Source organism: Runella sp. MFBS21, assembly GCF_029433105.1.
In the GTDB taxonomy this organism is placed as follows: Bacteria; Bacteroidota; Bacteroidia; order Cytophagales; family Spirosomataceae; genus Runella.
The window spans coordinates 458430-573772 of the sequence record NZ_JARNTW010000002.1; the positions used below are offsets into that span (position 1 = coordinate 458430).

Here is a 115343-nt window from a genome sequence, read left to right on the forward strand (position 1 = left end):
TTAGGACGAGCTTGGTTAGGAGGATTTTTAAAATCTTGGAGCAATTGAGCTCTAAACGAATCATGGTTTTGAGCCTCACATTTGATAAAAAAGAAAGTAAGTATTGCTAAAAACCAACATATATGAATAGGTTTCATACCTTTCAGGAGATTAAGAAAGTTGTAGAAAGCAAAAAGAAAAGTAAGTACAAACTATTTAGATTGCATTTGCCCTTGTCGAAGAAAGCGTTTATGTACTTTTAGAGAATAAAGTAATTACCAAAAAGCGACCAATTCGCCGCTTACATTTTCTACTACATAGTGTTTGCCGTATTTGGGGTCACCTAATTTGAAAGGAGTGCTTCCGCTTTTCCAAGGATAGCGAGTATTGGTATAAACCCGCAAGTCCTTTTCCGATACATTGTCGTCAGGATAAATCCGAACTGTCGCATTTTTGAGACCTGTCAGCCGTACACATCGCTTCATGTATTCAATGCCCGAAGTCATTTCTTGGCAAGAAATGATACCGTCAGTTTGCTCCACAAAAAAGCGACTTTCGCGATGCCACGCTTTGGGCAAATGATAGATAGAATAGCCCTTTTCTAATTCGGTTTCATAGCCTGTCAATAAAGGTGCACCTTGCGGTAGTTTGAAACGGTGAGTAAGAGTCGTATTGGGACAATAACCCGATAAAAAGAAGCCATTGCTGCTGCGAGAAATCGTCAAAACGGGATTTTTGACCGCAGGGTTACGCTTATCAAGGCGATAATCCCAGCCAAACTCTTTGAGCACGTAGCGAAGGAGCAGCGGGCCAGTGAAAAGTTTTTCGGGGTCGTCGGGTGTGAGGAGTTTGCCGCCCGTAAATTTACTGGAATTGGTACCGCGTACATAGGCGATTTTGCCACCGTTCCAGTTGGGGGCTTCTCGTATCCAGACCACATCGCGCGAGTGATTACCTTGGGTCATTTGGGCTAAAACACGCGTATCGTTTGCCGAACTAGCCACAGTACTACGCACTCCTCCTCCCGAAAACAAGGCAGTATGCATGATTTTATCGGGGGCTTTTTGATCCAAAACATCCGTGAGAATAGAAGACTTTAGGGTAAATTCGCCTTCCAAGGCAGGTGCATTTTTGAGGTTGAGTAATTGCTGAAACGCTTCACTTGCTTCATCGGCAGGACCATAAATGAGCAATTTGCCGCCACGTTCGACAAACGAAATCAATTGCTTTTCATAAGTTGAGCCAGCTTCGGGTACAATGCTGACCAGCACCGATTCATTGAAAAAGTTGGGATTGGTAGTGATTACTTTTTGAAACGAACGCGTCGAAACCACGGTATTGAGCGGAAAACCGTTGTTAATCGCCTGACGGATAAGCCAATCGCCATAATAAATCTCTTCGATTCGTTTGGGCTGCGTATAGGCCCAACGATGGTATTCTTCAAAAGGATATACCCATACTAGTGGCCCTGGCGCTGTGGGGGAGTCGTAGCGCGCTTTTAAGATGTGCGGGGTTACTTCGTCAGGAACTTGAGTGGGTAATTCGCCGTAAGAATTATCGGCTGTTAAGAAATTCAGGTGTGTTGGCAATTTGATTTCTCCTCTAGCATTGATACGCGCTACCGACATAGGCAGGTAGATGTCGTGTGGTTCTTGGCCGTAGCGGTCGAGCCACGGGCTATTGACCCACCACGGGTCATGGGTATAGTAGCGAAACAAATACCGCTCGTCGGGTAGCTCTGCCATGCGCGACATATAGCCTACCATTTCCAACCCAAAATCGCCGTCAAGGGCCGCCCAAGGCGAATTGGGAGGAGGAAGCATGTTGTATTTTCCACCATAAATCTGCTGTAAATCTACGCCATCGCGGGCCAAATCCGCCCCAGTAGAGAGATTAGTGCCGCGCGTCTGTATCTGAAAATGAGGACATTCTTTTCGAAATAAATTCCAGAAATTAGTGATTTTGGCTTTGATGTCGGGTAGCTTTTCAGGCTGAAAAGCGGTGCCTGTGAAAGTAGCGCCTGTGGATGACCAACCTTCTACGCCAAAGCCGAAGCCATTGCTCAACCAAATATAATCATAGCCCAAATCCTTGAGAAAATGTTGGCTTTGGCGACCCAAAAATGTCCCAAAAGGAGTATCGGCAGGGATACCTTTGGGGAAACCCGCGTAGGGTGTTTTGTCGGCGTTGAGGGTGGCGTAGCAGCTTACCATGGTTTTGTGTCCCATGGCATTTCCCCCCAAAATTTCAGGGTGTTTTTTGTACTTAAATTCTGATTTGGCAAATTCTGGCCCAGGGTCAAAAGTCGCTCCTATCAAAATAGGTTTGCCCGTGATGCGCCTTCCCGTTTCTTTGAGGGTTTGGATGATGTATTTTAAATCTCCATAAGTAAACTTAGGTGGATTTTCCATGTAGATATAAGCCCGTTCGTGCAGCGAAAGCTCTTTGGGGTCGGAACCTACTTCGTGGTTGGTATTGGGATTGCCTATGTAGCGAGCCCATTCGAGAGGTTGGGTGAGCGAGCCTTTATAGTCCAAAATCTCTGAGCCATCGGAAGTCCACAGCATCACCGATACGGTGTCGGTATGTCGTAGCAAGGCATGCCATTGTGTAAACAACTCTTTCGCAACATCCTGAATATAAGCCTTATCGTTTTTCTTGAACGGTTTGAGCGATAGTTCCAGCGTGATGTTGTTGAAGGGTTTTCCCTTCAAAGTAGTATTGTCGAGATTAGGGGTATCAAAGGAAGATGTAAAGCCGCCTATCAAGCAAAAAACCAAGGATGCAAGAGAAAAAATAGATAAACGCATAATGCTCAGTTTTGGAAGTTTGTTTAGGAAAGAAACAAAGTCGCTTATTCTGAATTAGGAAAGCAAAAAAAATAGGAGTGACTACTCCCTAAGCAGTAAATAAAACCGCTTAGGGAATAGTAAGTTCCTAATAGCCAGTGTTTTGTTTGACGAGAGAGGGGTTCAAGTCAACTTCATTTTGAGGAATCGGGAAAATAAGCTCAAAATCATCTACTTTAAAATTGAGTTTTAAGCTTTCATAGTGAGCGTTGAGGATGGTTTTGGCGCGGTCGGTACGGACTAAATCAAACCAACGATGCCCTTCATGAAGAAATTCCACACGGCGTTCTTTTTCGATAGCTACCCGTAAAGTAGCTTGCGTAAGCCCTTCTGGATTGGCGAGTTTGGCGCGTTGACGTATCATCGCTAAATAGGGCAAAGCGTCGGTCGTTTTGTTTTGCTCGTTCAATACTTCTGCATACATCAATAGTACATCGGCGTATCGCAGGGGCATAAAAGTGATAGTACCGTCCGACAAATCGATTGCCTTGAAGTCGACAAATTTTAGACCATAACGACTATATGATTTTTTGCCACCTATCAGCAAAACCGAATCGCTGACCGAAGCGGCTTTTCGGGCATCCCCATTTTCGTAAGCTCGTATCAAATCTAAAGTAGGCACGATACGCCCAGAACCTTGAAGATTGTTGGTAAAAATGGCCATACTAGTAATGGCGGGTGTAAACAAAGCCGAATAGTTGTTTCCCAGACTACGTCCTGCTACAAATTGCACCTCAAAAATAGACTCAGCCAAATTGTTATTGCCGTTGGTAAACAATGTTTTATAATCATTGACTAGATTGTAAGACTTACTATCAATGACTTCCTTGAGTTTGACAGCGGCTAAGTCGTAGTTTTTGAGGGTAAGATGGACTTTGCCTAGGAGAGCTTTCACCGTAAGACGCGATGCTTTGGTCTTATCGCTGTTGAGTGTAGTGGGGAGTAGCGTTTCTGCATCGGCCAAATCCGCCAAAATTAATTTGTAGATTTCCTCTTTGGGCTTGAGAGATATATCAGCAGCGGCTACTTGCGAAGGACTACTGTAGGTTTCCGTAATGAGGGGAACATTGCCATAGAGTCGTACCAAATAAAAATAACTGAAAGCCCTCAAAAATTTGGCTTCTCCCTTGATACGGTCTTTGGTTGTTTGGTCAAAATTGACGGCATCAATTCGGGTGAGAATCGCATTGCTTCGCGAAATAGTATATAAGCAAGTACTCCAGACTGAGCGCACAAATCCATTGGTAGAAGTGACGGCATTTTGGTCCATTTGCATCTCGTCGGTTGAGGGAGACGACCATTGTATTTCGGTATTGTCGGTCGAAAGTTCTGTCAAATACAAAATAGCACTGCCACTAAATAGCCCCCTGAAAGTACTGTAGACGCCTGTAAGGGCTGTTTCAAAATCATTTTGGTTTTTGTAAAATGTTTGATCACTGATTTGATACTCAGGTGCCAACGCCAAAAAATCTTTGCATGACGTCGCAGAGAGCGTCATGATGAATAATAATATTACTAATTGCTTTTTCATAGTTGTAAGGCTGATCAAATCGTAGATTAGAAGGTTACTTTGAGTCCAACGGTGTAAGTGCGCGGATTAGGATACGCAAAGAAATCAATACCACTACGAGCGATGTTGTCGCCAGTGGTGCTTCCTTCGGGGTCATAGCCTGGATACTTCGTAAAAGTGTATAGATTGGTGACGTCGCCATACAGGGAGAGCGCTTGGAGTTTTAGTTTAGTTGCAATCGCCTGCGGAAAAGCATAAGAAAGATTAACATTTCGGATACGTACGTAGGAGCCGTCAAAAAGATATTTGGTTGTGCCAGCACTAAACCCAAAAGCGTAATCATTACGAATAGCCCGTGAAAACTGCCCCGACCCAGGGTTTGATTCTGAGCGCCAACGGTTGTTCATAATAGCTAGCTGATTTTGTACACCGGCCCCATTGAGCGATACTTCGCCTCCTTGAAAATAAATTTCGTTGCCTTGTGAGCCATTTATACTGATATTAAGACGGAGGTTTTTATACGAAAACTGATTGCCAAGTCCCCATGTAAAATCAGGCCAGGGGGTTCCTACGATGGTGCGGTCGGCGCTTGTAACGGTGCCATTCCCGTCTGCATCTTCAAAACGATAATCGCCAGGTTGAACGCGTGGGTGTTGTTTGGGACTGTTGTTGACTTCTTCTTGGTTTTGAAACACTCCCAAGATATTAAGTAATCGGAAACTCGAAATAGGATATCCTACTTGGGCTACTTGATAATCGGAGGTGGCGAGGCGAGCGGTTTCAGCATTGAGTGCTAGCACTTTGTTACGATTCCAACTGATGTTGAAATCTGTATTCCATTGAAAAGCCCCTCTATTAATATTTTGGGAATTGAGTGTAAGTTCTAACCCTTTGTTTTCGACTTCTCCGATGTTCTGAAGGGAGCTACTAAAGCCAGAGGCGGCAGGTAAAATGACGTTGAGAAGTAGATTTTTCTTATGGGCTCGGTAAGCATCTACGGTAAGCGAAAGTCGGTTTTGAAACAAAGATACATCCATACCCAAGTTGGTTTGGACGGATTGTTCCCAGGTCAACACATCGTTAGACAAACTAGTAGGTACCACTCCCGAAATAACTTGACCATTGGATACATTTCTCGATATTCCTAGCAAACCTTGACTTGCATAGTTGGGAATGAGGTTGTTGCCAGATATTCCGTAGCTTGCTCTAATTTTGAGATCTGACACAAATTTTATTCCGCGCATAAAATCTTCATCTGATAGTCGATAGGCGGCAGAAAAAGACGGGAAAGTACCCCAGCGGTTTTTGAGTCCGAAGCGAGAACTTCCGTCTTGACGTATTGTAGCTGTGAAAAGATACTTGCCCGCCAAAGTATAATTGGCCCTTGCTAACCAAGATAGCATCGACCACTCGCTTTTATAATTAGTACCTGAAGTAACGGCCCCCGCAGCCAGATATTTAACGTCATCGGTCGGAAAATCTGATGCGCCCGCTTGTACTACATCGTCCGTATTTTTTTGAGCCGTAAAACCTACCAAAAAGTCCACATCGTGTTGCGTACCAAATTTATGACGATAGTTTAACGTGTTTTCGTTGAGCCAGTTGAGGCTTTTTATTTCAAATACGCCAGCAGTAGCAGCACCCGTACGGCTAGTAGCCAATCCTACCTTAGAAGATTTCCAGAGTCTAGTAATATTGTTAGAATAATTGACTCCTACCGAAGATTTAAAAACCAATCCCGGTGCCAATTCATATTGGAGATAATTGTTAGTAAAAACGTTGGTATTGTTGCGGTTGTCGGAAAACTCGGCTGCGATAATGAGCGGATGCTCTACTGGAATACCTGTAGGGCTCGAAAACTCCGAATAATAATTGCCACTAGCATCATAAATAGGAATGGTAGGGTCACTAGCTAGCGCTGCCGAGATAAGGCCGCGATGTTGTAAGTGGCCTTCTGCTCTTGCAAAATCTCCATAAGAGTGCGCTCCCGAAAAAGAAGCCCCAATTTTAAGTTTTTCGGTGAGTTGGGCATCGATGTTGGTACGTAAAGTGAATTTTTTAAAATTAGAACCAATGACAATTCCTTTTTGGTCAAAAAAGCCTCCTGATACATAATAGCTCACATCTCTGCTAGTGCCACTGGTAGAGAGCTGATAGTTTTGGACCAATCCCGACTGAAAAATCACATCTTGCCAGTCGGTGCCATTTTGGATTTGGGAAGGATTTCTAAATTCGGGCTTTACTTGGGTGGCAGTGCTCCGAACGTTGTTGGCATCAGTGGCTTTTCCTCCTGCAAAAACCCAAGCATTGTCGCGCCCTTCTGCTACATATTCGGCATACTGTTGCGGGCTAAGCAAGTCGAGTTTTTTGGCAAGTTGTTGAATACCCGTCGAGTGTTCAAACGTAATAGTGGGTTTACCTACTTTTCCTCTTTTGGTTGTAATAATCACTACTCCATTGGCACCCCGTGAGCCATAAATAGCGGTGGCAGAGGCATCTTTGAGTACTTGTATTGATTCAATGTCGGAAGGATTGATCGTACTCAGGGGGTTGATGCGGTTGGTGGCACTGCTATTGGCGATGTTGCTAGCGGAGTACGAACTAGAGGCAAAAGAGCTGAGATCAGAACCACCCCCTCCAGTACCTATGGCGTATCCATCCACAACATATAGTGGTGAATTACCCCCGGTGATTGAACTAATACCCCTAATGACCACATTCACATTGCCACCAGGTGCCCCAGATGTTTGGGTAATTTGTACTCCTGCTACCTTGCCTTGCATCATTTGGTCTACACTCGTGGCTGAGGGTACTGGCACTAAATCTTTGTTGGAAAGATTAACAATGGAGCCAGTGAGGTCTTTTTTTCGTTGAGTTCCATACCCCACCACTACTACATCTTGAAGTTGCTGTTGGTTAGGCTGTAAAATGATGTTGATTTCAGAGCGATTAGCTACGGGGATTTCTTGAAGGGTGTATCCGATAAAGCTCACCACAATCACGGCATTGCTTGGGACATTGAGCTTAAAATTTCCTGAAGCATCAGACGTAGTACCATTGGTCGTACCTTTTTCGGTAATGGTTGCTCCCACCAACGGCCCTCCATCATCGGAAGCCGTAATTTTGCCAGAGAGCAGCGAACGAGCCGTAGATTGGGCGGCTGCATAATAGGCAGTGCTTACCCAAAGACTCAGCATGCAGCCTATGACCCATAGGCGCAAATGGTTGAATAAACAGATTTTCATGATTTAGGACTTTTTAGGGTTTTTGCAATAGGAATACGCTATGTAGAAGTGTTAATTGATTGATTAGTAATGAAATAATGGCAGTGTTAGTCTTTAATAATCACAGATTCTACTTTGAGATAATCGGCTATTTTTTGAATAGTAGAGGCATGATGCCCCACGCCCAAAGCAAAATGGTGAGTAGGGCCTTCTTGAATCCAGCGCTTTAAGAAAGTGCGCACATCGGGTTTGAAAAAACCGCGCGTATTGGTATTGCCAGTGGGCGGGATAGGCCCTGCAATAGATTCACCTTCAGCAATGATAAACTTCATCTTTCCTTCGAAAGTGGAGTTGATACTGAGCATAGTGATAGGACCTTCTTTGATTTTAAACTCAACCCCCGCTCCAAAACCAGGTTTGCCGTGGTATTTTTTTAAACTACGCAACACGGGCTGTCCTTCAGCAATAGCGATATTGTGAGGGCCATCGTGCCCTACCAACACAAAATCTTCTTTGAAATCGACAGGGTGAAACTCCGCAAAACTGCCCCCAATCCCCAATCGCTCCATAATGAGCATTGCAATGCAAGTCTTGAGGTCAGATTCGCCACACATCGGAAAACCAGCGCCTTGTAAAAGCGAATTGCCCACAATCAAATTAGACATGACGACGCGGGTATCACTCTCATCAGGACCGTCATAATAGTAGGCCAAACCGTCTAATTTTTTGGCTTTTACAAACTTCTCCAGAGCCACTGTTACTTGGGCTGCAATGTGTAAATCCGAATCACGAAGCTTTTCAGAAATGGGGTCGGAGACGGGGTCTGGTGTGTCAAAAAAAGCCAAGATTCGCTCTTTGACGGTATTTATTTCCGAATCAGTTGCATTGTAATATTGTGATACGATCTCGTGGGCTTCGCATTGTACGATGTGCAATCCAAAATGAGCCGTGAGCATGGTAGAATCTGAGTGCATATCAAGCATAGCTTCGATAGGGTGCCCAATGTGCCCAATTTTGGAGGTTTTGAGATCGTGCAATACGGCTGCGATACGGCAATATTCTTCAATTTCGGCTTCGGCGGCAGGGTCGTCGTAGAGAGTTCCGATAATCATCTGTGGTACTTTCTTACCCATTCTTACCGCTACTCCTGCAAATTCGGGCAAGGCACAAATGTCGTCGTTGTAAAGCTGTAAATAAGTAGAAGCATTGCTATAATCCATGGCTTTGTCGGGCTGCAAGGCCACAAGCACAATGGGGATGTTGATACTTTTGATAATCACCCCAAACGTGCTTGAAGTAGCATAAGTGAGCATGTCACAAAAAATCAAATCCAAATTGGCGGCGTTGAGCTTAGGGACAATATCATAGGCTTTGTTGACATCATCTACTAGCCCAAAATCGATAATTTCGACGTAACCTAATCCCTGGAGTTTTTCGATAAATACAGCCTGCTTTTGGTACATATCTTCCAATAATCCCTCAAACTGCCCCCAGTATTTGAAATAGCCTACTCCAAACACCCCAATGCGAGGACGAGTTGGATTGCGTTTTACCACTCCTGCTCTGGCTAGCGTATCTATCTCTATAGCGTGGTTATTCTTCATTTTATGTCTTTGTGTTTTTAAAAAATTAGGTTGACGCACTAAGTTAAAAAAGGTATCGTTTAGCTTGTGTTACACTCTTTAGAAAAACTTCTTAAGTTTCAAATTAGAAAGTGAAAGGTATGATTGAAATTTTTAAAAAAAGATAAAAGCTTATAAATCAAATAGTAATAGAGGTAGGACGCTTCTTGGGGGTATTCCATTCAATAGCCTGAATGCGTGGAATAAACATCATTAACAACCCAAAGGCGCAAGGATATAAAAGCCCCGACGCAATCCAAAGTGGACGATAAGTATACTCTTGAATCACTGCCCCCATGAGTGGATTTAATAATAAACCCGAAATCGCGCCAGCCGTGCCAGACAATCCCACTACAGTAGAGGTAGCATTTTGGCCAAACATATCAGCAATAGCGGTGATATAATTGGTAATCCAAAAACCGTGTGCTAACATAAAAATAGACATGCAAGCAACAGCAATCTCAATAGAAGATACCCATTCGATGAGGGGTGCGGCCAAAGTGAGTGCAGCGGCGATGCCCATCACGGTTTTTCGGGCTTTATTGATAGAAAATTGTCGTGCGATAAGCTGCCCCGACAACCACCCGCCTAAGATGTTTGAAATCCCCAACGCCAAAAAAGGTATCCAAAAAAGATTACCAATACGCTCAAAAGAAAGATGTCGGACTTCGCTTAGGTACTTTGGAATCCAAAACATCATGAAATAAAAGACAGGATCTAATAAAAAACGAATAAGAATAAAAACCCACGTAGAGCGTTGACGAAGTAAGGTCAAAAAAGGAATTTTTTCAGAGATTTCTTCTTCGGCAAGTTCGGGAAGGTGTTTTTTCCAAGGAATCAAAAGCCAAACTACTACCCATGCTATCCCTACTAATCCTGGAATAAGAAAGCCACCTCTCCAGCCATAATGATTTGATAGCCAAATAGTAAGAGGAGGGGCTACCACCGCCCCTATGGCCGACCCACCAATGGCGATGCCATTGGCTAAGGCACGTTCTTTTTTATCGAACCAACGCGATACACTCCATGCTGCTCCCGGAAAACAGCCGCCTTCGCCCATGCCCAAAAAGAACCGAAAGGCGATTAGTTGGCCAAAACTGTTCATAATAGCATGTAAGCTATTGGCAATAGACCAGACTCCTACCGAAACCGCCAAGCCGAGCTTTCCTCCTACTCGGTCGATAAGCCATCCGCCTAGCGTAAACATCAGCGCATAGCTAATGAGAAAACTCGTATTGACCATGCCATACTCAACATCGGTGATTTTGAATTCTTCCTGAATCTTGATAATAGCAATGGATAATACCTGCCTATCTAGGAAGCTTAGACCAGTTGCTATAAACAATAACCAAACGATAAGCCAGCGGATGTTTTTTTGCATTTTACTTAACGCACTAAGTTGTATATAGCAAAGGTATAAGCTATCTCAGATAAAACAAATAAAATGGTACTTTTTTTTTGTTAAATAGAAAAAACGTAAGAATAAAGGGAGTTTGGAGATTTTTGGTAAAGAAGAAAGCTTATTCTGATACAGTCATTTTGAATTTATAGCGGAATCGACCGTTGAAACTATCTTCTTCTTTTAAGACTTCTTTGGCTTTTTTAGCTATCCAAAATCGCTGATAACCCATGTTGCGAGGTAGTGTATATTCTAGTACCCAGCAGTCAATACCTTCTATGGGCTCGCTTTTGATGACTTTGTAGAGTTCGGTGGTGGGAATGCCAAGCCCAGGGTCATGAAATTTTACTTTCAAAACTCGATTCTCCTTTAGTGGAAATAAGGGGAAAAGGACTAAGTCTGCGTGCCAGTTGAAGAAATGCCCGCTTTGGAGAGTATTTCCAAAATCCTGTTGCAGCTTTTGACGTTGGATCTCAGTTGCATTTCCTTCAATATCTAATGCTTGGTGTTCATAGTCTAACGCTATTTTTTGGGCGGTTCGTTTCCACCAAAAATGATGCTGGAGGGTACTTAAGTCATCCCCTTTGAGCAGACTAAATGCGGTATGAGAAATGGTGTCTTTTTCGTGCCATATTTGAGAAATAGCAATCCCCTGTTTTCCTTGATAAGGCTGTTGATGTACATTGATTTGCACAAGAGTTTGATTTTGGATAGGGGAGTCGGGGCTTTGTTTGGTGTAAATCACATAAGTATGTTTTCCAAAACGTATATCTTCATGGTGTATATGGATCTGACTTACGACAATAGTGTCAGGATTTTGGGCCCCACTCTCTAAAAAGATAAGAAGCAGAAAAATAGCTGTAAGAATTGTTTTCATGGTTGTTTGAAGTTATTTATTTGATTGTTTTCCATTCAATGAATGCCAACGCGCCCACAATGATTGCATCTATCCATAGATATACTATTCCCATCCATGTGGCCTTGGAGAGAAAGTATACCGATGAGGCGACGCAAAAAAAAGAATAAATAGCATTACCGTAGATTAAGATTTGTATCTCTATTTTGGATTACGATTTTCTTAGCACTAAATAAAAACCATAGGCCGCAAAACTCAATGCGATAAAGCCCATCGCTGATAGTAGCTCAAGTGGAAGCCGAAAGTAGGGCTGCAAGAAGCCTTTCAATAAAAATAAACCTATGGCTGCCATAGAGGCTGCACTAGCATCGAGACAAAGCAGTTTTTTGAGGCGAGAGGAAGGATACATAGACAATAGTTCCGTAAAATTTTAAACTTCAAAAATACTAGCTATTGTGTGTTTCTATTTGAGGAGTTGACAAGCTTTCTCAAATCCTAGGCAGCCACATTCCCATTGTGGCACCAAAGATGCCGATCGTCATGAGTGTTGTTAAAACTAAAATCACAACAATAGTAAGAACTCGAAAAAGTGGGCGGGTGGTTTTTTGTTGGGCTTTGAGATACATTTCAAATACAATCAACGAAATAGGAAGGGCATAGGTAAATACCGACAAAAACCATAAGAATGGGCCGTCGAATGTTTTTGGGTCAAAGCCAGCTGGGCCGCCATTAAGCAGTAGCCATGCCATCAAACTTACTCTAAAAAACCATACGCCATTGGCAACGAGGTATAGACGAATGGCCCATTGGCGATGAAGGGCAAAGTTGCGTTGGAGAGCATAGCGGAGCGCAAGCATTGCAAATGCAATGATGTAGAGAGCTTGCACCGAAATAGCAATATGTTGTAAAAGTCCTCCTACGGCTCCTCTGGTCCATACCATCACAAGGCCGTCAATACCTATAAGAATTGCCGTGAAAATATAAAAACGCCCTAACACCCTATGAAACATTCGGAATCGAGTCCGGATTTGGGGAATGAGTTGGATAGGGCCTCCTAAGACCATGATGAGCGCAAAAAAAACATGAGCTGCCACAAAGGTATTGCCCAATCCATCTCCCCTTACATACCCATGAGGTAGTACTTTGTTCCATTTTTCGAAATCTCCCGCCAAAGATGATTTTCCATAAAATGAAGCAATGTAGTACGCAAAAATCCATTGGCCTATGGTCGCTAAAACAAACCAAAGTTTGACACTGAAGTTAAGGAGCACAATACCTTTAAAACGGTGACGAAGTGAGGTGGCGGAAGGAATTAAAGATGTTTTCATGATTGAGGTTTTTGATACAAAAATGCCTCAACTTCTCTATGTTAGAAGCGCTTTTATGATAGGGTAAATGTCCGTTGATGTGGTTTGGTTGACGTTAAACCGTTGTTGGTTGACGTTCATGGAAATAGTGTTGACCAGAAAGCTATTCTTTGGTCTATTTGTATAATTTTACGAATGGTTAATATTGATTATCAGCGGAATGATTAGCAATCAACTCAAGACTAGTCTTTGGATTATTCTTTCCTATTTTGCCATTTGGTTTGTGGCTTTGGCTTTTGAATGCAATGGCGAATGGAAATGCTTTCTCACTGCCGTGGCCATTTTTTCTTGGGCGGTGAGTTTTGTTTCTTTGTTAAACCTCTTTTTGTTTCATCAAGCCATTCCTTTTATCCGGACCCAGCGCAGAAAGTGGTTATGGAATATACTGCTGATTGTTATGATGCTGCTTTTGCTCAATTTAGGTTTCGTGGCGTGGTGCAAAGTGGCAGCCAAAGTATTTGACCTTGCACCTTTAGATCAAATGGAATTTACGGTCAAAAGTGCTAGTACGCGGTTTTTCTTTCAATTGGTGGGGATTGTTTATTTTTCATTGGCCAAATTGATAGTAGATTCTTATGAGTTGAGGCTCAAAAACCAGCGGTTGGTAATAGAAAAACAAAACTCAGAATTGAGTTTTCTGAAATCTCAAATCAACCCTCATTTTCTCTTCAATACCCTCAACAATATTTATTCGTTGACCCGAGACAAGTCTGAGCACGCTCCTCACAATGTGTTACGACTTTCGGAAATGCTTCGCTATATGCTCTACGAAACAGGCGGAGGACTGGTAAGAGCCGACAAAGAAATCAAAATTATCGAAGACTATCTTGAATTGGAGCGAATGCGCTACGATGATTCGTTGGAGATTCGATTTTCGGTACAGACCGACAACCAACAGCAATTGATTCCGCCGTTGCTTATGATTCCGTTGGTTGAAAATGCTTTCAAACATGGGGTGTCGGAAACACTACATCGGGCTTTTGTTCATATTGCGCTTACGATTCGGGGGCATCAGCTTGCCTTAGAAATCGAAAATTCTAAAGATGAAAATGAAGAAATAGTTACGTCCAAAGAGGGGATTGGCATCAAAAACATTCGCCGTCAATTAGAATTGTTGTTTGGAAAGCACCAGCTTCAACTCGAAAATCGCGGGCAAACGTTTTTTACATATCTTTCGATTGACCTCAACAGCTATGCAAACAATTAGGTGTATCATCATCGAAGACGAACCGTTGGCGGTCAAAATCTTACTAGATTATATAGAAGCAATTCCCTATCTTGAATGTCAGGGTATTTTTCGGGAGGCAATCGGGGCGGGCGTGTTTTTACAAACGACTGCCGTTAATCTTATTTTTTTAGATATACATTTGCCCAAATTAAAAGGATTGGCTTTTTTGCGAACACTTGCACATCCGCCAGCGGTGATTGTGACTACTGCTTATCATCAGTACGCCATAGAGGGGTTTGAATTGAGTGTGGTAGATTATTTGTTAAAGCCCTTTTCATTTGAACGGTTTGTAGCAGCAGTCAACAAAGTGCCTAAATACCTCCTACCTACGTTGGTTGTGGGTAAAGAAATTCTCTCAAAAGAAGCAGCTTTGTTTGTGAGTATTGAACGTAAGAAAGTAAAAATCGTGCTCGATACATTGCTATACATAGAAAGCGCCCGTGAATACATTCGCATCGTAACAACACAAGGGGAGTTCCGCGCCAAAATCAGTACCCACGAAATGGAAGCCTTACTGCCCAAGACGCAATTTGTAAGAATTCACCGTTCGTTTATCGTAGCAGTCGACAAAATTGAGGTCTTTACCAAAGAAGAAGTCACGATTCAAGGTCAAGCTATTCCGATTGGGAAGGCATACAAAGAGGCACTTTTACTTTGATTTGTTCAAACCTATTATTCAAAAAAATACCCGACGCGCTCAATAAAGACGGCACGTCGGGTATTTGATAGATTGATAACACCACAAAAAACGAAAAGTATTCGTTTGAGTAATAATTTTCGTCTGAATGTTACAAATGTTATAATTTATCCTTAAAAAGTGATTAAATAGGGCTTAAAGTTTACTTAAAAAATAGAATATAAGAAACTAAGCTGGATTAATTGATACAATAAGTTATATTCTAGCCCCAGCCTTTAGACTAAAGCCCTTTTTACACATTTACTTAGGCTTTGCGTTTGAGATTAAACTTCCCTACTATTTCGCCATCATCTCTAATCATTTGCAGATTTAATTCTTTGGAGGTAGCGTGAAGCTTGATAAGGGTACGGTTGCCTTCTACGGGGCCGCCACCAATCACGATAGGGTAGTTGTGAGTGTTATCAGGCTCGTGAGTGGCATAGCGGTGCGTATGTCCTGAAATTTGTAAATCTATTTTGGCTTTATTGAGCACTGGACCAAATACTTTTTGGCAATGCATCGGTCCATGCCAATCGCCTGAGTGAAAAGGCGAAATATGAATCAAGACGACACGGAAAGGGGCTTTTTTGAATTCGGGCGTTTCGATTTCTTGTTCGAGCCATTTTTTTTGAATTTCGCGATAGCGGTCAAAAGCCGACAGCCCTCCATACTCCCAATTGTCGTCGGTTTTGTCTTCGCCTGCATCTAGTACCACAAATCTCACAGGTCCACGGGTAAAAGCATAATAAAATCTATTGTTGGGAGAGGCAAAATACTGAGTCAATTGCCTTGAAAAAGCACCTCTTACCTCATGATTGCCTTGCACAAAAACAAAGGGACGCTCCGTAGAAAATACGTCGCCGCAAGGTTTGAGGAGATGTTCGATGATTTGGGTTTCGTTATTGGTGGTTTCGAAAGTATCGCCGTTGAAGACAACAAAGTCAAAATCGCGGGTATTTCCCGAAAATCCATGACGATAGAGGAGTTGAGGAATGGTTTGGGGGCGATCATGGATGTCGTTAAAAACCACCATTTTAAACTCCTCCTCGTTGGCAGCAGGTGTTTTGAAAGAGTAAATTCCGCTCATGATCGTTTCGCCAAAATGTACCTTAGAGCCAGTATAACCCAAGATTTCGGTCGATACAATCCGGTATTTGTGATTTGCTCCTGCCGTAAGTCCCGAAATCGTAATTTTATTGATACGATTGTTGGCTTCGACAAGGCCGTCTTGATACGCGAAGGCTTTTTTGCTAAGATAAGCCCCTTCGCCATATTCTACCCAACTAAGGCTATTTTTGTGGGTAATCCACATGATTGTTATCTCATCCGACAATAAATTTTGGAGATATGGGCCTGCGACAAAACGATTTTTCTCTTCCAAAACAGCTCCTGGAGCCGCTTCAGCCGCTAATACTGGTAGAGTAGTTAAGGTACCAAGTTGAGCAAACTTTTCTAAAAACTTTCTTCGATTGGTCGACATCCTTATTGTTTTATTTTTTCTATAATATACCTATATCAGCTCAAGTCGGAGACATGAGGCCGATTGCGTACCGACATCATGTCGGTACGAGCGATAGCTTGACCCAAACTGTTATTTGGGTCAAAACGGGTATTGCGTCTCCGACGCACTATTTTCTTTTTAAGCTCGACATGTACTCTACCAAATCGACAAGGTCTTGTTGGCCCATAGTTTCGTGTAAGCCCGCAGTCATGAGCGATTCGTCAAGTTTTTTCATGGACACTACTTGGCTCATTTTATAACTTTGGGTAGTGCCTCCCGGAAATTTCATGAGCAAATCGGTTTCGGTTTTGCTAGCCACAATCCCAATAGTAGTACTTCCGTCTTTGAATTTTACTTCGTAGCCTTCATATCCAAAACTCACACCTGCACTTGGATAGAATATAGCCATGTATTGACCGTCTTTTCCTAATTTGCTTCCGATTTCGGAGAGTTTGGGGCCAAAATCTGCCCCTTCACCGTTGACTTGGTGGCAAATAGCGCAATAGTTGGCAAATACTTTTTGACCGTTGGCGGCATTGCCATTAAGCGCCACAAGCTCGCTTACAGGCGGCAATTTTTTACCCGTTTTGCTAGGGGCGGCATTGATGTATTTGGCCGCTTCGATGCGTACATTTTTGCGCCACGCACTGCTTACGCCCTGTACGGCAGCAGCCTTGAAATCGCCCGTGAGTTTACCTTCTTTCAACAAAGCCAATACCAAATCCTCGCCATCCATGCTACCGCCCAAAGCCCGAGAAGCTTCCATGCGAAGTGCTTTGGGACGTTTGGAGTCTAGGGCTATTCCTTTCAAAATATCAAGCGACTGTTTGCTGCCTACGCCGCGTAGAGAAATGACCGCGTTTTGGGCTTTGGTGGCATCTTTACCATTGATAGTGGCTACTAGTAAAGCAGATTCATTTTGTTTTAATAACTGACGTACCGCATCTCTACCGTCGCGTTGCATGGGTTTTTCGAGAGCGATTTGGAGAAGGCGCTTGCTTTCGGTGGCAGGCTCAAATCGCTGGACCAACTCCAAATATTCGCTTGTACCAAAACTCGCATCTAATAGTTTTTGGAGACTTTGCTGTGCTGCTGGAGAGGTTTTGACAAAACCAGGGTCGAGGTGGCGCAGGCAAAGCTTCGTAATTTCGTTGTCGGTATTGCCCTTCATAATAGTGAGGAGAGCATTGGATTTTTCGACGGCACCGGGATTGAAATCAAACGCTCTAAAATACCGCAAACGCTCCTGCAAAGGCACTTTTGAATCGGCGGCAAGAGAGGCTAACAGAGGCACTGAGGTTGCAGTACGAGCGCGCCAAATGATATCGCGACCCTTGGCGGTAGCTGTGGCGTTGGTGCCTCCCATTTTGAGCCAAGTACCAAAAAACTTATCCCATTGTCCATCGGCAGATACTCCCAAAGCTTCGAGGTACCAGCGGTCTTGTCCATCGTAACGGTTGGCCAATTGTACCCAAATATCCGCTGCCAAATCATCGTTGATATGGCGTATAGCAAGGGCTATTTCGCGGCGTACCTGCGGGTCGGGGTCGTTGGCTAAAGTATTCAGATGATGAATAGAAAGCGGTAAAATCCCTTTGGCGGTGATTTGACGCGCGGCTCTGATGCCCGTAATTCGAATATCAGGATTGGCGTCGGTAAGGGCAGTTTCTACATAAGTACTGCCATTAGGTAATTTGCTCAAAAGCCACAATGCCCGTGCTTTCATACGTGGACTGGGGGCTGATTGGTACATTTTCACGAGTTCACCTTCTGCACTTTGGCCTAGGCTTCGGATTTTGTTCCAAGCCATGTATCTTACTGATACATTTGGACTTTGGATGGCTTTCAAAGCGCCCGAAAGTGTATTGAAATCATTTGTAGGAACTTTGTAAGACGTATTGGGCGGCGTCACTCTGTAGATACGCCCGCGGTTCAAATCGCCCGCTTGGTGGCCACCCACACCAGGGTCGTACCAATCGGCGGCAAACAAAGAACCGTCAGGCGCCACACATACATCCGACGGGCGAAACCATTGATTGCGTTTGCCGTGGAGTACGTTGACGATAGTTGCTTTATAACCTGCACCATTTTTTTCTACTGGATATGCTCTTACTACATTGGGGCCAGCGTCGCAGTGAATCATTTGATTTTGAAATACTTTGGGCAACATATCACCTTCATAAATGACCATACCTGTGGGTGAGCCTGCGCCTGTTTGGAGTAGGTTGGGAACTACCCCGGGATCATTGAGATGCCAATGCCGCAGCGGAATTTCAGATTCGATATTGGTACGATTGGCCGACCAACTTGCGCCGGTCATTTCGTCGGCATAGCCATAATTGCCGTATTCCATGACATAGTTGATACGGACGCCTTTGTTCCCATCGTCGTCGTTGTCAGATTGCCACATGCTGCCGTAGCTATCTACTGCCACTTCGTAGTTGTTGCGGAAATTGTGCCCTAATACTTCTACGTTTTTGAAATCAGGGTCACACCTGAAAACCATGCCTTGTTTGTATTTTTTACGGTCGATAGGTACTCCATCTTGGTCAAGTACGGGTTGTCCTTTGCCGTCGAGGAGTTGATTGCCTTCGTTGCCAAAATTAAAATACAATTTTCCGTCAGGACCAAAAGTAAAGGCGTGCATTCCGTGGTCGTGCTGCTCACCTTTGATACCTTGAAAAATAATCTCTTTTTTGTCAGCTTTATCGTCACCGTTTTCATCGGTAAACAACCATACGTAAGGGCTTTGCGAAACCAGCACCCGATTTCCCATGACCAAAATTCCCAAGGGCGCATTGACCTCAGGGCCTTGATAAAATACTTTACTGGCATCTGCTTTGCCGTCGCCGTTGGTATCTTCCAAAATCAAGATGCGATCCCCCTCGCCGTGGGTAGGGTTGCCAGTAATGTGAGGACGATAGTTGTAAGCTTCAAGCACCCATACCCGCCCTTTGTGGTCGATGTCGATATTGGTAGGATTGGTAATCATCGGCTCAGAAGCAAACAAATTAGCTTCCAGTCCTTCGGCTACTTCCAATGCCCCAACGGCATATTTGAGGTCATGTTTTTGTTCTTGTGTAAGCGTAGCATACACACTATCGAGTGTATTGGAGGTGGCGCGACTTGGGTTGTCGTTTTGATAAGAAGCTGCCAATCCGCAGGTAAGAGCGATGCCGCCTAGCCCCCAGAGGTATTTTTTCATTTGTATCAGTGGTTTAGTACAAGTCGTCAGAATAATTAAATGTTAAAGCAAAATGTTTAGTATTTATAATGCCTTGAAGACGACGTAAAAAAAGGAGGTAAAAGAAGAGGGTTATCGGCGGGCATAATACATTGCGATATTCCTTAGTCTATACCAATGTTTTGTGGAGACCCAAGGATATTTTGTTTGCGCTAAAGGAATCATGTCCGATTCCGCAATTTCGCCATTGAGTTCTTTATTACCGAGTTCATACATGTAATATTCGGCTTCTTTGCAGTACTTCTGAAGCTTTTCGGCCAGAATCTCATCAATCCAAGGATATTTTGCTTGTAATCTTTCAAAGATAGGTTTTTGAAAATTGGGGCCCCATTCGGTGGTCAAAGCCAACGCTTCGTTGAGGATGCCGTCATTGACGCCCATATTGGTAGAGGTGAGGACTTGGATGCCCATTTTGATGAGGTCAAATCCAATTTCTTGAAGAGGAGTAAATGAAGCGGGAGTGCGAGAGGGTATGGGTTGAGCAGTAAGTTGATAAAATCGCTCTTTTAGATAATCAGGATAATGTTTGATAAGGTCGATGCTGTAACACCAGCCATTGGTAAACTGAACCTGAATCTCATAAAATCCAAAAGGAAGGTGGCCAAACTCACAGCCCACCGTCCAGCGATATTCGTGCCGATTGAGATGAGGAGATAGGTAATTTTCTACTTCTAGTTGTTTGGTTTTGTTGAAAACGACGATTTGGGCTACTTGAAAATTTTTGTGAAGTACATCAACTACAATGTGTTGATAATGAAGGTTATGTAGAATTTGAATATGATTCTTGCCAAAAATTCCTACGGGTGTATGAGAGGGTGTGGGGTACTCCGGAAATCGGATACTTTTTGTGCGGGCTTTGGTGATTTCAATTTCTCCTTTGAGAGGAGAGATATTTTCTGAGAAGGGTGGGCAAAGCACTACTTTTTCTTTTGGAATAAGGTCCCGTACTCCGTCGCCTCGGTCGGGTAGGAGGTAGCCTTGAGTGGTGTATTCCCAATCCGCAATCTCCTGTCTTTTTTCGTTGCTAGCTCCGCTGATTTGGGTATGACTATAAAGTTGGTTTTCAAGCTCAAAAAGTGTCCCGTCGGGAAAATGAGCCACATTTCTTAAGAAAAATAATTGGTAAGGAGAGTTCATGGCCTTTTTAGGACAAAATTACTGGAAATGAGCATTTGGCGAGAGGTAGGTTTATTATTCGGCACTTTTTTAGGATAGACTCTGTTTTTCTACCATTCTAATGATATTTGGCTAATTATCAGCTGTTAATATTTCTATGCCTCCTACAAATAAGCAACCTCAGCCTTCCCTCAAAGACCGTTTTCAGGCACTTCAATATTTGCCACCTTTTTTCAAGGAAATTTGGCACACCCAACCTTGGATGACAGCCACCAATGTTTTTTTGCGTTTGCTACGGTCGGCGATTCCATTTCTGACGCTCTACGTAGGCAAGCTCATCATCGACGAAGTGGTAATGTTGCTCAATGAACACTCTCAGGATACGGCTCATTTGATTTTGCTTATTGGTACTGAGTTGGCGTTGGCATTGAGTGCCGATATGCTCAATCGAGCCACTGCTTTGCTTGATTCGCTTTTAGGAGATTTGCACGCCAATCGTTCCTCTATCCAAATCATGCAGCATGCCGCTACGCTAGATTTAGCGCAGTTTGAAGAACCGGTTTTTTATGATAAACTCGAACGCGCTCGCCAACAAACCGTAGGCCGAACGGCGCTACTGTCGCAGTCATTGACGCAAGTACAGGATATCATCACTATCGGTTTTTTGGGCGCAGGTTTGGCGATATTTAGCCCTTGGCTGATTTTGATTTTGGTATTGAGTATTATTCCCGCCTTTTTGGGGGAGTTTTATTTCAATTCGGAAAGTTATGCCCTCTCTTATCAGTGGACGCCTCAACGCCGTGAACTAGATTATTTGCGATACGTAGGAGCGAGTAATGTCAACGCCAAAGAAGTAAAACTCTTCAATTTGTCGGGCTTTCTGACGGAGCGTTTTCGGGAAGTGTCGTCGGCTTATTATGAGCAAAACAAAAAATTGGCGATACGGCGGGCTTTTTGGGGAGCTGTGTTGACGGCTGTTGGGACGGCGGGTTACTATGGCGCTTATGCTTTTATTGGGGTGGAAACCGTCAAAGGGGCGATTACTATCGGAAGTCTTACCTTCTTAGTGGGGTCGTTTAGGCAGCTTAAATCTTCGCTAGAAGGGATTTTGAATCGTTTTACGAGTATTTCACAAGGGGCGTTGTACCTCAAAGATTTCTTCCAATTTTTTGATTTAAAACCAGAAGTAGCTTCTCCTGCTACGCCTTTGCCTTTCCCTAATCCTATTCGAGAAGGATTTGTGTTTGAAAATGTGGGATTTCGTTATCCAAGTAGTCAAAAATGGGTATTTCAACATCTTAATTTTAAACTGAATGCGGGTGAAAAACTGGCGATAGTGGGTGAAAATGGCGCGGGGAAAACGACGCTTGTTAAGCTCCTCACGCGTCTTTATGACCCTACGGAAGGGCGTATCTTACTCGACGGGCGTGATTTAAGAGAATATGATTTAACCGAACTTCAACGGCATATTGGGGTGATTTTTCAAGATTACATTCGCCTGATGATGACCGTGCAGAGCAATATCGCCGTAGGAGATATCAATCAAATCAATAACCTCGACCGCATCGCCACGGCATCCGAACGGAGTTTGGCGGCGGCTTTGATTGGACGCTTGCCCAATGGTTTTCAACAAGTATTGGGGCGGCATTTCAACGGTGGCACGGAGCTATCGGGTGGAGAATGGCAAAAAATCGCTTTGGCACGGGCCTACATGCGCGATTCGGAATTGCTCATTTTGGATGAACCTACGGCGGCTCTGGATGCGCGCGCTGAGTATGAGGTATTTCAGCGATTTGCGGAGCTGACAAGAGGCAAAATGGCTTTACTGATTTCGCACCGCTTTTCGACTGTTCGCATGGCCGACCGTATTGTCGTCATCGAAAATGGACAATTGATTGAATCAGGAAGTCATGAAACCTTGATGGCAAAACAAGGACGTTATGCGGAGTTGTTTCAATTGCAAGCGCGAGGATATGTATGAAATTTTAAGAAATAGAATACTTGCTTGATAATCAGCGGGATATTGTTTGTTTTTTTAGGGATTAAAGGATTGCACAGTTGGTAAATTGAGAGACCAAAGTTTACCAACCGTGGTAAGATGGTCAAGGTTTACTCTTCTGAAATTTTTTGATTCGGTGGAAAGTCAGATAATTGGCGTCGTGGTTGTTGTGGGCGCCGCCTTGACCGTCTTCATAAGCCGTACGCGAAAGAAAAATGATATTGTTTTTTCCTTCAAAAAGCCAATCTACGTACTGAAAGCCATGCTTGATGATGTCGGGATGCTGGAGTAATATTTGACGTAAATCCCAATTGCGCAAATCTTTAGAACTAAACAAGGCTTGTGTGTTGCGAATGCTCGCTGGATTTCGTCCTTTGTTAGCCACTTTGATTTCGTCTGGAATGTAATTGGTGATAGTCCAATAAAGTTTGGATTTGCGATCATAACGAATACTGAATTTTTTGCTACCACCCGGAAACTTTACAAAATCAACCTCACGGTCAAAAGTGGCGGTTTTGCCGTCGGCGGTAATTTTTACGAAAGCGGCTTTTTCTTCTAAAGTAGATTTATCATCCACGCGTAATACGTCCCACAGTTGGCCGTTGGGATCTACTACGGCATTGCCTTCAATCCACCCTCCAAAATTACCCCCTAATAGCGTCGAGTCATGTCTCAGTACATTACTGCTTGTCCAGTTGGCGGCTTTCATAGGATCGGCACCCAGCGGAATCGACATCATAAAAGCTCCGTAGCGCTTTCCCCATTTTTTGATAGGCCCCATTGCATCTTCCATAGCGCGCCAAAGCTTGCCGTCATGCTCAATCAGTGGCATAGGTGCGCAGTGGTACTCGCCCGCAAGTAGTAAGCCATTTTCGGCGTCGGTTGGTTCAGACCAAGTGTTGCCGTTGTCGGTCGATTTACGGATGATAGTATTGCCGTGATGTTTGCTGGTTCCCATAAAATACAGTCCTTTTTCGTGCACAAAGAGTTTAGACCAAAACTGCCCGTTGATGTCGGCTACATGTGTCCAAGTTTTGCCTTTGTCTTGGGATCGGTAGATTTTTGAAATAGGTTTTTCAAATTCGTTGGACTTAGGGCCAAACAAATCGTGAGAGGCTAGATAGTCGCCATTGGGGAGAATACACACACTTGGCGAACCAATATACAAGCCCGATGAAGCAGGGCTGTAAGCTACTACGCTGCCTGGGACTTGAGCCCCCACAATCTGGTATAAGAAAAGGCAAAGAAATAAGGCGTATTTTTTCATCGATAAAGACTTAAAGGATGATAGCAGGTTTAGAATCAAGAATAATAAAAGGCAACAGAATCGCTCCCAAAAGGAAGAAAAGAGATTCTTATTATAAAAGCATTTTCGCGGGTTTTCTACCAAATCTTTGCCAAGGATGGCGTATCTTTGTGTTTTAGAACCCATACTATGCAACTAAATACGCTCACTGCCATATCTCCCGTTGACGGTCGCTACCGTCGTCAAGTTGAAAAACTAGCTCCTTATTTTTCTGAATTTGGGCTGATTCGTTACCGCATTTTGATTGAAGTCGAATATTTCATTGCCTTGTGTGAGCTGCCATTGCCTCAGCTCAAAGATTTTGACAAAACGCTCTATACAGATTTAAGGGCGCTTTACGGGGAGTTTTCGGAGGTAGATGCCCGCATGATTAAAGAAATAGAATCGGTGACTAATCATGACGTGAAAGCGGTTGAGTATTTTATCAAAGAAAAACTCAAAAACAAGCAATTAGAGTCTTTTTTGGAGTTCATTCACTTTGGTCTTACTTCACAAGACGTAAATAATACGTCGATTCCATTGTCTTTGAAAGATGCGCTTCAAGCCGAAATGATTCCTTTGTTTGAAGAAGTGATTACAAAACTAAAGGCGCTTGCCGAAGAGTGGAAGCATATTCCGATGCTAGCTCGTACGCACGGACAACCCGCTTCACCTACTCGTTTGGGAAAAGAGCTAGGGGTATTTGTAGAAAGACTCGAAAAACAACTTTCGATGCTCAAAGTAGTGCCTTTTGCGGCTAAGTTTGGCGGAGCTACGGGGAATTTCAATGCCCACCACGTGGCTTATCCCGACATAGATTGGGTGGCTTTTGGCAATCAATTTGTTAATGAAACGCTCGGTTTGTCGCGTAGCCAACTCACCACGCAGATTGAACATTATGATATGTTGGCGGCATTGATGGATACCTTCAAAAGGCTCAATACCATCCTGATAGACCTTGATAGAGACGTATGGACATATGTGTCTATGGAGTATTTCAAACAAAAAATCAAAGCGGGAGAGGTGGGCTCTTCGGCAATGCCACACAAAGTAAACCCCATTGACTTTGAAAACTCAGAAGGTAATTTGGGGATTGCCAATGCTGTATTTGAGCATTTGGCTGCCAAGCTTCCGATTTCGCGTTTACAGAGAGATTTGACCGATTCTACCGTGTTGCGCAATTTGGGTGTTCCTTTGGGGCATACAGTTATTGGGCTTAAGGCATTGCTTCGTGGCTTGGGCAAACTTGAGTTGAATGAGCAGGCGTTTTACGCAGATTTGGATAACAATTGGGCCGTAGTAGCAGAAGCGATTCAGACGATTTTGCGCCGTGAAGCTTACCCGCAGCCTTATGAAGCCCTTAAGGCATTGACGCGTAAAAACGAAAAGATTACTTCTAATACCATTGCGGAGTTTATTGATGGCCTTGACGTATCAGATAGTATCAAAGAAGAACTGAGAGCGATTTCACCTTTTAGTTATACTGGTAGTTAGGCTTAGACTTTCCAAGTTTGTAAATCAATAAGTTTACAAACTTGGAAAGTCTCCTTTAATTTGGCGTAGTTGAGTAGGATATGCCTTCAGGATGTTAAAAGTCAGGCTAAAGCCCAAAAAATTCTGCCTCTTTCTTTTCCCCAGCCTAAAGGCGTCATTTCATTTCTGCTTTTATTGCCTCTTCAATCGTGTTTACGATAAACTCGCATTGGTCTTGACTCAACACCAAAGACGGGCGTAGCGTAATTACATTACCTTCGATGATTTTGAAAGCCAATCCTCGCTCCATGCAGCGATACATGATGCGTTCGGCTTCTTCGTAGGCGCGCTCTTTGGTATGAGAGTCTTTCACTAAATCAATCCCTATATGAAATCCTCGCCCTGCTACATTGCCGATGATAGGATATTTTTCTTGCATCTCCCGAAAGGCATTCATCAAATATTCCCCTTTTTGGGCGGCGTTTTCTACGAGGTTGTTTTCTTCGATGTATTCGATTTTGGCCAATCCTGCGGCACAGCAGAGTGGATTTTTTTCGTGGGTAAAATGTCCAATCGAGCTATCTTGTAAAATATTGTACTTTGATTTAGAGACAATTCCTGCCAAGGGAAGCATACCTCCTCCCAATGATTTTCCTAACACAAGCACATCAGGAGTGACATAATGTTCACTCGCAAACATTTTTCCAGTTCGTCCGAATCCTTCGATGATTTCATCAAAAATGAGAAAAATACCTTCGCGGTCGCAGATGTCACGGATTTGTTGCCAATAATAAGCCGAAGGCACCATGGGCGTAGAAGAAATAGGCTCGGCCACAATCGCCGCAATATCAGGCTCATTACGAAGTAAAAGTTTGATTTGGCGCAAATATTCATCGTCAATTGCCCTTTGGTCTGTCCAATTCCAAGGGTTACGGTAGTAGTTAGGAAACTCTACATGTAATGCCCCAGGTACCATTGGGCCGTTGCCTTTTAAAAAATGCGCTTGACCGCTCACGGCGGAAGCTTGGTAGCCTGTGCCGTGGTAAGCATCCCAAAACGAAATTGTTTTCCACTTACCCGTTATTTGTTTGGCAAGCATTACGGCCATTTCAATCGCTTCGGAGCCACCGGGACAGAAAAGCACCCTGTCTAGTCCCAAAGGCGTAATCTCCGCCAATTTTTTGGCAAGTTGGATTGCGGGAATGTTGGTGTATCGTCGTGGGGTAAAAGCCAATGATTCGTTCATTTGGCGCATCATCGCTTCTACTACTTTGGGATTATTAAAACCTGCATTATGTACGCCATTGCCATGCATGTCGAGGTACTTTTTGCCATTTAGGTCATAGATGTAAGGGCCTTCTGTTTTAGAAAGAACATTCATTACGGGCGTAGAAAGGGCTTGATGAAAGAAGTATTTGGCATCTTCTTCTAGCCAATACCGCGTTTCGTTATCGAGAGATTGATGATATAGGAGGCGTTGTTGGGAAGAGTTAATATCTCCTTGGTCTTCCGAGATGGTATTTTCTTTGTGCATTTTTAGAAAAGGGTAGAAGGGGTTGTTTCTTTTTCCAAAATACAAAAGCACTTCATAAATTCCAAAAGGGAATTCAGCAAGGTTTTGAGTAATACTAATTTAGAAATAGCTACCCAAAATAAATCCCGTTACCCTGAAAATCAAACAGGACAACGGGATTTGGTAAATGTATGAAAATGAGTGCTTAGAAGTGTCTATCTCCTGCCTCACGACGGCCAAGCATGACCGCTCCTACCATGGCGACCAAAAATAATATGGAGACCAATTCGAATGGGAGCAGATAGTCACTATATAAAATCTCTCCGAGACTTTCAACCATTCCTATCTGAGAATCAAATGAATAGGGGTTGTATGTACCTAGTTGAGCTTTGCGCAAAACAGCCACAAAAATCAAGAACAAAGTACCACCTACTATCATTGCCGCAATTTTGACCAGGTTGGTTTTTGATTCTTCGTCTTCTTTTTTAAGGTTCAAAAACATGATTACAAACAGGAACAATACCATGATAGCACCAGCGTAAACGATGATATTGACCGCCGCCAAAAACTGGGCATTGAGCAATATATAATGACCTGAAAGACAAAAAAATGTTGCAATTAGATACAACACACTATGAATAGGGTTTTTGGCAAGTACTACCATTAAACCACATAAGATGGTCAAAAATGATAGGGCATAAAAGATACTCGTAGAAGGAGTAAGATTGGCAAATAAATTTGAAAAATTCATAGAGGTAGTAAGTAGCGAGCTACTGTTATCTGTTAAATGTTATCTGTTGACCATGTGGTAAACATAAGATTTTGCATCACCTGCACTTGTTTCCAAGCCCTCCATTTACAATTGAGTTCTGGGCTTGGCATCGATACCCTTAATATCTTGCTCACGGGCTTCTTCTTTGGTCCAAGCTTTGCGTAGGTAGCGATTGTTCATGTTTTCGGCCAAAAGGTCTTTTCCCCAAATCACTTGGTCGCGCTCCGTAAATACGGGAACAAACTCATCGTGACGAAGGTAAATCGCTTGTTTAGGACAGGCTTCTTCGCATAGCCCACAGAAAATACAACGTAGCATATTGATTTCGTACACTGCGGCGTATTTTTCTTCGCGATAAAGATTCTCTTCTCCTTTTTGACGCTCGGCTGCTACCATCGAAATAGCTTCGGCTGGACAAGCCACCGCACACAGACCACAAGCCGTGCAGCGCTCGCGACCTTGGTCATCGCGCTTAAGAACGTGCCGACCCCGAAATACGGGTCCTAGATTCTTTTTAACTTCAGGATACTGAATCGTTACTTTCTTTTGGAAGAAATGTTTGATGGTAATACCCAAACCTGTCGCGATTGCTGGCAGATAAATCCGCTCTGCAAAGGTCATTTGTTTATTACTAACTTGCTTCGAACGATTTGTAAGTTGCATATTTTTATAGTTTTAGATTGGGACTTGTGAGCCTTCACTGGCATCAGAACAAAAACCTAATCTATTTCAGAAAAGACATAACCAAAGGTTTTAAAAACAAGATCGCTCCGCCTGTTAGGACGATGTTGACAATCGCGAGAGGAATCAATCCTTTCCACCCTAAATTCATCAACTGGTCATAACGGAAACGGGGGAGTGTCCAACGTACCCACATATAGAAAAATACGAAAAACAATGACTTGCCAAAAAATACCAAGAATCCAATCAAAGTAGCCACATTGTGACCCGCAATTTCGCCCAATGAGCCAATTAACTGGGCTTGTACCCAATCCATGCCCGGATAATTATAACCCCCAAAATAAAGGCTAGAAATCATGGCAGAAGATACAAACATGTTGATGTATTCGGCAAAAAGGTAAAAACCTAGCTTCATAGAGCTATATTCGGTATGATATCCACCAATAAGTTCCGTTTCGCATTCGGGCAAATCGAAAGGAGTACGGTTACATTCGGCAAAAGCACAAGTAATAAAGATAATAAAACCGAGTGGTTGATAGAAAATATTCCAGTTACCACCGTGTTGTTGTTCTACAATATGACGAATCGAAAGAGAGCCTGTCATCATCAAAATCGCGATGATAGCTAAACCCATAGAGATTTCATAGCTGATGTTTTGGGAAGCAGCACGAATAGCACCCAACAATGAAAACTTATTGTTGGAAGCCCAACCTCCCACCATGATTCCATATACTCCTAGTGATACTACTCCAAAAACATACAAAATACCGATGTTGACATCAATAGCCTGTACAGGTACATCCCATACTTTGCCGGGGGCGGCTTCGTATTTGATGCTATCTCCAAATGGAATCACGGCGCTAGTCATCAGAGCAGTAAGCATCGAAAGACAAGGACCTAAGATAAATAGCCACTTGCTAGATTGAGCGGGAATAAAATCTTCTTTGAAAAACATTTTGACAGCATCGGCCAATGGTTGGAGCAAACCAAATGGTCCGGCACGATTGGGGCCAATACGGTCTTGCATAAAAGCCGCCACTTTGCGCTCTCCGTATGTAGAGTACATGGCCACCAAAAGCGTAATACCAAATATTAGCAAGATGATGATGGCCTTGATAATGAAAGCTACGTCGATAGTAAATGTCATAGATGTGAGGTCGTTAGAAAAAGAATTTGAGTGGATGCTCAAATTCTTTTTCAATGATATATCAGTTGTTCTCAGCCAACGAACGTTGGTTGGCTTTTGCATTGTTTTCTTTGCTTAATTCCCGAATGGTATTGTTGTCGGTCACAAAAGGACGAGAGTCATCAATTTGTTTGTACTGAGCCGCGGCTACTTTCAATCCAAAATCAGGCTTTTTAAGGTCAGCGCGGTATTTGTTGGCCATAATTACCGAATGACGAGATACCGTGGTAGGTCCTTCAATGACCCAATCACTGGTTTTTTTACGTTCAAAACGGCAAGTATTGCAAATAAATTCTTTTACTTCTCCCCATTCGTTTTTGCGGGCAGTAACGCGAATTACTTCGTCACCACGGTACCAAAGTGTCACATTACCACTGCATTTTTCGCAATCACAGTGTGCTTCAACGGGTTTTGTAAACCACACACGATTTTTGAAACGATAGGTTTTGTCGGTCAAAGCTCCCACAGGGCATACATCTATGACATTGCCCGAGAAGTCATTATCGATTGCTTTTTCGATATAAGTACTGATTTCGGCATGGTCGCCTCGGTTCAAGACCCCATGAACGCGCTTATTCGTAATTTGGTCAGCCGTAAATACACAACGATAACACAACACACAGCGTGTCATGTGAAGTTGGATGTATGGACCAATGTCTTGCTTCTCAAATGTACGGCGTTCTTCTTCATAGCGAGTACTGACGCGGCCATGTTCGAAAGCAAAATCTTGCAAGTGGCACTCACCTGCTTGGTCACAAATAGGACAGTCGAGAGGGTGATTGATAAGCAAAAACTCTACGATTCCACGGCGTGTTTCGAGTACTGCTTCATTGGTTGTATTTTCGACTACCATACCGTCTTGCACAGTTGTGATACACGATGGCACTAACTTTGGCATGGGGCGAGGGTCTTTGGCAGAGCCTGCTGTCACTTTGACCAAGCAAGCCCGACATTTTCCACCCGAGCCTTTGAGAGGTTCGTAGTAGCACATAGCAGGCGGAGCGAGATGACTTTTGGTCGCATCGGCTTCGGCGATTTTACGCGCTGCTTGCATGATGGTTGTCCCCGGCGGCACTTCGATTTCGATACCGTCAAAAGTAATTTTGAATAACTGGGGTGCGGTATTTTCCATATGTTAGGTCAAGTTCCTTTTTTGATTCTTATATTATACCAACTCCATTGCACCAGGATATACAGCTCCTGGCTTGGTAGCTTCGTGGGGATGTGTCACGTGCCATTCAAATTCATCACGGAAGTGACGAATCGCCGCAGCTACAGGCCAAGCGGCCGCATCGCCTAGGGGGCAAATGGTATTTCCCTCGATTTTTTTTGCAACATCAACAAGTAAGTCAATGTCACGCATATTTCCTTTGCCGTTTTCGATTCTTTCCAAAACTTTGTCCATCCAGCCAGTTCCTTCACGGCAAGGCGAACATTGTCCGCAAGATTCGTGGTGATAAAAACGAGCAAAAGTCCAAGTATTGCGTACAATACAAGTCGTTTCGTCCATCACAATAAAGCCTCCTGACCCTAGCATGGTGCCGGTGGCAAAACCACCGTCAGAGAGCGATTCATAAGTCATGAGACGTTTGTCTCCGTTTGTTAAATTCAAAATAAGATTAGCTGGCAAGATAGGTACTGATGATCCACCTGCTACTACAGCTTTGAGATGATGCCCTGGACGAATACCGCCGCACCATTCGTCGGCATAAATAAAATCTTCGACGCTGATACCGAGTGGAATTTCATAAACGCCGGGTTTGTTGATGTGACCCGAAGCCGAAATCAACTTTGTACCTGTACTACGTCCAACGCCCAAAGCTGCATAAGCTTCGCCGCCATTGTTGACAATCCAAGGTGTATTAGAAATAGATTCTACATTGTTTACTACGGTGGGTGACTGGTAGAGCCCTTTTACTGCTGGAAAAGGGGGTTTGTTGCGTGGGTTGCCGCGTTTTCCCTCAAGAGATTCCAAAAGGGCAGTTTCTTCACCGCAAATGTAGGCACCTCCACCAGGCTGAACTACTAGCTCAAGATCATAGCCCGAGCCTAATATATTTTTTCCTAAAAAGCCCGCTGCTTTGGCTTCTTCAATGGCTTTTTCTAGGATTTTGACTACATACATCAATTCTCCCCGTACGTAGATGAAGGATTTGTTGGCTCCTAACGCATAGCTAGAAACAATCATTCCCTCTATCAAAAGGTGGGGAATTTCACGCATCAAATAGTGGTCTTTAAACGTGCCTGGCTCAGACTCGTCGGCATTGCAGACCAAATAGCGAGGTACTCCCTCGGGTTTTGCCAAAAAACTCCACTTCATACCCATCGGGAATCCGGCACCACCGCGTCCGCGTACGCCTGATTTCTTGACTTCTTCGACAATTTCTTCAGGAGTCATTTTTTTCAACGCCTTTTCGACAGCGGTATATCCGCCTTTTTTGCGGTAGACCTCGAAGGTATTGATACCTGGTTCGTTGATATGTTCGGTGAGAATTTTTACTGCCATGGTTCAAGTGATAAACCTCAACAATTTCATTGAGGTAGTTTATTATTCAAGCTCTTACTTTGAGAGTTCTTCAATGATTTCGTCCACCTTTTGATTGGTCAGATTCATGTAATACTTTTCACGAATCTGAAATACCGGCCCCCATCCACAAGCTGCTAGGCATTCTACTTCTTTAAGCGTAAACTTACCGTCAGAGGTGGTTTCGCCCGTATCAATTCCTAACTTTTGCTTTAAATGCGTGTACACATCTTCTCCACCCATCAAGCAGCAAGGGCCAGTCCGACAGTATTCGATGACGTGATTACCGACCGGTTCCAAATGGAACATGGTATAGAAAGTAGCTACTTCATATACCTCAATGGGTAATATATTTAGCAATCCCGCTACGTAGTCCATTACTTCCTCACTTACCCAGCCGTATTGTTCTTGGGCAAGGTGAAGCAGTGGCAAAAGCGCCGATTTTTGTTTGCCTTCAGGATAACGGGCGATGATTTCCTGCGCTTTCGCGAAGCGTTCGGGAGTAAAAGCTATTTTTTCAGCAATATTTGACATACTATCTTCTAATTGGACATCGACGGTAATCGTCGATGGTAAAATCTAAGTATTGAACTGACCAGCGACTAGGCGTCTAATTCTCCTGCAATTACATTTAAGCTACTCATCGTAACAATCGCGTCCGAAATGGTGCTACCCACACACATTTCAGGATATGCCTGATAATAGATAAAGCATGGGCGTCGGAAGTGCAAACGATAAGGAGTACGTCCTCCATCGCTAATGAGGTAGAAACCTAGCTCTCCATTTCCACCTTCTACGGCATGATAAACCTCTCCAATAGGGGCGTCGATTTCGCCCATTACTATTTTGAAATGGTAAATCAACGCTTCCATATTGCGATATACTTCTTGCTTAGGAGGCAAGTAGAACTCGGGCGCGTCTGCATAGTAAGGTCCTTCTGGCAAGTTTTTCATGGCTTGCTCGATGATGCGAAGACTTTGCCACATTTCTTCGTTGCGAACCATGAAACGATCGTAGGTATCGCCATGTTGACCTACTGGAATATCGAATTCAAAATCCTCATAAGAGGAGTAAGGACTCATAACACGCACATCATAATCAACCCCCGCTGCTCGTAGGTTAGGACCCGTAAAACCATAACTCATGGCTCTTTCGGCCGAAATGCCCCCCACTCCAATCGTACGATCCATAAAAATACGATTGCGATTAAAGAGTCTTTCAAATTCTTTGAGTACTGGCGGGAAAGATTTCAAAAATTCATTGATTTTGTTGATAGCCGTGCTGTTGAGATCTCGCTCCATGCCACCTACGCGGCCCATGTTAGTAGTAAGACGAGCACCGCATATTTCTTCGTATATTTCATAGATTTCTTCGCGTTTTTCATAAACGTACAAGAATCCTGTGAAAGCCCCAGTATCTACTCCCAAAATCCCATTGCAGATGATGTGGTCAGCGATACGAGCTAGCTCCATCAAAATAACTCTGATGTACTGAGCACGTTTAGGAACTTCGATACTCAAAAGTTTTTCGACTGTCATGTGCCACCCAAAATTGTTGATAGGGGAGGAGCAGTAATTCATGCGGTCGGTAAGGGTAGTGATTTGATAAAAAGGCCGACGTTCGGCTATTTTTTCAAATGCCCGGTGAATATACCCTACAGTTTGCTCACCAGCGACGATTTTTTCGCCATCCATGGTAAGGATGTTCTGAAAAATACCGTGTGTAGCGGGGTGCGTTGGCCCGAGGTTAAGGGTAGTAAGTTCGTTGACGTACTGTACTTGGTCGCCTTTGGCGAGGTCTGCATTATTTTGTGGGGCAACTGAGGTTTCTGTCATTTTTATGAAACTTTGGGGTCTGAGCATCGAATGTAAATAGCAACATACATTCTTATCATGCTCAAACGGGATACATTATCTTCCAAACAAAGCATCGATTTTGTCCTGACGAGTAGGATCTTCGAGCGGGTATTCTTTGCGCATGGGGTGATAATCCATTTCCTCCATATTGAGAATACGCTTCAAATTGGGATGGCCATCAAAGATGATTCCAAACAAATCAAAGGTCTCTCTTTCCATCCAGTTAGCTGAAGCCCACAACCCTACAGCAGTAGGAATGTGTACATCCGCGTCAGGAAGGTAGACTTTTATACGGATACGGAAGTTGTTAATGAAGCTATGGGTATGATACACCACGCAAAACTCTTGTCCTAGGGCATCAGGATAATGAATGGCGGTAATATCTGTTAAAAAATTGATATTGAATTGAGGGTGCGATTTTAGATATTCCAACAAAGGAATAATTTGCTCGCGAGTAGTGGTGAAAGTAAGCATTCCGAAGGGCTCTTCGAAATCAAATACATCATCACCAAACTTTTTTACAATCTCTTCGGCTACAGATTGGTTCGTTAGCATATGGATGAGAGGTGTTGTTGTGATAAACTCAGTAGGAAGCCCCAATAAGTCATTAACAAACAACGATTAACGTTCATTATTGGATGTTGTAAGAGGCCAACAAGGCTTGGTACTCAGACGAATTGCGACGACGCAACGATTCGTTGTGAGTTAGTTCTCTAACTTGCAAAATACCTTCGAGAATTTGCTCAGGACGGGGAGGGCAGCCTGGTACATATACATCTACCGGAATCACGCGGTCAATACCTTGAAGTACGCTATAAGTATCAAAGATACCACCACTTGAAGCACAAGCTCCAATCGCAATTACCCAGCGAGGTTCGGCCATTTGAAGGTACACTTGCTTCAAAACCGGGGCCATTTTTTTTGCGATAGTACCGGCTACCAAAAGCATATCTGCTTGGCGGGGAGAAAAACTAGGGCGCTCAGAACCAAAACGCGCCAAGTCATAGCGTGCTGCCATAGTCGACATAAACTCGATTCCGCAGCAAGAGGTGGCAAAAGGCAAAGGCCACAAGGAATGGCTACGTGCCAAACCTACTACTTTGTCGAATGAAGTGGCAAAAAAGCCAGAGCCTTGGTAGCCGTCTGGAGCTTCTACTATTTTTACGTCAGTTGTCATGATTTCTCTTGGTAAATAATTGTTTTTAGTGGGGAACGTAGCAATGCCTTATTTCTCCCACTCCAAAACCCCTTTGCGAATGATGTAATAAAAGCCTGATAGCAACAAGCCCATAAACACGATCATTTCTACAAATCCAAATACGCCTAGTTTAAGAAAATTGACAGCCCAAGGATACATAAAAATAACCTCTACGTCAAAAAGTACAAAAAGAATAGCGACCAAGAAGTATTTGATAGAAATAGGTGTGCGAGCATCACCTTTTACTTCGATACCACACTCAAATGGATCGTCTTTTTGTTTACTATTGCGTTTTGGACCAATAGAGTGGGTAACAAGCATCGTGCCCACTATAAAAGCCAATGCCAAGCCAAGTTGAATAAGAATTGGCAAATAATCGGCGGGTTGATAATTCATTCTGTTAGGAGGTTGGTTGATGTAGATTTACTCTAGTACCCAAAATTACTACTGTCACCTCATCTAACCAAATGTTTGGCATATGGTTTTGAAATGACTTCGCAAAATTAGCAAGAAAGGCTTCTGCACGAAGCAGAAGCCCAAAAAATATCATTTATCAATCAAAATTCTTTTGGCTTGATTGAGGGTAGCCGATTTTACTTTGAAAATATACGCTCCCTCATTTAGCCCTGAAAGGTCAATTTCTTGGCGGATATTGAGGGTAGGCATTACTTTACGATATACTACCTGCCCCGTAAGCCCTACTACTGTGATTTCTACGTCTTTCAAATCTTCCAACGTTTCGACCGCAATTTTTCTGCTACGAGTAGGATTGGGATATAAAATTAGCCCATCTTCTGTCGTTCCCGTGGGCCGATATTCTACTGTATTTGAAAAAGGAGACAAGCACGTGCGCAAGCTTCCCCCCGATTGAGCCTCAAAAGTGACGCGTGAGCGGGTGCTATATGTACTGATTGTGGTTGCTTTGATTGCTGATTCTTTGAAGGGCAAGACACGCCCGCCTTGCATCCATTCCCAAGTAATGTTTGAGACTTTGGTATCAGTAAAAGCAAATATCGTGCTATCAGGAACAGCCTGTACGCTGTAGGGACCTGATTGAAATACTGTAGGAGCTTTAATATTGATTGTTTTGATGGTGACGGGGGCTGAGGCGGCGGCAGCACTACATCCATAAATATTGCTAACTGTGGCAGTATAATTTCCCGGATTTCGGACAGAAATAGTCCGTCCTACGAAGCCATTACTCCAACGTACGATATTGGCAGTCGAAACATTGACCGACAAAGTAATAGAAGAGTCGGCACAGATGATTTGTTCTCCGCTAGGTGAAATTACGGGGTTAGCTACCTGTACACTTGGGTCATTGATGACCAATGTAGGAGTGAGGTAAGTATTACCAGCGTTGTCTTTCATCGTAGCTTGATAATTACCTTGACCAGTCACTGTAATAGTTTGGGTAGTTTGGCCATTGCTCCAGCGATAAGACGCAAAACCATCAGCAGCTCTTAGGTTAATACTTACTCCGGGAGTATTGCAAGTTACGGTTATTGGAACTACCGAACGCGGTTTTACTGGTACAACTGTAGCAAAAAAGCTAGGAGGCAAAGAATTATCCCAAGCACGGGCCAAGTCTACCAGACCTTGGCCCTGAAAATGTACCCCGTCTTCTTGGCCATTTACAGGGTTTGTAGCAGGCCTTGGCACCTGAATATTGTCTGTATAAGGGCCGCCGTAACTTTTATTGAAAGGAATGTTAATGACGGCATTTTGTCCATCTATAATAGCCTGTGATACCAAAGATACGCCGTTGATGGCATATCGAGAAGTACGAGCAAACACCCAAGGAAGCGAAGACAATACCTCCCCTTGCTCAATACGAGCTACATTGATTAAGCCTTGGAGAGAATTTTGATAAGCTTCTTTGTTGACGCGAGCAGCGGCGTCGTTTTCACCTTGAAGCCAAAGCACCGCTCTTAGTCCTAGGATAGAACCATAGTATTGCAAAGAGGCTTTGAGGTTGGCATAAGGCATACCAGCGGGAAGGTTTTCGCCTAATCTATTTTGAACAGGCTTGCCTTGTGCAGCATCTAACCAGTTTTGGGTAGAAGTATCAAACCACGCAGCATTCATAAAAAGAACGGGCACGTTGAGCTTTCTCGCTAATAAATCACCTAAAGGCCCCCAGCACCATGCGCTACGTCCACGAGGTCCAATGAGCGTCTCGGCAGTGAGCTGTGCAAATGATAGTGTAGGATTGTTGGTATTGTTTGAGTTTTGATTGTCCCAAGTCACTGTATTGACACGGTCTTCGGTAGCACCTGTGGCACCAAAACCGAAGAAGCCTTGGGCATTAGATTGCCCTGCTACCAAAAAAACTTCCCCTATCCCTACTCGGGCGACTCTATCAGTGGCGATTTGATTGTTGCTAAAAAAGGCTCGTACTTCTAAAGTATACCATCCGCCGCGGCCCGTGAGGCTACCCAAAAAAACACCTCCTTGAGGATTTTGCTGAATAACGGTCCAATCAGTAGCTTGTCCTTGAGCTGGTAATACAGGTACAAGACGAGCTTCCACACGGTCTACGCCTTCTGTATAATACCCGCCAATCGAAATAGTAGCTTGGTTTGCATTGTCACGCTGAAAGATGGCTCGCTCTACGGGAAAGGTAATCTTGATTTGAGCCCTCAACGTACCTACCGATAAAAATATACTCAGAATCACATACAAACAGCACCAATAGGTAGTTGTTTTTTGCTTCATAATCTTGTTTGACTTTTCTGGTTACTTGTGGTTTTATCGCGCAAATTTAAAATTATAACAGTACTTTTCACACAGGATATTAAAGTTATTATGCTTTGAGCGCATCATTCACTAAATTTGTCCCCTCATTTTACTAGCATTAGATTATGTTTGAAAGCTTACAAGACAAATTGAACAAAGCGATTCGGACTCTTAAAGGGAAAGATCGCATCACAGATATCAACGTTGCTGCTACAACCAAGGAAGTGCGAAGAGCGCTGGTAGATGCCGATGTTAACTTCAAAGTTGCTAAAGAAATTACGGATAAAATAAAAGATAAAGCCCTTGACCAGAAGATTCTGATTGCGGTGGAGCCTGGGCAAATGTTTGTGAAGATTGTCCACGAAGAGCTCACAGAGCTTATGGGAGGGCAAGCTGAAAGCATTAATATTAAAGGAGAACCGGCTGTTATTCTTATTGCAGGTTTGCAAGGTTCGGGTAAGACCACTTTTTCAGGTAAACTCGCTAATATGCTTAAGCGACAAGGACGCCAAGTATTGTTGGCGGCTTGTGATATTTACCGCCCTGCGGCGATTGACCAGCTAAAAGTATTGGGTACTCAAATAGGCGTGGACGTATACGCCGAGCCTGAAAATAAAAATGCCGTAGAAATTGCCCAAAATGCCGTAGCCCACGCCAAAAAAACGGGTAAGAAAATTGTGATTGTGGATACGGCTGGGCGTTTGGCGGTGGATGAGGTGATGATGAAAGAAGTCGAAAACATCAAAGCTTCTATCAAACCTAGCGAAATATTGTTTGTGGTAGATTCGATGACAGGGCAAGACGCCGTCAATACTGCCAAGACATTCAACGATCGCCTCAATTTTGACGGGGTGGTATTGACCAAATTAGACGGTGATGCTCGCGGTGGTGCGGCTCTTTCGATTCGTCAGATTGTAGATAAACCGATTAAGTTTATTTCAACGGGCGAAAAAATGGAAGCACTTGATAGCTTCTATCCCGACAGGATGGCGAGCCGGATTTTGGGAATGGGCGATGTGCTTTCGTTGGTAGAGCGTGCTCAGCAAGCATTTGACGAAGATGAAGCCAAACGAATCAATGCCAAAATGCGGCAAAATAAGTTTGACTTTGATGACTTCTTGGGTCAGCTTCAACAAATCAAAAAAATGGGGAATGTCAAAGACCTACTAGGGATGATTCCTGGTATGGGTTCTGCCATGAAAGATTTGGATATTGACAATGATTCCTTCAAGCCTATCGAAGCGATTATACATTCGATGACACCTAAAGAACGAGCCACTCCTGACCTTATCGATAGTAGTCGCAAAAAACGCATTGCTGCTGGAAGCGGAACATCTTTACAGCAAGTCAATAACCTCATCAAGCAGTTTGATGAAATGCGTAGAATGATGAAAAAGATGAATACCATGGAGAAAGCCGGTAAACTAAAAATACGCTAAGCAATCTACTCTCTCATAAAAGATTTGAAAGGATGCTCAAGATAGAAGTTAAAAATCTTTTCCCCGGTCAAAAGCACATTTGGTCGGGGCTTTTTATAGTAATGATTTTTGTTGGCAGCAAAACCCAAGCCCAATCAGTAGGATATTATCCTTGGAATGGACTGATGTCGGTGAGTACCAACCCTTATCGTCCTGTTTGGCTCGATTTTCGTTTACAAACCAATACGCTTTTTGGAAGCTTAAGTACAGAGGTTTTACCAATGGTAAATCTAAAACAAAAGGAAAGCTTTCAATTGTACTTAGGCGGCGGAGTAAGATTTAATTTTATTGGGGTATTGGCCAACCAAACCAAAAATCTAGTAGAAGGGTATCAGCTCAATGTAGGAACCCGCGTGGCTCCTTTTAAAAGTGTACCACAAGTAAGAGTCGCGTTTGAATTGGCTCCGTATGTCCAACGAAAATTAGATTCAGGTATTTTGAAAAGTAATTTTGGGGTGATATACACTTTTGGCCACAAGTGATTAATGATTATGACACTTGCAGAAATTGCTTTTTTCGGGTTTTCGGCGTTGGCAATTGGAGCCTCGCTAGCTATTTTGTGGACGCGCAATGTCATGTATGCAGCTCTTTGTCTTTTTGTAGGCCTGCTGGGAGTCGCTGCATTGTACGTACTGGCAGGGGCAGATTTTTTGGCCATTACCCAAATCCTCATCTATGTAGGAGGGGTATTGGTACTCTTGATTTTCGGAATTATGCTTACCCATCGGGCCGAACGAGATAGTAATCAAAAAATGAATTTTGTACTTACTACGCATCTTAATCGTTTTTGGGGGACGGTGATTTCATTGAGCATTTTTGGGATATTGTTTTGGCTTATTCTTCATACTCAGTTTTTGATAATTGGGTCTTACTCCGTAGCAGAGCCTCTCCCTAGTCGCTCATCGTTGCGAGGTATCGGGATGCATCTTATGACTACCCATGTGTGGGCTTTTGAGGTAGCGGGGGTTTTGCTTTTGGTGGCTTTGGTAGGAGCGGCTTATTTGGCAGTCCAGAAAGAAAAATGAGCTTTAGTAGCGACTTGTATTTTAGAGGCGTTCCTAAAAAAATATAATAAACCTTTAATTTTTTTATTAAGTGAATAGACCTCCTTTTTTGCAAACGGGTGATTGTGTAGGCGTTCTGGCCTTGGCAAGCCAAGTGCCTTATGCAACCTTAAAAGAAGGGTTGCGGATTTTGAGAGAGGATTGGAAGCTAGAAGTGATAGAAGGGAAAACGCTTCACACAAGCTATCATCAATTTTCGGGAACGGATGAAGAGCGCCGACAAGATTTTCAACAAATGCTCGACGACCCTCGTATCAAAGTTATTTTTTCGGCACGAGGAGGCTATGGTAGCTCAAAAATCATTGACAAACTCAGTTTTCGAAAGTTTAAAAAATATCCTAAATGGATAGTTGGCTTTAGTGACATTACGGCAGTCCATGCCCATCTTCATAAACTAGGATTTGAGAGTTTACATGCTACAATGCCCAAATTGTTTGGACAAGATGGAGCGGTATTTGCCCTTCAAACCCTCCGAAAGGCATTGTACGGAGAAAATCTTAGGTATGAGATAGCATCTCATCCTTTCAACAGAATAGGAAGCGCAAGTGGACAAGTAGTAGGAGGAAACCTGTGTCTACTTGCTCATCTGATAGGCTCACGTTCAGAACTTGATACCCGTGGGAAAATCCTGTTTTTGGAAGACGTAGAAGAATACTACTATAATCTTGACCGAATGATGGTGCAGCTCCAAAGGGCTGGTAAGTTATCACAATTGGCAGGGTTGGTAGTGGGACAGTTTACGGACTTGAAAGATAACGAAGCTATCAAGTTTGGCAAGAGTGCTTACGAAATTATTGCCGAATATGTGGCACCTTATGATTATCCCGTTTGCTTTGATTTTCCAGTTGGTCACGTCGCCGACAATCGTGCTATGATAGTAGGTAGGCAGGCGCAATTGTCAGTGACTCATGAAGGAGTACAGCTTTTTTATTTTCATTAAAATTTTTGTTTAAAGGAGTTCAAGGAAGTTATCTTAATCTCTAGGTATCTCCTGATTCTCAATGATTTTTAGTATTAACTATTCATATAATTTATGAAAAATTACTTCTTAATTATCGTCCTATTGATAGGAGGAAGGTGTGTTCAGGCGCAAGAAAAATCTGGAAATCCTGTCTTTGAAGGTTGGTATGCCGACCCTGAGGGTATCGTTTTTGGGAAAAAGTATTGGATATATCCTACCTTCTCTGCTCCTTACAATAAGCAGGTGTTTTTTGATGCTTTTTCTTCCCCCGATTTAGTGCATTGGACCAAACATGCCAATATCTTGGATACGGCCCGTGTCAAATGGGCCAAAAGAGCGATGTGGGCGCCTTCTATCATCGAGAAAGGCGGTAAATATTACTTGTTTTTTGGCGCAAATGATATTCAGAATGACAAGGAAGTAGGAGGAATAGGAGTGGCAGTAGCCAATCGCCCCGAAGGTCCTTATCAAGATTATCTGAAAAAACCATTGATTGATAAATTTCACAATGGTGCACAGCCGATTGACCAGTTTGTTTTTAAAGACAAAAACCAATATTATCTGATATATGGAGGGTGGCGTCATTGCAATATCGCCAAACTCAAAGATGATTTTACAGGTTTTGTGCCTTTTGAAGACGGTACTATTTTCAAAGAGATTACGCCAGAAAACTACGTAGAAGGGCCTTTTATGTTTACCAAAAATGGCAAATATTATTTTATGTGGTCAGAAGGTGGCTGGACTGGACCCAACTACAGCGTAGCGTATGCCATTGCAGATTCTCCTTTTGGGCCTTTCAAAAGGGTAGGCAAAATTCTCCAACAAGACCCTAAAGTAGCTACGGGAGCTGGGCATCATTCGGTGATTCACCATCCCAAAGACGATGCTTGGTATATTGTTTATCACCGCCGTCCGTTGGGACAAACCGATGGTAATTCGCGGGTGACTTGTATTGACCAAATGTTTTTTGATGAAAATGGTTTGATCAAACCTGTCGTAATTACCAACGAAGGAGTAAAGAAACATACCATAGGCAAGTAATATTTTTTTCCGTAACTTGCTTTCATTACTTGATGGGAATGAATAAGTTGGGCTAAAATTTTACTCGTGTTTTGTACAAACTCATCGTCTTCATATTAGCATTTGGTGTGAATACAGGGCTACAAGCTCAAGACTACCGCCTAGAGCATATTGGGGTAGAGAAGGGGCTGTCGCAGGGGTCACCTTATCATATGCTCAAAGACTCGCGGGGGTTTATGTGGTTTGGTACTCAAGATGGTGTAAACAGATATGACGGGCATACTTTCAAAGTATATAAAACAGACATTAGCAATCCTTATGCCTTGCAAGGGGTCAATATTGCGGGATTAATAGAAGACCGACAAGGGAATATTTGGCTCGGTACGGAAGAGGGACTCAACTGTTATGAAAGAGCCACTGACCGCTTTAAGTTGGTCGTAGATGAGACCCAAAAAGGAATAAAAAAACGAACAGCTCCTTTTTATTGTGATCGAGAAGAGCTCTGGTATATACGAGAAGGAGAGGGTATTTTTTCGTATCATTTTCGTACCCACAAACACCAGGAAGTTGCCCCGAAGGTGTTTATTACCCAAGACTTTGATTATATCGATTGGACTACTCGCACCCCCAAAGGCGATGTGTGGATGATAGGTACCAAAGGCGTAGTGAGGTATGATATCAAAGAAAAAAAATACCATTATTATTTTAGTGATGTACCTGAGAATGAGCTTGGTTATCCCCTCAATATCATCTGCTTGTACGTAGATGCTCAAAACCAAGTTTGGTTAGGGTCATTGGAAGGGCTGATACGCCTCGACTACACTTGTCGGGAATTTCAATTTTTTGAGAAAAATGCGTATGGTCAATCATTGGGGGCAGTTTATAGCATTGCAGAGGGTTTCAATGATAACTTATGGATTGGTACTCAGCGCAACGGCTTCTGGACATTTAGTAAAAAAACGTACAAGCTCAAAACTTTAGTGTTGCCGTTTGTCACTCCTCGTAGTCTTGATAATTACGAAATTACGCGTATTTATATTGATAATAGAGGAATCATTTGGGCTAATGTAGATCCCGATGGCCTTCTCAAAATCATTCCCAATGCTTCTGTACTAAAGAAAGTAACTGATTCGCCAGGTATTCAAGCCAACAAAAAGCTTGATAATTTTTCGGTGCGATGTATGATTCAAGCCCCTGATGGCAATATGTGGATTGGTACAGAGGGAGGCGTAGCGGTGTATCAGCCCAAAACACGTATTATTGTTGAGCGATATTTGAGTAAATCATCCTCTCCCACTTTGCCCTCCGTCAACTTCATTAAGTCTTTTTTGAGAGATAAGCAGCAACAAATGTGGGTAGGTACTTACGGTGGTCTTATGCGTTTTGATGCTAAGGAAAAGACATTTAAGCTTTTTCAATTTGATGAAAATCCCTCCCGAAACAATTATACCCGCAATATGCTGGAATTGCCAGATGGGCGGATTTTCTTGGGAACCCCGCTAGGACCTTGGATTTTTAATCCCAAAAATGAACACTTTGAAAGGCCTTCAATTCTGGAAAACAAGAATGTTTTCTCGGTGTTTCAATCCCAAGATAGTACTATTTGGATGGCGGCGTACTTTGAAGGTTTATATGGATTCAAATACAAAAACCGCCGCTGGAAGCAGGTATATTGTGGTATGAAATACTTCAATATCAATGTGATAAGAGAAGATACGGTAAGTCATAAACTCTGGATAGGCAGCGAAAAAGGATTGATAGAGCTGGACCCTCGTACTCGAAGTTATCATTTTTATAATCATCGCAATGGCCTCCGAAACTCTTATGTGTATGGGGTGGTGATTGATAAAGAACGTCAAGTATGGCTCAGCACTAATCATGGTATATCGCAATTTGATCAAAAAACGCGTGAATTTCGAAACTTTGACCTTGCTGACGGCATTCAAGGCTATGAATACAATGGCAATGCTTTTGCGACTACCCACGATGGAGAAATCTATTTTGGCGGAGTAAAGGGGTTCAATAGTTTTTATCCTGAGCGTTTACCAAAAATCTCTTTTAGACCCCGTATTCATTTTTATGATTTTAAGGTAAATGAAGTGCCTTTTTTTACTGGAAAACAAATCAATGAAACCGATATGGTGCGTCTCAATCACGATGAGAATACCTTCTCATTGGAGTTTGCAGCGATTGATTTTTATAGCAATGGCCGTAACGAGTATCGGTATAGATTGGAAGGACAAGACCCCGATTGGGTCTATAGCAACGACCGTAATTATGTACGCTATGCCAATCTAGATCCGGGTAAGTATGTGTTTAAAGTAATGGCAGCCAACCGAGACGGCGTATGGAGTGATGAACAAAAAAGGTTGTATATTTCCATAGAGCCACCTTTTTGGCGCACGTGGTGGTTTTATATTTTTTGCACAGGGTTGTTTGGTTATGTGGCTTTTGTGACTGGCAAAAACCGCCTGATAAGGCTAAAACAAAAAGAACAAGAACGTCTGAAAATTGCGTTGGATGCGCAAGAACAAGAGCGGCGTCAAATCGCGCAAGATTTGCACGATGAAGTGGGAGCAAGGCTTGCGACGCTCAAGCTATACGCTTCGTCGCTCACAAAATATCTTTCCAAAAAACCAGAAGGACAAGAGTTGAAGAAAAAGACCCTGGAGATTATCAATGATTCTATTGTGGATATTCGGCGGATGCTTCGGGAGCTAAGTCCCAGAATGCTAGAACAATACGGATATGCTGCTGCCATTGAAGAACTTGCCAAAAAAATCAGACATTCGGGAGTGGTAGAGGTGGAACTTGACGCATCACTGCTCCCCGAAAGACTGCCCGCCGAAATAGAAACGGGCTTGTATCGCATCACCCAAGAATTGATGAACAACACCCTCAAACATGCCGAAGCAAGCAAAATCACTATCCGAGTTCATCAAGATGAAGATGATGATGTGATTCACTTTGACTATTTTGACGATGGTAAAGGCTTCGAATATAGCCGTGCTACACAGGGGTTGGGAATTGGCAATATCGAATCGCGGGTGGCTGTATTGCGTGGGCAAATCGTCTGGACTCCCAAAGTAGGGGAGGGAAATGCCGTTTTTATTGAGATTCCCCTTTATCCCAAATTCCCTTATTTGCCCCTCCCAGATTTTGAAGAGTGGATTGCGCTTTTTCGTACTCGTTTTAAAATATAGGATATTTTGTTTTATCCTTCAAACAAACCTTTGATTTCGGTGGCATACTTGGTTTGGATGATTCGGCGTTTGGGCTTGAGCGTGGGTGTTAGCTCGCCATTTTCTACTGAAAACGCCTGTGGCAACAAATGATATTTTTTGATTCGTTCATAAGGGGGCAAATCGCGGTTGGCTACTTCTACTTCGGCGCGGAGTTTGGTTTTTACTTTGTCGTTTTTGAGGATTTCGGCATCGGAGGTGTAAGTGATGTTTTCGACCCTACAAAATTCTTTGAGGGCATCAAAAGAAGGTACAATCAAGGCTGCAGCGTATTTTTGTCCGTCGCCTACTACTACCGCTTGTTCGATAAAAAACGACTCTTTCAGGGTAGATTCTACCGCTTGGGGAGCGACGTATTTACCCGCTGAGGTTTTAAACATCTCTTTTTTTCGATCCGTAATTTTTAGAAATTTTCCCTCTATCCATTCGCCAATATCGCCCGTGTGAAACCACCCATCTGAAGATATTACTTCGGACGTGAGCTCCGGCTTGAGGTAATATCCTTTCATAACATTGGGACCTTTGACCAAAATCTCGCCATCGTCGGCAAGTTTTACTTCTACGCCATCAATCACCAACCCTACCGTACCGATACGGACTTGGGGCTGTGGAAAGAGGCGGTTGAACGAGATAACGGGCGAGGTTTCGGTGAGTCCATACCCTTCGCAAACGGGGATTTCGGCGGCCCAAAACACCCGTGCAATGCGAGGCGGAGTAGCTGCTGCACCCGCTACAATCATCTCTAGCTTACCGCCCAATGCCTCTTTCCATTTACTAAAGACAAGCTTACGCGCCAAATTGAGCTGAGTGTTGTACCACCATCCTTTGTCTTGAGAGGGGTCAAATTGTAACCCCAATTCCAAAGCCCATAAGAAGATATTTCGCGCGATTCGGGGCTGTTCGTAGCCTTTGGCGATAATTTTGTCATACACTTTTTCGAGCAAACGTGGTACGGTCGATAGCACTGTGGGCTGTACCTCTTTGAGGTTTTCGGCAATAGTAGCGACGCTTTCGGCATAGTAAATCGAAATACTAGATTTGAGATAGACATATTGTACCATCCGTTCAAAAACGTGATTGAGTGGTAAAAAACTCAGCGCCCGTGCTTTGTGCGGAAAAGCAATCAACTTGCAGCCTTCTTCTACATTGCTCAACAAATTTCGGTGGGTAAGCATCACACCTTTGGGATTGCCTGTGGTGCCAGAAGTGTAAATAATGCTCAACAAATCTTCACTGCTGATAGCACCTTTTCGTTTTTGTAATAAATCCAAATCAGCGTCGTTGGCCAAAGCCACAACTGATGACCAATGTTTAGCACTTTTGACGGTATCAAATGTAAACATTTCTTCGACCGTCGGAGCGGTAGCTACTACATCAATAAGTTTACGGAATAGACCTCCGTCTCCCACAAAAACAAACTTGACTTTTGCTTCGTGAAAAATATATTCAAAATCTTCGAGCGTAAGGGTAGGATAGATAGGTACCGACACTCCACCCACTTGCTGGATTCCAAAGTCTAGGATATTCCATTCGGGGCGACCATCGGAGACGATTGCGATACGGTCGCCGGCCTCGACCCCCATTTTGAGTAATCCTAAGCTGACTTTATCGACTTGGCTACAAAATTCGTCAGACGAAAAAGTAATCCATTCGCCTTGCCTTTTACAGGCTAAAACATCGGGCTTTTGACTAGGGCCGACGTTGAGAGTGAGTATATCGAAGACGCGTGTAGCAGAAGATTCTGTCATCGGAAGAGGTATAAATAGTGAGCTGAGATTCGAAAGCTATGTATTTATCAGACAATAGCTCCTCGAAGCAGTGAAAAGTATAAAAGTGATTTGAATTATGCAAATTTCAAGTCCTAATGCGTTTTGAGAAAAAATAAACTTCCGTGATTATGGCATAGACTTTCAACATTCAAACCCCCGATTTTGTGTACCTTTGCGGTGCTATGTTACAGAAAACAGCCACTCTTTATCGAAACGCCTACGGAGGTATCTCTCGCGAAATTTGGCTTCTCGCCTTTGTGATGTTTATCAATCGTTCGGGGACGATGGTCATCCCTTTTATGAGCGTATACCTGACCCAAGCCCTCCATTTTAGTTTGGCACAAGCTGGCCTTGTGGTGAGTTGCGCAGGTGCAGGTGGGATATTGGGGGTCTATTTGGGCGGGAAACTGACTGACAAACTAGGTCATTATTACGTACAAATGGCAAGTTTGGCATTAGGTGGAAGCATGTTTTTTGTATTGATGCACATGCGTACCATGCCTACTTTATGCCTTACTACCTTTGCTTTAAGCTTAGTGGGCGAGGCGTTTCGTCCGGCCAATTCTACCTCAATTGCTTACTATAGTACGCCCGAAAATCGCACGCGTGCCTATGCTATCAATCGCTTAGCTATCAATATCGGTTGGGCTATTGGCCCCGCTTTGGGGGGCTTTTTTGCGACTATTGGCTATCAATATTTGTTTATTGCTGACGGCATTACCAATATATCGGCGGCTTTGGTGTTGTTGTTATTGGTCAAAAATCGTACCCAAGATAGCTCTTCCGAAAACCATAAAACTACCCAAAACCCAATGCCGCAGTCGGCATTTCGGGATGTGGTTTATATGCGGTTTGTGCTCTTTACGACCTTGTTTGCCGTTGGTTTTATGCAGTTTTTTAGCATGGTACCTGTTTTCTGGAAAACCCAACTGCACGTGAGCGAATTTTACATCGGATTGCTCCTCGGCACCAACGGCCTCCTCGTGGCAGCCTTTGAAATGATACTGATTTATCACATTGAGCCGCTGCGTCATAAGCTTGTTTTTATCAGTTGGGGCGTGCTTTTTTGTGGGTTGAGTTATTCGCTGTTTGTCGTTTTTCAGGGAATTGTATGGATATTACCATTGGCAGTAGTTACCATTACCCTAAGCGAAATGCTTGCAATGCCTTTCATGACCTCCTTCTCGATTGAGCGTTCGACGCCCCAAACACGCGGTCAGTATTCGGCTTTGTATTCGATGTGCTATTCGATTGCGCAAGTTGCCGCTCCTACTTTAGGAGGGCAAATTGCTACTCGTTTTGGCTATTATGTACTTTGGGGCGTGATTGTGGGTTTGATGCTTGTGGCGGCGGTGGGTTTTCGTTGGGTCAAAAATTTGTTAGAAAAAGAAACGTTTTCAACCTCCCCTCCCTCTTTATCATAAAAGCTTTAAGCCTCCTAAAATCCAATCGCGACTCTCAAGCCCGGCTGTATGTTTTTGAAGAACCCATTCCAATAAATCTCTGGCATGACCGTGATACGCTTATAAGTGGTAAACGCCGACGAAAAACGCCAAGTATGGGGTTGAAAATGCCCGTCTTCTTTGCCTTGATTATAGCCGAGTTGGAGCGAACCCACGCGCAAGTGTTTGGAGGTTGTTCCCCAAAGCCGCTGTTCGATTTTTTTGCCACGGTCATAAAAATTAATCCCCACGGTATAAAACGTGCTTCGTTGGGCTGTGAAATTGTCGGTTTGGGTTTTGTTGAAAGATACCGCCATTTCTACGCCTAAGTTTAGTCCTAAAATACTGTTTTTATAAAGGTACGTAAAGTCGCCACCAATCGTAGTGTAAGGGCGACCTGCGTAGAAACCTAAGCTAGTTTGTGCCCAAATAAGACTCATACTTGCTTTCCAAGATTTAGCTACTTCTGTCTTAACATTGAAGCGTTCGGGGCCAAATACCCGAAACGTCATCTCGCCTGCGTTGTGGCGGTCATAAGTTTTGGTCTTTTTCAATTGCTCCAATGTACTGGCCAAACGCTCGTTCAATTGTGTTATTTGCATTATTTCATCAGCATTGTTGAGGAGAAAATAAATCCCAAACCAATGTCCGTAGCGATTGTAGCGGTATTCGTTGTGGAGTTCGCCATGGAGAGCTTGGATTTGGTCGGGAGCCATTTGGTCGAGGGGTGGGATATTGTCAGGGTGCGGAATCCACTTTTCAATCACAATGGTATCTTGTTTTTGTTTGACTAGCATCGGCTCCGAAAAATTTTGAAAAATAAAACTATTCTGAGTTTGTGGATAAGCTTTAATGTGCAGTTGCCTACCTTTGGAATTGAGGGTGTATTGGAGTTTGTATGCAGTGGTGGGGTTGGAAATACTATCTTTTACTTTTTGATAATCTTCCACAAAAAGCCGCACCAACGAATCGAGGTTTTTAAATTTTTCAAAATCATCCCACCTATTGCCTGCTACCACCACCCGATTGGAGGTAGAAAGTGGAATCGTGATTTGGTACTGTTCTGTTTGGGCAAAAAGAGGGCTTAAGGTGCTGGTCGTCAGCACCCAAAAAAGCATGAGATGTTTCATGGGGTTATTTTATTTTGATGGTAAACAAATGGGTTTGCTGGGCGTATTCGGAAGGCGAATGACGTTTTTTTGTACTGATTTGTTCATGAATCCGTTCCATAGGATCGGTTTGTAGCTCATTGGCATGTACTACTTTCCAAGTTCGTTTTGTGGGATTATTAGTCGATACTTTGGCAGAAGGAGGGTTTTCTATCGTGGCGGCTACTCTATTTGAGTCAGGAGAATGTAATATGATTTTTTCAAGTTCTAAGATAGGTGTTGAAGGAACAAGCGGTGTAGAAATCGTACTTGTTTCACCTTGTATTTTGGCTATAGAAGGCGTTGGTAGTACTTGTTTCTTTTTTGATTTTACTTTACTGACTAGTATTGGTTTTTCTGAACTGATTTTGAGGGATTTTTGAAGATTGGAGGGTTTGGGAGGCGTTGGTGTAGCCGATAGCTGTACCGTAGTAGGCGGATTTTGACTTACCCAAATTCCTACAGAAATTAGCATTAGTAGAAGAGAGGCGGCTATGCCATATCCCCAATAAGTACGTTTTTTTGGGGTGATTTGAGGCTGTAGTTGTTGCCAAAAAGCCTCAGTATCAAAATTTACTTGGGGGGGCAGCGACTCGTCTAATGTCTCAAGGAGCTGCTTTATGTTTTTATCATTCATTTGTGCCATAGCGATAACCTTGTTTTTGAAGCCACAATCGCAGCAGCGCTTTGGCTTTGTGAAGTTGGCTTTTGGAAGTACTTTCAGTAATGTTGAGTTGGTGCGCAATTTCGGCGTGCAAATACCCCTCTACTACATACATATTGAATACTGTTCGGTAGCCGTCGGGTAGCTGAGTAATAGCGGCATAGAGAATTTCGGCATCTATCTCAGGGGAATTGTCGGTTTCGATTTCATATTCTATGGATTCGTCCAATGTCAACCACGAAATGCGCTGCTTGCGGAGGTGCATCAGGCATTCGTTGACCATGATTTTGTGTAAATAAGGGGCAATAGGATGCGTATCGTCGAGCTGATGAATGTTGTTGAAAAACTTCAAAAAACCATTCATCAGTACTTCTTGGGCATCTTGCGTATCACGCACATAGCGCACACACACCCTCATCAGGCGGTTGACGTAGGTATCGTACACCCTACGTTGGGCAAAAGGGCTACCTTTTTTGAGTTCTTTGATGAGGGTTTGTTCCATCTTCAATGTGCTTTCAAGGGTTATTATGCAGATGGAACGCTGAGGGTTGCCTAGGGGGAGGTAATTTTTCCCTAAAATTAAATCTATAATTAAACTTGGCTTCTAAAATCCCTACTGTGATGCGAGAATTTTTTTACCTAATAAGAGATTAGCGACTTGGGCACTGACGACTCTACTCGGTGCGGGGAGAAGTAGGTGGCTTGGTGGTGGTATCTGATATAGTATGAATATGTCTCCTATGTTTGAGAATAGTTATTGGAATGGCATTGATTTAGGATAGTTGTTCAAAAAGCGTTTTGGATGAGTTTTGTAAGGATTATTCAGTGGATGATTCTTTTTCAAAAATGTGTAAAGTACCACCACTGTCTAAGACATAAAGTCTATCGCCGTCTACTTGGGGGGCTTGGTGAAAACTAACATAAGAATATGCATCTAAACGAGGCATTGTTAGATATTCTAGCCAGTCTATAGTAAGCGACAAACGATTGAAAGTTCCCAGGATTTCTATTCCCAATTCGCTACCTAATGCAATAAAATACACATACTCATCGGTGTAGCAACAGTGGGTGATACTATAAGACTCTTCTGGATTTTTCCATAGTATTTTTACCTCTTGGGTAGTTAAGTCTATCTCAAAATAATACAAGTATTTGAGTAAATAGAGTTTATGGTTTTGAATATTCCAATAATAAGAACCAGTAAACCATTTTGTAATGTGAAAATAGGGGGCAAAATCAATTTTCCACAATACTTTTCCTGTTGCGACATCTAATCCTAATAATTGCTCACCTGCCATCCAAACCAAAAGTATATTTTCTGAAATTCCAATAATTTGCTGAATCTGAGCAGGTTTTGGGCCATCAAATTGATGCCACTTGTAAGGAGATAGGTCAGACTGCCATACTTGCTCTCCATTATGTAAAATTTGACTTATCGAATGAAATGAATAGATGAAAATAGCCACAGATGAAAAGAATATATTATCGAATTCATATTCTTTTTTCCACACATATTGTTTTGTTGGAATATCAAACCATGCTAAATATTTGTTTTGATAATTGTCACTTATAACTCTACTGATTATGGTGTTATGTATTAGGATTGCATTGCTATCTCTTAGAGTTTTTATTTGCTCTAAATTAAAGTTTTCTTCAAGATATAATATTGTCTTTTCTCCTTGAAAATTATTATTAACTAATAAAATATTTTCATATATATTGCAGTTAATGATATTAGAAAACTCTAATTCTATAATATTTTCATTGGATAATTTATTTAAAATAGATATCTTATTATTGGTTAATAATATATCATATTTTTTAGATATGACTATGCCTGTTTTCTGTGTATTATTAATATGTTTAAACATGCTTTATTTTGTGTTTATAAAGATAGTGTATTCATTAAACCAACTCGTGTTATTTAATCTTGCTAAGAACTCTTCGGGGTCTTGAGTGTTAAACAATTGTTGACATTTAGTTAACCCAATACCTCCATTTATTATTTCTTGGAATATTGCAAAAGCTTTACCCTGAAACATTGTTTTGAAAATATTTTTTACGTAAGCATCTGGGTCTGGTACGCCATGTTTTATCAACTTTTCTTTATCAAAAAAGTATCTTAATTGGCTCAAAGAGTTGATATTTCGTAAATAACATAAAAATTGTCCATAACTGCCGCAGCCAATCGAGAAATTGTAGAAAGAAGATTTGGAGCGATCACATTTTAATGGCCAATCTTCTTCATCTTCATCATTATCACGAGGTGTCCAGCTTTTAAATTCCACAATAATATCACCAGGCATCCGTACATCCAGTTGGCAACCACCAATTCTTTGTTCAAAATCTTGTACGTTAAGGTATTCCGCATTAATGATTTTGATTGCATATGCCGAAGGCTCCAGAACTCTTGTTGTCGAATTAGTTTATTAAATTCTTTGAAACACTCACAAGACACTCGTGTAAAGAGCCGTTTTCAAAACCCATAAAAAATGCCGACTCCTGGTGGAATCGGCACTGTTGGTGCAAACACTAAAATAGAGATGGATAAGACTAAAGCCTGATGACGTTTGTATCGGTCGTTTCTTTGATAGCTTTAGGCAAAAAAGCCCAAAGTAAAATATAAATAAAGCCCACAGGAATACCCGCTGAAAAGAAAAACGCGAGCACAAACAAAATCCTCATCAAAGCGCGGTCGATACCGAAATAATGAGCAACGCCTGCGGCTACTCCTCCCAAAACTGACTGATTAGTGATGCGATATAATCTGTTTGTTTCCATGGCTATTAGATTTTTAAATTTTATTACTAGCAAAAAGGCTGTTGTTTTATGGCTGTTTTTGAATTGATGTGATAAAGGTACTAGGCAATACACACTACATCCAATCGATTCTAAGCTAATGGATGTAAGACTGGATAAGTGGATGGTTTTGGGGATGATATTTGTATTAAATAGGTATTGTTTCTCACAAACACAACAAATTATGCGTCACCCAACTATATTTGCAGCCAAACAAAACAAAGCATAGCGCTATAACTTTGAAATCTCAAAGGATAGAGACTCAGAAGAAGGCGCTTTCGAGGCATTATAAACGATTGACTGTCAATGAAAGTTCTTAAGTTTGGCGGTACTTCATGTGGTACTGTAGAAAGTATAAAGCAGCTTATTAAGATTCTTGAAAACAACATTGCCCAAGGTGAAAAAATAGCAGTTGTGTATTCGGCTATGGGTGGCGTCACCAATCAGCTGATTGAAATCGGAAAAATGGCGGCCCAAGGCAATCCTGATTATTTGGATATGTGTAGGACATTGGAGGAGCGTCATTTTGGGGCCGTGAGAGGGTTGATTGACATCAAAAATCAATCAAGTGCCATCGCCAAAGTGCGCGGATTGGTCAACGAACTAGAGGATTTGCTACGCGGGATTTCGCTCATTCGGGAGCTTTCGGCGCGTACACTCGACCTGCTAATGTCGTTTGGAGAGCGACTTTCTACCACCGTCATTACCGAAGCAGTCAAAGCAAAAAGTTTGAAGGCCGAGTTTTGTGATGCTCGTAAGCTTATTCGTACAGATGACCACTTTGGCTATGCAGAAGTGGATTTTGAAATTACCAATGCCCAAATCAAAGCTCATTTTGAAGAAAGAGAAGCTCTTCAGTGCATTACGGGGTTTATTGGTTCTACCGCCGAAGGCATCACTACGACCCTTGGTCGTGGTGGTTCTGATTATACAGGGTCGATTTTTGGGGCGGCCTTGGATGCTGAAGTGATTGAAATATGGACTGACGTAGACGGAATGATGACAGCCGACCCACGCAAAGTATCTACTGCCTTTACGATTCCGACTATCACATATGCAGAAGCAATGGAATTAAGTCACTTTGGGGCCAAGGTGATTTATCCGCCAAGTTTACAGCCTGCTTTTGTCAAAAATATACCTATTAAAGTACTCAATACCTTCAATGTATCCTCTGAAGGTACTACTGTGCATACTATCCCGTATGATTCTCCTTACGCGATTACGGGCATTAGCTCCATTGACGACATTGCTTTGGTCAATGTCCAAGGAAGTGGTTTGATTGGGGTGGCAGGGGTATCGGCTCGGTTGTTCACGGCTTTGTCGAGACACCGAATCAGCGTTATTTTGATTTCACAGGCATCGTCAGAGCATTCGATTTGCTTTGCTATCGACCCCCGAAATTCTGATAGAGCCAAAGAAGTATTGGAGCAGACATTCGCCCCCGAAATCAGTGCTGGGGATATCGACCGTGATGGCATTCAGATTCAGAAAAATGTATCAATCATTGCCATAGTAGGAGAGGGAATGCGCCGAAATACGGGTATTTCGGGTAAATTGTTTACGGCTTTGGGCAAAAATGGTATCAATGTAGTAGCTACCGCTCAGGGCTCTTCGGAATTGAATATATCGGTGGTGATTCAAAAAAATGACCTTTCCAAAGCACTCAATGCGATTCATGGCGTGTTTTTTCAGTCAGAAGTCAGAAACCTCAATTTGTTTATTGTAGGTACGGGCTTGATTGGAAGTACGTTTATGAAGCAATTGGCGGCGCAGTCAGATTATTTGGCTAAAGAAAAGCTGCTAAAAATCAACGTAGTAGGACTAGCTCGTAGCAAAAAAATGTGGCTCAATCCCGAAGGTATTAGCCTTAACAACTGGAAAGATGAATTAGACGAAAATGGCAAAATGACGAGTTTGCCCGCATTTGTGCAGCGCATTCGCGAATTCAACTTGCCCAACAGCGTTTTCATCGATTGTACGTCCGACAAAGATATTATCCAATATTATCATCCCTTGCTTGACGCAAGTGTATCAGTAGTGACGCCCAACAAAGTGGCTAACTCAAGTGCTTATTCGGAGTATTTACGTCTACAACAAACGGCGGTTAGGAAAGGAGTGAAGTTTTTGTACGAGACCAACGTGGGTGCGGGCTTGCCAATCATCAATACCATTCAGGGATTAATGGCGAGTGGGGATAAATTCGTGAAAATAGAAGCGATTTTATCAGGAACTTTGTCCTTTATCTTCAATAGTTTTGTACCCGGAACTCGCTTTGTGGATATTGTGCGGGAAGCTAAAGCCAAAGGCTATACAGAACCCGATCCTCGCGACGATTTGAGTGGTCTTGATGTAGCTCGTAAAATCTTGATTTTGGCCCGTGAAACGGGCGTAGGCCTTGAAATGAGCGATATCCAAATTGACCCTATTTTACCTGACAATTGCCTTCAAGCTCCTACCGTTGATGACTTCTTTGTAGAATTGGAAAACTCGGATGCCTACTTTGCGGAACTGCTACAAGCGGCTACCGAAAAAGGAGAGAAGCTGCGGTATATCGCTACGCTCGAAAATGGCCGCGCTACGCTAGAGCTTAAAACGGTAGACGGAGAGCATCCGTTTTATTCGCTTTCAGGAGCTGACAATATCGTTTCGTTTACTACTGAGCGTTACAATACTCGTCCGCTTGTAGTCAAAGGCCCTGGCGCAGGAGCAGAAGTGACTGCCTCAGGGGTATTTGCGGATGTGATGAGTATCAGTAGTTATTTGGCGTAGGTTTTTGATGAAATTTTAAAAAAGAGGCTGTCCTACAAAGGCAGCCTCCTTTGTTTAGAAGATAGACGCAATGGTTTCTTCAGAATAGCCTCCACTTGAGGTCATGCCTTTGCCCCCAATCCCGGTGATGATTCGGATGTGGTCATCTATCTGATGTTCGTATATTTCGTCGGTGGTTTGGCTATAAAAGCCCGCCCAACTTGTCTGGATTTTTTCTACTGGAAAACTCACGATTCGCTTGGCTTCCTCAATCATCAATTGATTGATATAATCGCTCAGATGATAGCCCAAATCGTCCACGTTTTGGGCACCTGCATATTCGTGCGAATCTCCCACCACAATTGAGCCATCCAAAGCCTGCTTAAATAGGATATGAATACCCCATTTTTTGAGTTCTTCCAAATGCGGTGGCGTCGTAAGACTTGCATAAGAAGGACATTGCTGAAACGACTCGTAGCGTCTGATGGTAAGTCCCGTAAGAATATTGCCCTTCATTGCTATTGCTGGAAAAGGGATGGTTTGGAGCATTTGGAGTTTGCTTACCACCAATCCACTTTGCGCAAACAAATCAGGATACAACATCCGAAATTCGTGACCATTGCAAATCAGCACCTGTTCGGCTTCAAATTGTTTACGATTTGTCAAAGTGACCTGTGCTTTTCCATTGGTGCTTTCACAATTGGTAACGGTAGCGTTGTTAAGATAAGTTACCCCCGTTTGTGTAGCACAATACGCCAAAAATCGCTGCATTAGAAGAGGCGAATCGACGGTTACTTCCTCAGGAAAAAAAATCGCCCCTACGGGATATTCATTTCTCAAATAAGGGTATTGGGCAAGGCAAGCTTCTCGACTCAATAGCTCACACGGATAGCCTATTCCTACATAATAATCATACAGCTCGTTGGCAACCTGCCACTCGTCGGCATCAGAGGCAATATAGACTGAGCCGTTTTTCCGAATGGTCAAATCAGTTTTTGATTGTAAATCATGATACAGCTCCAAGCTTCGTTTGCCATACGTAAACCATCGTCCGGCAAGGCCGGAAGGTACTACTTGCCCAAAATTGCGAACTGTAGCTCCTACAGGGAAGTTGTCTTTTTCAAGAAGCAATACTGATTTGTTGCGTTTGGCGGCATGATAGGCGTGAAAAGTCCCCATAATACCCCCTCCTACCACAATCAAGTCAAAATGTGTTTTCATGTGTATAAATACTAAATCTGAATGCCTATTCTTGTAACAAAAATCTAGGTTAAATTTTTACTTTGGCATCTTCTAAAATATTGATGATCTCATCCACTGACCCAAGCAAGGCATCGTGGGGATGAGACACAAGTTGCTCCATGGTATGAGTGCCATTGATGACCCCTAAATTTAGGTATACTCCTGCGGCAGCACCAGATTGCAAATCAGAAGGGGTATCGCCGATGTTGATAACTCGCTTGGTGTCTGTAACACCTAGTAGACGCATCGCTTTCTGAATCATCAGGGGAGCGGGGCGGCCTTTTTCTACTTCATCGCTGGCAATAGAAGCTTGGATGATGGTAGCGTTGGTGCCTACTCGGTTTTCGTCGAGTCCTTCAAGCCAGCCTAGCTTTTCCAAAATAATATCAGTTACAACTCTGTAAAACCCTGTTGTCAAAGCGACTTTAATGCCTTGATTTTTAAGGTAATCAAACAGCTCAAGGCATCCTTTTGTTGGAAAAACGGGTTGTGTGCGATAATGCTCTTCTAGTACTTCTTTAAAAATAGCATACGATTCATCGACTTTGGTCTGAATATCTGGATGACCTTCGCCAAGGTTTTGGGTCCAAAACATTTCAAAAACAAATCTTTTAGCCAAGCCTTGGGCGGCTAAGATTTCTTCATCAGAGGCTTTCAATCCCGACATCTTAGCTGCTTTGGCAAAACAAGCCTCTACCTCGTGTTGGTCTGTAACGGTGGTACCCGCCATATCAAAGACCACTAGCTCAATTGGTTGCTGCTGCATATGGTTTATTTCAACTTTAGAATGATACAATGGTAATATTTTTCAAAGGCAAAGTTAACAAACTTCAAATTAAAGTTTAGCTAAAATATACTTTTTGTTGCAAAATTTATAAACCTAAAAGCGGTTTTGGGTGATTTTTAATGCGTTGAGAAGTGTTTAGTTATATTAAAAAAAATATTAATAATTACTTCACTATTAGTTAACTATTTATTAATTTCACTAAACTTAATTTGCATTGAGTTTAGTATGTCTATGTTCTTCATTTTCCACGTAAACCAATCAAAGTTATGCATTCTTTTTTACCTCAAAAACGCTGGAGGAATCCTTGGGTGTCAGTATTTCTATTGGCATTTTTATTGAGCACTACTATACTTGCACAAGAAGTAACGCTGCAAGGGACAATTACAGATGCCGACAACAATACCCCTCTACCGGGAGTAAGTATTGTGGTGAAAGGTACTAATCAGGGTACCAATACCGATGCCAACGGCAAATACCGTATTAATACCTCTTCTTCGGCTACTTTGGTTTTTTCGTTTGTTGGGTATAGTGCCCAAGAAGTGGCGGTGGGCAATCGCACTACGATTGATTTGAAAATGAGCCAAGACCTCAAGCAACTTCAAGAAGTAGTAGTAACCGCACTTGGGATTCAGAAAGAAAAGAAAACATTGGCCTTTGCTACTCAAAGTGTCAAAGGTTCTGACCTTATCAAAGCCCGCGAACCCAACCCTATCAACTCGCTTGTGGGTAAAGTAGCAGGCTTAAACGTAGGGGCAAGTGCGGAGCTTCTGCGCGCACCTCAGGTATCCCTCCGTGGGGGAGCACCCTTGTACGTAGTAGACGGGATTCCTATCAACTCCGATACTTGGAATATCAGCCCTGATGATATCGAATCAATGGACGTTTTGAAAGGGCCTTCTGGTACGGCTTTGTATGGCTTCCGTGCTCAAAATGGGGTCATCATGATTACGACCAAAAAAGGTTCTAAAGACAAAAGAGGCTTCTCAGTAGATGTCAATTCATCTACCATGTTTGATAAAGGATTTATTGCTATTCCCAAGGTACAAGACCAATACGGCCCCGGCGACCACGGCAAATATGCGTTTGTGGATGGCCGTGGTGGTGGAGTAAACGACGGAGATTACGACATCTGGGGGCCTCCATTGGATGGTCGTCTTTTGCCTCAGTATGACAGTCCTATCGACCCTGCCACCGGCAAAAGAATTCCTACTCCTTGGCTGCCAAGAGGTAAAGATAATTTGACTCGATTTATCCAAACAGGGATATTGTCAAACAACAACGTGTCGGTAGCAGCAAGCAATGACAAAGCGGATATTCGGGTGTCGCTTTCGCACCAATACCAACGCGGCGTAATTCCTAATACTCAGCTCAATATCACCAACCTCAACACTTCTTTGGGCTATAATTTTTCCAATAAACTGCGTTTTGAGAGTACGGTCAACTATAGCCGTCAATATACTCCCAATATCCCTGATGTAGATTATGGTCCCAACTCCCTTATCTACAACTCTATCATCTGGGGAGGCGCCGACTGGAATGTAGATGATATGAAACAACTATGGCAGCCTGGTAAGGAAGGAATCCAGCAAATCTATGCGGAGTATCAACGCTACAACAACCCCTGGTTTGTGGTAAAAGAGTGGTTGCGTGGACATTACAAAAACGATATTTATGCGTACGCTTTGGGTAAATACAAAATCAACGATTTCTTGAATGCTCAGTTGCGTACTCAAGTCACTACTTACGACATCCTTCGCACCGAAAAAATGCCTTATTCCGCTACTTCTTACGGACGTGAAGAAGCGCGTGGCGATTACCGCGAAGACCGTCGTAATTTGTGGGAAAACAATACCGACCTTTTGATAAATTTTGATAAAGAAATCGTTAAAAACATTACGTTGAAAGCTTCGGTAGGGGGAAGTATGCGTCTTTTTAGATACACCTCCAACTTCGCCTCTACCGATTATCTCAACGTGCCTGGCGTCTATAGTTTTTCCAACTCTCGCAATCCTGTACAAGCCTACAATTTCCAGTCTTACATGCGCGTGATGAGTGGCTACTATGCTGCCGACTTGTCTCTTAGTAAATATGCCAATATTTCACTGACAGGCCGTTGGGACAAAACTTCTACGCTTCCTTCTGGTCGTAATGTCGGATTTTATCCATCAGTGGGAGTGACTAGCGTTATCTCAGATTATGTAAAACTACCAGACGCGATTACTTTTTTGAAAGTGCGGGCGTCGTTTGCACGGGTAAAAGAGGCATTTACCCAAGCTAATATTGGGGTTCCGCCGGGTGCTCCTGTTTATTATGGTGCCAATTACAACTCTTCGTATGACGGGCCAAGTTACGGAACTACAGTGGCTTATAACATTTCGCGTCCTTACAACAACGAAGCCGCCGCTTACTATTCTAGCAGCTTGATTGATCCCAACATCCAGCCTTCGAGCCGTACCAACTACGAAGGGGGTGTGGAAATGAAGTTTTTGAACAACCGTCTTGGATTAGACGTGACTTATTTTAGCTACTTAGACGGTCCTCGTATTTTTGGATTGACGCTACCCGAATCTACGGGTTATGGAAGTTTGACCACCAACGGTATCAAGTCTCAGCGCAAAGGATTGGAGATAGCTGTTAGTGGCAACGTCATCAAAAATGCCAATGGATTTAACTGGGATGTGCTCGCCAACTGGTCTACTTGGCAAGAAACGCTGCGGGAGATTTATGGCAACCAAACCCGCTTGAACCAATTCTATAAAATCGGTGACCGCCTAGATGCTTATTATGGAACGGCTTTTGTGCGTACGCAAGATGGGCAGATTGTAAACGATGCGAGTGGGCGTCCTATCTACAATCCCGTTTCACAGTTTTTAGGTTATACCAATCCTGATTGGACGTTTGGCTTCCAAAACAAATTCAGCTACAAAAACTTCAATTTTAGCTTCCAGTTTGACGGACGTATCGGGGGTGTCATCGAAAATTATATCCAAAAACAAACCTTCCGTGGTGGGCGTCATATTGCCACCGTTCAAGGAGATATGGGCGTGGCTCGTTTGGCCGACACCGAAGGCCGTAAGACTTGGGTAGGCCCAGGCGTAGTATTGACAGGTGGCACGATTAGCTACGACCCAGATGGCAAAATTTTAAACTATGGCGAATTGAAATTCACCCCTATGTCGACTACCTATGCTACTTATCTCCAAGACTGGATTAGCCGCTATTACAACTCGACGGAAGGAAATATCATGAACCGTACCTTTGTAAAACTCAGAGAAGTTCAGGTGGGATACTCATTACCAGCAGGGCTTTTGGGTAAAAACATCCGCCAAGCCACTATTTCTTTGGTAGGTCGTAATTTGCTGTACTTTGCTCATTCAAAAGACCTTGATGTGGAGCAATTTGTCAACTATAGCAACCGCTCTTCGTCACTACAAACACCTACGTTGCGTCGTTATGGTATCAATATCAACTTCACCTTCTAAGCGTCGCTTCTTGTGAATGTTTTTTTCAAAATGACAAAACACTTTAAGACAATGAAAAATAAAAACATATATACCGTTTTTGTCTTTGGGCTAGTACTGTTATTGAGCAGTTGCCAAAGTTTCCAAGAACTCGAAGTAAACCCCAACGTACCCGTAAGTTCTCCCCCAAACTTGGTACTGAATGCTGTTCAGAATAGTTTCAATGAGCGTCCTTGGGGTAAAGAAACCCGCTGGAATCAATTTTATACCATTAATTACAACTATTACGGCAACAACGAATACGACTGGACTACCTCAGGTACTTACTTTGATGCGCTCAAAAATGTAATCAAGATGGAAGAAGAAGCCAAGAAAGTGACTGGAAAAGACCTGAATCCTTATTCGGCTTTGGGTAAGTTTTTCAAGGCGTATTTCTTTGTATGGATGACCCAACGCCTCGGTGATCTTCCTATGAACGACGCCCTCAAAGGCACCGAAAATATGACTCCTAAATACAATTCGCAAAAAGAGGTATATCTCCAATCGCTCAAGTGGCTCGACGAAGCTAACGACGATATGGGCAAATTGATTGCCTCAGGAGATGTGTTTTTTCAGGGAGACATCTATCTTGGCAACAACCTCCGCCAATGGCAAAAAGTCGTGAATACGTTTAAACTTCGGGTATTGGTGTCGTTAAGTAAAAAAGAAAGCGATGCCGATCTCAATATCAAGACGCGTTTTGCGGAAGTGCTCAACAACCCCACCAAGTTTCCAATCATGGCAAGTATGAGCGATAATTTGGCTTATAAGTACAACAATACTTATAACAAATATCCTCTCAATCCCGACAACTTTGGTTTTGACGCCACTCGTCAGCAGATGTCCTCTACCAATATCGACATTCTGAAAAGTATCCAAGACCCGCGCATTTTTTATATAGCCGAGCCCGCCGAAGCCCAAATCAAAAAGGGCCTCGCGCAAACAGATTTTGCGGCTTTTGTAGGAGCTAGCCCCGCCGAAAGCTTAGACGATATGTCAACGAAAGCGCTAAATGGTCAATATTCGTTTATCAATCGCAATCGTTATTATCGCAACTATACCCCCGAAAATACGATTCAAATTGGCTACATCGAAATGTGCTTCAATATCGCCGAAGCCCTCAACCGTGGTTGGGCAGCTGGTACGGCCGAAGAGTGGTATGTGAAAGGCATTCAGGCTTCGCAAGGTTTCTTTGACATCAAAAATGGTGACAATACCGTAGTACTCGAAACCCGTAATGGCGCCAATGCCTCTTCGGCAAGCTATACAGTGAAGTTCAATTGGGCTGATTTTTATGCGCAAGCAGCTGTTAAATATGCCGGTAACAACGCCAAAGGTCTGGAACAAATCCTTACTCAAAAGTACTTGGGCTTCTTTATGAACTCTGGCATGGAAGCTTTTTACAACTGGCGCCGCACAGGCTACCCTGCCAATTTTGCCAAAGGTGGGCCTGGTACGGGAAATTCGGGCGTCATCCCGCGTCGGTGGTTGTATCCCAACTCTGAGCGGATTTACAACGAAACCAATTATAAAGTTTCTGTCCAATCGCAGTTTGGCAAAGCAAGTGAATCTGTCAATGATGAACTATGGATTTTAAAGTAGTATTTTCACATAGGTTTAAAATTGAAGATAAAAGTGGGAGTAGATTTCTCTCCCACTTTATTCTATTTTTGAAGAAGGCGTGTAATGTGTTGTTTAGCAATCACTTACGGTTAACGGATAACGAACAACCGTGCTTTAGTACTTAATTTCTTAAACCCAACTCTCTCTAAAACCCTCCTGTATGCTTATGAAAAAAGTGTTATTAAGTATTTCTTTCTTTTGGGTGTTTACAGTAGCTTATACCCAACGCCAAACCGAAAATATCATCTTAATCACCACCGACGGCTTGCGATGGCAAGAGGTGTTTGGGGGAGCTGACTCTAGTCTTTTATTTGATGCGACTTATACAAGCGATACGGCCAAACTCAAAAAACAATTTTGGGCTAATACTCCCCAAGAACGCCGTCAAAAATTGTTGCCTTTTTTTTGGGAAACAATCGCCAAACAAGGCCAACTCTACGGCAATCGCTGGAATGACAGCCGCATGAATATTTCCAATACTTACTGGTTTAGTTATCCAGGCTACAGCGAAATATTGTGTGGCTATGTAGATGACCAAATCAACTCCAACGATAGCAAAGACAACCCCAACACGACTGTTTTGGAATTTATCAATCAACAACCCAAGTACAAAGGGAAAGTGGCTGGCTATGCTACTTGGGATGTGATTCCGCATATTGTCAATGAAAAAAGAAGCGGTATCCCCGTCAATGCAGGCCATGAAGCCGTAAGTGGTACGAACCTTACCGAGCGAGAAAAATTATTGAACGAAATCCAAGAAAAACTGCCCAGCCCTTGGGGGATGACTCGTCAAGATTTCATTACGTACTATATGGCCAAAGAATATATTCAAAAAAATAAACCCAAGGTATTTTTCTTATCTTTCGACGAAACTGACGACTATGCTCACGCCGGGAAATATGATAACTATCTCCAAACCGCTCATATGGTAGATGCTTTTATCGCAGATTTGTGGCAATACCTCCAATCCCAACCTCAGTATAAAGGCAAAACTACTATTGTGCTTACAACCGACCACGGTCGTGGACATACCCCCAAAGCGCGCTGGAAAGACCACGGCACCAAAACCCCCGATTGTTTTCAGATATGGATGGGTGCTATGGGGCCTGATACCCCCGCATTGGGCGAAGTAAAAACCGAAAAAGTATTGTTTCAAAATCAAATAGCCCAAACTTTGGCGCACTTTTTAGGATTAGATTTCAAATGTGAACACCCCGTAGGAGAAGCAATTCCCACGGTTTTAAAAAAGTAAATAATATGACACCTACTACCTCTCTCGACGAAATACGTCGCTTATTTGAAGCACAAGGCGATGAGCAATACTATGGCGAAGATGTAAGCCAACTCGAACATGCGGCCCAAGGAGCAGACCTCGCCCGTAAAGCAGGCTACGATAAAGAAGTACAAGTAGCGGCGTTTTTGCACGATATTGGGCATCTTATGCCAGCCGCACAAGAAGAAGAACTTATGGCTATATACGGTCGCAAAGACCACGAGGAAGTGGCCGCCGATTGGCTACGTGACCAAGGCTTTCCCGAAAAAGTATGCGTGCTGGTGGCCAACCACGTAAATGCCAAGCGGTATTTGACTTACAAAAATCCAAAATACTTTGCAGGATTGTCGGAAGCAAGCCGTAAAACTTTGGAATTTCAAGGAGGACCAATGCAAGCAGAAGAGGCTACACAGTTTGAACAGAATCCTTATTTTGAGCTAATCATTCAGATGCGGCGGTGGGATGAAGCCGCTAAAGTAACAGGCCTAGCCAAGCCCGATTTAGAAAAATATCTATCGCTGTGCGAAGAGGTGTTAGGCCAATCTTAGTTCTTATTTCAACTTAGTAAAATACCCAGACCACTAATAGCTCGACCCGATTCATTGTTTGGGTCGAGCTGTGAAAACCATCGAAAAACAAAACCTTTGACGAGGTATTGCTACCTCGCTTTCTTCTTTTATTCCCTAAAATATACATAGTATTGGTTTGTGGAGAAGGATAATATTTTCTGTTAGCACCGTGCTTTAGTCCATTTAGCTTTATCGGTAAATACTCCCAAGGTCGTCGGTATTCTTGGCTGTTTCATCGCTTTTCGGTAGATGTGGGCTAAACCTTTTGCTATTTTATTTTTCAAAGGAAAAATACCATACACCATGTATATATCACGCATACTCTATTTATTCCTCGGTGTGATTGTAAGCACCACCTCATTATTAGCCCAAAACGTAGATGTAAAAGGCCGCGTTGTGGATGGCAGTGACCAATCTGCCCTTATTGGCGCCAATGTTTTATTGGTCAGTCGTGCCGACTCCACCGTTCGGTTCGGAACAGTCGCCGACACCGTGGGGGCCTTTACTTTTAGAAATATTCCGACAGCCAGCTATCGCTTGATGGTTTCGTTTATTGGCTATACCAATCATGACCAACAGATAAATCTTCGCCGAACAAGCCCCGATTTAGGCAAAATTGAAATGAAAGCCGACGGGCAGCTCCTCAATGATGTGATTGTGAAGGGCATGGCCGAGCGGGTGGTGCAAAAAGGAGATACTACTATCTATAATGCGAGTGCTTTCAAGACCAATCGCGATGCTTCGGCGCAAGATTTGATTGAAAAAATGCCCAACATTACCATCGAAAATGGGCAAGTAAAAGCCCAAGGCGAAAATGTACAACGCGTAACAGTAGACGGACGCGAGTTCTTTGGAGATGATGCCACATTGGCGCTCAAAAACCTACCTGCCGAAGTGATTGATAAAATTCAGGTATTTGACCGCTTGAGCGACCAAGCGCAGTTTACGGGTTTTGATGATGGCCAAACTACCAAAACCATCAATATCGTCACGCGCTCTGACCGAAATAATGGGCAGTTTGGGAAACTATATGCAGGCTACGGAACCGACGGCCGCTACATGGCGGGCGGTAGTACCAATTACTTCAAGAAAGACACGCGTATTTCGCTCATCGGTATGACCAACAACATCAACCAGCAAAACTTTGGTAGTGAAGATTTACTAGGCGTTTTGGGCGGTTCTGGCGGCGGTGGTGGCGGCAATCGTGGCGGCGGTGGCAATCGCGGTGGTGGTGGCAACCGTGGCGGCGGCGGCGGTAATTTTGGCGGCGGAAATGCTAGCTCAAATTTCTTGTCGGGACAGCAAGGAGGTATCAACAAAACCCACGCAATAGGTCTCAATTATTCTGACAATTGGGGTAAAAAATGGAAAGTAACGGGAAGTTATTTTTTCAATGATGCCAACAACAACAACGAGAGCCAATTAGCTCGTACTTTTTTCTCCACCCAAGGTACTGGACAATTGTATAACGAAGATTATTTTTCGGCTAGCAACAACACCAATCACCGTTTTAATGCCCGTTTAGAATATACTATCAATACCAAAAACTCAATCATTTTCACTCCTCGTTTGAGTTTCCAAGACAATACCTCTTATAATACCCTTTTTGGCGCTAATAGCTTGGCTGGACAGCCTTTGAGCCAAACTCAGACTGACAATCAGGCCAATACCAAAGGCTATAATTTCAATAATAACATTTTGTGGAGACACCGTTTTGGTAAAATTGGCCGCACGCTTTCGGTAGGTCTTACTACTTCGGCCAATGACCGTAATGGAGAGTCATCTCTCGAATCAGTCAATCGCTATTTTGGGCGTTTGACGTCAGATTCTTTGCAGATTACAGATCAGAAAACAGAGACTTCTGGCAGCGGCTATACGATTTCGGGTAATATTTCCTTGACCGAAAATGTGGGTCGCGGTGGGCAATTGCAGTTGAATTATGTGCCTAGTTATACCAAAAACTACTCTAGTCGTAATACTTATAATTATGACCAAAGTACCAGCGAATACAGTACGCCTGATTTGAGACTTTCTAATGAGTTTGACAATACTTATATCACCAATCGTATTGGAGGAAGCTACCGGATGCGTATCAAAAAAACAATGGTGACCGCCGAATTAAATTATCAAAATGCGCAACTTAGTGGAATGCAAAACTTCCCACAGAAGTTTGAAACAGTGCGTAGTTTCAACAATATCTTACCTTCGGCGATGTTGATGTATCGTGGAACCGACGGAAAAAGCCTGCGTATTTTTTATCGCACTTCTACCAATGCACCTTCTATCAGCCAATTGCAAAACGTAGTGGATAATTCAAATCCATTGTTTCTCAAAACAGGGAATCCTGATTTGAAACAAGAATACAACCACAATATGTCGGTTCGGTATGGTTTGACAAACGCCAAAAAAGCACAGAGTTTCTTTATCAATGTCAATGGGTCGTTTACCCAAAACAATATCAGCAATACCACCTTCATTGCCACTAAAGATACGGTAGTAGCAGGTTTTCCGCTGAAAATAGGCTCGCAGTTTAGCCAGCCTGTAAACGTAAACGGCAACTGGAACATTCGTTCGTTTATCACTTATGGATTACCCGTAAAATCGTTGAAAAGTAACCTAAACTTTAATCTAGGAACGGGCTATACACGTACGATTGGGTTGATCAATTATGCCCAAAATACTTCCAATACTCACTCTATTACGGGAGGATTGGTGTTGAGTAGCAATATCAGCGAACAACTTGATTTTACTTTATCGGTCAATGGAAACTACAATACCGTCACTAACACCCTTCAGCCTGCTTCCAACGGAACTTATTATTATCAAAATAGTAACTTCAAACTCAACTGGCTGACCAAAGCAGGTTTCTTTGTCAATACCAACCTCAACCATACCTTTTACACAGGTTTGGGACAAGATTTCAATCTCAACTTTACATTGTGGAATGCGGCGGTGGGTTATAAATTCTTGAAAAACCAAGCAGGAGAGTTGAAACTAAGCACTTTTGATGTATTAGGTCAAAACAATAGTATTAGTCGTAACGTCACCGAAACCTATATCGAAGACCTCAAAACTCGAGTATTGCAGCGTTATTATATGGTAACTTTCACTTACACTTTGCGTAATTTTCGGTAAGAAGGTTATCAATTAAACACTTATCTTTGTGGGTCTTTGCTAATATGACTGCCAAGTTCGGAGGAGCTTGGCAGTTTTTAATAATTCACCATGAAAAAAATTCTTATTACGGGTTCTAACGGACTTTTAGGGCAAAAGTTGGTAGAATTGCTCCTCAAACAGCCCCATGTTCAGTGTATTGCTACGGCACGCGGTGCCAATCGCCTCCCTTTCACCGAAGGATATGCGTATTATTCAATGGATATTACCGACCGCGAACAGGTAAATGACGTAATGGCACAGGTAAAGCCCGACGTCGTAGTGCATGGTGCTGCTATGACCAACGTAGACCAATGCGAGTTTGAAAAGGAAAACTGTTGGGCTCAAAATGTGAAAGCGGTAGAATATATCGTAGAGGCTTGTCAGCAGCACAATATATTCCTTTGTCATGTATCCACCGATTTTATCTTTGATGGTACATCTGGCCCTTACACCGAAGAAGGCGAGGCAAATCCACTGAGTTTTTATGGCTGGAGCAAATATGCTGCCGAAAAAGTAGTCGAACATTCCAAACTTCGGTGGGCGATTGCGCGCACGGTGCTTGTGTACGGGATTGCGTATGATATGTCTCGCTCCAACATTATTTTATGGGTAAAAAAATCGCTTGAAGAAAAGAAGAATATCAAAGTTGTAACAGATCAGTGGCGCACCCCTACTTTAGCCGAAGATTTGGCAATGGGCTGCTTCCTGATTGCAGACCAAGAAGCTGAAGGGGTTTTCAATATTTCGGGTAAAGATTTACTGACCCCTTATGAAATGGCCATCATGACGGCTGAGTATTTCGGGCTCGACAAATCACTCATTGCCCAGGCTGACTCTACCACTTTCACCCAGCCAGCCAAACGCCCCGCTCGTACGGGCTTCGTATTGGATAAATCACAAACAATACTCGGTTATGCTCCCCATACTTTTACTGAAGGAATTGCCATTTTGGCAGGGCAATTGCAGTAACGCTGAACGCTGCCAGCCTTTCGAAGGCTGGTAGCGTTGTTTGGTGTAACCAAGCGCTGGCGGCCTTCTGAAGGCCGCCAGCGTTGCGTTAAAACTGGAAGTAAATAAATTGATTGGAACCAAATACCCCAAAGAAATAAGTGACAATCGTAAGGCCAATGAACAGCATCCAGAATGTAGAGTCTTTACGGGTAGGAATGTGTAATACGTAGTGTTCTTTTATTAATAAGAATAGAATCAATAAAATACAAAACCACATCTCGGTGGTATTGAGCGCCGATTGAAGGGTATCCGACAATGACAAGTGAGCGATTTTGTTGAGAATCAAAAATGAACTTCTTACTTCTTCTCCTACGGTAAGGTCGGGGCGGTCGCCTACTGCAAAGAACACCCACGTAAACATGACAAGCAAAAATGTAAGAATGACTTGTAAATAACCATACCAAGTGGTTTGGGGAAGGGTGATGTTCCAGCGTTTGAAGAATTTGTCACGAATAGCAGCCGCTACTAAGTACAACCCATGTAAAAATCCCCAAATAATAAAGTTCCAACTAGCACCATGCCACAGCCCACTCACCATAAATACCGTGAATCGGTTGAAATAAGCCCTTGCTTCTGGCACCCGATTTCCGCCCATAGGAATATATAAATAATCCCTAAACCAAGAAGAAAGAGAAATGTGCCATCTTCCCCAAAACTCGGCAATAGACCTCGAAAAATAAGGCGTTCGGAAGTTTTCCATCAGCTTGAATCCCATCACCTGTGCCGAGCCAAGGGCAATATCAGAATAGCCCGAAAAATCGCAATAAATCCGAAACGTATAAAAAAAAGTAGCCACCAAGAGAGTCAGGCCATTGTGATGAGTAGGGTCGAAGTAGGCAGGGTCAGCCATGAGAGCGAGGCGGTCGGCCACTACCGATTTTTTGAAAAAACCAAAAGCCATTCGCATTAAGCCTGCTTTTACGTTTTCCCAATCGTAAGCATGATTTTCGTGAAACTGATGTAGCACATTTTGAGGACGCTCAATCGGCCCTGCTACCAATTGTGGATAAAACATCACATACAGCGCATAGATACCAAAATGCCGCTCAGGCTGCTGATTGCCACGATATACTTCAATCGTATAGCTCATGGCCTGAAATGTGTGAAACGACAACCCAATCGGGAAAATAAAATCGGTGTAAACATGCTTCAGGATAGGAAGACTCCACTCAAGACCTATTTTCCAACTAATGGCGTTGAAGTTTTCGGCAAAGAAATCGAAATATTTGAAAATCGCTAAAATCCCGACATTGGTCACAATACTGAGTACCAATAGCAACTTTCGCCGGCTACCGGTATGATTGGCTATCCAAATTCCCGCAAAGTAATCGATGACAATCGTAAGCAGTAATATGAGAATATAAATAGGCTTGAAAACCATGTAGAAATAACAACTCGCCATCAATAAAAGAAGCCATCGACTTCTCCAACGAAGGCTGTAATAAGCGAGTGTTACGACAATAAAAAACAGTAAAAACTGAACAGAAACGAATATCATACCCGATGATTCTTTGGAATCTAAAAAAAGTAATGAGGTTATTTCCTTAAAACTTCTTTCTCAATAATTTCTTCTTTTACGATGTATAGAGGACGACTTTTGGCTTGAAAAAAGATTCTTAAAACATACTCCCCAATAATTCCCAAGGCAATAAGCTGTACGCCACTAAACAAGATAATGACAAACAATAAAGCGGTAAAACCCTCAATAATATCTTCAAAAAATAATTTTTTAATCACCACCGTGACAAAGTATATCAATGCAATGCAAATTGCCGTACCTCCTGCCCATGACATGAATTTGATAGGAAATTCGCTGAAATTAAAAATACCATTATAAGCCAGTCGGAAAAGCTGTTTAAATGAATATTTGGACTCTCCTGCCATGCGTTCGCTTCTTTCGTACTCAATCCCCACTTGCTTAAAACCTATCCATGAGCGCATACCTCGTAGGTAGCGACTCTCTTCGGGCATTTGATTCATAATATCCGCTACACGACGGCTGATGAGCGCAAAATCCCCACTATCAAGTGGAATATCTACGTAAGAAATAGATTTGAGAAGGCGATAAAACAAATAATAACCACTACGCTTGATGAAATTTTCTTTACGTTTTCGCCGAACGGCATATACGACGTCATACCCTTCTTGGAGTTTTTTATAAAAATCTTCAAGCAATTCGGGCGGGTCTTGCAAATCACCATCAATGATAAACAACGCCTCCGTGCCTCTTGCTGCCGCCAAGCCTGCTGTTAAGGCCAGCTGATGACCATGATTTCGTGATAAAAATACACAATGATAACGCGCATCGGTAAGCGCTATTTGGCGCATTTGCAGCGGCGTATCGTCGCGACTACCGTCATCAATGAGCACTACTTCTACGCGCAGTGACAAGCTATCCATTAGACGATTGAGTCTTTCTATGAGATGTGGAAGCGAAGCTGACTCGTTGTATAAAGGTGCTACAATGGAAATTTGAGGGAGATTCAAGGTGAAGCGATTGATTTGTGTTGAAAAAACAAAAATAGACAAAAGTGAGTGAATATCAGGGAAAGGTTACGGATTGTTGGGTATTCCAAAGTTGATTCCCGTTTTTTTGTACCACCCAAAGACCCACGCGATAGATCTCATTTTCGATTACGCCTTTTGGACAATTGATTCTGAAACCTTTTTGGGTGCGAGAACGAGGAATGAGGGGTTCTGCCGAAAATACGTAAAAATGAGCTGGCGAAGTTAAAGTCACAAATACCCCTTCTTCTTTACTGTTTACAAACTCAAAAGAATCGTTATATACCTCAAGACCGTAGGAGAGCATTTCTGTCTTTACGTTTACTCCTGTCTGTTGAGTACTATCACGAAATAGCGCTTCAAGCCGAGATTCTTGAGATGAAATAAGCGGCTGAGGAAATTGATAAAAACCATGAGATTTACTTCTTTCAAAAGTATTGACTACAAACTCCGCAAAAGCTGACTTTTTTTCGGCTCCCAAGCCCACACCGTTGCGTTGTTGGTTAAGGGCAAATGCAAGACGTTGTTTGCGGTCTTGGGTTACTTGCGGCACAAAATGCCAATAGGAAGAAGCCCAAGAGGCAAGCGAACTGCCTATAAATATAACTAGGAGTAGAGAATACCACCGGCCACGGAAGATTTGCAAACTCAATAAACACGTCATTGCCATCAAAGTACCAGGATAGATTTTATAGGTAGCCCAAAGTACTAACTGATAATCGAAGCGAGTACGAAAAAATACGACTAAAGCACTATTAATAAATAAATACACAAAACAACTCACCCAAAATGCGGCCCATGGTGAGGAAAGTTGCTGAAAATAGCCGTTTTGCTCATAATGCTTTCGAGCAAAAGCAGGCACGATTCGTTGCCAACGCGTCGATATACTGAGGGCTCCTAGTACATAATAAATGAAAAAGCTGACAATCGTGATGCCACCTATCACTGGTAAAAGCATTCGTTTTTCGAAGGTAATGCGTGGAAACCAATCCAAAATCCCGCCCGTAAACGCAAAAAAACCTATAATGACCTTAAAGGGATGATTAAAGAAATAGATAAACCCTTCATCATTGCCTTGCACAAAAGCATAGCCAGAGAAGTAACCCACAATCGCCAAAACTCCCGTAATAATCCATACAATGAGACGGTTCCATTGACCAAGATACAATAAGAACAAAGTCCCCGCTGGCCACCCCATGACCCCGTTTCCCATGCTGTAAGTACCCACTATTGCTACAAGAATAGCACCCGCAAACGCACTTTTGGAGGGTTTGGTCAGTAAATAAAAACTAAGAAAAACTTCAAAAATGATAAGCTGATACTGCAATGACATGATAGTCATGAAGGTCATGCTATAAAATTGCAGATTGAATATAAAAAAGGCCGCCGGAATCAGCCCATAGAGTACGCCTTTGTGCTTGAGATAAGCCCGCGAAATCACCAGAAAAATACCCAAAACGGTGAGATTTCCAATGAAATTTAGGGTTCTGAAATTAATGGTATTAGTAAAGAGATATTGTAGATATACAATCAACCGAGCGGATAAAACCCGGTGCTCGTTGTTGGGGCGAAGCAAGGCTGCTGCCTTGCCATACCAAGAGGGTGCATCGAGATATTGGGCTAAAAAGTAAGGGATATTTTCGATGTCATCAAACCACGGGACATTGATAGAATAGCCAATGCTAAAGCCGTAAAAAACGACAATAGGGACTAAAATAACGGCAAAAATGATATATCGCTTGCTAGAACTCAATGGATGAATATCTAAGTGAACAGAATGATTTAGGGTTTAGACTCGTTGGAGGGTTTAAGTACCACTGCTTTTTTACCAAAATATCCTCCGATACACCTACTCCAAAGATGATCAGGATTAGGATTGGCATCATCTAAATAAAGTGAAAGAGGCTTTGAATGAAGTGGCTCTACATATACCGTATCGGTGGCACTTTGCTCTATAAAAGCATAGCGTTCTTTAAGTTCGGTATCATAAGCTGCCGCTCTCCCCTTGAGCCAATCGCCGTATATCATTCGTAAGTTGGGACTAAAAAGAGCACTCACCAAAATCAATGACGCCAATACAGCTTTGATAGAAGGTGGGAAATACCATTTTTTTGCACTTAGCCAGTTTTTTTGCACCACATAGTGTACCATCACTGCTAACATATAAAACCACCCTAGCAAGAAAAAAAAGTAGATGGAATTGACCACGCGAGGTGCCGGCTCAATTCCAATTCCATAATAAGAGGGGAAAATTTGTACAAACAAAATTCCAAAATAAGCAATCAAAACAACCCACAAGGGCACTGACAAGAGGCGGTTGAAGGATTGATTTCCGAAAGTTTTGCTCAAAAAAACAATCCATAAACTAGAAAATACAAGCAAAGGTGTACGCAAAACCCAGTCTATACCTAGCTTTATCAATTTTTTGATAGACTCAATTGCCGAGAAAGGGATATTACGGCCTTCGGGATTGCCACTCATACGGAGCTGATTGCCCGGAGAACTAAAAAAAAGATAACAAGAAAAAACACAAACCCCAATAAGAATAAAAGCAAACCAATCCCAACGGCGATTGATAATCAGCTGATATCCCCACCAGCCTACCACTAATAAAATGATGATAGTGAGATTGGTCTCACTACTCCCTATAACTGCAAAAACCAAAAAACTGGCTAGTACCGCTGTTAAGGTCTTGAGGGTGCCTTGAGGGAGTTGATACCAACGTATCATTACCACAATCCAAGTGAGGGTAAGAATATTGGGAACTGTGTAAGTCACAAAAGCGGCCATCCAATAAAACGCCTCTGCAATACTCGACATTCTTAATACATACAAAAAAGTAAGTCCTCCTATAAGCCCCCAAAGACTCAATTTTGACCATTTTGGAAATATTTCTTTGGCAAGTAAGTACAAAACATATGTTTGCCACAAAATCAATAAAAAAGACAAAAGTTTGAAACCACTTGCCCACTTGACCACGAGCGGATTGGAGTGGTTGAGAAGAATACCAAAGTACCTACCCGTCCATCCTGTATAGTAAGCATTCATTGCTTCAAAATACCCAAACTTAAATACCGTGTCGATATAACAATAGTCGTCGATAGGTGAAGGATGATTGTACAACGACAGTACCAATAAAGGAAGCAGCCCTACTACCAACAAACCAACATTGAAAAGGTCCTGAAAAATGGGTTTTTGTAAGGTTTTAAACATTTAAGTACAGAGTCGTTATCAGTGATTAGTTAATGAATAGGGTTGTCTTATCGCGACATTGCAAGCTTTAAGGATGGATTTGATCTTTGACTATTTTTTCAATAATATATCGTGGGCGGCCTTTTACTTCTTCATATATCTTACCCACATACTCTCCGATAAGCCCTAATGCGATCATATTGGCTCCACTAAAAAAAGTCATCGGTAGTACAATCGACGTCCAGCCGGGGACGGTACTTCCAAACAAATAAGAAAAACCAATATAACCCGCAATCAATAAAGCGATAAAAAAATTGAACGCACCAAAGTACAGCACCAATCGCATCGGAAAAGTACTGAAAGAGGTGATGCCGTTCCAAGCGAAAAGCAGCATTTTACTAAGTGGGTATTTTGTTTCGCCCGCTTCTCTTTCCAAACGTTTATAAAAAACCTTTTCGGAACGGAAACCAATCAAAGGAATGATACCCCTCAAAAATAAATTTACTTCTTTGAAACTCTGAAACTCTTCCAAAATACGACGGTCCATCAACCTAAAATCAGCGTGATTGAATACCACAGGGACGCCCATCCAATGCATAAGCTTGTAAAATGATTCTGCAGTAGTGCGTTTAAACCAGCTATCACTGCTACGATCGTCGCGTACGCCATACACCACCATAGCTCCCTCTTGGTGCTGAACTATCATTTTGCCGATGGCCTCTATATCATCCTGCAAATCGGCATCAATTGTGATAAAACAGTCAAACTCTGAAATATGCTCCATCAAGCCTGCAAGGATAGCACTCTGATGGCCAAAATTTCGCGATAGTTTGACCCCAATACTTGTAGGGTCTTTTTCGCAAATGGCTTCGATGATTTTCCAAGTACGGTCTCGGCTTCCGTCGTTGACAAAACAGATTTTACTTTCTGATGAAATTTGATTTTCGGCTACCAAACGAGCGCAATAGTCGCGAAGGGTATGATGGGTTTTGGCCAGTATTTCTTCTTCGTTATAGCACGGTACAACAAGCAGTAACTTAGTAGGCAGCATTGATTATTGTTTTCAGTATCGGGCAAAAATACGGCACTTTCCATAACCGAACGTTATTTAAGGCATAGATTTTATTTTTGGGTAGACTTTAGGCGTTGTTTTTACTACTTATAAGAAAAAAAGAAACCAATATTTTTGGTATATATTCATGATTATATTTAAAGATTTTAATATCTTGTACTACGATTTCTAGGAAATGTTTAACTTTCGGCCTCAAATGTTAGGTATAAAGAATCCAATAGCATGTTTCTGCATCAGGTCGGTCACTATTTACCCGAACAAGTAGTTGACAACGAACATTTTACAAAATTAAACGGGCTTTCCGACGAGTGGATAGTACAACGTACCGGCATCCAATTACGACGCAAGGCGGCTTCTGCTGAAAACTCACACACGATGGGAGTAGAAGCAGTCAAAGCTTTAACGGACAATATTCAAGTAGATATCAAAGAAGTAGATTTAATAGTAGGGGCTACCTATACGGCTTATGATACTATTGTGACTTTGGGGCACGCCGTACAGCATTATCTCGAAATTCCCAATATTCCAGTAGTCACTATTTCATCGGCTTGTTCGTCGTTGCTCAATGCCGTCGAAATCGTAGAGGGTTATTTTGCCCTGAACAAAGCCACCAAAGCATTGGTGATTGCTTCGGAGCACAATACTGGCTACTACAACGAAACCGACACCGTGTCGGGGCATTTGTGGGGAGATGGAGCTGCTGCACTGCTCATCACGAAAGAGCGCCTTTACGAAGGTGACATGGAAATAAAGGCATTGTTGACGGGTGGAGCAGCCACTAGTGGCAAGGCTATCGAAGCCGTGGTATTGCGTCCCAACGAGCGAGGCGTAATCATGCCTTTTGGTAGAGATGTATTCATCAACGCCTGTACTTACATGCCCAAAGCCAGCCTAGAAGTGCTAGAACGCTGCGGCCTCACGATAGAAGATGTGAGCTATGTACTGCCTCATCAAGCCAATTTGCGTATCAGTGTCAATGTCATGAATACGCTGGGCTTACCAGAAGATAAACTGATTTCCAACATCCAATACCTTGGCAATACTGGCTGCGCAGGATGTGCCATTGGGCTTTCAGAACACTGGAATCGATTCCAAAAAGGAGACCGCATCATCATTACTGTGTTTGGAGGCGGATATTCGTACGGAGCGATGCTGCTAGAAAAATAAGGGGATTTAAAAACCCCAACCACAAGAGGCTATTTGACTTACTAAATAGCCTCTTGTGGTTGGGGTTTGTTGTAAGTGGTATCTATTGTAAAGCTGTCGTAGAGGCATTGTAGACAGGCCATACCCCTGGACGAGGAACACTCACTCCTTTTGTAGAGCCTTTGGCATTGTTGTCTAAGCCAAAATAATAAAGAGGGTGCCCTCTAAATACAAGCTGTTTGCGACCAAATACGTCAATCACCGTAAAATCACTAGCCGACAAATTGCTAGGCAAATTGCTAGGAATGGCGATTTCAGCTATAGGCCAAGTAGCGTTATTGCTAAAATCAGATTTAGTATAAGCGTTTGTATTTTTTTTATCAGGCACATATCCATACAATGTTCTGCCTGCGGCATCCACAAGATAGACTGTCTTACCATCACCAACGGTATAGTCTGCTAGGTAATTTTTACCGTCATTACCTACCAATTGGGCATTGGCAAAAAACAATGAATAGTTAGTTTTGGCCACAAACCATACATTATTAGCTTTTTCGCCAGTTATATCGCCCGCTTTGGTATCGCCCGAATAGTAATATAGTGGCCAACCTTTGTAGGTAGTTTGTTTGGTACCGTCACTGCGTGTGATTGTTCCAAAATCAGCGGCGGCCAAGTCAGTACTTAGGGTGGGAGATTCTTTGTAAAACACGGGCCAATTCGTCAAACAATTGCCAGTGCATTGGGATTGACCCGAAATATCTGACGCAAAGAAATACAGCGTTTTACCGTTTGCGCCAGTAAGCACCTGCCCCAAGGTGGTCTGACCAAGTGATACGTCAAAAGTAGGGGTGTTATCTGTTTTGGTACAAGCTGCTATAAACAACATAACCCCAAGACTGAGTAATAAAGATGATTTTTTCATGAAAGTAACAGAAGATTTGATTGTTTAATGCCCATACGGACAAACAAACATGAAGGTTGCGTCAGTTGAGAAGAGATGTGAAAAGAGGAGAAAGCTAGCTAACCTTAAAATCTATTTGGAGTAAAGGATTCTCGCAAGGTTTAAGCTCATCGAGAATTAATTGTCATTATGTTTTATAGTCAATAATTTAATTAGATGAGGGCTTTTAGTTTTAAAACTAGAATTATATTGCAACTCAATTCTTAATAGTTATGATAAAACACGCCATTTTTTTTATTCTATTTGTAATAGTTAAAAGCTTATATGCACAGGACCAAATTTCAAACATCTCCCATCGTGCGAGTGCTTATTCTAATCCTAGAGCTTTCCATAAATTAGGAGATAAATTATTGTTTATTGCAAATACCGAAGCCCATGGTGCTGAGTGGTGGGTCAGTGATGGTTCTGATGCTGGTACTTATCTTCTCAAAGATATTACTCCTGGTCCAGAGAGTAGCTTAGTTCGTTTTTTGGATACATTCTTTTCCATGTCAGTCGAAGCCAGTACCGTTGTCGCAAATGGAAAGCTGTATTTTTTAACAAAAAACAGGGCAAATCAATCTGAAATTTGGCAAACAGATGGCACCGCCGAAAATACCCAAAAAGTATATACCCATGATGGGGAAATTGAGCGATTTAGACCCAATGCCCAAGGGAATAAGTTTTTTATCATTGAATTTAAAGGCTTATATATTGCTGACATTGTCAACAATACCAAAACTTTTATAACGCCCAACTTTGGTGCCTTAAAATTTGTACTGCCAGATGTGGTCTTAAGCCAAGAGACACCTTCGGTTCTGGATTATCAGTTGTATTTTATATACAACGAAAACGGAGATTACGAACTGTGGAGCTCTAATGGGAGCAAAGCAGGTACTTATAAGCTATTTGGTCTACGCATGCTTCATGGCCTGCCACTTTATAATGTATACAAAGGAGATGTGTACGTTTATACCACTAATAATGAGAAGATTATTCTCAAAACGAAGGGTACTCCTGCTACTACCAAACTCCTTTATTCGGCAGTGGAGGGATTTCCTTCCACCAATACCGAGCGTTTTCGAGCTATGACTTCACGAATCATTGATAATACCTTACAGTTTATCGAATACCCCTCTCATATATCTTCAGTAGTCAATAGGCTCATTGTTCGTAACACCGTTGATGGCGAAAACCTAAATACTGTACACAATAAACTTTTAGAGTCTACAACAAACCATGGTTTTGCGGCCATAAATGATAATTTATATTGGGGTACTAGCTCAGATATAGTTACTTTTAATTTAAGTACAGGTGAGGTTAAAAAAAACTATCTAAATATAACTAAATATAACCTCAGGGGATATCTTAAGAAATTAAGTAACAACAATCTGACATATTTCTTTAATGAAAACTCTAAAAGTGAATTGTTTATACTTAATCCTTCCACTCAAGTAGTAAGTAAGAGAAGTTTTTATGCTACTGAAGTTTCTGAAATCAATGCTCATTTTATCTTAGCAGGAAGCCCTACTGCTACTGGAAATGTAAACTTATTTAAAGCATCTTTAGAAGGACAAAATATAAAACCATTGGGGATTTTAAATCCAGTAGCAGATAAGGACATTCCCCATTTTGTGATGGGCAATTATCTGTACTTCTTAGGAGATTCTGATTTAAAAGATATTGCACTTTATAAAACTGACGGCTTTTCTAGCGAGAAAATCAGTAGACTAGACACCCTTGGCAATACAATCCCTAATGGTACTAAATCAGGACTTTTATATATAGAAAACAATCGCGCAGTTTTTTCTTTTATAGATCAAAATAGCAAAAGATATATTGGTGCTACTAACGGTACTACCGTAGGTACTAAAACTTTTTTTTCACTTACTAACATACCCACCGATCCCAAAGTTTTTTCGTTCAACAACCAAAATTTAGTGTGGTTTGGTACCGATAAATTTTACAAATTTGATTTAGACAATTGGGTTACTAGAACCGCTACTGTCTTATCTGCCAATGAAACTAGAAGAGTAATAGAGCTTACTGATAAACTCTTGATTTATAATAGCCAAGCCCTTATTCTTCTTGATGCTAATTTAAGGACTAAGTTGCTCGAAGTACAAAACTTATACGTGAAAGACTCTACAGTAGTTCCGTTGGGCATCGGACCTCGATATTTTTATCTTAGAAAGAAAAACTCAGGACGCTTAGGTCTTGTTACAGGCAACGCTATGGATGATACCTCCCAAGAAATTGTTGAAATAGCATCTGCCCAAGCTACTTTTAAGGTAGCAGATGGCATCTTTGTACACCGACGTGAGTCAGGTAAAAGTTGGGTCACTTTTGTAGATGCCAACGGTCAAAATATCCAAGAATTTGGCCCTTTGGATTTTGAAACTTTAAGAGGGGTGGAGAAAATGGGTAATTTATATGCTCTAGTAATAGCGACAAGTTCTAACCAACTCAATGTAGGAATGCTTGATATTTCTACTAAGTCGTTTCGGATATTGAAAGGAAATGCGACCGATAAAAACTCACAAATCGTAAAATATGGGCTGAACAATGTTATTGTAGGAAATAATATTTGGAGAATTACACCCGCTAAAGATTCACTTAGTCGCTTGTTGCCCGATAAAGTTTACCAAAATGCACGTTGGTTTGAGCAAAACCGTAAATTATACGTCTCATTTGCAGCTCCTTCGCCCGAAACTTGGGAAATAGACAGTTTAAAGACGGAAAAATTAGGTGATTTTTTTGTCTCTTCTACCCGTTTTTATAACCTAGGGGGAAAGAGGGGCTTTCAAGGATATGTACAAAACGGCACACAAATCACAAGAGGTATTTATATTAGTGAGTCTCAGGGAAAAGTAACCATGCTAAAAGCATTGACAGAAGCACGTATAATGCCTGAACAACCTTTTGCAGGGATGCTTCTTTTTACGGCGACGTCAGAAGAAAATGGGACTGAATTATGGCTCACCGAAGGAAGCCCTGAACGAACTCGGCAATTGGCTGATATAAGGTCAGGAGTTTTGAGTTCTAATCCTAAAGACTTTAATATTATTGGTGATAAAATCGTCCTTTGTTCGGCCTTAACCGCCGATAATGGTCGCCAATTTTGGAATATTACTCCTCCTATTTTGTCAATAGAGCCCTCTACACCCTCTTGGGATATAATTACTTTTCCCAATCCAGTAATTGACCGATTATCAATAAAAACAAATATCAATGACACATTTCCTCCACTATTACGTATCATAGATTTGAATGGGAGAGTAGTATTTGAGAAACAATTTAGTTTTGCCAACCAATTAAATAACATAGATATCTCCTATTTGCCGAGGGGAAATTATATTGTAGTAGTGCAAATAGGGAATCAATTAATGTCAAACAAAATAAGCAAATATTGATTTAGTATAAACATTACAATAACCTGCCAGAAAAAGAGAGAAAGCGTATTCTAATGGTTTTCAAAAATGATTCAATAAATCTATCAAAAAGAGCCGTTTTTGGCGACTAAAACACCAAACTGAATTTTCTGAGTCCTCGAAATCAGAAAATCTGATAAAATAAATAGACCGATGAAAGAAGTAATAGGGTTGATATTAGGAGGGCTGATAAGCTGGGCGGTGGAGTTGCCGGTGAAAGAAAGTGTGGTATTTCAAAATGGGCAAAACGGTTATAAATGCTATCGGATTCCTGCAATTGTCAAAGCACCTAATGGCGATTTGCTGGCTTTTGTGGAAGCTCGTCGCAACAACTGCGGGGATTTTGGCGATGTCGAAATTGTTATGAAACGTAGTACCAACAATGGCGTTTCGTGGAGTGCGCTGCAAGTCGTGGCCGATAATGGCAACGACCAAGCTGGAAATCCTGCGCCCGTTTTTGACCTTACCGATAAAAAATTTCCCCAAGGTCGTTTGTTTTTGTTTTATAACACGGGCACAGTACACGAGCAAGAAGTGAGAGAAGGGAAAGCCCTTCGTGAGGTATGGTACAAAACCAGCACCGATGGTGGACAAACGTGGTCGACAGGGGTCAATATTACTTGGCAGGTATCGAAGCCCAATAAGCCTGAAATCAATCCTAAGTACAAGTTCAAAGAAGATTGGCGAACTTATGCCAACACGCCAGGGCATGGGCTTCAGCTCACCCAAGGTAAGTACAAAGGGCGGATTTTTATCGCGGCCAATCACTCCGTAGGCCCACCACAAAAAGACTCACGCGACTATATTTCGCATGGTTTTTATAGCGATGACCACGGAAAAACCTTTCGCATTGCATCGGATGTGGCTTATCCTAGTAGCAACGAAGCTACCGCCGCCCAAGCTGCCAATGGCGATTTGGTCATCAACTGCCGCAATCAGTCGGGGGATGCCAAGTATCGAATTCAGGCATTTTCTAAAAACGGTGGTGCTACTTGGGAAGAAGTAAAAATAATGAAAGACCTGCCCGACCCTATATGCCAAGGGAGTATGATTGAGTATCGGCCTGCCAAAGGTAAAAGTGTATTTCTTTTCTCGAATCTGAATCACCAAAGCAAACGAGCAAATCTAACGGTAAGGGTAAGTCACGACAACGGTCGGAGCTGGTCAGCAGGCAAAGAGATTTATGGCAACCCCTCGGCCTACGAAGACCCTGCGGCTTATTCGGACTTGGTGGTTCAGCAAGACAACAAAATTGGGGTTTTGTACGAAAAAAATGATTATACCCAAGTCGTTTATGCTTTATTTAGTTATGAGTGGCTTGTCAAATAATTTTTTTTAAAATGCAAAAAACACTACTTCCTCTTTGTGCGCTTTTTTTGACGATTGGGCTTGGATTGCTTTCTTTCAAACCCCAAGACAAACGTCCCAATATTCTGATTCTGTTTTCGGACGACCACGCTTTGCAGGCAATTAGCGCCTACGGGAGTCCGTATATTAAAACGCCCAACATCGACCGCTTGGCTAAAGAAGGGGCATTGTACGAAAATATGTTTTGTACCAATTCGCTCTGTGCGCCTAGTCGTGCTACTTTGCTCACGGGTAAGTTTAGCCATAAAAATGGTCATAAAAACAACCTGACGCAGTTTAACGCCGGGCAGGCCATGTATCCCAAATACTTACAAACGGCAGGGTATCAGACTAGTTGGATTGGCAAATGGCACTTGCAAGCTACGCCTCAGTATTTTGATTATTGGTCCGTGCTGCCAGGGCAAGGGGCGTATTATAATCCTGATTTTATCGAAATGAGCGGTAAAACTATACGTCAAGAAGGATATGCTACTGATGTGATTACCGACAAAGCCCTCCAATGGCTCACTACCGACCGCGATGCTTCTAAGCCTTTTTGTTTGGTGATTGGTCACAAATGCCCGCACCGCAATTGGCAACCTGATACGAGCGATTTGCGGGCTTTCGACCACGTGAAGTTTCCTTTGCCCAAGACTTTTTATGACAACTATGAAGGGCGCATTGCGGCGGGGCGTCAAGATATGACCGTTACCAAAACCATGCGTTTGAAAGAGGATTTGAAAGTAGATGCCGCCGATGATGCTTTTGTAAAACGAATGAATCCTGCCCAGCGTAAGGCATGGTTGGCGTATTACGACCAAGTAACGGCTGACTTTAAAAAGAAAAATCCTACGGGCCGCGCTCTTGATGAATGGAAATACCAGCGCTATATGCAAGATTATTTAGGGACCATTCTCTCCCTCGATCGCAATGTGGGGCGTGTTTTGGATTATTTAGATAAAGCAGGTTTGGCCGACAATACCATCGTGGTTTATTCGTCTGACCAAGGTTTTTACTTGGGTGAGCATGGCTGGTTTGATAAGCGTTTTATGTACGAAGAGTCGCATCACATGCCGATGCTGATTCGTTATCCCAAACGCATCAAGCCTGGTACTATCGACCGCGCCATTCATAACAATACTGATTTTGCACCCACGATTTTGGAAGAAGCAGGCGTAGCAGTGCCCAAAGACATGCAAGGACAATCCTTTTTTAGTAAAACACCCCGAAAATCAACTTATTATCACTATTACGAGTACCCCGCCGAGCACAGTGTGCAAACGCATTTTGGGATTCGTACTGATCGCTATAAGTTGATTCGGTTTTATAATGATGGTGAATATTGGGAGTTGTATGACCTTAAAACTGACCCTGAAGAGCTACAAAATCAGTATGCTAATCCTGCGTATCAAAAGATTAGGCAGCAATTGTTGGGAGACTTGAAAAAACTGATTCGTCAGTATGAGGATATGGAAGCCGAAGCCATTTTGAAAAAAGAAGGGCTCTAATATTAAACCCTGCCAACGTTTGGAACGCAAACCCTGCCAACGTTTTGAACGTTGGCAGGGTTATTTTCAAACTTCTGTCTTTTTCATCGACTTTTTGAAGCTTTTTAAACCTTGCAGTGGCGTATAATGGTCGCTCTTTTTGGGATAGTAACCTGTGCCGTTGTAGGGACGTTTGTGAGGGCTGCATTTACATTCTTCGGAGCAGGCACCTTCCATTTTCCAACCACAATCTTCGCACATCGGTACATGGATATTACATTCGTTGTTGGCACAGTTGACCATGCGATCGGAAGGAGTGCCACAGACGTAGCATTTTGAAATCACCTGAGGGTTTACCTGATTGACATCTACTGTGAGGCGATTGTCAAACACGTAGCATTTTCCTTCAAAATCCTCTCCACCGGCTTCTAAACCATATTTGATGATACCGCCGTGGAGTTGATATACATTATCAAAACCTTGGTCGAGCAGATACGCACTGGCTTTTTCGCACTTGATACCGCCTGTACAATAGGTCACTATCTTCTTACCTTGTCCTTTTAGGTGTTGGATTTCTTGGATATGTTCGGGGAGTTCACGGAGATTTTCCATATCAAAGGTAATAGCCCCTTTAAACTTTCCGACACTGTGCTCGTAATTGGAGCGCATATCAATCACCACCAGATTGGGGTCTTCTTTGAGGAGTTGTTTAAACTCCGCAGGTTCGAGATGAATACCGGTTTGTTTGAGCGGGTCCACCGGTAAATCCGAATTGACGATTTCCTCTTTCAGCCGTACATGAAGTTTTTGGAAGGCGTGTGCTTCGTGGTGTTCTACCTTAAAATCGATGCTAGCAAAACGAGGGTCTTCTTTGACCCATTTCATATAGGCTTCGCAATCTTCATTCAAGCCTGAGACTGTACCATTAAGTCCTTCAGGGGCAATGATAATGCGACCAAGGAGATTGTTTTTTACACAAAATTCGTGCTGAGCATCGCGATAGCCTTCTGGATCTTCGATGGGCACGTATTGATAATACAAGAGAACACTATATGGTTTCATCACAAAAAACTTTTATTCATTATTAGAAGCAGATACCTGCTTGCAAATTTACAGACGCTTTGTCTCTGCTTTTCTGTTAGTTAGTAAAATAAAACAGAGCAATAAGGTTCCTGCAAAAATACGAATTTATGAACAGTCAAAAGTTGACAATGGTCATAACTCGAACAAAAAGCTTAAAATATCGTTATTTTTGTACCATTTTCGTACATTTATAAGTCTTAATATTATACTCTAATCTACAAACAAATCTACTCTAACGGTTAATTCTTTACCTCAATGCATATTGCGATTACTGGAAACATCGGCGCAGGTAAGACCACACTTGCCCGCAAATTATCTGAACATTACAAATGGGATGTACTTTATGAAGCTGTTGAAGGCAATCCTTACTTGGCTGATTTTTATGAAGATATGTCACGCTGGTCGTTCAACTTACAGGTATTCTTCCTCAATAGTCGTTTTTCACAAGCGCAAAAGATTCGCTCTATGCACTATCAGACGGTAGTGCAAGACCGTACTATCTATGAAGACGCCTTTATTTTTGCCAAAAACTTAGCTGATACGGGTATGATGGAAGCTCGTGATTATCAAAACTACTTGATGCTTTATGAAACCATCACCAATACCATCCAAGCGCCTGATGTAATTGTGTATTTGAAAGCGGACTTACCCAAACTTCGTCGTCAGATTCAGAAACGTGGGCGGGATTTTGAACAGAGTATCACGGACGAATACTTGTTGAATCTGAATGGACTATACGAAAATTTTGCCCAACATTATATCGACGGGCCTTTGCTTACAATTGATGTCAACAACTTGGATTTTGAAAGCAATCCTGAAGACTTTGGGTTTATTATACAAGAGATGAACAAAACCTTAGGATACCGCTAAGGGAGCAATGTTCATTCCTATGCTTAACGCAGGCAACGTTGCCTGATTTTTTTTGCGACGTTGCCAGGGTGTTTTGTAGACAATTTTCAACGCAGGCAACGTTTTGAACGTTGCCTGCGTTTTCTTTTAAACCCTGCCAACGTTCAAAACGTTGGCAGGGTTTAATATTAAAATTCTACATCAAAGCTAAGTTGTTGTGCCTCACGCTCTTTGGTGGAGTTCTTAACACCTGCTTTTTGGTATTCTCCCACTTTTTTCTCAAAGAAATTGGTCTTCCCTTGGAGTGATATCATATCCATAAAATCAAAGGGATTGGTGGCATTGTAGATTTTTTGCAAACCAAGCGACACCAACAAGTGATCGGCCACAAACTCAATGTACTGGTTCATAAGAGTGGCATTCATCCCAATCAAAGACACCGGAAGCGCATCTGTCACAAATTCTTGTTCAATCGCTACCGCATCTTTGATTAAGTTATAGATGCTTTCTTCGGGCAATTTGTTGACAATGTGATCGGTATAAAGCAAGCAAGCAAAATCGCGGTGCAGACCTTCGTCGCGTGAGATAAGCTCATTAGAAAATGATAGACCTTTCATGAGTCCACGTTTTTTGAGCCAGAATATCGAACAAAATGAGCCTGAGAAAAAGATACCTTCCACCGCAGCAAAAGCGATAAGGCGCTCGGCAAACGAGCCGTTGGCAATCCAACGCAAAGCCCATTCTGCTTTTTTCTGCACGCATGGGATGGTGTCAATAGCGCGGAGCATTTTATCTTTTTCGATGGGGTCTTTGATGTAAGTATCAATAAGCAAAGAGTAGGTTTCGGAGTGGATGTTTTCCATCGCAATCTGAAAACCGTAGAAGCATTTGGCTTCTGCATACTGAACTTCTTTCAAGAAATTGACCGCGAGGTTTTCGTTGACAATACCGTCAGATGCGGCAAAAAATGCTAGCACGTGCGAAATAAAGTGCCTTTCACCGTCATTGAGTTTTTCCCAATCTTGAAGATCGGATGCTAAATCAATTTCTTCTGCGGTCCAAAAAGCTGCCTCATGATTCTTATAAAACTGCCAAATATCATGATGTTTGATTGGAAATAGTACAAAACGATGGGGGTCTTCAACCAACAAAGGTTCTTCTACAACGGCTGAATTAGATGACATAGACAAATGGTTTTTAAAGATTTATGGGGACTTTTTTGATACGTATGTGACTTGAGAATAAGTGCCCGATTGACGTAACAAATTTATTAACTTTGAGGGAGTGTTTGGGTATAAAATCAGTTTCTATCCGAAAATTATAAGAAAAAACAAGCAAAGCGTGTTCGTAAGTTGCTGATATACAGTAGATGTTTTTGAAAAGTTCTTGGTTTATTTATAACTGTGCGTATATCCTTACGAAAAATTGGAAAAAGAATAGAATGAAACGATAACATATTTTCTAGTTCTTTATCAGCTTGAAAAATAACTTAAAGGCGTAATTTTTGATTAAGTACAACTTTTATAAAAATATGAGTCAAAATCAGTGGTATCACCTTCACAACGAATCGCAGCTGGATTCACCTTCTTTACTTATTTACAAAGAAAGGGTAATTGATAATATCGACAAGATGATCGCAATAGCGGGCGACACTAACCGTCTTTATACCCATATTAAAACCAACAAAATGCCCGAAGTTGTGAAATTGATGTTGGCGAAAGGAATCACCAAATTCAAATGTGCGACCATTGGTGAGGCCGAAATGGCCGCTATTGCGGGGGCCAAACATGTGGTGATTGCCCATCAGTTGGTAGGCCCCAAAATCGACCGTTTGGTGGCATTGCGTAGGTTGTACCCTGATGTTTTCTTTGCTTCTCTTATTGATTCACAAGATATAGCAGAAGAACACAGCACTGTTTTTGGCACAGCTCAGTTGACAAGTGATGTTTTTTTGGACGTCAACAACGGGATGGATCGCTCAGGACACCCGCTTGATGCCTCTATTTTGGATTTATATAAAAAGTTGCATTCGCTGCCTCATCTCCAATGTCACGGACTACACGTTTATGACGGGCATATCCGTGCTACTGATTTTGAAGCTCGAAAGGCCGAAGTAGAAGATGGGTTTGTGGATGTAGAACATTTTTTGGAGGCAATATCCGACTCAAATCTCCCCAAGCCTTTGGTGATAGCTGGGGGAACTCCCTCGTTTACGGTACATGCGTTGCATGGAGAAACGTATTGTAGTCCAGGTACGTGCGTGCTGTGGGATTGGGGATACGGCGACAAACTCTCCGAACAGCCTTTCGAATATGCAGCTTTGGTACTGACACGAGTTATCTCAAAACCCCAGAAAGGGCTTATTACGGTCGATATGGGACATAAATCAGTAGCTGCTGAAAATCCCATAGACCGCCGAATCAGGTTTCTGAATTTGGAAAACTACGAACTCATCGGACAAAGTGAGGAACATGGAGTGATAAAAGTGCAGGACTGGGATAACATTCAAGTAGGACAAGTGCTGTATGGCGTACCCTACCATGTGTGCCCTACGGTGAATCTTTATGATGAAGCGTACGTAGTTGAAAATCAGGAGTCAACGGGTAGATGGGAAGTGCTTGGACGCAAACGAAGAATAACGGTTTAAGTCCCTAAAATATAGGATGTTATGTAAAAAAGGTCGATGCTATGACATCGACCTTTTTTTACTAAGCTACGAAAATTTCCTGCGTGGGCTGCTCCGAACCGGGGATAATGGGCAAAGTTACCTGTAAAATCCCTTTTTGATATTCTGCTTTGATATTGGCGGTATCGACGGTCTCGTCGATCCAAAAGCTTCGTTCAAAAGAAGCTTTCCTAAACTCATTGCGAATCCAATTTTTGTTTTCGTCGTCGTTTACAGCCTGATACGAAATCGTCAGTTCGTTGCCTTTGAGATTGATTTTGAAATCTTCTTTGGCGCGGTCGGGCGCGATAACGTAGATTTCGTAGCTATTGTCGGTTTTTGAGACATTGACAGGAACCCTGAAATTCGAGTGGGCGTGCCGTCTGCCATAGTGGCCAAATCCCATTCCGGGATGTCTGTGACCACATCTTCCATGATGATGCATATTGTTAAGTTGTTTGGTTACTGATTTGATGGATTTTCGGTTTGTGGCTTATCGGCTTGCTCTCGCTCTTGATGAGGAGACTTGTGATGCTGACAAGCATGGTGGCCTCTGTGGTGGTGCCACCCGTGGTGCCCTACGGTAAAGCGCAAAGCTGCCGCAGTGATGAGCGCGACTGTCACGCCCAAAACCAATTTGGTTCGTCTTTTCATGAAATGATTTCTAAAATGTAAGGTGTTATTGCGGTCTTAAATTTTAATAGTAGGACGTTGGTATTCGTCTCTCAAGCCTTCTTTGCGGTACTGTTCTGTTACATCTTCATAAGGAGCGTAGTAGGGTTGGTAAGAGCGCCCCCAACGGCGGCGGCGACGACCTAAAAACAACCGAAACATCAAGCCCGCAAACAAGAAAAACAAAAAGGCTTTCAACAATAAAAACGGCAACATAAAGAGGAAAAAACCGCCAAGGAGACCTGTTCCAATTACTCTCAAAATTTGTGTAAACATAGCTGTAAATTGTTTTAAATGATTTTTTAAAAAAGTACCAATGGGTGTACAAAAAGGATGACGGATGAAACGAAAAATTACTTTAAACTTTTTTGAAAAATTTTGTTTTTTTTTCTTGGTGGGCTATTGTAAAAGCCTAACGGCCACAGCGTTTACGCCATTCTTCTTTGAATTTGGTACGTTCTTCATCGTTCATATTCGCCCATTTTTCGCGCCAAGGATTTCTCTTTTGGAAATGCTGAGAGCTTCGTGAACCAAACCCTCTACCAAAATTGCCAAATAAAATACGGCACAGCACTAGCAGTCCTACCGCTTGCCAAAACGAAATAAAACTTACGCCTAGCAGTGCGGGCAGGATTGCATTCCAGAGCCATTGAACCACGCCTCCAAGTACGAGAACAGCAATGATGGCAAATGCCGGAAAGAGCCAAAAGCGACGGCGGTAGTTGGGATAACGATTCATATTTTTTTGCATTTAACTGTTAATCAAATCTTCATATAAGCTTTCCAGCCGTTGACGGAGGTGTTGCACAGCGTAGCGCTTGCGCGAAATCAACGTTTTGATATTTTCGCCAGTACGGTCAGCAATTTGCTGAAAAGTCTGGTCTTCAAGTTCGTTCCAGACAAACACTTGGCGTTGGTTTTCGGGAAGTTCGTCGAGGGCTTCGAAGAGTTGTTGCCAAAATATTTCGCGGAGGTAGTCGGTTTCGGGCGTGCCGTCATCGGCTAGCAAAAGGTCTTTGAAATAAAACTCCCCTTCATCATCTTCATATCCATAATCTTCGAGGCGTTCGGGTTTTTGTTTGCGATAGCCATCTACAATACGATTACGAGCCACTCGGTAGAGCCAACTGCCCATTTGTTCGATGGCTTCAATCTCCGGCTGACTGCTCAACTGATACCATACATCTTGCATGATGTCTTCGGCATCTTCGTCGCTACTTACGCGTTGACGAATGAAGCCAAACAACTGTTTGCTGTATTTTTTGATGGTTTGTACGATATTGTTTTTTGATGCTGCCAAAGCCAAAATAAAATGGATTATCTCTACAGACGTATAGCTGCGGAAATTACTTTAAAAAAAGATAAAAAAATGAGGAGAAAGAGAAAGTTGTGTCATTACGCCATCAAAAAGCCACTATCAGTGCTCACCAAAAAACAAACTACTCCCTTAATGAATGGGAAAGTAAGGTTAATCATGCTCGCAAGCAGCTAGAGCAAACATGTAATCTGTTTAGATGATTTTGCCAACATTAGCGGTAATTTCATTGCTTTCAACTTATGAAGAGATTTAAAAGAAGACGGGGTTTTTAGCACTTCACTTTCATAGAAGCACTAAAACCCCGCTTTTGCAAAATGGCTGTTGTAGGTTCGGATTTTTTTAGAATTGTATCTTGTAGCTCAAATTAGGCAGGAGAACCGTCTCAACATCTTTATCAATTCCCCCTGTTCTAAAATTGTATTGGTAGCCAAAGAAATCGGGCTGTTGGGTAAGATTTACTATTTTCAAAGCGATTTCTCTTGAACTTTTTGCTTTGTTTTTTCTGTATGCAAGCGTTAAATGCACATTAGTAATGGGGGCTGATTGGAGGGAGTAGGCGCGGGTTTCATCATACACAATCGCCTTTCTTGCTTTTGTTGCTTCTTCATCAATCGGCGAAAATCTGTCTCCTCCCTGAAATGTTAATCGACCATTGATGTTAAATGTGTTCTGCTTATTTTTACCAACTTTCCACTCTTTGCCCGCCAGTAAATTGACTACGTAGTTTCTATTGAACCTTGTATCTCGCCACACATCATCGCCTCCTTTGTATTTTGATTCAAAAATGGAGGTGGTAGCCATATAATAAAACCCCTTCGACATATACTTCTCCAGGGTTATATCCAGACCATAATTTCTGCCTTGTCCTTCATTGATGAGTTTCTCGGCAAAAAACCAATCTGACTGGAAATTAACAGCAGATAACGAAGTACCCGCCATGACAGGCACGCTGAATAAGTGTTGGAAATAAGGCTCTACTTTTAGGTGTATTATATCTGTGATATTCCAATCGTAACTGAACACAACATGGTGAGCCTTCGTAAAATCCAGATTTTTGTTTACCGCTTTCTCGTCGGTAGATAATGAGTTGTTATAATACATATACAAACTCTCTATTCTGCTATGTAGCCCATAAGCCAATCCCACCGTATGCTTTTCGCCTATATTTTGGGCAAGCGCCATTCGTGGTTCTATGGAATAGTTATTGTTGAGCGAAAAATGTTGGACCGCAACACCCACATTCAATCTTAACCCGGAAGTAAGAACTACAGAGGAGTTAGTAAATGCAGACGACAGGACGCTGTTTCCGCTTGCGTTTACAATTTCGGCAGGATTTTCCCCTACACTGGCTGCACGGTTTAGGTGTAGGTCATAATTCAAGAATCTTACCCTTACCCCTGTTCTGTTGGTGTGCCTATTTCCAAATCTTTTGTTTAAAAATGTGGATAGTGCATACTCCCAATTGGTATTCGAAATATTGCTAAAAGGCACTAATTGCTCCGACTGATTGAGGGCCTTCGTTTGCCAATCGGTCTCGTTGGCGGTTGCGGATAGCGCCGTTTGTATATAGGCATTGTTTTTTAGAAAAATCTTATGGTTTACTCCCAACGCACCCGTCCTCATTCTGATTTTGTCTTCCTGACTATCATCATAATATTTGCGGTCTGTGCTATCTTTTTTAGGATTGTTGTTTGCGCTATCTATAAATCCCAAACCCCAAACGGAAAACACACCTGCCTTTTTGGTTGGAAAATGGAGTTTGAATGACAAATCCTGATACGTAATAGACGAGGCACCGTCGGGTAATACAGGGGCTAATAAACCCAGCGTCGAGTACCTGTAGTTGTACACATACGATGATTTTCCACCTTTTTTGAAAGGGCCTTCCTGAGACGACTCCAGCCCTATAAGCCCCAATTGAATGGTTCTTTCTGTTTTTTCGGTATTCCCCTTTCGCAAATTCATATCAAACACGCCTGAAAGCGCATTGTTATATTCGGCTGGAAAGGCTCCCGTCAAAAAATCGGAGTTTGTCAGCATCTGAGCGCTAAGGGCAGTTAGGGTACCACCTCCAAACGAACGCAAATCATTGAAGTGATTGGGGCTTGGTATCTCTACGCCTTCCATTCGCCATTGTAAATAGCGAGGCGCATTACCTCTCACCACGATACCATTGTTACTGTTGTTGGAGGCGACCCCCGCAAAAGCCGAGGCTAATCGTGCAGGGTCATCAAATCCCCCTGCATACCTTGAGGCTTCTTCTACGCTTAGCATCCTCGCACTCACAATGGCAAATGGGTTCAAGGTTTTTTGCTTATCTAAAGTAGGTCTTATCACTACTTCACTCAGCTGTGTTGGATTTTCTTCAAGCCCAACAAACACTTGTGTTTGCTTACCGGAAACCACAAGTACCTCACGTACTATCCTTTTGTGATAGCCTATACAAGACACTTCTATATCATATCTGCCAGTAGGAACAGGAGATAATATAAACACACCTAAACTATCTGTGACGGCACCCATTAATGGCTGACTATTGACGATAGAAACAGTGGCAAACTGTATGGGTAGTGAGGTGATTTGATCCGTAACTATACCGCGTATAAGCTGGTTTGATTGTGCCTTTACAAGGTGGTGAATGCTCATGAGGATGAGCAAGGAGCAGAAAAACTTTTGTATCATTTTAAATAGAATTTTGATGATGCAAAACTATCTGCCCAACGAGCGGGATTCAATACTGATTAATCAGTATTTAGTGGGCTATATGAGTCCGAATTTGGTAGCAAATATGATGGCTTCAATGGTGTTGTTAGCTCCAAGTTTTTCCAGAAGTCGTTGGCGGTGCGTATTTACAGTATGTACACTGATAAACAATTTATCAGAAATTTCTTTGCTCAACAAACCCTGTTTTACAAGCCTTAGAATTTCCAGTTCACGCTTGGTTAACTCCAAACTTGGTTTAGTCTCTACGCCGGAGGATATTATCTTACCTGTCCGGAAATTGTGGATTTGGCACTTTACTGAAGATTCCTCATCTTGATTCGGTGACAAATCGATTGTGCTCATCATAAGCCAAATTTGCCCTATTGCATCCAACTCTAATAATTGATACTGATCAATCACCCGAACATACTTTCCACTAGAGTTAAGCATCCTGAATTCATATACAGCTTTGTGATTTAACTTTTCATCACTCGACAATTCTTTGAATAACTTCAACGTTAATAGTCCAAGCATTGCCAGGTTATACTTATCATCAGGATGTATTTTTGCCTCAAAAAATGCGTAATTGAGCTCCTCAAATTCTTCTCTGCTGTAGCCTAACAAATGCGCGTAATTTTTAGAAAAGAAAGCAATTTTGACTTCATTCAAATCAAATATCTGAATGGAAGAATTGGTCAATGCCGCCAATGTTTCCACGACAGGCTTATGTTTTTCGAGTTTTTCGTAGTCTATATGTTGAGGTTCAAATTGTAAGCTGCCCATATATTTCATTACTATTTCGTATATGGCATTTCTTTGGTCAATACTTTCGTTATTTGTCATGTTTTGTTTGCTACAATTTTATGTAAAGTGGTTTTTGGTCTCTTTTTAGGTTGACCGATGAGGGTTTTGTATTTAGGAAAGTGGCTGATTTTGAGATGGTTGATTTTGGTTCTAAAGTTTATTTAAAAAACAAACCTTGATGTTTGCACTGCACCCTCCATTTTGCCAAACTGCTGTTATGCGGTCGTTTTATACTTGCTCATCATCTTGCCATTCACCATTTACTGCCGCAATAGTCGCTTTAAATTTCTCCGCAAAGCCGTCGTCTACACCGTACTCGCTGAACTTTTTTACTGCCCAATCAAAAACTGTAATCCCAAATCCTGTGTACTTATGCACAATAATAGAATTAAAGTAAGGATGCGAATACAGCCAATCGAAGCCTTCTATTTGTTTGAATAAGTATCCAAGCATAGTGCCAAACTCACAAACTGTCAATAAGTAAGAATTTGAAAAATCTGTTGGGTTGCTTTTCTTTATCAAATCTGCAATTCTGGCTCGGTCGTAGTATTTGTCAACTGCATCTAAAGCGTTCAAGTCAAGTTGGTCCGAGTTCGTGATATGTCGAAAATCTTCCAAGGCTGCTTGAGGCATCGTCTCGTTTAAATGCTTTTTCTGATATTCCAAATACTCATCGTCCAGATATTGAATGTCCTGAAGATTGAGAGGCTTTCCTTTATAGGCGGCAATCTGGTATACGTCAGGTCTTGTTGTCTTGGGCTTGTCTTCTTCGTCGTACCAAGGACTGAGGAATTTGTCAAACAATATGTCGCAATGAGGGAGTTTCTTCTTGACTAGTTTTAGCATAAGTTAGGTGTCTGTTAAAAGTGACGCAAACCCATGTTGGGTGTTCGGCTTTTTTGTCTCAGTTGGTTTTTATGGCGTCTATTCTTGATTTGTACGAATCAATAATAACTACTGGGCTTTTCGTAGATTAAATTCTTGAATTTTCAAATCCAAGGCCTGACTTCTAAGGTTCTTAGCTATAATCTTTCCATCTGGGGATATGAGTACAGAAGTCGGAAATCCTGTTATTTCGTATTTTTCTATAAGTTTATTGGTTTCATCTGATAATAATTGAGGCCATTTTATATCATTCTTTGATATGAATTTTTTAAGGGATTCAGGTTTGTCAGACACAATTCCCACCATTGCGATTTTACTTGTATCAATCTGATCATATAATTTGATAAGATTGGGCATGTCTTGAACACAGCCACGGCACCATGTACCCCAAAAATCTACAAAGACGTATTTTCCTTCGAAGTCTTTTAATGAAATAGTCTTTTGGGTACTAAATTCAATGGCCGTAAAAGGTTTAAAAGTAAATCCAGTCTGCATAGGAAAGATGATAGAATCAGGGGCAATGCCTTCTAATTTCAAGCAGTTTTTAGAGAGGTCAACGCCGCAATTTTTATATTTATCGCCCATGATTCCTCCAAGAGTTATGTAGTTATTTAGGCCAATAATATCTTTTTCTTCTATTTTATCTCCTACTTTCCAGTTTGTTATATTCATTAATTCTGGATATTGAAAGACAGCGCTTGTAAAACCATTGGCTGCAACAGCAAGTTCATATCTTTGATTTTCTTGGATTAACACCGTTTTTGCGTATATAGGAAAGTTGTATCCAATCTTTCTTCCATCAAACTGTTTTATTATTAGAGGAATTGTAGCTTCATTTATTTTACCATTTTGGTATAGTTCATAATTTACGATTTGAGTATTTCTCACAGAAAGCATTTTTTGTTCTGAATCAAGTATTTCGGGATGAAACTCCTTCTCATCACTAAAATCAAGATTATTATTGGTATCAACCATTACAACACAGTTACCTTTATTATTTATCCCCCAGATCACATATACAAAGCATTTAATAGCTTTTTTGGAAAGTTTCCGTTCATCAAATAGCCATTGAGTATGAAAGGATTTGTATGCATTGGCAGAAATGTTTCTAGCAAGGTAATTTTGATACATTAGTTGATAACCATTTAACCAAATCATTGCTTTATTTACATTGGACCAATTCAATGGGATACCTTTTATAGGCATGTACATTTTACCATAGACTGGGTCATTTTTGCGCTCATTAATAAGCAAGCTAAAGGAAGGAAGAAAGGGGCCATAGCCTTCAACGAAGGTAAGAGGTAAATCAATGATAGTATCTTTTTTATTCTTAGTTTGGCAGCCAATCATAATAAAACTACTCAGAAGCACAATGTATTTCATTGTAAAAAGCTTTAAAATGAATTATAATGACTAAATTATCGAGGCTACACTTATGGTATTCAGGAATAAGCTAAGTGATGCTTTTGGAGAGTATTTAGAATCCCACCACGCTACAATCATTTACCAAATAAAAAAAATAAGTTTAAATACTCAAGCCGTCTAACGAATCTTTATTTGGTAAAAGCTAAACAAGAGAAAGACTCTAAAATTTCAGTGAGGGAGGGTTCGGTGAATTAAAGTGAAATTGAAGAGGTTAAAAAGCAGAAAACCACCGCATTATATGTACGGTGGTCTCATTATCAAAAGGTTTTTGTGGAGAAGATGGGATTCGAACCCACGGCCTCTTGCATGCCATGCAAGCGCTCTAGCCAGCTGAGCTACATCCCCATGATTTCAACTTTACAAACGCTCTAGTCAGGTGGTACGCCAGTCCGATGAGCTACATCCTCGTTGGATGTTCCTTGATTTGGGAGTGCAAAGATGAAATTCAATCATGACTTTTGCAAATGGATTCTAAAAAAGATTTTTTACAAGAAACCTTGCCAAGGTTTGGGCTAATACGCCACCTGAATACGATTCTCTTCTAATGACTCTATGGTTGGTTTTGAACGACTCATTAGCATGCTGTCATTGGCAAAAGGATTGTTTCTTAGATAAAGCTTTTTGAGTTGGCGGAGTTGAAGGGTTTCGTTGGGAACTTCGCTCAGGTTGTTGTAGCTGAGGTCAAGCTCCTCTACTTTTCTCAATTGCCCGATTTGCTTAGGAAGCGTACTAAATTGATTGTAGCCTATGTCAAAAATTTTGGTTCGACGCAGCTTTTTGATACTAGTGGGTAAAGTGTGAAGCCGATTGTGATGAGCATACAGCGCTCGTAAACTTCTCAAACGACCAACATGGGTGGGTAATTCGGAAAACTGATTGTGCGAAATGGCTAATTGTTGTAGTCGCCTCATGCGTGAGAGTGAAGCAGGTAAGGTCGTGAGTTCATTGTAATATAAATCCAATACTTCCAAACGACGCAATTTGGAGATGCCGTCGGGGAGGCTTTTGAGTTCACACGAATAAAGATTGAGGTCTTGCAAACGTCTCATTTTTTTTAAAACATCGGGATTGAGTCCCTCAAGTTTGTTGTAGCCGAGCCATAGACTTGTCAAACGACGGCAGGAGCTTACTGCTTCTGGAATATCAGTAAAACGATTGTTTTGGATATTGAGAATTCGGAGGGTTTTGTTAGAAGTGAGTTGTAAACTGTTGTTGGTCAGTTGGTTTTGATTAAGCCATATTTGTCGAAGCTTGGGTAGGCGAGCCAAGTCGATAGAGGCTGCTGTAAGTTCATTGCCGCTTAGGTTGAGTTCCTGTAGTTGGGTAAATCGGTAAATACACTCTGGGACTTGTTGGAGCTGGAGCTGATTGAGGGCTAAGATTTTGACGGTGTCGGGGCGAGTGGTAGCCTCGGCAAGCTCTAGGGTCGAAATCACCCCCTTTCCTTTCGTAATACTGCGGAATATCCCTAATCGAATGAAATGATGAGAAACAAAAAAGTTTGAAAGTTTAAGTTCAGCTACATAAGCGTCGGTAAGCACTCTTAATGAATCCAAAAAACGGTTTTTGTTGGCTTCTGATACAGTGCCTTCAATGTTGTAAATCAGATAATTAATCTTCTTGTCTTCGCTGACGTACATTTGATAGCCCATGAGGGCGTTTTCGCGTATCCCAAAGATTTTCTGACCCATTATCATTTGATTTTTCAAAAAAGCATCATCTCCTTTACGGATAGTGGGAGGATTGCGGGCCACTTTTTTGGCTTTTGATTGCACTAAGCTATCCCAATATGCCCTCGTGAGTCCTTTTTGGTCGGCTTCTTGGGTCGACAAAATCGTCACTTGCGCGCTGGCCCACGTAGTACACAAGAGACCCAAAACTAAAAAAATGGCTTTCATGAGTTAATAAGTTTGGTTTATTAACTACAATCTTAGGTTAAAAATGATATATATCAAAGTATTTTATAAAATAAAATTATATATATATGTTCGAAAAGTATATTTTTTGTATTTGTTGAGTGTTAATAACTGATAATCAGAGAGTAGTGAGGTAATTTTAAACTTGCAAAGTTTGAGAGCATAGTTGGGAGAAACTTGGCAAGTTTGAGGATTTAGCGAGAGAGTTTGCCTGAGGTGTCGCCTGAGGCTAGGCGTTCTACTTCTTCTACACTTACGAGATTGAAGTCTCCTTCTACAGTGTGTTTGAGAGCAGCGGCAGCAGTGGCAAAATTCAGCGTACGTTGTATATCTTGTTGAAAATAATCATATCCATACAAAAAGCCCGCAATGAAGGCATCGCCACTACCGATACGGTCGATGATATGATGAATATCGTGCTCTACGGTTTTGTAATATTTTTGGCCGTCCCATGTTTTGCCTTTGAGGCGATTGTGGGAAGCGCTGATAGAATCACGTTTAGTATCTACAATGAGCTTAAGACTTGGGTAGCGTTCCATGACTTGCTTCATCGACGATACCCATTTGTTTTTTTCTCCTTCAATAGGCAAAATTCCAAATAAGTCTTCGGCGTTGCTATTGCCACATACGATAAAGTCACAGTAGGAAACTAATTCGGGCATGATTTCTTGGGGAGTTTTACCCCATTGCCACAGGCCTTTGCGATAATTGACATCGGCGGAGATTTTAACCCCAAGCTGTCGGGCGGTTTTGACGGCTTCTAAGCAGGCTTGAGCGGCGCTTTCCGATAAAGCAGGGGTGATACCCGTAAAGTGAAACCAATCGGCTCCTTGGAGGATTTTGGCCCAATCAAAATCGGAGGGCGAAAGGGTACAAAAAGAATCATTGAGGCGGTCGTAAATCACTTGGCTTGCCCGAGCCGTGGCGCCATTTTCGACATAATAGACCCCGAGGCGGTCACCTCCAAACTGAATTTGGGAGGTGTTGAGACCATATTTGCGTAAATACATGACAGCCGCCCGACCCAAGTCGCTATCAGGAAAACGGGTGACGTGTATGGCATCGATGCCCCATTGCGCAGCAGCGATGCTGACATTGGCTTCTCCTCCTGCATAGGTGATATCGAAACTGTGGGCTTGGCTAAAACGCGCAAACCCTGGCGGCGAGAGCCGCATCATGATTTGACCGAAAGTAACAATTTTTTTCATATCCTCATTAAAGACGAGCAGGCGCTGCTTTTCCCCGTCGTTGTTTACGTTTTTTTAGATAATCATTTGTCCAGCGATAACCATCCATAAACAACGCACTTTCGAGCGTGAACCCCAAACTATAATAGGCACCGTTATAATTGTTGGGCAGATTTTGTTGATAAATCGCATAGCGATAGCCTCCTTGTACACTTAGGCCTACCCACCTAGTGGCTTTCCATTTGAGATAAACGCCCGCCTGAGCAGGCATAAAGAAGTCGTTGCGTTTCCAAATCATCAAGTCGCTTAGGAGTTTGTTGCTCGTACTTTGAGTAGCTCCAATACCTAGTTCGACCGGTACACTCAAACGCCAACGATGATTTTCGATGACATTGGGCCAATACATCAGGCTAAAATAATAGAGGTCGGTTTTGGTGTAATAATTGAGATTGATAAGGCGAGAGGCGTCTTTGCGAAAATCAATGAGCCTTAAAAAAGAGTTGAAAGAAAGCCAATAATAACCAAAAGTGACTTCATGACGGTTTTTGCCAAAAGCAATACCCGTGTTGACTCCCCAAATGTTCACCAATCTTTTGTTGACAAAAGAGCTGCGGGCGTCCCAATTGACGGTATAGGTAAGTCTAGGACGAACCTTGACTGTATCTCGGCGAGGAGTAAAGATTTTGGTAATCTGACGAAGGTATTGCTTAAATTTTGAACTCGAATCGGCAGGAAGCGCTTTAGGTGCCGCACTAGAGTCAGAAACTATAATATTTTGGGAATTGAACAGTAAAATAGAAGACAAACTATCCTTTTCAAGACAATCAAAGCCATAAGCACTCTTGACGAAGATAAGACAGAGCAGAGAAAATAGGCGAAAAAAGCTGGCTTTTAGAGGCATTTTGGAATAATAATCGCAAAATTTGTATAAAAACGTTTTTTATCAAAAGTTTCGTTTAAAAATGAAAAACTTGGAACAATTTTTTGTGCCTGATTGTATTACTTCTACAAGCGGCCTCTGAGAAGAGGCCTTCAATTATTAAAATTAAAATATATATTCGATAGAATATAAGTAAATATTTTGTTTCACCAAAAATCGTCCCAATATTATGTCACTCAGATTAGGAGATATTGCCCCCAATTTCGATGCCGAAACTACACAAGGTACGCTCAATTTCCACGAATGGTTAGGAGATTCGTGGGGTTTGTTGTTTTCACACCCTGCTGATTTTACACCTGTATGTACGACAGAATTAGGCAAAACGGCTTTGTTGAAAGGAGAATTTGAAAAACGTAATGTGAAAGTGATTGCGGTAAGTGTTGATGATTTGGACTCTCATAATCGTTGGGTACCCGATATTAATGAAGTCAACAATACCGAAGTCAACTTTCCTATCATCGCAGATGGCGACCGCAAAGTAGCTACGCTTTATGATATGATTCACCCCAATGCCAGTGAGAAAGCGACCGTTCGTTCGGTATTTGTGATTGGCCCTGATAAGAAAATCAAACTTACCCTTACTTATCCTGCTTCTACCGGACGTAATTTTAATGAAATCTTAAGGGTGATAGATTCGCTTCAGCTTACTGCCAACTACCAAGTAGCAACTCCTGCTGACTGGAAAGAAGGAGATGATGTGATTGTGGTACCAGCTGTATCGACCGAAGACGCTCAAAAGAGATTCACGAAAGGTCTCAATATCGTAAAACCATACTTGAGATATACCCCTCAGCCTAATAAATAGGAGAGAGGAAAAATAACAAACGAAGGGGGTAGCTGCTAAAGGTTACCCCTTCTTGTTTTTCCTGAAAGGAATTTAAGTAAAATAACTTCTATTTCTAATATTTCAGACAACGCGTACTACGTCGTTCGCGGCTGTTTTTTCCTGCAAATTTGAAGAGACTGTCGAGGCCATACCACATGGATAGCTCAAAAGATCCAGTGTCAGCCCCTAGTGATGATACCGGTACATCATAACTTACTTGAAAAAGCACATTGTCGCGCGCCCAGCCGAGGGTAGGAATGATAGCGTCGCGACGCTTGTCGCCAATCACCAGTCCACGATACCAAACCCCTACCAATAGCGGTGAAAATATAAAATTGGTACCCAAATCTAGCTGTTGATTTACGCCCTGTTTTCGTAACTGCATCCCAATACTGATGGCGCTTTCGCGATCAAGGTCGTGACCATATCCATGACCAAAAAGGGCAAATTTTACCGGAAATTGCGCCCCAAGTTGTAATCCAAAACGGTCGCGAAGCCAATCGTTGTTGCGAATGCGCATATTGTGCCAACTTACACCCGCCCAGTAAAATGGCTCATCGCTGTCTTGAGGGTCATAATCAAAACGCACTCCACTCGAAAACACCACTTTATTTTGAGTGATGCCCATCTGTGAAAGCGGGTCGGTTGTACCTAAATATTGAGCTACAAAAAGAAGATCGTTGGTATTGAATCGGTCCGAAACCCACGCGGCTTGCAAGCCGGGCGTAAGTCTAAGATTTTGTTTGTCGTCTAAGTAAAAAGACCTCGAAACCTGCCCTGCTATTTGATTACTGTTGAGAGTAGCACCGCGACGGTCGTGTAAAAGTTGTAGTCCTAAGCCTACTTGGGCGTCTTCGGCGTAGGTATCATAAGAAAAAGCCGCTGTTTGAAAAGGAATACCTACACCGGCCCATTGGTTTCGATAGTTGGCAATAAACCGATGAGTGCCAGCATCACCGGCCAAAGCGGGATTTTGGAAAAGAGGATTGGTATAAAACTGTGAAAATTGGGGGGATTGTGCCAAAGTATCCCAAGAAGCAGCTAAACCCAAGAGACCGACCCATAAAAATAGTTTCATAAAGATTTTGGTTTAGCGAATGAGATAGAAGTTTTTACGAATACGTTCACGTTTGGTAGTTTCTACAAATAGCACCTCAGCTTCGATGATGTACATATCGGCGGGCATATCCTGACCATTGAATTTGCCATCCCAAGCATGCTCGATACTTTGACGACTAGCAGGGATATTGTTTTTCTCAAAAACAACTTCTCCCCATCGGTCTCTTACTTTTATATGGAGAATTTCTTTGATTCCGCTACCAAAGAGTGTATAAAAATCGCCAATACCATCGGCGTTGGGAGTGAATGCTTGGGGTACCAAAACGGCGCAACTATCTACCACAAAAGCAGCTACTCTAAAGGCCGAATCTACGCAAGCCCCTCTATTGCTTACTACAAGTTTTACGTCATATTGCCCTTTGGGAAAAGGTAAGGCAGGGTTTTGAGCAGTTGAAGTTTGTCCATTGCTAAAGTACCATTTCCATGAATCAGCATTTTGAGAGCGGTCGATGAGACGCACAGGCCCAGGCGAGCAAATAATAGAGTCGCCTTCTATTCTGAAATCCGGGATAGGACGAGCCACAATCGGAATAGTTTTGCGGACAGGAGCGCTTTTGCAATTTTTGCTATCCCGAAATACCGTGAGGGTAATAGAAACGCCTCCGTTGGGAGTGTTGTAAGTATGGTGGGGGGAATAATTGGTGGAGTCGATAGGGGAGCCGTCACCAAAATTCCATTCAAATTGGAGCGAAGGGTCAGAGAGATTGGTGATTTGGATTGGGTTGCCTTGGCAAGCGAGTGGAGATTCGATTCGGAAATCACCCGTAGGAATACTCGTTACTCTAACAATATGGGTAGTAGAGCCTTCCCCGCAGGGAGTTTTGGCGGTGAGGGTTACTTCATATTCTTTGTTGGGGGTGATGTAAGTATGTGAAGGGTTAGCTTCGGTCTTGGTGGTGTTGTCCCCAAAAGTCCATTTCCAACTAGTGGGTTTAGGTACGGTGGCATCCTTGAAGAGGATAGGTTCGCCGGGGCAAACTACCGATTTTGACATACTAAAAAGTGCTTTTACCGTAGTTGGGAAAACCTGAATAGGCACTTCTGCGCTATCGCTTCCACAAGCACTAAATACCGACAACCGCACGCGATAGGTGCGAGCGCTATCAGGAGAAGCAAAAAAATGACCGACGGTGTCAGCGCCCGTGGTTCGGAAGGTACCATCTCCAAAATCCCACCGCGACTCGGACTTGTTGTGACCTGCGGAGCGATTAGAAAAAAACAATGTAGCGGGGGTACATCTCACCAAAGTAGAATCGACGCCTATTTCGGCTTGGGCGAGGGGGCGTACCACAATGTCGCGGCTGCTAGATTGCTCTCCACAGCTATTTTTTACTTTAAAAGTGACTTTGACAGTGAGGTCGGTTTTGCCTCGGTTGTCAAAGATTTTAGGGCTAGGTTGAAACCCTGTAAAGGGAGATTCGCTGCCAAATGTCCAAGTATATTCTGTGCCGTTTGCTGCGGTGCCTTCGGGGGTAAAACGCACGTTGAGAGGGGCACAGCCTTGGAGCTTGTCGGCCGTGAAATTGGCCGAAGCTGGCGGAGCTGTGATTGTGATGTCTTGGGTAAGGGTATCGGCACAGTCGCCCGATTTGGCGATAAGGGTCACTTGGTTGATGCCTTGAACAAGCGACAGGGACGGGGTACGCTCGGTAGAGGTATTGGTTCCATTGACAAGCCATACATAGCTTGCCGCACCTAGAGAGTTATTGGTAGGTTTGAGCACACCTCCTACGCACCCGCTCCCCAGCGAAAAATCGGCCTTGGGGCTTCCGATGGTAATGACCGCCTCATCGGTGGCACGGCAGCCTTTGGGGGATGTTATTTCATACGTCAGTCTGATTTGTGTAGTATTAAGCGTGCTGACTAGTAAGGTGTCGCCTTTTAAGCAATTGTTGCACCCACTCCACCGCCCACCGGCAGGAGTGGCTTGAAGTTTAAGGAAGGCGGTACCTTCACATGAGGCCAAGTCTTGGGCTTGTGGCTTGATGCCCTCAATATTGACCTTGATACTATCTCTGACCGCGCACGAACCCGTACCAATGCTATATTTGATGGTGGCGGTACCCGTAGTTTTGGGGTTAAATACGTAGTTGTTTCCTTGTTTTTCAATTAAATCAGAACCAGACCATGTGCCATTGGGAATCGACGCTACTAAGGGCAGTGCGTTGGTGCCCACACACAAAGTAGTATCGCGCAAAGGAGACGTAACTCTTACCTGAGATAAGGCATTGACAAAGAAGGTATCTCGTTTGACCAATGTGCCGCCGCAGGGATTGGGTAGGGTAGCTTCTACGATATAAGGCGTAGTTTGGAAGGATAAGCTTTGCCCTACTGCGGGGTTAAAAGCCACTCCATTTAACGTATAACTAGCGCCTTGCTGAGGAGTGAATTGATACGTAAAAGGCAGCTGACATACATCGTCTTGTGTAGGCAAGGTAAGTGTAGGAGAATCAATCACTTTGTGAGGACAAATGTTGGGGACAGAGCGTCCACAGTCATTGACTGCAATGAGGGTGATGTTGTAAGTACCCGATTTGGTAAACTGAATAACAGGCTTGGGGGAGTTGGCGTTGGTATTGTTGAGGTACCTATAATCACTCGGGCTGATGCTCCATTCATATCGCGTAGCATCAAGTGAAATAGTGCCATCTAAAGTAAGTGTGCCTCCATTTGACAAACAAACAACTGTATCGGTATTGATGACCGAATAGCCCGTCATGTTGTATTTGGCTTCGGGACGTTTTTTTAATTTAACATCTATTTCGGCTGTTTTTGAGCCGCAAGTTGCCGAAGTAGCGGTAAGTTTAACTTTATAAGTTCTTGTCGGGTCAGAGTAAGTTATGGAAGGAGACGTATTTTCACTTGTTTGTCCATTCCCAAAGTCCCACAGAAATTTTATGTCTGAAATTGGACATGAATTGTTGCCAAAACGAACGGGAGAACCTTCGCATGCAAAAGTTGCTATAGGATTAGGTTGAGGAGTTTTATTGAATACCAACTCATATGATTTATTATCACTGCTACAACTAAGATTTCTAATCGAAAAAGGAAAGCTTTTTTCAGGAGTAGAGCAAGACTCTATAAATTCTCGCAACTTATAAGTATGCTCTAAAGTGGTATCTTTTGTCATCACAATTATTTGCTCCGCGCCATCACCCCATCTAATTCTGTATTCTTTCGTAGTACAGTAGCCTGGCTTGAATTTAAGGCAGAGTTTATAATTAGAATCGCTGGGAGCAACACATAAATCACCTGTGCCAGTACAAAAAGTGAAATCTACTGGTATTTGTGCATGTGCTTTTTTAGAAGAAAGAAAAAAAGTAATAGAAAGAAAAAAGAAAATAGCGAGCCGAATACCAAGTAGAGTTTTGTTCATTATAGTAATGTGAATAGCATTGCTAAAATTAGAACATTTGATAGTTTTGGCCAATAGTGTGGATAATAATATGGCCAAAACTTATCAAGCGTTACAAAAATGTATATCTCTAGTTTTATGGAGATAGATAGTAGGCCATACTTGCATTAAAGTAGACCCAAGGAGCATAAAAAGGAATGCTACTCAAATTTGGGTAGCTTAAATACCCCATTTTTTAGGGCAAGCGTTTTGTTCGGAACCTTAGGAGTACCCAAAGTAGCGTTGATTTTTCCTTCCATAGATTTACCATCAAATTTTGTAATCTCCACCGTACCTTGCTGGGATTTCCATTCAATAGAGTCATCTTCGTATATTTCAACGTCACCATTGAAAGTAACAATTACTTCCCCTTTTTCGACAGAGTAGGAGCTTTTACTTTCCTTAAAATCCAGGATAGTAACATTGATTGCATTGATAGTCAATAGCGATGCCGCATTGAAAAATGAAAGTTGGAGTTCTTGTTTGTTGTTGCTGGGTTGGAAAAGAACAAATCCATTGGAAGTCATCTCAGTTTTTTTACCGCTTACTTCAATCGTCAAATCGACTCGTTCGAGCTGATTTGCTTTGTCAATGATTTTGTTGCAGGAAAAAAAGGTAGTTATACTTAAGCAAACTACAAGAAGGGATAAGCTGGTTTTTTTCATGATAAGAAATTTATATGGATAGACGAATTTTAAGATGAGTACATTTTTAAAAAAATTGAAAGCTTAGTGAGAGGGCTTGCCGAGCAAATCTCTCACTTTAGTCCACCTACTGGTAGCTACTTTGATTTTTTTATCATTCAATAAGACACAGACATGATTACGTTTGTCAGAATGTTTGATGTATTCTTGATTGATGATATAAGAGCGATGAATACGGATAAAATCCGAGGGCAAAATTTGCTCAAAATGCCCTAAGTTCTTCGCTGTCAGTATTTGACGGCCATCTGCCAAATAGATAATTGTGTAGTTACGAACCGATTCTAAGTGAATGATTTGCATAAAAGATACCGCTTCTTTATGGTTTTTGATATGTAAAAATAACTGGCTTGGGGGAGCTTGCTTTTGCATGGTTTGATGTAAGTTAAGAGGTTGGTAAGGTGTTTTTATTTTTTACATCCTGTCACAATCGCTTTGAACGTATCGCGCAGGGCAAGCCCAGTGACGAGGTCATTGGCCAGAATTTTGAAACCATTCAGGTAGTCGGAAGGAGTTTCGTTTTTGAATGATTTGATGGCTTTTTCTTTGTTGAGGGTAGAAAGCTGAATACTTACTTGCGAACCACTCACTTGTAGCTCTACCGAAGCAGGGTCGATATCGCTAAAACTAAATTCATGTTTAATGGATATACTTTTCTTGGAGTCTTTGGTCTCTTGGGAAAAAACTGCGGTGCAGGCGCTAATTTTTTCGATTTTTTGGGTGGTTTCTTCGTTTTTTGACTGGATTGTACCCAATTTCGAGTTGATAAAACTCAGTTTGGTTTCATAGGTGCCTTGAGGTAGGATGAGTTTGCGTTGGTCGCGGCAAGCCGCAATCATCGACCCTACAATATTTGGGAGAGGGCGCAAAGTCTCGATGTCTTCGGCGGCAAATTGAAGACTAGAAGTATAATTTTGCTTTTCACCATTTTTCCATACTTCGATGTACTTGAGGCGATTGGCGGTTTCGATTGAAAACTCAAAGTGGCTCCCTGAAGTAGTGATTTTGCTTGACTTTTCGTTAAAATCTCCCCAGAAGAAACGGTATTCTAGGGTGTTGTTGCCTTCTTTGACTTGCAAGACCGTTTGGCATTCGGCATTGAGAGATTGGGTTATACCTTCGCTATTTTTGACGGCGTTTTTGAAAAAGTTGAGCGCTTGCGACAAGCCTTGAAATGATGGGAGAGCGTTGAGTTGTTGTTGGGAGGTAAGAGGTAAACTCTTTTCCAACCATAGTTTGCCTTCACGTGCTTTTTCGATGTTGTCGAAATAAAAACGAATACTGTTATCATTTTTACTTAGTTTACCATTAGCGATATGCCTAATATAATTGAGCTTATTCTTGGTTTGGATTTCTATATAAGCCCATGGGTCTTTGGTAGAAAGTGTAATGTTTTTTTCATCAAAATCACCTAAGTTTAGTTCAAATACATCTTCGGTAGTTTTACCTTTCTCCATTTTTTGTTGAATAAACTTGACCTTGGGCTGTTGGGTATCAAGGTAAGTAAGAGATTGCCGATAGCTCTCTTCTCCATATTTGATTGTAGATATATTGACCAAAAGCCAATCTTTGAAGGCGTTTAGACTAGGGTTTACCTTCATACTTTGTTCCATTATTTTTTGAGCAGCGGGTACGGCTTTTCGAAATGCTTCGACCAAGGTGCGTGCATTGTCGGTATTGTCAGCATAGAATACAACCTCTCCTGCATATTTAGAAGTTTGGTCATTTTCTGTTTTCTTAATAAAAGACTGTCCTTTAAGGGTTTTGGCTTTTACCTGCATTTCATCCTTGCGGGCTTCATATTTGAGAGTACTAGGATCAAGGTCTGTGAGGTTGATTTCATAAATGTTTTTAGTAGCTTTTCCTTTTTTATCGACGCCGTCTATTGTCATTAAAATAACGTAAGGACGGCTGCCACTTGCCCGAAGCGATTGTTTCCATTCGGATTCGGAAGTTCGAACGACTTTGAGATTAGACGAGATGTCATTAAGAATACTTAAATATTCTTTGTCGTTTTGGGCTTGCGCTTGCAAACCCAAAACAAAAATAAATAAGGTATAGATGAGGCTTTTTTTCATGAGATTAAATGACGGTTGGTTAGAGGGCTTTGAATACCCAATTTTTAAGGGCGACTTTTCCATTGACATTCAAAAATCCGACGTAACAACTCTCAAAACCGAGGTAGTTTTGGGAAGAAGAGCCTAGTTCGGCTACATAGACGGGATCTGAGAGATTATCCACAAATATTTCTACAATATGACTTCCATTCGTGCGTGTGGATTCTTTGACTTTGACAGTGCGCTCTTGAGTCGCTGCAACATTCGGAAAAGTCTTTGAAATAAGTACTGACTTGACAAACAAGGAAGGGTTGAGGGTAGAAGCGCTTACGTTGTTGCCCTGTAACGAAAAAACAAGACGTCCTGTTTGAGTGTCAGCATTGAGGCGATTGCTGATTACAAACCCAAAAGGAGAACCACCGCCTGTAAATCGGTAAGTGGTTTCGAAGCCAGTGATTAGTTTAATAGGTTCGGTATAGATGGCATAAATACCCCCTAAACCTGCATTGATTTCGATAGTATTGCCCACGACCCGCACTTCACTTGTACTAACAGGGTTTGAGTTGGTGGCATTTTTAAAGAAAAACTGCTGTTGTTTAGTTCCAAAATTGGCAATAGATATACTTCGTAACTCATGGGTAGCATTCTGATGAGCAGAAGCTCTTTGAGCATATTGATTGTCGCCTGTAAGGGCTACATCCATGATACAGTTTTGAAGCAATACAGGATCCGTAATACCATTCTGACGGCACACGGCTTCTGCATTGGCTCGTTGGGTAGTTGTAATAGATACAGGACTGCGTGGAAAAGCACGGTCGGTATAGCTGTCAGTATTTTTTCCTGGATCATATACAAACAGTGATTCAGATTGCTTGATACGCCAACTATCAGCATAGGCGGGATAGAGTGTCTGGTAGGTATTGGCGACGGGTTGGCCATTATTAAAAAATAGGTCGTTGCTGGGATTTTTGTCATAATTTCCCAAAATACCTCTCACCTTACTTTGGCGATTAGGGTTGAGCGTTACATAATAATCTAAATCAAGATTGAATAGGCGAACTTCCACCAAATCGTCATTGCCATTTCGTACATATAAATAGCTTCCTTTTCGAGTGATAGAGCCGCCGTTGCTCAGTGGATAGGTTTCAAAATTGAAGCCGATTGCTTGTTTATTCACAAACACATGGTTGGGAGGATACATACATACTTCATCGTGGCCAGTATGTATGGCGATGCCAGTGTTGAATGAGACTTGTCCATTGCTGTTCTTAGACTTAACCTCCTCTTGCCTAGCTTGAATCTCAAACCTATCAGTAGTAGATTTGACGGCAATAAATTCCCCTACTCCCATAAAGCTATAAGTAAGTTTATCGGGTGTAGTAAGGTGAGGGTCACCAGTGCTGATAGCGGTAGAAACAGGCTCTGTGGCATCGGCAATAGGTGTCTCGGGGTCTTCGCCACATAGGGAAATACCTACGGAGTTTACCTCTACACAGTAGTCGTAGGAGTATTTGTCATAGAGAATGGCTTTGCCCGTAAATAATAAGTTTGCGCCTGCACCAAACCTTCCTGGAAGGTCTGCAAATTTGAGAAGAAGTTTGAAAGAATTCCACAGGTATGTTAAACCAGATTTAGAGGTGGTGTTGGTACTAAAACACTCAAGGTCATCAATCCGCTCGTTGATGGTTTTGATAATAGTCAATAAAGTAGAACCCATAGAGGCTTCATTGTATTGAGAAAAATGCAGCTTGATCCCCTCCCAAGTCCCTGTATTGATGAGTTGTACTACCAAATGTTGAATGCAGTTGGCATTGGTTAAGTAATCTTGAAAACCTTTGTTAACTACCCCAACCGCATTGAGGACGAGTTTGCCTAAAAACTTTTCGACCTCAGGATCGGTGGGTGATTGCGCACTAAAAGCATTAGTTACTTTTACGGTATATTTTCCTTGGGATTGGAAGGTGTAATTTTGAACAGTGGGGTATTGTAATTTGAAAAAATCAAGTGCCCCACAGGCCGTTGTAGGAGGAGTTCCTGAACGACTGTTGTAGAAGTCTTCGAGGCAACCATCAAAATTGGAAGAAGATTCTTTGGCCAAGTTCCAAGCATCTATAGCCAAATCAGCCGCTGAGGTATAGCCAAAGCTAACATCTCCTAAATCTAGGACACCATTGGACAGTAGCTGATTGTTGGAATCATAAATACGAGCTATATAAGGAAGAAACGAACGCTCGTTTTTAATAGAAATAGAACGGGGATTGGTGGTAGTAAGTTTGATGACGGGTTCGTTTCCAATAATCCCTTGCGTGCCTCCTCTACGTCCCCCAAATTTCAATTTTGAATTTTGAATAACGTTTAGCAAAGTCATAATGTTGACATTGTTGTCTTCAAGCAGGTCTTTGCCTTCTTTGGTGCTTTTTTCGATTTCCTTTACTAAATCAGGAAAAGAAGCATGTTTTTGGAAAGCTGCGGCCAAGGCTTTTTTAGCGTGTTCATTCAGACTAGCCATAACGGGATGAAGAAGAAGCAAACTAAGAGCGGTGGAGGCGGTACTCATCTCAATAGATGAATTTCCGGCTAGGTAGGGTGCTACCAACGCTACTGAGCCATTGGCGCGAGTCGCAAGGATAAGTTTATAGGAAGTGGTATCAATAGACGACATTGTAAAGGTGCTCCCTTGTACGGTATGTGCGTCAAAACCTGATAATATGGTAAGTTCGTCGGCTTTCCAATTTGTTCCTGTAGGCAGAATTACCCGTCCGGCTACATCACCTTGGGCTACTGCGGGTTGGAGTTCAATAGTGCCAACTCGCTTACAGGCAAAAGGCCAAAACAAGCAAGAAATGAAGAGAAGAAGGGAAAGTATGTTTTTCATTATGAATGCGTTATGGATAGACTGAAATAGAGAATACGACTGCGTTTAACTCTAAAAACTATAACTATCACCTCTTTTGCGGATGGTAACTACGTCGCGGCGCTCACCTTCTTGTTGGAGTACTCCTTCAAATGACTTGGCTCCTGAGGGTGTGGTAATCGTCACAAAGTACCGAGTGCGTCCACCGCCATAATTACCATAGTACTCTACCCATACCTTATATTCACCGTCGGGGGCATTGTGTCGCCAAAAGATGTTTTCAGGGCCATAGCCGTCTGTATCATCTCGGTCTAGTTGACCACCTGTACGAGAGGTCTCATTATTATAGTAAATTTCGGTGCCGCTAGGATCTAGTACATGTAGGTCAATGTCAGTGTTGTTGGTGTTCCAAGCGAGGTTGATTTGAAGAGCACCTGTACCTAGCCGCTCTACGCCTACACATTGTTGTACGGGGGTACTGACCCGATTTTGGGCATCATATACCCATACTTCTACGCAAAATTGGCCATTTTCGGAAGCTCCAGGAATCCCGAGAGGAAGCGTGAACTGATCGGCATTAGAAGGGTCGGCAGGTATGGTATAATACATATCTGACCCCACAACTCTTACATAATATCCCGCAGGCTGATTGTTGCTAGACCCATTGACATTAAAAGTAAGAGCTACGGTACTACCGTTACTCGAAACGACGGTACCATTGTTAGTATTACTTACGCTCAAGCCGCCAGCTCCTCCCGAGGTAGGAGAGGGAGGAGTGCCTACGGTACGAGTAGCGCCATTGGGAAGTATTAAATAACGACTAAAACTTGCTGGGTCGTTGGGGTTGACCACAATTTTGGGTACTTCGGTTTCGATAACCCTAGTACAGCTACCTACAATAGTCAATAAAATAATGGCTAGAGGGTACAGATATGAATGTTTGAAGTTTTTCATCTTTATTGAATGGCTTTACGTTTAAACCCTAATCCGATTCTGATGCCCGCAAAGTGTAGCGGGTCGGTGATTTCTTGGAAACTATTGGTTAGTACTAGGTTATACTGAGCTGCAAAGTCAATAAACATGCTGCCGAAGTATTTCTCAAACCCTAGCGCGCCTCCTACAGCAGGCTGGAAAGATTGAGTAGAAAGGGTTTGAAGGCCTAGGGGGTGTAGTTCTGAAGTAGCGGTGACGCGTTTGAGCAGCTGACCACCTCCGAAAACATGGAAGTAGGCATTGTGAAAGGGATATAACTTAACGCCTAGTTGGACTGGAATCCGTGTGAGGGTTTCGTCGGCAGTGTACTGTAGTTCTTTCTCAGGGGCGGGAGATACATAGCGGCGTTCTACCATCCATTTAGAATAACCTCCCTGAACAGTAAATCCTACCCTTTTTGAAAGATAAAAATTGAACATTAGTCCCCCTCCAAAACCTTGCAACATACCTATTCCTGTTTGTATATTGCTCCATTGAGGTGATAGTGATTCAATAACGTACAGGCCTTCGCCAAACACAGAAACTGCAAAAGCTTTCCGAGGCTTAGGAGCGGGAGGCTGAGTATAAATCTGAGCTATTTCTTCTCTTTTTATTTCATTAAACACAATTACATTTTTGTCGGCAAATTCAATGCGCGCTAGCTCATCGGGGGTAACTTCTAGCAGGGGCGAATTTTCGTCGGTCTTATAAACTACCCTGCCTCGAGCTTCATCTTGATATACCAGCAATGCTTCTACCGAATGCCCATCCCGAAACACAATGACATTTTTTTGAGCTTGGTCAAGACCTACCATTTCCATTTCGACGCGGCGGTTTTGGCGACGATTGGCATCTGAAATATTGGGTAATATAGGCCGCGACCAACCGTACCCTTGGGAGCTTACGCGAGTGGCGGCTACTTGACCCTTTAGGATAAGATGATTTTGAACCGCACTGGCACGATCTTGCGATAGTTTTAGGTTGTATGCTTCTTGACCCGTATTGTCGGTGTGCCCTGCAATCTCAAATACTAGGGCGGGAATTTTGTTTAGAACCAATGCAATAGTGTCCAAATAAGCTTGGCTTGAGAGGGTCAGTTGGACAGAGTTAGTTTCGAAATTAATATTTTTGAGTTTGATGCGCATACCTTTTAGATTGGGGCGGCTGCGGAGGGAGTCTAAGATGGTCTGCATCAATTTTTGGGAACCCCAAGTCGTATCTATTTCTTCGGCCAAAGTAAGTTCGGACGGCGGAATTGAGCCTGTTCCACGTTCTATTTTGAGCAAGCTAGATTTAGCAATTCTAAGGATAGGCCCCTGAGGATTATTCCCTTTTCTATATTTCACTTCAGTAGCTCCGATTTCGACAACTTGCCCCACAATGGGCGATTTTGTTTTGTCTTTTAGAATGAGCCAATCCAGTTGATGATTGACAGAATTAACCACCACAAGCTGGTTGGAGGCGGGGTTCTTGACAGGAGTTTTGGGTTTGGGCTTTTGTTGAGCAAATACTGAAATTTGAAACAGAAAGACCCAAGCAAACAGGATGAGTATTGAGGTTTTCATAAGAAAAGTTGTTTGAAAAAATGAAAAAAGTAGGGCTTAAAAAGTCTAACACTAGGATACTTGACCCTGATTGTAGGCCTTGGTGGCAGTTGCATCGTGCATCTCACAAACCTCCTGAGCCATCAAAATGAGAATAAAAACGAAGAGCTTCTTCATAAAAAAATGCTGTCTATTGAATGGATGTAATGATTGGATTATCATTACAAAATTGGACGAATGAGACGGGGGTTGAAATAGAATATTAAAGGAGAAGCCTTCTTTTTAGCTCGAAAAAAAGAGGAGAAAATAGTTAGATGTTAGGCGAAAAATCCTACAAATTTCGATTTAAGTGTTCAATTTTAAATGAGATCTTCGTAACGGTTTTATATGAAATATTTAGTGATTGAGAATAAGGAATAGGAGTGTAATGTGCTTTGAAACAAGGTGTTGTAGTGAGGGGGTAAGCACCCCGAATTTCGGGGTGCAAAAGCTCATAGTAGCTCAATCTAGCCTCCAATTGAAGCTACTCAACACCGTATTTTTGGAAGAATAGCCTTGTACTAATCGGATGGAGCAACGGGAAGTAGTGCCCTTATCATCTATATTGAGGCAGGTCAAATTGCCATAGTCATCTTGTGAGAGGTAAAAATTGTCGGGCTGATAGTTAGGATGGCGTCGCTGGGTATCTGCGTAGCGGGCGTTGTAGCCAGTAAGGCGGTAGCCATACTGCGTATTTTCTAAGCGGATGGTTTGCTCAATCAAGTTTGTTTGATTGTTGGCATAATAGCGTACTCGCATTTGGCCGCGTTGCTCCATAGTACGAGTGCGGCACGGTAGCGAGTGATACCCGCCGTAAAGGTGATTTCATAAACATCTTGCGCTCTGGCAATCACAGGCAATAGTGCTACTAACAGTAAAAAAGTGAGCTTTTTCATGATTTTAGGTCAATTAAGGATGAACGCCTACTCTTGAAATTACGGTTTTCGGCAAGGCCGTATTAGTTGGTCATTGAATTG

At 42.3% G+C, this 115343-nt stretch carries 89 protein-coding genes and 1 tRNA gene (1 of these 90 only partly in view); 25 read left to right on the forward strand and 65 right to left on the reverse strand.

Annotated elements, in window-relative coordinates:
• The 9 genes from P1X15_RS06140 to P1X15_RS06180 form a co-directional block, all read right to left on the reverse strand.
• Positions 1–137, reverse strand: the 5' portion of a protein-coding gene (locus P1X15_RS06140) for a glycosyl hydrolase (RefSeq protein WP_277337268.1). Its footprint begins 2665 nt before the window's first position; only the first 137 of its 2802 coding nucleotides appear in the window; the start codon lies at positions 135–137; its stop codon lies off the left edge, out of view.
• A gap of 117 nt (positions 138–254) precedes the next feature.
• Complete coding sequence (locus P1X15_RS06145) at positions 255–2789, reverse strand: hypothetical protein (protein WP_277337269.1); 2535 nt, start codon at positions 2787–2789, stop codon at positions 255–257.
• Between the two features lie 127 nt (positions 2790–2916).
• Positions 2917–4359 (reverse strand): RagB/SusD family nutrient uptake outer membrane protein, encoded by a 1443-nt coding sequence (locus tag P1X15_RS06150; RefSeq protein ID WP_277337270.1) that lies wholly within the window; start codon positions 4357–4359, stop codon positions 2917–2919.
• Positions 4360–4385: 26 nt separating this feature from the next.
• Positions 4386–7583: a TonB-dependent receptor gene (locus P1X15_RS06155; protein WP_277337271.1), complete on the reverse strand. Its 3198-nt coding sequence runs from the start codon at positions 7581–7583 to the stop codon at positions 4386–4388.
• Between the two features lie 86 nt (positions 7584–7669).
• Positions 7670–9166 carry an L-fucose/L-arabinose isomerase family protein gene (locus P1X15_RS06160; protein WP_277337272.1) on the reverse strand — a complete coding sequence of 499 codons (1497 nt, stop codon included), beginning with the start codon at positions 9164–9166 and terminating at the stop codon, positions 7670–7672.
• A 157-nt stretch (positions 9167–9323) separates the two neighbouring features.
• Positions 9324–10565 (reverse strand): MFS transporter, encoded by a 1242-nt coding sequence (locus tag P1X15_RS06165; RefSeq protein WP_277337273.1) that lies wholly within the window; start codon positions 10563–10565, stop codon positions 9324–9326.
• A gap of 139 nt (positions 10566–10704) precedes the next feature.
• Positions 10705–11460: a hypothetical protein gene (locus tag P1X15_RS06170; RefSeq protein WP_277337274.1), complete on the reverse strand. Its 756-nt coding sequence runs from the start codon at positions 11458–11460 to the stop codon at positions 10705–10707.
• 190 nt (positions 11461–11650) lie between these two features.
• Positions 11651–11848, reverse strand: a complete 198-nt coding sequence (locus P1X15_RS06175) for a hypothetical protein (protein WP_277337275.1) — start codon at positions 11846–11848, stop codon at positions 11651–11653.
• Positions 11849–11927: 79 nt separating this feature from the next.
• Complete coding sequence (locus P1X15_RS06180; RefSeq protein WP_277337276.1) at positions 11928–12767, reverse strand: DUF2306 domain-containing protein; 840 nt, start codon at positions 12765–12767, stop codon at positions 11928–11930.
• Between the two features lie 199 nt (positions 12768–12966).
• On the opposite strand from P1X15_RS06180, the gene P1X15_RS06185 reads away from it, so the two are divergent.
• The gene (locus P1X15_RS06185; protein WP_277337277.1) at positions 12967–14013 is read left to right on the forward strand and encodes a sensor histidine kinase; all 1047 of its coding nucleotides are present in this window, start codon (positions 12967–12969) and stop codon (positions 14011–14013) included.
• Entirely contained in the window at positions 14000–14692 is a 693-nt protein-coding gene (locus tag P1X15_RS06190; protein ID WP_277337278.1) for a LytTR family DNA-binding domain-containing protein, read from the forward strand. The genes P1X15_RS06185 and P1X15_RS06190 overlap by 14 nt, the downstream gene beginning before the upstream one ends.
• Positions 14693–14975: 283 nt before the next feature.
• Here P1X15_RS06190 and P1X15_RS06195 read toward each other — a convergent pair whose 3' ends face one another.
• The 3 genes from P1X15_RS06195 to P1X15_RS06205 all read right to left on the reverse strand — a co-directional run bounded on the left by P1X15_RS06195 (position 14976) and on the right by P1X15_RS06205 (position 20592).
• Entirely contained in the window at positions 14976–16190 is a 1215-nt protein-coding gene (locus tag P1X15_RS06195) for a metallophosphoesterase family protein (RefSeq protein ID WP_277337279.1), read from the reverse strand.
• A gap of 148 nt (positions 16191–16338) precedes the next feature.
• A complete protein-coding gene (locus P1X15_RS06200; protein WP_277337280.1) occupies positions 16339–19416 on the reverse strand; it encodes a PVC-type heme-binding CxxCH protein in 3078 nt (1025 codons plus the stop codon).
• Positions 19417–19527: 111 nt separating this feature from the next.
• Complete coding sequence (locus tag P1X15_RS06205; RefSeq protein WP_277337281.1) at positions 19528–20592, reverse strand: hypothetical protein; 1065 nt, start codon at positions 20590–20592, stop codon at positions 19528–19530.
• Positions 20593–20728: 136 nt separating this feature from the next.
• Here P1X15_RS06205 and P1X15_RS06210 point away from each other — a divergent pair, with 136 nt between their 5' ends.
• Positions 20729–22552, forward strand: coding sequence for an ABC transporter ATP-binding protein (locus P1X15_RS06210; protein ID WP_277337282.1), 1824 nt, complete (start codon positions 20729–20731; stop codon positions 22550–22552).
• 121 nt (positions 22553–22673) lie between these two features.
• Here P1X15_RS06210 and P1X15_RS06215 read toward each other — a convergent pair whose 3' ends face one another.
• Complete coding sequence (locus P1X15_RS06215) at positions 22674–23837, reverse strand: exo-alpha-sialidase (protein WP_277337283.1); 1164 nt, start codon at positions 23835–23837, stop codon at positions 22674–22676.
• A gap of 168 nt (positions 23838–24005) precedes the next feature.
• Here P1X15_RS06215 and purB point away from each other — a divergent pair, with 168 nt between their 5' ends.
• Positions 24006–25349, forward strand: a complete 1344-nt coding sequence (gene purB / locus P1X15_RS06220; RefSeq protein ID WP_277337284.1) for an adenylosuccinate lyase — start codon at positions 24006–24008, stop codon at positions 25347–25349.
• Between the two features lie 154 nt (positions 25350–25503).
• On the opposite strand, the gene P1X15_RS06225 is transcribed toward purB, so the two are convergent.
• The 12 genes from P1X15_RS06225 to P1X15_RS06280 form a co-directional block, all read right to left on the reverse strand.
• Positions 25504–26862, reverse strand: coding sequence for an aspartate aminotransferase family protein (locus P1X15_RS06225; protein ID WP_277337285.1), 1359 nt, complete (start codon positions 26860–26862; stop codon positions 25504–25506).
• Between the two features lie 184 nt (positions 26863–27046).
• Positions 27047–27592 (reverse strand): NADH-quinone oxidoreductase subunit J, encoded by a 546-nt coding sequence (locus P1X15_RS06230; protein ID WP_277337286.1) that lies wholly within the window; start codon positions 27590–27592, stop codon positions 27047–27049.
• A 105-nt stretch (positions 27593–27697) separates the two neighbouring features.
• Positions 27698–28276 carry an NADH-quinone oxidoreductase subunit I gene (locus P1X15_RS06235; protein ID WP_277337287.1) on the reverse strand — a complete coding sequence of 193 codons (579 nt, stop codon included), beginning with the start codon at positions 28274–28276 and terminating at the stop codon, positions 27698–27700.
• 61 nt (positions 28277–28337) lie between these two features.
• Positions 28338–29441, reverse strand: coding sequence for an NADH-quinone oxidoreductase subunit NuoH (nuoH, locus tag P1X15_RS06240; RefSeq protein WP_277337288.1), 1104 nt, complete (start codon positions 29439–29441; stop codon positions 28338–28340).
• 61 nt (positions 29442–29502) lie between these two features.
• Entirely contained in the window at positions 29503–30612 is a 1110-nt protein-coding gene (locus P1X15_RS06245; protein WP_028664962.1) for a 2Fe-2S iron-sulfur cluster-binding protein, read from the reverse strand.
• Positions 30613–30645: 33 nt separating this feature from the next.
• Complete coding sequence (gene nuoF / locus P1X15_RS06250) at positions 30646–31986, reverse strand: NADH-quinone oxidoreductase subunit NuoF (protein WP_277337289.1); 1341 nt, start codon at positions 31984–31986, stop codon at positions 30646–30648.
• Positions 31987–32040: 54 nt separating this feature from the next.
• Positions 32041–32538 carry an NADH-quinone oxidoreductase subunit NuoE gene (gene nuoE, locus P1X15_RS06255; protein WP_277337290.1) on the reverse strand — a complete coding sequence of 166 codons (498 nt, stop codon included), beginning with the start codon at positions 32536–32538 and terminating at the stop codon, positions 32041–32043.
• A gap of 68 nt (positions 32539–32606) precedes the next feature.
• A complete protein-coding gene (gene nuoD, locus P1X15_RS06260; protein ID WP_277337291.1) occupies positions 32607–33839 on the reverse strand; it encodes an NADH dehydrogenase (quinone) subunit D in 1233 nt (410 codons plus the stop codon).
• Between the two features lie 75 nt (positions 33840–33914).
• Complete coding sequence (locus tag P1X15_RS06265; protein ID WP_277337292.1) at positions 33915–34415, reverse strand: NADH-quinone oxidoreductase subunit C; 501 nt, start codon at positions 34413–34415, stop codon at positions 33915–33917.
• Between the two features lie 76 nt (positions 34416–34491).
• Complete coding sequence (locus tag P1X15_RS06270; RefSeq protein WP_277337293.1) at positions 34492–35037, reverse strand: NADH-quinone oxidoreductase subunit B; 546 nt, start codon at positions 35035–35037, stop codon at positions 34492–34494.
• Positions 35038–35085: 48 nt separating this feature from the next.
• Positions 35086–35454, reverse strand: a complete 369-nt coding sequence (locus tag P1X15_RS06275; protein ID WP_028664956.1) for an NADH-quinone oxidoreductase subunit A — start codon at positions 35452–35454, stop codon at positions 35086–35088.
• 150 nt (positions 35455–35604) lie between these two features.
• Positions 35605–37776, reverse strand: a complete 2172-nt coding sequence (locus tag P1X15_RS06280; RefSeq protein ID WP_277337294.1) for a T9SS type A sorting domain-containing protein — start codon at positions 37774–37776, stop codon at positions 35605–35607.
• Between the two features lie 146 nt (positions 37777–37922).
• Here P1X15_RS06280 and ffh point away from each other — a divergent pair, with 146 nt between their 5' ends.
• The 6 genes from ffh to P1X15_RS06310 all read left to right on the forward strand — a co-directional run bounded on the left by ffh (position 37923) and on the right by P1X15_RS06310 (position 45523).
• Positions 37923–39236, forward strand: coding sequence for a signal recognition particle protein (gene ffh, locus P1X15_RS06285; RefSeq protein WP_277337295.1), 1314 nt, complete (start codon positions 37923–37925; stop codon positions 39234–39236).
• Positions 39237–39268: 32 nt separating this feature from the next.
• A complete protein-coding gene (locus P1X15_RS06290; RefSeq protein ID WP_277337296.1) occupies positions 39269–39757 on the forward strand; it encodes a hypothetical protein in 489 nt (162 codons plus the stop codon).
• 9 nt (positions 39758–39766) lie between these two features.
• Positions 39767–40300 (forward strand): NADH-quinone oxidoreductase subunit J, encoded by a 534-nt coding sequence (locus P1X15_RS06295; RefSeq protein WP_277337297.1) that lies wholly within the window; start codon positions 39767–39769, stop codon positions 40298–40300.
• Positions 40301–40370: 70 nt separating this feature from the next.
• Positions 40371–41279, forward strand: coding sequence for an LD-carboxypeptidase (locus P1X15_RS06300; RefSeq protein ID WP_277337298.1), 909 nt, complete (start codon positions 40371–40373; stop codon positions 41277–41279).
• Between the two features lie 93 nt (positions 41280–41372).
• On the forward strand, positions 41373–42341 hold the full coding sequence (locus tag P1X15_RS06305) for a glycoside hydrolase family 43 protein (protein ID WP_277337299.1): 969 nt from the start codon (positions 41373–41375) through the stop codon (positions 42339–42341).
• Between the two features lie 71 nt (positions 42342–42412).
• On the forward strand, positions 42413–45523 hold the full coding sequence (locus P1X15_RS06310) for a two-component regulator propeller domain-containing protein (protein WP_277337300.1): 3111 nt from the start codon (positions 42413–42415) through the stop codon (positions 45521–45523).
• 11 nt (positions 45524–45534) lie between these two features.
• Here P1X15_RS06310 and P1X15_RS06315 read toward each other — a convergent pair whose 3' ends face one another.
• The gene (locus P1X15_RS06315; RefSeq protein WP_277337301.1) at positions 45535–47310 is read right to left on the reverse strand and encodes a long-chain fatty acid--CoA ligase; all 1776 of its coding nucleotides are present in this window, start codon (positions 47308–47310) and stop codon (positions 45535–45537) included.
• 203 nt (positions 47311–47513) lie between these two features.
• Between P1X15_RS06315 and P1X15_RS06320 the strand changes: the two genes are divergently transcribed.
• On the forward strand, positions 47514–48755 hold the full coding sequence (locus tag P1X15_RS06320; protein ID WP_277337302.1) for an MFS transporter: 1242 nt from the start codon (positions 47514–47516) through the stop codon (positions 48753–48755).
• A 14-nt stretch (positions 48756–48769) separates the two neighbouring features.
• Here the strand turns inward: P1X15_RS06320 and P1X15_RS06325 are convergent, their stop codons facing one another.
• From P1X15_RS06325 to P1X15_RS06350, 6 genes are all read right to left on the reverse strand, one after another.
• Positions 48770–49903, reverse strand: coding sequence for a hypothetical protein (locus P1X15_RS06325; protein WP_277337303.1), 1134 nt, complete (start codon positions 49901–49903; stop codon positions 48770–48772).
• 4 nt (positions 49904–49907) lie between these two features.
• Positions 49908–50567 (reverse strand): hypothetical protein, encoded by a 660-nt coding sequence (locus P1X15_RS06330; protein WP_277337304.1) that lies wholly within the window; start codon positions 50565–50567, stop codon positions 49908–49910.
• Positions 50551–51087, reverse strand: coding sequence for an RNA polymerase sigma factor (locus tag P1X15_RS06335; RefSeq protein ID WP_277337305.1), 537 nt, complete (start codon positions 51085–51087; stop codon positions 50551–50553). The genes P1X15_RS06330 and P1X15_RS06335 overlap by 17 nt, the downstream gene beginning before the upstream one ends.
• 316 nt (positions 51088–51403) lie before the next feature.
• Complete coding sequence (locus tag P1X15_RS06340; protein ID WP_277337306.1) at positions 51404–52456, reverse strand: PQQ-binding-like beta-propeller repeat protein; 1053 nt, start codon at positions 52454–52456, stop codon at positions 51404–51406.
• A gap of 3 nt (positions 52457–52459) precedes the next feature.
• Positions 52460–52891 carry a hypothetical protein gene (locus P1X15_RS06345; protein WP_277337307.1) on the reverse strand — a complete coding sequence of 144 codons (432 nt, stop codon included), beginning with the start codon at positions 52889–52891 and terminating at the stop codon, positions 52460–52462.
• 247 nt (positions 52892–53138) lie between these two features.
• On the reverse strand, positions 53139–53366 hold the full coding sequence (locus tag P1X15_RS06350; RefSeq protein WP_028664941.1) for a PspC domain-containing protein: 228 nt from the start codon (positions 53364–53366) through the stop codon (positions 53139–53141).
• A gap of 324 nt (positions 53367–53690) precedes the next feature.
• On the opposite strand from P1X15_RS06350, the gene thrA reads away from it, so the two are divergent.
• Complete coding sequence (thrA, locus tag P1X15_RS06355; RefSeq protein WP_277337308.1) at positions 53691–56153, forward strand: bifunctional aspartate kinase/homoserine dehydrogenase I; 2463 nt, start codon at positions 53691–53693, stop codon at positions 56151–56153.
• Positions 56154–56207: 54 nt separating this feature from the next.
• On the opposite strand, the gene P1X15_RS06360 is transcribed toward thrA, so the two are convergent.
• Positions 56208–57353, reverse strand: a complete 1146-nt coding sequence (locus tag P1X15_RS06360) for a TIGR03364 family FAD-dependent oxidoreductase (RefSeq protein WP_277337309.1) — start codon at positions 57351–57353, stop codon at positions 56208–56210.
• Positions 57354–57402: 49 nt separating this feature from the next.
• Positions 57403–58140, reverse strand: a complete 738-nt coding sequence (locus tag P1X15_RS06365; RefSeq protein ID WP_277337310.1) for an HAD family hydrolase — start codon at positions 58138–58140, stop codon at positions 57403–57405.
• Positions 58141–58427: 287 nt separating this feature from the next.
• Here P1X15_RS06365 and P1X15_RS06370 point away from each other — a divergent pair, with 287 nt between their 5' ends.
• The 6 genes from P1X15_RS06370 (at position 58428) to P1X15_RS06395 (ending at position 69251) form a co-directional block, all read left to right on the forward strand.
• Entirely contained in the window at positions 58428–61643 is a 3216-nt protein-coding gene (locus tag P1X15_RS06370; RefSeq protein WP_277337311.1) for a SusC/RagA family TonB-linked outer membrane protein, read from the forward strand.
• A gap of 51 nt (positions 61644–61694) precedes the next feature.
• The gene (locus tag P1X15_RS06375; protein ID WP_277337312.1) at positions 61695–63263 is read left to right on the forward strand and encodes a SusD/RagB family nutrient-binding outer membrane lipoprotein; all 1569 of its coding nucleotides are present in this window, start codon (positions 61695–61697) and stop codon (positions 63261–63263) included.
• A 187-nt stretch (positions 63264–63450) separates the two neighbouring features.
• Positions 63451–64536, forward strand: coding sequence for an alkaline phosphatase family protein (locus tag P1X15_RS06380; RefSeq protein ID WP_277337313.1), 1086 nt, complete (start codon positions 63451–63453; stop codon positions 64534–64536).
• Positions 64537–64541: 5 nt separating this feature from the next.
• Positions 64542–65105: a phosphonate degradation HD-domain oxygenase gene (locus P1X15_RS06385; RefSeq protein ID WP_277337314.1), complete on the forward strand. Its 564-nt coding sequence runs from the start codon at positions 64542–64544 to the stop codon at positions 65103–65105.
• Between the two features lie 324 nt (positions 65106–65429).
• Positions 65430–68261 carry a TonB-dependent receptor domain-containing protein gene (locus P1X15_RS06390; RefSeq protein WP_277337315.1) on the forward strand — a complete coding sequence of 944 codons (2832 nt, stop codon included), beginning with the start codon at positions 65430–65432 and terminating at the stop codon, positions 68259–68261.
• A 90-nt stretch (positions 68262–68351) separates the two neighbouring features.
• Positions 68352–69251 (forward strand): NAD(P)-dependent oxidoreductase, encoded by a 900-nt coding sequence (locus P1X15_RS06395; RefSeq protein ID WP_277337316.1) that lies wholly within the window; start codon positions 68352–68354, stop codon positions 69249–69251.
• An 88-nt stretch (positions 69252–69339) separates the two neighbouring features.
• On the opposite strand, the gene P1X15_RS06400 is transcribed toward P1X15_RS06395, so the two are convergent.
• The 5 genes from P1X15_RS06400 to P1X15_RS06420 all read right to left on the reverse strand — a co-directional run bounded on the left by P1X15_RS06400 (position 69340) and on the right by P1X15_RS06420 (position 76041).
• A complete protein-coding gene (locus P1X15_RS06400) occupies positions 69340–70791 on the reverse strand; it encodes an MBOAT family protein (protein WP_277337317.1) in 1452 nt (483 codons plus the stop codon).
• Between the two features lie 38 nt (positions 70792–70829).
• Positions 70830–71780 (reverse strand): glycosyltransferase family 2 protein, encoded by a 951-nt coding sequence (locus P1X15_RS06405; protein WP_277337318.1) that lies wholly within the window; start codon positions 71778–71780, stop codon positions 70830–70832.
• A gap of 55 nt (positions 71781–71835) precedes the next feature.
• The gene (locus tag P1X15_RS06410; RefSeq protein WP_277337319.1) at positions 71836–73551 is read right to left on the reverse strand and encodes a hypothetical protein; all 1716 of its coding nucleotides are present in this window, start codon (positions 73549–73551) and stop codon (positions 71836–71838) included.
• A gap of 29 nt (positions 73552–73580) precedes the next feature.
• Positions 73581–75011, reverse strand: a complete 1431-nt coding sequence (locus P1X15_RS06415; protein WP_277337320.1) for a hypothetical protein — start codon at positions 75009–75011, stop codon at positions 73581–73583.
• 67 nt (positions 75012–75078) lie between these two features.
• Entirely contained in the window at positions 75079–76041 is a 963-nt protein-coding gene (locus P1X15_RS06420) for a glycosyltransferase family 2 protein (RefSeq protein ID WP_277337321.1), read from the reverse strand.
• 243 nt (positions 76042–76284) lie between these two features.
• Between P1X15_RS06420 and P1X15_RS06425 the strand changes: the two genes are divergently transcribed.
• Positions 76285–77229 carry a 3-oxoacyl-ACP synthase III family protein gene (locus P1X15_RS06425; protein WP_277337322.1) on the forward strand — a complete coding sequence of 315 codons (945 nt, stop codon included), beginning with the start codon at positions 76285–76287 and terminating at the stop codon, positions 77227–77229.
• An 82-nt stretch (positions 77230–77311) separates the two neighbouring features.
• On the opposite strand, the gene P1X15_RS06430 is transcribed toward P1X15_RS06425, so the two are convergent.
• Positions 77312–78130, reverse strand: coding sequence for a hypothetical protein (locus P1X15_RS06430; protein WP_277337323.1), 819 nt, complete (start codon positions 78128–78130; stop codon positions 77312–77314).
• A 251-nt stretch (positions 78131–78381) separates the two neighbouring features.
• Here P1X15_RS06430 and P1X15_RS06435 point away from each other — a divergent pair, with 251 nt between their 5' ends.
• The 3 genes from P1X15_RS06435 to P1X15_RS06445 all read left to right on the forward strand — a co-directional run bounded on the left by P1X15_RS06435 (position 78382) and on the right by P1X15_RS06445 (position 84434).
• A complete protein-coding gene (locus tag P1X15_RS06435) occupies positions 78382–81561 on the forward strand; it encodes a T9SS type A sorting domain-containing protein (RefSeq protein WP_277337324.1) in 3180 nt (1059 codons plus the stop codon).
• Positions 81562–81732: 171 nt separating this feature from the next.
• Entirely contained in the window at positions 81733–82908 is a 1176-nt protein-coding gene (locus tag P1X15_RS06440) for an exo-alpha-sialidase (RefSeq protein WP_277337325.1), read from the forward strand.
• A gap of 11 nt (positions 82909–82919) precedes the next feature.
• A complete protein-coding gene (locus P1X15_RS06445) occupies positions 82920–84434 on the forward strand; it encodes a sulfatase (protein ID WP_277337326.1) in 1515 nt (504 codons plus the stop codon).
• Positions 84435–84500: 66 nt separating this feature from the next.
• Here P1X15_RS06445 and P1X15_RS06450 read toward each other — a convergent pair whose 3' ends face one another.
• Complete coding sequence (locus tag P1X15_RS06450) at positions 84501–85475, reverse strand: rhodanese-related sulfurtransferase (protein ID WP_277337327.1); 975 nt, start codon at positions 85473–85475, stop codon at positions 84501–84503.
• 276 nt (positions 85476–85751) lie between these two features.
• Here P1X15_RS06450 and P1X15_RS06455 point away from each other — a divergent pair, with 276 nt between their 5' ends.
• Entirely contained in the window at positions 85752–86366 is a 615-nt protein-coding gene (locus tag P1X15_RS06455) for a deoxynucleoside kinase (protein WP_277337328.1), read from the forward strand.
• A 167-nt stretch (positions 86367–86533) separates the two neighbouring features.
• Here P1X15_RS06455 and P1X15_RS06460 read toward each other — a convergent pair whose 3' ends face one another.
• Positions 86534–87529, reverse strand: coding sequence for a ribonucleotide-diphosphate reductase subunit beta (locus tag P1X15_RS06460; RefSeq protein ID WP_277337329.1), 996 nt, complete (start codon positions 87527–87529; stop codon positions 86534–86536).
• Between the two features lie 347 nt (positions 87530–87876).
• Here P1X15_RS06460 and P1X15_RS06465 point away from each other — a divergent pair, with 347 nt between their 5' ends.
• Positions 87877–88992: a D-TA family PLP-dependent enzyme gene (locus P1X15_RS06465; RefSeq protein WP_277337330.1), complete on the forward strand. Its 1116-nt coding sequence runs from the start codon at positions 87877–87879 to the stop codon at positions 88990–88992.
• Between the two features lie 61 nt (positions 88993–89053).
• Here the strand turns inward: P1X15_RS06465 and P1X15_RS06470 are convergent, their stop codons facing one another.
• From P1X15_RS06470 to P1X15_RS06530, 13 genes are all read right to left on the reverse strand, one after another.
• A complete protein-coding gene (locus P1X15_RS06470) occupies positions 89054–89455 on the reverse strand; it encodes an Hsp20/alpha crystallin family protein (protein ID WP_277337331.1) in 402 nt (133 codons plus the stop codon).
• Positions 89456–89472: 17 nt separating this feature from the next.
• Positions 89473–89664, reverse strand: coding sequence for a hypothetical protein (locus P1X15_RS06475; protein ID WP_277337332.1), 192 nt, complete (start codon positions 89662–89664; stop codon positions 89473–89475).
• A 36-nt stretch (positions 89665–89700) separates the two neighbouring features.
• Positions 89701–89958 carry a hypothetical protein gene (locus P1X15_RS06480; RefSeq protein WP_277337333.1) on the reverse strand — a complete coding sequence of 86 codons (258 nt, stop codon included), beginning with the start codon at positions 89956–89958 and terminating at the stop codon, positions 89701–89703.
• A gap of 136 nt (positions 89959–90094) precedes the next feature.
• Positions 90095–90421 carry a hypothetical protein gene (locus P1X15_RS06485; RefSeq protein WP_277337334.1) on the reverse strand — a complete coding sequence of 109 codons (327 nt, stop codon included), beginning with the start codon at positions 90419–90421 and terminating at the stop codon, positions 90095–90097.
• A gap of 12 nt (positions 90422–90433) precedes the next feature.
• Positions 90434–90982 carry an RNA polymerase sigma factor gene (locus P1X15_RS06490; protein ID WP_277337335.1) on the reverse strand — a complete coding sequence of 183 codons (549 nt, stop codon included), beginning with the start codon at positions 90980–90982 and terminating at the stop codon, positions 90434–90436.
• A gap of 357 nt (positions 90983–91339) precedes the next feature.
• Positions 91340–93682 (reverse strand): carboxypeptidase-like regulatory domain-containing protein, encoded by a 2343-nt coding sequence (locus P1X15_RS06495; protein WP_277337336.1) that lies wholly within the window; start codon positions 93680–93682, stop codon positions 91340–91342.
• 78 nt (positions 93683–93760) lie between these two features.
• Positions 93761–94546, reverse strand: a complete 786-nt coding sequence (locus tag P1X15_RS06500; RefSeq protein ID WP_277337337.1) for a LuxR C-terminal-related transcriptional regulator — start codon at positions 94544–94546, stop codon at positions 93761–93763.
• 189 nt (positions 94547–94735) lie between these two features.
• The gene (locus P1X15_RS06505; protein ID WP_277337338.1) at positions 94736–95353 is read right to left on the reverse strand and encodes a hypothetical protein; all 618 of its coding nucleotides are present in this window, start codon (positions 95351–95353) and stop codon (positions 94736–94738) included.
• 108 nt (positions 95354–95461) lie between these two features.
• A complete protein-coding gene (locus tag P1X15_RS06510) occupies positions 95462–96775 on the reverse strand; it encodes a peroxiredoxin (protein ID WP_277337339.1) in 1314 nt (437 codons plus the stop codon).
• Positions 96776–97088: 313 nt separating this feature from the next.
• Positions 97089–97162 (reverse strand) — tRNA-Ala (locus P1X15_RS06515).
• Between the two features lie 167 nt (positions 97163–97329).
• Positions 97330–98715 carry a leucine-rich repeat domain-containing protein gene (locus tag P1X15_RS06520; RefSeq protein ID WP_277337340.1) on the reverse strand — a complete coding sequence of 462 codons (1386 nt, stop codon included), beginning with the start codon at positions 98713–98715 and terminating at the stop codon, positions 97330–97332.
• Between the two features lie 212 nt (positions 98716–98927).
• The gene (locus P1X15_RS06525) at positions 98928–99941 is read right to left on the reverse strand and encodes a sugar kinase (protein ID WP_277337341.1); all 1014 of its coding nucleotides are present in this window, start codon (positions 99939–99941) and stop codon (positions 98928–98930) included.
• A 7-nt stretch (positions 99942–99948) separates the two neighbouring features.
• The gene (locus P1X15_RS06530; protein ID WP_277337342.1) at positions 99949–100821 is read right to left on the reverse strand and encodes a hypothetical protein; all 873 of its coding nucleotides are present in this window, start codon (positions 100819–100821) and stop codon (positions 99949–99951) included.
• A 208-nt stretch (positions 100822–101029) separates the two neighbouring features.
• Between P1X15_RS06530 and P1X15_RS06535 the strand changes: the two genes are divergently transcribed.
• The gene (locus P1X15_RS06535) at positions 101030–101665 is read left to right on the forward strand and encodes a peroxiredoxin (protein WP_277337343.1); all 636 of its coding nucleotides are present in this window, start codon (positions 101030–101032) and stop codon (positions 101663–101665) included.
• A gap of 94 nt (positions 101666–101759) precedes the next feature.
• On the opposite strand, the gene P1X15_RS06540 is transcribed toward P1X15_RS06535, so the two are convergent.
• From P1X15_RS06540 to P1X15_RS06585, 10 genes are all read right to left on the reverse strand, one after another.
• A complete protein-coding gene (locus P1X15_RS06540) occupies positions 101760–102764 on the reverse strand; it encodes a PorP/SprF family type IX secretion system membrane protein (RefSeq protein ID WP_277337344.1) in 1005 nt (334 codons plus the stop codon).
• Between the two features lie 12 nt (positions 102765–102776).
• Complete coding sequence (locus P1X15_RS06545) at positions 102777–106181, reverse strand: PKD domain-containing protein (protein ID WP_277337345.1); 3405 nt, start codon at positions 106179–106181, stop codon at positions 102777–102779.
• A gap of 179 nt (positions 106182–106360) precedes the next feature.
• On the reverse strand, positions 106361–106864 hold the full coding sequence (locus P1X15_RS06550; RefSeq protein WP_277337346.1) for a hypothetical protein: 504 nt from the start codon (positions 106862–106864) through the stop codon (positions 106361–106363).
• A 63-nt stretch (positions 106865–106927) separates the two neighbouring features.
• Positions 106928–107272 carry a LytTR family DNA-binding domain-containing protein gene (locus P1X15_RS06555; protein ID WP_277337347.1) on the reverse strand — a complete coding sequence of 115 codons (345 nt, stop codon included), beginning with the start codon at positions 107270–107272 and terminating at the stop codon, positions 106928–106930.
• A gap of 35 nt (positions 107273–107307) precedes the next feature.
• Positions 107308–108978: a hypothetical protein gene (locus tag P1X15_RS06560; RefSeq protein ID WP_277337348.1), complete on the reverse strand. Its 1671-nt coding sequence runs from the start codon at positions 108976–108978 to the stop codon at positions 107308–107310.
• Positions 108979–108997: 19 nt separating this feature from the next.
• A complete protein-coding gene (locus tag P1X15_RS06565; RefSeq protein ID WP_277337349.1) occupies positions 108998–111832 on the reverse strand; it encodes a VWD domain-containing protein in 2835 nt (944 codons plus the stop codon).
• A 51-nt stretch (positions 111833–111883) separates the two neighbouring features.
• Entirely contained in the window at positions 111884–112765 is an 882-nt protein-coding gene (locus P1X15_RS06570) for a YfaP family protein (RefSeq protein ID WP_277337350.1), read from the reverse strand.
• Between the two features lie 2 nt (positions 112766–112767).
• Positions 112768–114348 carry an OmpA family protein gene (locus P1X15_RS06575; RefSeq protein ID WP_277337351.1) on the reverse strand — a complete coding sequence of 527 codons (1581 nt, stop codon included), beginning with the start codon at positions 114346–114348 and terminating at the stop codon, positions 112768–112770.
• A 480-nt stretch (positions 114349–114828) separates the two neighbouring features.
• The gene (locus P1X15_RS06580) at positions 114829–115125 is read right to left on the reverse strand and encodes a hypothetical protein (protein ID WP_277337352.1); all 297 of its coding nucleotides are present in this window, start codon (positions 115123–115125) and stop codon (positions 114829–114831) included.
• Positions 115086–115262, reverse strand: coding sequence for a hypothetical protein (locus P1X15_RS06585; RefSeq protein ID WP_277337353.1), 177 nt, complete (start codon positions 115260–115262; stop codon positions 115086–115088). Before P1X15_RS06585 ends, P1X15_RS06580 begins: the two co-directional genes overlap by 40 nt.
• Positions 115263–115343 lie beyond the last annotated feature (81 nt).

Coding starts and splice junctions, on each gene's coding strand:
- P1X15_RS06145 (WP_277337269.1), bottom strand. CDS start 2,789: ATGCGTTTATCTATTTTTTCTCTTGCATCCTTGGTTTTTTGCTTGATA.
- P1X15_RS06150 (WP_277337270.1), bottom strand. CDS start 4,359: ATGAAAAAGCAATTAGTAATATTATTATTCATCATGACGCTCTCTGCG.
- P1X15_RS06155 (WP_277337271.1), bottom strand. CDS start 7,583: ATGAAAATCTGTTTATTCAACCATTTGCGCCTATGGGTCATAGGCTGC.
- P1X15_RS06160 (WP_277337272.1), bottom strand. CDS start 9,166: ATGAAGAATAACCACGCTATAGAGATAGATACGCTAGCCAGAGCAGGA.
- P1X15_RS06165 (WP_277337273.1), bottom strand. CDS start 10,565: ATGCAAAAAAACATCCGCTGGCTTATCGTTTGGTTATTGTTTATAGCA.
- P1X15_RS06170 (WP_277337274.1), bottom strand. CDS start 11,460: ATGAAAACAATTCTTACAGCTATTTTTCTGCTTCTTATCTTTTTAGAG.
- P1X15_RS06175 (WP_277337275.1), bottom strand. CDS start 11,848: ATGTATCCTTCCTCTCGCCTCAAAAAACTGCTTTGTCTCGATGCTAGT.
- P1X15_RS06180 (WP_277337276.1), bottom strand. CDS start 12,767: ATGAAAACATCTTTAATTCCTTCCGCCACCTCACTTCGTCACCGTTTT.
- P1X15_RS06185 (WP_277337277.1), top strand. CDS start 12,967: ATGATTAGCAATCAACTCAAGACTAGTCTTTGGATTATTCTTTCCTAT.
- P1X15_RS06190 (WP_277337278.1), top strand. CDS start 14,000: ATGCAAACAATTAGGTGTATCATCATCGAAGACGAACCGTTGGCGGTC.
- P1X15_RS06195 (WP_277337279.1), bottom strand. CDS start 16,190: ATGTCGACCAATCGAAGAAAGTTTTTAGAAAAGTTTGCTCAACTTGGT.
- P1X15_RS06200 (WP_277337280.1), bottom strand. CDS start 19,416: ATGAAAAAATACCTCTGGGGGCTAGGCGGCATCGCTCTTACCTGCGGA.
- P1X15_RS06205 (WP_277337281.1), bottom strand. CDS start 20,592: ATGAACTCTCCTTACCAATTATTTTTCTTAAGAAATGTGGCTCATTTT.
- P1X15_RS06210 (WP_277337282.1), top strand. CDS start 20,729: ATGCCTCCTACAAATAAGCAACCTCAGCCTTCCCTCAAAGACCGTTTT.
- P1X15_RS06215 (WP_277337283.1), bottom strand. CDS start 23,837: ATGAAAAAATACGCCTTATTTCTTTGCCTTTTCTTATACCAGATTGTG.
- purB (WP_277337284.1), top strand. CDS start 24,006: ATGCAACTAAATACGCTCACTGCCATATCTCCCGTTGACGGTCGCTAC.
- P1X15_RS06225 (WP_277337285.1), bottom strand. CDS start 26,862: ATGCACAAAGAAAATACCATCTCGGAAGACCAAGGAGATATTAACTCT.
- P1X15_RS06230 (WP_277337286.1), bottom strand. CDS start 27,592: ATGAATTTTTCAAATTTATTTGCCAATCTTACTCCTTCTACGAGTATC.
- P1X15_RS06235 (WP_277337287.1), bottom strand. CDS start 28,276: ATGCAACTTACAAATCGTTCGAAGCAAGTTAGTAATAAACAAATGACC.
- nuoH (WP_277337288.1), bottom strand. CDS start 29,441: ATGACATTTACTATCGACGTAGCTTTCATTATCAAGGCCATCATCATC.
- P1X15_RS06245 (WP_028664962.1), bottom strand. CDS start 30,612: ATGGAAAATACCGCACCCCAGTTATTCAAAATTACTTTTGACGGTATC.
- nuoF (WP_277337289.1), bottom strand. CDS start 31,986: ATGGCAGTAAAAATTCTCACCGAACATATCAACGAACCAGGTATCAAT.
- nuoE (WP_277337290.1), bottom strand. CDS start 32,538: ATGTCAAATATTGCTGAAAAAATAGCTTTTACTCCCGAACGCTTCGCG.
- nuoD (WP_277337291.1), bottom strand. CDS start 33,839: ATGACAGAAACCTCAGTTGCCCCACAAAATAATGCAGACCTCGCCAAA.
- P1X15_RS06265 (WP_277337292.1), bottom strand. CDS start 34,415: ATGCTAACGAACCAATCTGTAGCCGAAGAGATTGTAAAAAAGTTTGGT.
- P1X15_RS06270 (WP_277337293.1), bottom strand. CDS start 35,037: ATGACAACTGACGTAAAAATAGTAGAAGCTCCAGACGGCTACCAAGGC.
- P1X15_RS06275 (WP_028664956.1), bottom strand. CDS start 35,454: ATGAATTATCAACCCGCCGATTATTTGCCAATTCTTATTCAACTTGGC.
- P1X15_RS06280 (WP_277337294.1), bottom strand. CDS start 37,776: ATGAAGCAAAAAACAACTACCTATTGGTGCTGTTTGTATGTGATTCTG.
- ffh (WP_277337295.1), top strand. CDS start 37,923: ATGTTTGAAAGCTTACAAGACAAATTGAACAAAGCGATTCGGACTCTT.
- P1X15_RS06290 (WP_277337296.1), top strand. CDS start 39,269: ATGCTCAAGATAGAAGTTAAAAATCTTTTCCCCGGTCAAAAGCACATT.
- P1X15_RS06295 (WP_277337297.1), top strand. CDS start 39,767: ATGACACTTGCAGAAATTGCTTTTTTCGGGTTTTCGGCGTTGGCAATT.
- P1X15_RS06305 (WP_277337299.1), top strand. CDS start 41,373: ATGAAAAATTACTTCTTAATTATCGTCCTATTGATAGGAGGAAGGTGT.
- P1X15_RS06315 (WP_277337301.1), bottom strand. CDS start 47,310: ATGACAGAATCTTCTGCTACACGCGTCTTCGATATACTCACTCTCAAC.
- P1X15_RS06320 (WP_277337302.1), top strand. CDS start 47,514: ATGTTACAGAAAACAGCCACTCTTTATCGAAACGCCTACGGAGGTATC.
- P1X15_RS06325 (WP_277337303.1), bottom strand. CDS start 49,903: ATGAAACATCTCATGCTTTTTTGGGTGCTGACGACCAGCACCTTAAGC.
- P1X15_RS06330 (WP_277337304.1), bottom strand. CDS start 50,567: ATGGCACAAATGAATGATAAAAACATAAAGCAGCTCCTTGAGACATTA.
- P1X15_RS06335 (WP_277337305.1), bottom strand. CDS start 51,087: ATGGAACAAACCCTCATCAAAGAACTCAAAAAAGGTAGCCCTTTTGCC.
- P1X15_RS06340 (WP_277337306.1), bottom strand. CDS start 52,456: ATGTTTAAACATATTAATAATACACAGAAAACAGGCATAGTCATATCT.
- P1X15_RS06345 (WP_277337307.1), bottom strand. CDS start 52,891: ATGCCTGGTGATATTATTGTGGAATTTAAAAGCTGGACACCTCGTGAT.
- P1X15_RS06350 (WP_028664941.1), bottom strand. CDS start 53,366: ATGGAAACAAACAGATTATATCGCATCACTAATCAGTCAGTTTTGGGA.
- thrA (WP_277337308.1), top strand. CDS start 53,691: ATGAAAGTTCTTAAGTTTGGCGGTACTTCATGTGGTACTGTAGAAAGT.
- P1X15_RS06360 (WP_277337309.1), bottom strand. CDS start 57,353: ATGAAAACACATTTTGACTTGATTGTGGTAGGAGGGGGTATTATGGGG.
- P1X15_RS06365 (WP_277337310.1), bottom strand. CDS start 58,140: ATGCAGCAGCAACCAATTGAGCTAGTGGTCTTTGATATGGCGGGTACC.
- P1X15_RS06370 (WP_277337311.1), top strand. CDS start 58,428: ATGCATTCTTTTTTACCTCAAAAACGCTGGAGGAATCCTTGGGTGTCA.
- P1X15_RS06375 (WP_277337312.1), top strand. CDS start 61,695: ATGAAAAATAAAAACATATATACCGTTTTTGTCTTTGGGCTAGTACTG.
- P1X15_RS06380 (WP_277337313.1), top strand. CDS start 63,451: ATGAAAAAAGTGTTATTAAGTATTTCTTTCTTTTGGGTGTTTACAGTA.
- P1X15_RS06385 (WP_277337314.1), top strand. CDS start 64,542: ATGACACCTACTACCTCTCTCGACGAAATACGTCGCTTATTTGAAGCA.
- P1X15_RS06390 (WP_277337315.1), top strand. CDS start 65,430: ATGTATATATCACGCATACTCTATTTATTCCTCGGTGTGATTGTAAGC.
- P1X15_RS06395 (WP_277337316.1), top strand. CDS start 68,352: ATGAAAAAAATTCTTATTACGGGTTCTAACGGACTTTTAGGGCAAAAG.
- P1X15_RS06400 (WP_277337317.1), bottom strand. CDS start 70,791: ATGATATTCGTTTCTGTTCAGTTTTTACTGTTTTTTATTGTCGTAACA.
- P1X15_RS06415 (WP_277337320.1), bottom strand. CDS start 75,011: ATGTTTAAAACCTTACAAAAACCCATTTTTCAGGACCTTTTCAATGTT.
- P1X15_RS06420 (WP_277337321.1), bottom strand. CDS start 76,041: ATGCTGCCTACTAAGTTACTGCTTGTTGTACCGTGCTATAACGAAGAA.
- P1X15_RS06425 (WP_277337322.1), top strand. CDS start 76,285: ATGTTTCTGCATCAGGTCGGTCACTATTTACCCGAACAAGTAGTTGAC.
- P1X15_RS06430 (WP_277337323.1), bottom strand. CDS start 78,130: ATGAAAAAATCATCTTTATTACTCAGTCTTGGGGTTATGTTGTTTATA.
- P1X15_RS06435 (WP_277337324.1), top strand. CDS start 78,382: ATGATAAAACACGCCATTTTTTTTATTCTATTTGTAATAGTTAAAAGC.
- P1X15_RS06440 (WP_277337325.1), top strand. CDS start 81,733: ATGAAAGAAGTAATAGGGTTGATATTAGGAGGGCTGATAAGCTGGGCG.
- P1X15_RS06445 (WP_277337326.1), top strand. CDS start 82,920: ATGCAAAAAACACTACTTCCTCTTTGTGCGCTTTTTTTGACGATTGGG.
- P1X15_RS06450 (WP_277337327.1), bottom strand. CDS start 85,475: ATGAAACCATATAGTGTTCTCTTGTATTATCAATACGTGCCCATCGAA.
- P1X15_RS06455 (WP_277337328.1), top strand. CDS start 85,752: ATGCATATTGCGATTACTGGAAACATCGGCGCAGGTAAGACCACACTT.
- P1X15_RS06460 (WP_277337329.1), bottom strand. CDS start 87,529: ATGTCATCTAATTCAGCCGTTGTAGAAGAACCTTTGTTGGTTGAAGAC.
- P1X15_RS06465 (WP_277337330.1), top strand. CDS start 87,877: ATGAGTCAAAATCAGTGGTATCACCTTCACAACGAATCGCAGCTGGAT.
- P1X15_RS06470 (WP_277337331.1), bottom strand. CDS start 89,455: ATGCATCATCATGGAAGATGTGGTCACAGACATCCCGGAATGGGATTT.
- P1X15_RS06475 (WP_277337332.1), bottom strand. CDS start 89,664: ATGAAAAGACGAACCAAATTGGTTTTGGGCGTGACAGTCGCGCTCATC.
- P1X15_RS06480 (WP_277337333.1), bottom strand. CDS start 89,958: ATGTTTACACAAATTTTGAGAGTAATTGGAACAGGTCTCCTTGGCGGT.
- P1X15_RS06485 (WP_277337334.1), bottom strand. CDS start 90,421: ATGAATCGTTATCCCAACTACCGCCGTCGCTTTTGGCTCTTTCCGGCA.
- P1X15_RS06495 (WP_277337336.1), bottom strand. CDS start 93,682: ATGATACAAAAGTTTTTCTGCTCCTTGCTCATCCTCATGAGCATTCAC.
- P1X15_RS06500 (WP_277337337.1), bottom strand. CDS start 94,546: ATGACAAATAACGAAAGTATTGACCAAAGAAATGCCATATACGAAATA.
- P1X15_RS06505 (WP_277337338.1), bottom strand. CDS start 95,353: ATGCTAAAACTAGTCAAGAAGAAACTCCCTCATTGCGACATATTGTTT.
- P1X15_RS06510 (WP_277337339.1), bottom strand. CDS start 96,775: ATGAAATACATTGTGCTTCTGAGTAGTTTTATTATGATTGGCTGCCAA.
- P1X15_RS06520 (WP_277337340.1), bottom strand. CDS start 98,715: ATGAAAGCCATTTTTTTAGTTTTGGGTCTCTTGTGTACTACGTGGGCC.
- P1X15_RS06525 (WP_277337341.1), bottom strand. CDS start 99,941: ATGAAAAAAATTGTTACTTTCGGTCAAATCATGATGCGGCTCTCGCCG.
- P1X15_RS06530 (WP_277337342.1), bottom strand. CDS start 100,821: ATGCCTCTAAAAGCCAGCTTTTTTCGCCTATTTTCTCTGCTCTGTCTT.
- P1X15_RS06535 (WP_277337343.1), top strand. CDS start 101,030: ATGTCACTCAGATTAGGAGATATTGCCCCCAATTTCGATGCCGAAACT.
- P1X15_RS06540 (WP_277337344.1), bottom strand. CDS start 102,764: ATGAAACTATTTTTATGGGTCGGTCTCTTGGGTTTAGCTGCTTCTTGG.
- P1X15_RS06545 (WP_277337345.1), bottom strand. CDS start 106,181: ATGAACAAAACTCTACTTGGTATTCGGCTCGCTATTTTCTTTTTTCTT.
- P1X15_RS06550 (WP_277337346.1), bottom strand. CDS start 106,864: ATGAAAAAAACCAGCTTATCCCTTCTTGTAGTTTGCTTAAGTATAACT.
- P1X15_RS06555 (WP_277337347.1), bottom strand. CDS start 107,272: ATGCAAAAGCAAGCTCCCCCAAGCCAGTTATTTTTACATATCAAAAAC.
- P1X15_RS06560 (WP_277337348.1), bottom strand. CDS start 108,978: ATGAAAAAAAGCCTCATCTATACCTTATTTATTTTTGTTTTGGGTTTG.
- P1X15_RS06565 (WP_277337349.1), bottom strand. CDS start 111,832: ATGAAAAACATACTTTCCCTTCTTCTCTTCATTTCTTGCTTGTTTTGG.
- P1X15_RS06570 (WP_277337350.1), bottom strand. CDS start 112,765: ATGAAAAACTTCAAACATTCATATCTGTACCCTCTAGCCATTATTTTA.
- P1X15_RS06575 (WP_277337351.1), bottom strand. CDS start 114,348: ATGAAAACCTCAATACTCATCCTGTTTGCTTGGGTCTTTCTGTTTCAA.
- P1X15_RS06580 (WP_277337352.1), bottom strand. CDS start 115,125: ATGCGAGTACGCTATTATGCCAACAATCAAACAAACTTGATTGAGCAA.
- P1X15_RS06585 (WP_277337353.1), bottom strand. CDS start 115,262: ATGAAAAAGCTCACTTTTTTACTGTTAGTAGCACTATTGCCTGTGATT.